Origin of the sequence: Shewanella sp. ECSMB14101 (assembly GCF_000773485.1) — a bacterium.
In the GTDB taxonomy this organism is placed as follows: Bacteria; Pseudomonadota; Gammaproteobacteria; order Enterobacterales; family Shewanellaceae; genus Shewanella; species Shewanella marisflavi.
Genome location: NZ_JSFF01000009.1, coordinates 57,672 through 164,545 on the forward strand (window position 1 = coordinate 57,672; position 106,874 = coordinate 164,545).

Below are 106,874 nucleotides of genomic sequence, written 5' to 3' on the forward strand. Positions count from 1 at the left end.
GCCCAGATTGCCTTCTTACCCTAGATGGCAATTAATTTTTTACTGATTTTGACTAAAGCCTCGTATAAGTGCATAAAACCGCTTTCATTATAGGGATGCTTGTGGCATGTTAAGTCCAGCAATTGCAAGTATCTAATGTAATTGGTATTACTAAATCTACGGAAAGAAGAGACTATCCAAATGAATAAAACTGAACTTGTTGCAAAAATAGCGGAAAGCGCTGAACTCACTAAAGCTGAAGCTGCTCGCGCCTTAAAATCTTTCGAAGAAACGGTAGCGGAAGCGATGAAGAACGGCGAAAAAATCTCTATTGTAGGTTTTGGTTCTTTCGAGACCACTAGCCGCGCAGCACGTACAGGCCGCAACCCACAAACGGGCAAAGAAATTCAGATCCCAGCGGCCGTAGTACCTAAGTTTAAAGCCGGTAAGACGTTAAAAGACAGCGTAAACTAAATCGCTACTTTTTTACTCGCAAAGAAAAAGCCTCCACTTGGAGGTTTTTTTATGCACTTTTCTAGTGCATTTTATGCATCATTTTTCACCACTTTATTGCTTAAATATGATGCAAACAAAATAACCTCATGAAAAATAACAAATAAATACTTGGCACACTCTTCGCTTTAACTTGTACGCGGCCTGACAATACTCATAACAACAGGCAGAGCCGCTCCCATAGACCAATAAAAGGAATGAGTATGAAACAAGCATTGCGAACCCTTAGCATCCTTGCGGGAACCTTAATGGTTGCCTTACCAGCCAGCGCTAGCGTAACGGGCAACATAGGCGCCACCTCTAACTACTTATGGCGAGGTGCCACACAAACCGGTGACGCCGCCGCAATACAAGGCGGTATCGACTATGAGCATGACAGCGGCCTTTACCTGGGCACCTGGGCCTCTAATGTCGATTTTGGCGACGACACCACCTATGAGATCGATTTCTACGGTGGCTATGCCGGCAGCGTTGGCGAGGACTTTGGTTATGACATTGGCTACCTCTACTACGCCTATCCCGACAGCGATTCGAGCATAGACTTTGGCGAAATTTCCGTGGGCATAAGCTGGAAATGGTTGAGTCTCTCCTATTCCCATGTCGTGAATGCCGATAGCGATGTCGCCTCAGATCCCTATGACGAAAAAGATCTCCAATATATTAATGCTGGCATCAGCTTCCCGATATCAGAGAGCCTGTCGCTAAATGTTCACTATGGTTACTCAAGCGGTGATGTCGTCAATGCTTGGTTCGACACAGACAACTACGCGGACTATTCAGTGTCACTGGATAAAGAAAGCGAATTTGGCACCTTCTCATTCATGGTCAGCGATACCGACCTTGATGATGACGACCCAAAAGTACTGGTGAGCTACAGCTATAGTTTCGATTTGTGATCCAAATTTAGATGAGTTGCCACTAATTTAGCTGGCAGCTCACCATCCCCAAAAAAATAAATCTATTAAAAACAGATTGTTAACCTAACCCTCTCGGTTAAACTGCACAATTTTTATCGTAAACACCGACAAATGCAATTGTGTTAACTCGATCAAACAAAAAACCAAAATCCCCTGCTACTTTTCTCATTAGCGCTCGCTAATGTGCTCTGAACTCAGATGACACCTTGGGAGACCAAAAGGCTAACACTTTGACTCAGTTGACTTTATGTTAAAGCGAATCAGTGCTAAATAGCACCAAATGAATGCTCAAGCACTTTATTTGACGAGGATTTCACTATGGCTCAGTTACTCGATGTTATTCCGAACGATGCTGAAATCGAAGCGATCACAGCACCTAAGAACCCTAAAGCCGCCTGCGAATTACAGCACAGACGCGAAGTTAAACGCCGCTTGGAGGAGCTACTCGAAGAGGCGGCGCTAAAACGAGCCATGGGAGGCGACTTCTACTGAACTCCCCCGCAACTGCTCATCAAAGGCTGCATGGGGCCAGGCTCCATGCAGCGGAATCTATTTGCTGCGCGGTGGTGCCCTGAGCGACATGCCATTTGATGCCCTCTGGTTGATCGGTTTCACCCTGGTCGGCATCCTAGTCGCCTCACTGCGCTTCACCAAGCGCCTCGACTAGCATTTTCACTAGCGACAGAGTTCGCAACACAAAAAAGCGCCCAAGGGCGCTTTTTGTCATATATCAAGGCTAACTCTTAGCGCTTAACTCTTAGCCTCGGCCTCCTGCTGGCGCTTCTTGATGAAGTACTCACGGGTTAACCCGAAGACTACAGGGCTAAGCAGTGCCAAGGCGATCAAGTTAGGGATTGCCATCATGGCATTCAGAGTATCGGCAAGCAGCCATATGAAGTCGAGTGAACTGACAGCCCCTAACGGGACGACTAAGACCCAGATGGCTCTAAACGGCTTCACCGCACGCACACCAAACAGATACTGCACACACTTCTCGCTATAGACGCTCCAGCCCAAGATAGTAGTAAAGGCAAAAATAGAGAGGGCGATAGCCACAATATAATTACCCATAGGTAAAGCATGCGAGAAAGCATAGGAAGTCAGCGCGGCACCATTCTCACCAGAAGTCCAGGCACCGGAGACAACAATCGCCAAGCCCGTAATGGTACACACCACCAGGGTATCGATAAAGGTCCCTAGCATGGCCACTAAACCCTGAGCGACCGGGTTATTGGTCTGCGCCGCCGCATGGGCAATGGGCGCACTCCCCAAACCCGCCTCGTTAGAGAATACGCCGCGAGCCACACCAAAACGCACCGCCGCCCAAACAGCAGCACCGGCAAAGCCGCCCTGAGCCGCCACTGGATTAAAGGCGCTGTGGACGATAAGCGCGATAGCATCTGGGATCTCTGCCGCATTGACCACAATCACCGACAGTCCTGCGGCGATATAGAATACTGTCATCAGCGGCACCAACTTTCCTGCCACATCGGCGATACGCTTGATACCGCCCATGAGCACGGCGCCCACCAGCACCATAAGTACCACACCTGTGACCCAGGTTGGCACATCAAAATTACTTCTTAGGGCATCGGCGACCGAGTTGGCCTGTACCGTATTGCCGATACCGAAACCCGCGAATGAACCAAATAGTGCGAAGGCGGTGCCCAACCAGGCCCACTTACTACCAAGACCATTCTTGATGTAGTACATGGGGCCACCGATATGATTACCGTTATCGTCGACTTCACGGTATTTCACCGCCAGCACGGCCTCAGAAAATTTAGTCGCCATACCCACCAAGGCGGTGCACCACATCCAAAACAGGGCGCCCGGGCCACCGATGAAGATGGCGGTTGCCACCCCAGCAATATTACCCGTACCTATGGTGGCCGACAGCGAGGTCATCAGTGCATTAAAGGGGCTGATCTCCCCTTTCATCTGTTTATCTTTATCGGGAATGCGTCCCGACCAGAGCAGCTTAAAGCCTGTCCCCAGTTTAAGAATCGGCATTAACCGCAAGCCAAAAGAGAGAAAGAGACCCACACCTAAGATCATCACGAGCATGGGAGTGCCCCATACAAATCCGTTGATCATACTGACAAATTCAGTAATACCTTCCATTCAAACCTCGTCATTTTTATCGTTATTTTGGTGATCTTCGCCACGCTTTGTTGATTGCATCCCAGAGTACAACGAAAAGCGCTCAAAATGAAAGCAACGATTGTTAACGAATTGAAACAAAGAGAGATGTTAGCAAGTAGGGCGCCCCAAAAGCGTAAAACATAGGTAATGAGGCGGCATGCCACAAAGGAGCGGCTCTTAAATCCTCGGCAGAGGTGGCTTACCCTGAGGGTCAAAGACACCTGCTGCGGCGGCCTTCATCAGACGGCGAAACTTGGGGCACTCCATGTGGCTGGGCGCGGTGCAGCTGGCGGCGTGTCTCAAACCATCGCGCATCGCCTGCATCCTCAATATGGTGCTCTCCAGCTCTTCGGCCCGGCGCAGCAGCAGCTCTCTATCGATGAGGGGATCGCCGCCAGTACCTAGCATGCTACCAATCTCATCGAGCGACAATCCCGCCGAACGCCCAAGGGCAATCAACGCCAGACGCTCTAACACCTCGGCGCCAAATTGGCGCCGAATACCATGACGCCCCAGCGAGCGGATCAGTCCCCGCTCCTCGTAATAACGCAGGGTCGACGCCGGTACGCCGGAGCGCTTTGCGACCTGTGAAATATCCATGCCCCTCCCCTTGACCTCAAGTCGACTTGAAGTTGTAAGCTAACAATATCATCGGCTTCTCACAACAAAGGAATGAATATGACTCCCCTAATCGACTGCCTCCTTATAGGCCTGGGCGCCACCCTCATCATAGATCTCTGGGGCCTGCTACGTCATCCACTACTGGGCATGCCGCTGCCCAGCTACTACTTGGTGGGGCGCTGGCTGGGCCACATGCCCCGGGGGCAGTTTCGTCACCGTGCGATCGCCGAGGCAGCCCCAGTCCCGGGTGAAACCCTTATCGGTTGGCTGGCCCACTATCTTATCGGCGTCAGCTTTGCCGCCCTCTTGCTGCTCGTCGCCGGCTCAAAATGGCTGGCCAGCCCAAGCCTGACCCCCGCCCTCGCGGTGGGGCTAGTCACTGTGCTCGCCCCCTTCTTGCTTATGCAACCCGCCATGGGCGCAGGCCTTGCCGCCTCACGCCTACCTAATCCAGGCCAGGCTCGGTTGCACAGTCTGATCACCCACGGCATATTCGGACTGGGCCTCTACCTCTCGGCGCTAGGCCTAAGATTGCTTAATTGACACGGAATACTATAAATTGAAAGGGAATAAACAGACACAAACGCATAGATACAGGATCGGCCAATCAACGAGTTTGGCTGGCCTTTCGCTGCAACTGACGGCGCATCGCTTGGGTTGTGGGATATTTGGGCAACACTAACCAGCACACCAGATAGGCGAACACAGGTAGGAAGAAGAATAGGCTGCTAAGGACAAAAGCAACCCGCAGTCCGTTGACTCGCCAACCGAAATAGTCGGCCAACCCAGTGCAGACGCCAGCAATAACGCCCCTCTCACCCCGGGTTAAAATCTTGATTTTCTCTAAATCTTTCATAAAAATCCCTTTAAAATTCAGATTACTATTAACAAGCAATTAGTGTTGAACCTAGAGTCACTATAATCAAATTCTTTTGATTTTGTTATACAGTGACTCTAAATCTTGGCATATGAACTCTTAATCAATTCCCACTGTCGCTAGAATAGTCAACAAAGCCAAAGCTTTCATTCCAAGGCTAGCGCCTCGGCAACCCCACGCTAATCACCGCGGTCAGACCCAGCAACACAGTCGATATCCACAGGCAAGCACCCAGTCCATAGGCCTGATACACCCAGCCCGACAGTATAGTCCCCAGCAGACGCCCTATAGCATTGGCCATGTAATAGAAGCCCACATCCAAGGAGACGCCATCGTCACTGGCATAGCTCACAATAAGGTAGCTATGCAGAGAAGAGTTGATGGCAAACAGGGCGCCAAACAACATCAGCCCCACTAAGAGTATGCCTTGATTAGCGTCAGGGGATGCTGCCGCCAACTCACCACTCATCAAATAAGCGATCAGCGCTGGAATTAAGGTAAGAACACTGGCCCACCACATGGCACTGCGACCGTCCGGCACCACACCGCTGGCTCTTCCGGTGATCTTGGGGGCGAGGCTTTGCACCGCACCATAACCGATAATCCACAGGGCCAGGAAGCCGCCCACCTGATAGTGATCCCAGCCGAACTGACTGGCAAGATAGACGGGCAGCGCCACCACAAACCAGACATCACGGGCGGCAAACAGGCACATACGCGCCGCTGACAATATATTGATTGAACGGCTCTTTGAAAAAATCTCGGTAAATTTAGGCTTATTTTTCGCCTTGCCCAGATCTTGTTTGAGCTTGATAACACTAACTAGCCAGACGACACAGAGCAGGGCCGCCATCAAACCTATCGCCCCCTTAAAGCCCATCAGTGCGAGCAAGGCGCCACCGAGGAAGAAGCCCGCCCCTTTAAGGGCATTCTTAGAGCCGGTCAACACGGCGATATACTTGTACAGCCTGCCCTCTTCCCCCTTGGCCACCAGCATCTTCACACTGCTCTTGGCACTCATCTTATTGAGATCTTTGGCAATGCCCGACAACGCCTGGGCCGCCATCACCCAAGGCACGACAAGCCAACTACTTGGCACCAACAACATAGCCAACGCCACCACCTGCAGCCCTAGGCCGATATTCATGGTGCGATTGAGTCCAAGACGAGCCCCCAGATAGCCGCCCACCAGGTTGGTGACCACACCGAAGATCTCATAGAAGAGAAACAGCATGGCAATCGACAAAGGCGAATAGCCAAGCTGGTGAAAATGGAGCACCACCAGCATGCGCAGCGCGCCGTCAGTAAGAGTGAAGGCCCAATAGTTGCCCGTCACCAAGAGATACTGGCGCATCTCGCTTGGCAGGGCGCGCAGGCTGGCAAGCATAATATTAGGCCTTATCCATACGGCCGACCATACGCGCCAATTCGGCGGTGCGGTTAGCATAGCCCCACTCGTTGTCATACCAAACGTAAAGCTTAAGCTGAGTGCCGTTAATCACCATGGTGGACAGGGCATCGACTATGCTGGAGCGGGGATCTGTCTTGTAATCCACCGAAACCAGCGGGCGCTCCTCGTAGCCGAGAATGTCCTGCAGCTCACCGGCTGCTGCCGCCTTAAACAGGGCGTTAACCTCCTGTTCGGTGACGGGGCGTTGCATCTCGAACACACAGTCCGTGATAGAAGCGTTGGCCAGAGGCACACGCACCGCATGACCATTCAGCTTACCCTTAAGCTCAGGGAAGATGTGGGTGATGGCGGTGGCCGAGCCCGTGGTGGTCGGGATCAGCGACTGACCGCAGGCGCGGGCGCGGCGCAGATCCTTATGGGGCGCATCTAAGATAGTCTGGGTATTGGTGATGTCATGAATAGTGGTCATGGAGCCATGCTTGATGCCTATCTGCTCATGCAGCACTTTCACCACAGGCGCTAGGCAGTTGGTGGTGCAAGAGGCCGCCGTGACTATGGGGTATTTATCCTTGTCATACAGATGATGGTTTACGCCCATGACGATGTTGAGCACGCCTTCCTCTTTCACTGGCGCCGTCACCACCACACGCTTCACCCCTTGGTCCAGATAGGCTTGCAGCAGCGCCTTAGATTTCATCACCCCTGAGGCCTCGATCACCAGATCGCAGCCTGACCAGTCGGTATCGCCGATGGCGCGGTTGGCACTGGTATCGATACGCTTATCACCTATCACTATCTGCTCGCCTTCGGCGACTGCCTCATGGGCCCAGCGACCATGTATAGAATCGAAAGTCAGCAGATGCGCCAGCGTAGCGGCATCACCCGCCGGGTCGTTGATCTGCACAAACTCGATATCGTCCCACTCCCAGGCGGCGCGCAGCGCCAGGCGTCCCATACGGCCAAAGCCGTTAATTCCCACTTTGATTGTCATTTTATCGTCCTATGCTTTAGATTCGCTGTTTCTGTTGCGGCTTAGACCTTGCCCAGACCGCGCAAATAATTGGATTTATCCCGATTAACAAAAGCCACTAGGGAAAGCATTACTGGCACCTCCACTAATACGCCTACCACAGTCGCCAGCGCCGCTCCTGAATGCAGACCAAACAGCGAGATAGCCACGGCAACCGCCAGCTCGAAGAAATTAGAGGTGGCTATCATACAGGCGGGCGCCGCTACATCCTGCTCTAGCTTCAATCGTTTGGCCGCCAGATAGGCGATAAAGAAGATGCCATAGGTCTGAATCAGCAAAGGAATGGCAATCAGCAAGATATTTTGCGGCTGTTCCAATATAGTATTGGCCTGCAGGCCAAACAGCAGCACAACTGTGGCCAGCAGGCCCAAGATAGACCAGGGCTTGAGGCGGGCGACAAAGGCCTCAACACTCAGAAGATGGCCCTTTTTATTTAATGCCCTGCGCGTCACAATACCCGCCACCAGCGGCAGCACCACATAGAGCACCACAGAGATCAACAGGGTCTGCCAGGGCACCTGAATATCACTCACCCCCAAAAGGAAGGCACAGATAGGCGCGAAGGCAAACACCATGATTATGTCGTTCACCGATACTTGCACCAGAGTGTAGTTAGGATTGCCCTTGGTGAGCTGACTCCAGACAAACACCATAGCAGTACAGGGCGCAACGCCCAGTAAGATCATGCCGGCGATATACTCGCTGGCGGTTTGCGCATCCACCCAGGAGGCAAACAGCACACGGAAGAAGAGCCAACCTAGCAGTGCCATGGTAAAGGGCTTAATCAGCCAGTTCACCACCAGAGTCAGCAACAAGCCCTTAGGACGCTTGCCCACATCTTTTACTGCCGAGAAATCGATCTGCACCATCATGGGGTAGATCATTACCCAGATAAGCACAGCTATTAGCAGATTGACACTGGCATACTCAAAAGAAGCGATCTGAGCAAACTGCTCCGGCAACAGATAACCCAAGGCAACCCCTGCAACTATGGCCAGCCCCACCCAGACACTCAGAAAACGTTCAAATAATCCCATGGCTCTATCCTTTACAACAAACTTGTACCCGCTCGGGGCGCTGCCCCATCTCACCCAGACGCGCCTTGGCCTGATCCAGTAGCTCGGGGTTACCCGCCTGCGTCCTTTCGATCACCTCCGCCGCCCAGACTGGCAATTCGGGATTGATCCGGTAGAACACCCATTGTCCCTGGCGGCGATCACTCAGCAGCTCAGCCTTACGCAGCTGTGCTAAGTGGCGCGAAACCTTTGGCTGACTCTCGTCCAGTGCCGCCATTAACTCGCACACACACAGCTCGCCCTCAGCCTTAATCAGCAGCAGGCTGAGCAGACGTGTTTCATCGGAAAGGGCTTTAAAGATTGCGACGGCCATTGGCTTGTTACTCTCAAAAATATGGGCGCTTGAACATATGGATAAGCATATATATGAATTTTCATATATACAAGTTCTCTTGTGTGCTGCAAACATAAAAAAAGCGAACCGGTTAAGGTTCGCTTTTCTTTCAATTAGGCATCACTAAGTCAGGTAACCCTGAGTTAGGCAAAGCCCTGAGGATCAATTACCGGCAATCTTCATCTCATCGAGCAAAATGGCTCCGGTACGGATAGAGGAACGCAGATCTCGCTCTTTGCCCACGGCCACCATGCTGCGGTACATATCTCTAAGGTTTCCGGCAATGGTGATCTCTTCGACCGGATAGAGGATCTCGCCTTTCTCCACATAGAAACCCGCTGCGCCGCGTGAGTAATCACCGGTCACACCATTCACGCCCTGACCCATCACCTCTGTGACGATAAGGCCTGTATCCATCTGCTTCACTAGCTCATCGAAGGTCTGTCCGGTATGAGATAGCGTCCAGTTGTAGATACCACCGGCATGGCCTGTGTTAGTCAGGCCTAACTTACGCGCCGAATAGCTGGTCAGCAAATAAGTGGAGAGGATTCCGCTATCGATGATGTTGCGATCTATGGTGGCCACCCCTTCGCTATCATAACAGGCACTGGCCAGTGCGCCCTTGAGGTGTGGCTGCTCAGCAATCGAGAACCACTCGGGGAAGATCTGGGTATCTATGGCATCAAGTAGGAAGCTCGACTTGCGATACAGACTGCTACCACTGATGGCCCCCACCAGATGTCCCATCAGGCCGGTCGCTACGTCAGGTGCAAACAGAATAGGTAACTTGGTAGTCGCTATCTTACGCGCCCCTAGGCGACTCAGGGTCTTCTGGGCAGCCTTCAGGCCCACCGCCTCTGGCGTCCAAAGGTCGCTGAAATTGCGAGCCACCGTATAGTCATAGTCACGCTGCATGTGGCCATCTTGCTCGCCGATCACTACACAGCTCAGGCTGTAGCGCGAACTGACATAACCGTTTAAGAAACCATGGCTGTTGCCATACACCTTGGCACCTGTATGGGCGTTGGCACTGGCACCATCAGAGTTTTTAATACGCGCATCGCTATCTAGCGCAGCGGCTTCGGCGCTCGCCGCCAAGGCTTCTAACTCGGCCGGCGTAGTCTCGTGGGGATAGTAGAGCTCGAGATCTTCGATCTGCTTAGCCATCAGCTCGGCATCGGCCAGGCCGTTGAAGGGGTCTTCCGAAGTGAAGCGCGCGATATCATCCGCGGCCTTTACGGCACGGCGAATGGCCTCTGGGCTCAGATCTGAGGTGGAAGAGCTACCCTTGCACCCATCTCTAAACAAGGTGATCCCCAACGCACCATCTTTATTAAACTCAACGGTCTCTACCTCTTTCAAGCGTGTCGAGACTGAGAGCCCCTGCTGCTTGCTGATGGCCACTTCGGCCCCCGAGGTGCCTAATTTGGCAGCATATTCCAATGCCATAGACACGGCGTCTTTCAATGAATTCAATTCGGTTTCGATGCTAGGAGAAGGCACAAATCTACTCTTTTGTTGTCAATCGTGGCCGTAGCATAGCAAACCCGCTGGGCTTTCACATTAAATAACTGAGTCGTTTCGTAGGCGATATTGGCCGGAAATGTTATGATTAGGGTAGTTATGGCTTGGACCCAAGAGATTTTTTTGAATATGAATATTGTTGGTGACTCAGAACACTTTAAACAGCCCTTCGATCATGACGATGATTACGTCAGCAGAGCCGATATAAAGCGCGAGATCGCCGTTTACCAGGAACTAGGTAAGCAGCTAGTTGCCCTCAGCAAGAGCCAGCTCAAGAAACTGGAGCTGGATGAATTACTTCATGACAACATCTTGAAGGCCAAGACGATTCGCATCAACAGCGAGGCCCATCGCCGTCAACTGCATTATGTTGGTAAGCTGATGCGTAACGTCGATATCGAAGAAGTGCAGGCCAAGTTGAAAAACGTGCTCAATCAAAATCGCAACGAAAGCTCCAAGCTCAATGTTGCCGAGAAGCACAAAGATCAACTGCTAAGTGGCGGTGATGATGCCATTCAGGCCCTGCTTGAGCAGTATCCTAACCTTGAGCGCCAGAAGCTTCGCCAACTGGTGAGACAGGCCAACAAGGAGCTATCTAAGCAACCTGAACAAGCCTCTAAATCCGCAACAGAACTGGTCAAGTATCTGCGCGCCGAGACCGCCGAATAAGCCTGTGTCTCACCGAAACAGCCCGCCACTAGTGCGGGCTTTTTGTTGCCTTAAGCCTAATGCGCATCCCCAGATAGGCCAGCAGAAGGTAGAATAGGACCAACACCCACAACTGCCACCACATGGGGGCGATATCACTCCAGTCTGCACCCATCTGATTAAGCTGTAACATCCCCTTAATGGTCACCACACCAGGGATCAGCTGTGATACGGCCTGCAATGGCACGGGGATCAACTCCACCGGCCAGACAAAGCCCGACGCAAACAGGATCGGCATAGAGATAAGCAGTGCCACCTGTGTCGGCAGATCCCGTCGAACAAACAGGCTGCTGTAGGCGACACCTGCCAGACTGGTCGACAGAATAAAGGGCAGCAGAAACAAACACACTTGCCCGAGTTCGCCCTGCACTCCCACCTGATACCAGTAATGGCAAAAGCCTATGTAGAAGGCAGTAAAAATACTGTAGATAACCGAAAAGGTCGCCACCCTGGCACACAGAAGCTGGCCTAAGCTTACCTGATTCCAATAGCCCTGACGCTGCCATTGGCCTGCCCCGAGGATCCCAGTACCGATTAACAAGGTCTGGTGCAGCACAAGCAAGAGCACGCCGGGCACCACATAAGAGGTATAACCCAAGCTCGGGTTGAAAGCTGGCACACTGTTAAGGTGGATTGGATCCAGCTCAAGCTGTACCTGCTTGGCCGTCTCTCCCATGGCAAGTAAACCGGTAAACTGTATGTATTTACCCGCTTCTATGCCGACCGAAACCAGCCCTTCTAAAATGGCCGAGTAGACCAGAAAATAGTTGGCGTCGCCGCCATAAGCTAAGGTAACGCCTTGCTGGCGCAGCAGATTATGACGGAATCCTTCAGGGATAACCAGATAACCATGAGCCTCCCCGGCATTGACGGCCGCCTGCGCTTGGGTCAAGTTAGCCACATGAGCGACGACATCAAGTTTAGGACTCGCCTGCGCGTGACGAATCACCAAGCGACTCAAGCTGGAATTATCACCATCGACCACGACAATTTGCTGCTTTGTTGGTACCTCATTGAGATAAGGCAAAGGGTAGAGCACGGAATAAAAAAGCACACCACCAAACAAAGTAATAGCAATCGCCTTGTCTGAGACTATGGCCTTGAACTCCTCAAACATCAGGCTGAAAAAGTTCATCCCTGCACCTCCGCCATCTGCTCTTTAGCCTGGTCTCGGCGGATCTTTGTCAGTAACACGGCGATCACGGGGATCAGCAGCAGAAAGCCCCAATAGCTAAAGAGCTGCAGCAATAACGCGTCAATGCCTTGGTCATAGGCGATCACACCGATATGGGTATCGACATAGTGACTGGAAGGCATGATCTGCCGCCACCACTGAGCCAACATAGGCATCTCATGGGTGGGGAAAGTGACGCCCATAAAAGCAAATGATGGTGCAAACAGAGCGGTGCAGAGACTGATCACCCTTGCACCGTCCTGCAGCACAGCAAAGATGGTCAACACGATCAACCATACCACTAGCAACATCATCACCTGTGCGGCAAACAATTGACCCAGACCACTGCTTAGCGGCAGGCCGAGATAGCCATAGAGCCAAGCATATATCCCCCCCATCTGTAACATCAGCAGCGGCGTATAAACCAGCACCTTAGCCCAAAGCACCTTGTAAGTACCTAAGGCAAACCACTCGGGCAAGGTATTGTGTCTTAGCTCATCAGACAAAGCATTGGCAAACACCAACATGGCCACTATCTGCACCAAGGCGATCAAAATGGGTGGTACCAGGAAGGCGACATAGTTGTTATTGGCGTTGTAGAGTGCACTGCTCTGAGTCTTTATCATGTTCAGATTGATATTGGCCTGCTCGGGCGACACCCCAGAGACCAGCATTTTCAGTCTTGCCTTCTGTTTAAGACCGTCGGCCAGGCTCATCTGTATCTGACTGGAGAGCAATTTCCCCACCAGTAAAAACTGGGCGTTGTAACGAATATCTATCGTGGGTTGATGGCCAAGCACTAGCTTACGGTTAAGCTGAAATGGCAATATCATCACGGCATAGACATCGGCCTTCTCCATAGCCGCTTGGGCTTGACCTATATCCTGATAACTAATGGGTTTAACAACCGAATTGGCCGCTAACTGACGTACCAGCATACGGCTTAGCTGACTCTGATCCTGATCCACAACCGCCACTGGCAGTGCGGTCGGCAATCCTGCGCTAAACAACCACCAAAGCACTAGCGTGCCCAGTAGAGGCAGATAGCTGACCAGGGCGAGTTGCCAGGGCGACTGCCATAGTCGCCTGAGCTCTCGCTTTATAAGATTGACCATGGAAGCCAAGGCTTAAGGCACCAGCAAGCTGGTCATACCCACCCTTAAGTCGGCAATGGGCTCCATTGGTCTTAGCTCCATCTCGAAGGTGCGCATATCAAAGTCGTGGCCACTCTCTGTAGAGCGCCAGGTGGCAAAGTGTCCCATGACGCTAATGTGCGCCACTTTAAAGGGAAAACGTTGGCCGAGCGCAGGGATCTCCACCTCTAGCGTATCGCCTACCTTAAAGTCTTTAAGCTGATCTTCTCGAACCTGGAACACTGCCCAGGCATCCTGCATGTCGATCACACTCACCACAGGAAAACCGCTAGGCGCCAGTTCGCCAGCTTGCAGAAGCACCTCGCTAACCTCACCCGATTTAGGCGAGCGCATTTGACTGTCAGCCAAGATGGCACTGACCTCTTTAACGGCCCCTTCGGCCATGCGGGCATTACCCTCGGCCGCCGCCTTGGTTTCTTCACGGGCTCCCTCTTCCGCCATCTGATACATGGCATAGGCCGCCTGCTCGGTATACTTGGCTGCCTGCCACTGGGTAAAGGCTTCATCACGCTTTTGACGCGCCAGCACACCCTCACTGAACAGGGCTTCTACCCGGTTATAGGTGGTCTCGGCCAAAGTGGCCGCCGCTTTTGCCTTTAACCACTGCTCTTTCGCCGCCGATACCTGTTGTTTACGGGCGCCATTATCCGCCTCTTGCTGCAACGCCTTGGCGGCATCACGCCCCCCTTGTGCCTGCATTAACTTGGCATTGAGCTCAGGACTGTCGATAGCAAACAGTAGATCGCCTTCGGCCACCTGGTCACCTCGGCGAACCATGACCTGAGCAACCCGCCCGGGCACCTTGGAGGAAACATTATATTCTCTGGCTTCGATCTGTCCCTGCAAACGCGTGACCTTAGGAGTGTGAGCCAAATGGAGTCCATAGGCCAAGATGACAATCAAGGCGACTAGGGCAACAAGGGCTAAGATTCTGTTAGTGCGCATCTGCTCTCTCCTGGGCGGTGCGTGAACGACCGATAAATTCATCTAACTGACCGCTGATGGCCATCAATCTGGCGTAGGCCTGTACATAGCGGTACTGGGCAGCCAACTGCTGGGTCTGCACTCCGCTTAGCTTAAGCTCGGCATCCACCTTCTCAATCGACGTAGACAGTCCCTGACTGAAGGCGAGATCCCGCAGGCGTTTGTTTTCCTTAGCGAGAGACAAGGAGAGGTTTAACGACTCTGTCTCCTCTCTGGCCTGCTGCAACTGACGATAGCTCTGATCCAGCAAGAGACTGAGATCTTGCTGAGTCTGGGCCTTGGTATAACGCGCCTGCAACAGGGCGCTACGGGCGGCCTCGACCTTACCACTGCGACCGTCGCGACTGATAAGCGGAATCTTCACCCCAACGCCGACCATCCAGTCGGGTTCCATCTTGGCTAGCAGGGAGTCGTCTTCATACAGGGTATAGTTGCCGTAAAGAAAGACGGTAGGGTAGTAGCTGCCCTTTTCCACATCGATAAGGCCATTGGCCTGAACCTCTTTGGCCTCCAGCAACTTAAGGGCCGGATGGCTAGAAAGCGTCAGTTGACTCAGCTGACCCAAAGAAGGCGGAGTTTGCAGAAGAAACAACTTAGAGACGGTATCGACATTGGGCTGATGCAACATGCGTGACAGGGCAATCTGACTCATCTCCAGCTGACGTTGGGCACTGGCATAATCCACTCTGGCATTTTCCAATGCCACCTGAGCGTTAAGACGCTCCACCTTGGCGATCTGTCCCTGCTGCTCGAGCTTAACGGCATGATCGGCATGCTCGGTCAGTGCATCGACCAGCTGGCTTCTTGTCGCCATCAGGGCATGGCTTACCGCCACACCATAGTATCTGTCCACCAGCTGGACAAAGAGATCCCGCGTCGATAGCTGATGTTGCTGCTCCTTCTCGGCCACCTGAGCCTCATGTATGCCCTGGGCGGCGCTGATACGACCACCGGTATAGATGGGCCACATCGCCTGCAAGCTAGAGCGGAAGATATCTTGCTCGGTAAAAGGAGTGATAAACAGTGAGCCGGGAATCGCCCCCAAGGCAGAGCCAAGGGCTGGGGGTAAACTTGCAGGATCGAGAGTCGCTAAGGGATTGAGATCCCTTAAGTCCAGTTCTAGTGGCTTCTCCAAGCGTGTATAGCTGCCATTAATCGACAGCGAGGGCAGATTAAGGTCATCCCCAGCGTCTTTCTCCGCCAGGGCACGATTAACCTCTTGCTGACTGGCCTGCAGCTTATCACTCACCTGCAATAGCTGCTGCCACGCCTCGCCAAAGGCAAGCTCTTGGCCATGAGCGGCCTGCGCCCCCAGGACCACCAAGGACAGCCAGATCGTATACAAATATTTCATTAATACCTCTAGAGTTATTACTCTATTTCCTTGGCGAATGTTAACACCCTAAGGGAGTGTTGAAAAGATGACCTGGCAATTAAGGGCAAAAACCCTCATCAATCGCGGCGTCTCAGCAGACACGCCGCAGCCACTTGCTAGGCCGTTCCCCCCACTGTCAGCCTGTCGAGCTTCAGGCTCGGCTGACCCACTCCTACGGGCACACTTTGCCCATCTTTGCCACAGACACCAACGCCCTTATCGAGCGCCAAGTCGTTACCCACCATAGAGATCTGCCCCATGGCCTCAGGGCCGTTACCGATCAGGGTCGCTCCCTTGATCGCCTGGGTGATCTCGCCCTTCTCGATAAGATAGGCTTCTGATGCCGAGAAGACAAACTTGCCAGAGGTGATATCCACCTGCCCACCACCAAAGTTAGGGGCGTAGATCCCCTTATCCACCGACTTGATGATCTCTTCAGGCGAGCTGTCGCCCGCTTCCATATAGGTATTGGTCATGCGTGGCATCGGCAAGTGCGCATAAGACTCACGGCGACCATTACCCGTAGATGCCTGACCCATGAGACGGCCGTTAAGCTTATCTTGCATATAGCCTTTCAAGATGCCATTTTCGATCAATACCGTCTTTTGTGTTGGCACGCCTTCGTCGTCTATGCTCAGCGAACCGCGGCGATTAACCAGGGTACCGTCATCGACAACGGTGACCAAACTAGAGGCGACTTGCTGTCCGACAAGACCGCTAAAGGCACTGCTGCCCTTACGGTTAAAGTCACCTTCCAGGCCATGACCCACGGCCTCGTGCAGTAAGACACCTGGCCAGCCTGCACCCAATACCACTGGCATCTCACCCGCCGGTGCATCGATAGCCGTCAGGTTCACAGAAGCTTGGCGCACCGCTTCGCGGGCAAAAGCGAAACAGCTTGGCAAACCATCGTCGCCCGACTCGAAAAAGACTTGATAATCATGACGGCCACCGCCGCCGCTGGCGCCGCGCTCACGCTTGCCATCTTGCTCTAGCACTACGCTACAATTAAAACGCACGAGCGGACGAATATCGGCTGCCAGCGTACCGTCGCTCGCCGCCACTAAAATTTCCTCATGTACGCCTGATAAGCTGATCACCACCTGGATGATGCGTGTATCTAAGCTACGCACATAGGCATCGGCCTGCTTAAGCAGCTCGATCTTCTTGACCTCTTCCATGGCGGCAATGGGATCGGCACTCTGATACAAAGGCGTCGCCTTTTGTTGCTTCCAGGCCTGAACACGGCCACTATTACCCGCCATGGAGATGCCGCGAGCCGCTTCGACTGCTGCGCTCAGCGCCACTGGCGTGATCTCATCGGCATAGGCAAAACCTGTCTTCTCGCCACTGATCGCACGCACGCCCACACCGCGCTCGATATGAAAGCTGCCCTCTTTAACTATGCCATCTTCTAACACCCAAGACTCATGACGGCTTCCCTGAAAATAGAGATCGGAAAAATCCACCTGATGCTGATGAATGCTATTGATATAGCCTTGCAACTGATCCAGCGACAATCCATCTTGCAAAAGGCTCTGTTCTACTTGGGTTAAAAATGGCATTAATTCTCTCTCTTTGAAGCGCTACATGGCGCTATTTTATAGTCTCTTTCTGGCGGGCCGCCTGCAATGTCGGCGCTGCAAAACGATTATGTTCAACCACAGGTATGTTACGGCGGATCTTTTCGATAGCGTCTAAGCTTATCTCTGTCGACAACCAGCCACATCCCTCAGGTTTTACCGCGACCAGTTCACCCCAAGGGTCGATGACACAAGAATGTCCCCAGGTCTCACGCCGCCCTTGATTATGCTCGCCCCACTGGGCTGCGGCCAATACAAAACATTGAGTTTCAATCGCTCTCGCCTGCAGCAAGGGTAACCAGTGGACGCGTCCGGTCACTCGTGTAAAGGCCGCCGGTAGAACGATGATCTCTGCACCTTGCAGCCGCATGGCACGAAACAGATCGGCAAATCGAATGTCATAGCATATCGCCATCCCGACCTTACCGAAAGGCGTATCGACCACGGTTATGTTTTCACCGGGACAAAAGGTATCACTTTCTCGGTAGGATTTAGTGCCATCATCGACGTCAACATCAAACAGATGCAACTTGTCATAATGGCCTAGGGTATCCCCTTTGTCATTAAACAGGTAACTACGGCTATAGACTCGTCCGTCATCGGCTAAGATGGGAATGGTTCCGGCCACTAAATAGATGCCATATTGCTTAGCCATCGCGGCCAGCGTCTGTTTCAACTCACTCGCTGCATCATCACCGGCATGGGCCAACTGCTGGCTCTCGTGGCCACCAAACAGTAAACAGCACTCGGGCAACACCACCAGATGTGACGCCTCCCCTATAGTTAATGCGTCAAGCTGCTCGCGAATAAAGCTGAGGTTCTCCTCGACGTCGCGACCACTCTGACATTGTAATAAGCTGACCTGCATCGACCGACTCCTTCTGCACTGGCTTGTCTTGTGACTCTGGCTTACTGGGCATTTCCTGCGACTTGGGCATTTCCTGCTGAGGACGGTTTTCATTAAAGTCTGGCATAGCTTCAACAGCAGGCTTGGGGATCTCAACGCCTAAAGGTATCACCTGCTCAGAAGGCTCAATAGGCTCAATAGGCTCTGACTTTAACTCAGGCTCAGGCTGTGAGTCTGGTTGTAACTCTGGTTGTAGCTCTGGCTGCGCCGGTTGACGTGGCAAGACAGACTCAGGGATCTCTATCTCCTTGCTCTTACGCTCCAATTCTTCAAGCTTAGGCTCTGACATGGTACCTGTCAGCCTGAAACGGATTTCAGAGATCACTTCGATCACCGGCTCTAACACCTTGGTTAAGGCAAAGGCGCCTAAACCGAGCGTCCAACCACCTGTGCTGAGTAGCACTACTGTCGGCACGCTAGAAGCAAGTTGGGGCACGAAGCGTATGTCATAGTTAAGGCTTTCTGTGGTGAGGTCGGTATAGCCCCGCACCTTCATATTGCCAGCCACGGCGTCCATTTCAGAATCTGTAGTTTTCACTACGCCATTGTCCAGCTTCAAGGTGCCTGTAAAGGAGTTGAAGTAAAGCCCCTTACCAAACACATCCGAGAAATCCAGCGACAACTTACGCAGCAAGGAATCCAGACTGAACAGGGAGAAGATACGCGCGCCCTTATCGCTCACCTCAGACAGATGGCCTTTGCCCAACTTATAGTTTATCTGGCCATTTAGGGTTTCGAGCGAGAATGCATAAGGGGCACCATGCCAAGAAAGCTGGGCCTGCAGATCCAGCGGCGCCTCCTTGAGGCCAGGGTCTATCCCTAAACGCTCTGACACCTCGTCAAACTGCTTGGCATTAAGATCAAATTGTAACTCGGTCAAATTCTGCCCTTCGCTGTTCGACCAGGCTCCCTTGCCTTTAAGGGTGATCCCAGGCGTGGTGAGCGTCAGCGTCTGGATCTGATAATCGCCATTGTTTGGCGTTGCCTGCAACACTAGATGCCCAAGCGACTTACCATAGGCACTAAACTGATCAACATCCACCGCCAAGGGGGGCAGATGATTGAGCACCTCATGATTACTAACCGCTTCGGCATCCGCTGTCTCACTCAGGGGCGTCAAATTAAAGCGGCTGGCCACCAGCTTAAGCCCTTGGGTCGACCAATCTGGGTAAAAGTCCACCCGACCGCTAAACTCCTGGGCATTCCCCTCAAACCGCCAACCATGTTCTGTAGGATATGCCTCCAGGTTCAGCTCGCTAAGTGGTTGACCATAAAGATTGAGCTGCTGTATCTGTCCCTCTACCGAGATCAGCGGCGGGAAGAAACCATTCGATTCAACTTCGGCAACGGTCTCTATCATGGGCGTCTCAGATGACTGCTCGGCTAGCACCTGACGCATGACCAGATCCAATGATGACTCGAGCTGCTGCTTGCCCATAAAACCCTTGATGATAGGTAGCCAAGGCCCAAACTCGGTATTAGGCATATCCAGTTGCAGATGTCCTGCCTGACGCTTTAGCTGATCGCCCGGCTTAAACAGGCGTCCCAGCAGTAGATCGAAATGAGCCAGGTGATCCCCAGACTGCTCATCGAATCCCCCCCAAAACTCCATCTGATCGCCAAGCTTTGCCCCTAAAGAAGCCTGCTTGTTGTCACCAATCAGCTCGAAGGAAAGCGCCCTCTTACTGTCGGCGGCCTTAGCAAACTTACCCGGCAGGCTAAGCTCCACGCCCTGCATGTCGCTCTTTACTTGTGCCTGAATACGGTAACCCAGCTCATCAAAGATCAGCGTCATCGCTCCCTGCCAGTCCAATTGCCCTTGGTAATAATCGCTCAGTGGATTATTGAGGGCATCGGGCAACTGTTGCAGATCCCACAGCCCCTGCATATCCAGGTTAAGGCCATAATGCTTATTGCTCCGACCGGTATCAAAGGTAAAAGTCACCGGCTGTTCAAATAATTGGGCCTTGATCCCCTCACCTGTCACTACCTCATTGGCAAAATAGACCTCACCACTAACACCCGCGAGCTGCACACCCGGCTCACTGATATACACAGGGGTATCGTCAAATGTCACCTGACCGAGAATCTGCTCCTTACCCCCTTGATACAAAGGAATCGTGAGATCCAGTTTACCCGAGACCTCGCCCTGCACCTGTACCACTTTAAGGGTCGCTCCCACCGTTTTAGCCAGCGGCGAGCGCAGCAACACCTGCTTGGCGGCTTCGCCTTGAGTACGAAGATCCGCCTTAACCGTCAGCAGACTCTGGTGGTTCATGCGTGGAATCGCCACATGAGCGCCATCGGCCGGGACGTCCATTAACATCCCCTTGTTGACCCAGATATCCATAGCGGCATTTTCAAACAGGGCATCAAGACTGAGCTGAGTCACCTCAGGCCAAGTCGGCTGAAACTCATAGCGCGCCTGCTCTAAAGTGAAACCAGCCTGAAATACACCTGTGTTGTCGTCATAAGGGAAATGACTCAAGGGGCCATTCCATACCACCTTGGCATTCTGGCTCTGCCCGGCCTTAAGGGCGCCACTAAGATAGGCAATCAGCGAGGCGCTCATGCCACGCTTGGGAAAATAATATTTGGCTCTGGCGGCATCTTTAATCTGCACATCGGCCAGCAGGTTCAAACTTGCCTCATCGGCAAAGCCGAACTGCATGGCAGCATCCAGATCTAAATCATCATTGTAAAAATGCAGCTTAGGTGCAAAGAGGGCGGCTTGGCTTAGGGCATATTTGACCGTAAAAGCGTCCCCCGCCAGCGACAAAGGCTCCTCGAAACCTCCGTTGAAATCCAATAAATATTGTTGCTCTGGTGCAGACAGATAGAGGTTATCGCCCTGTATGCCGAATGTCAGATCGATAGGCTCAGACCCTGGAATCGCTTTAACCCCTTGCCAGGAGACCTGCGCTAACTGAGCCGACAGGGCAAAGCCTTCCTGTGTGTTATAACCAAACTTAAGTTGCTTGATATTTCCCTTGGGCTGCATCGTCTGCCAGTGATTAAGAGCGTTTAACTCCATGGCTGGCACGAGTGGCAATAGCGGAAGTAACATCTGCACATCGAGCTGATTGATATAGGCGCTTAGCCGACCATCACGACTCAGGGCTCCAATATCCAGCTCAGGCCAACTCTGCTCATTGGTAACAAAGGCAAGGTTTGAACTACTGACTTGCCAGCCCGATGCTTGAGGAGCCCAATTAAGCTGTCCTCCCTGGATCTCAAATTTTTGCTGCTCGCCATTAAGCTGCCATTGCAACCAACTGGGCTTAAAGGCCACTGTGGCAGCATTGAACTGCCGATGGCTAAATTCAGCCCAAGCCTGCAAGTTAACCACGCCTTCTAGGGGGAGTTTCTTGCTCGAATCATAAGGATTTTCCTGCCGTGAGGCCCACTTCCCCAGATCCAGGGCGTTTGCCGACAGATAGAACTGGCCAGTCAAAGACTCAGGGCTGTATCCATCACCGCGAATATCGACCCCCAATAACAGGCGCTCAACCTCCGAGGCATCTTCATCAAGATACAAGGCCCCCTCGGCGCGGTGACTGTCATTAAGGTTATACCAACGCAGATTCTTGATATGAATAGGACGGAACTTGTGATGCTTGCTGATCAGTTGCATGGTCACATCTGTGATAGCAAAGCGCTCGAACTGCTCCAGTAGCAGGGAGTAGATCCAGTCGGTGTTTTGCTCCACAACGGGCGCATCGCTGGTCTGCTCCTGGCGATGAATGCGATCCATATCCAGGGCGACCTTAACCCCTTCGAAAATCACATTTTCAATCTGTGGCGAGACAGACACTAAGGTGTCCCAAAAATCCAACTTAAGATGAACATTGTCTATGATGAAGGTGACCGGCAGGTTTTCCTGCACGGGTAATACCAGATTTTTTACCGTCACCGCAGGGCCAAATGCCTGCCACTCGGCGGTGAGCTCACCCACCTCAACCTTCACCTGATATTCTTGGTAGATATAGTTAACCAATTCCTGGCGTACTTGGTCTAGCTTGGGCAGCAGTCCCCTAAACAGACTCACGCTCAGGGCAAAGATCACCACTATGATGGCGATCGTCTGCCAGCAGAGACGGCCAAAGGTGCGGGGGCAAAATGGGCGTGACACTACATTATCACCACATCAAATTTATTTTGTGCATACATAGGCTCGTTCTGCAGACGTACACGCTTGCCAATATAGGCACCCAGTTCCGCTACCAGATGACTCTCTTCTCCGGTCAGGCTGTTATATACAGCCGGCGCGCAGTAAACCAAAAACTCATCGGCATCATAGCCTCGATTGAGACGGATGATCTCGCGGAAGATCTCATAGGAGACAGTCTCGACCGTCTTCAAGGTGCCCGTCCCCAAACACGCGGGACACTCGCCGCACAGCACATGCTCGAGACTTTCGCGGGTGCGCTTACGTGTCATCTCGACCAGCCCCAAGCCGGAAAAACCGCTGACATTAGTTTTCACCCTGTCGTTGGCCAGCGCAGCCTCTAAGGTGCTCAGCACACGCTTCTTATGATCTTCGTTCAGCATATCGATAAAGTCGATGATGATGATCCCGCCTAGGTTACGCAGACGCAACTGACGGGCGATGGCGTGGGTCGCCTCCAGATTAGTGTTGAAGATGGTCTCTTCTAAGTTACGGTGACCAACAAAGGCGCCGGTATTGATATCGACTGTGGTCATGGCTTCGGTCTGATCTATGATGAGGTAGCCGCCAGATTTAAGCTCTACCTTACGTCCCAAGGCGCGCTGCACCTCGTTCTCCACATCATAGAGATCGAAGATGGGCACTCGGCCCGAATAGTGTTCTATCTTATCGGCGATCTCGGGCATAAACTCTTGAGTGAACTGCAGTAGCTCCTCATAGGTTTGCCCCGAATCCACCTGAATTTGGTCCAGCTCTGTGCCGACAAAGTCACGCACTATGCGTACCGGCAGGGCAAGGTCTTGATATAACAGCGAGACGCCTGGGCGCTTACGGCGTTCACACACCTTTGCCCAAACTCGGCGAAGAAAAGCTGCATCCTGCACCAGTTCCTGCTCGCCAGCATTCTCGGCGGCAGTGCGAATAATAAAGCCACCATCTTCGTCGACAAAAGGTTCGGTCAATCCCTTAAGCCGCGCACGTACCTCTTCAGATTCGATGCGCTGCGACACCCCGACATGGCTGGAGCCTGGCATAAACACCAGATAACGAGAAGGCAGGGTAATATCTGTGGTAAGACGCGCACCCTTAGTACCCAGCGGATCTTTGACCACCTGCACCATGATGTCCTGGCCTTGACGCACTAACTCACCGATATCGCGCACCACAAAGTTGCCCTTCTCGACATCGGCCACACACTCGGTATGAGGCACAATATCTGAGGCGTGCAGAAACGCCGCCTTATCCAGACCGATATCGACAAAGGCCGCCTGCATGCCTGGCAACACCCGGCTGACCTTGCCTTTATAGATGTTGCCTACCAGGCCACGCTTCATGCGCCGCTCGATATGCACCTCTTGCAAGATACCGTATTCCACCAGAGCAACACGGGCCTCGGTCGGCGTCACATTGATCAATAGCTCAGAACCTATCTTTTTCTGTACTTTGTTTTTGACTATGTGACTCATGCTTACTCACTTAAATAGGATTAATGCATTAACGGCCCAAACGGACCGTTAATCATAGATATAGCTTACACCTAAACGGCTCACTCTTCAGAGCCAGGCCTAAATCGCTGCTACCTTGATCTTGTCGAGCAGGTTTCGGGTCTCCACTAAAGGCAAGCCGACCACCGCTGAATAACTGCCATCGATAGACTCGACAAAACAACCGCCTAGTCCTTGAATACCGTATGCACCGGCCTTATCCATGGGTTCACCTGTGGCAATATAGGCCAAGATATCTTCTTCTGTTAGGCCGCAAAATTGCACTTTAGTTTCAACTAATCGCGACAGGGTCTGCTTACCATCAGTCACGGCCACCGCCGTCATCACGCTATGGCACTGACCCGACAAGGCGCTAAGCATCTGCTTGGCATCAAGCTCATCCTTAGGCTTTCCTAAGATTTCACCGTCCAATACGACTATGGTATCTGAGCCGAGCACCACAGCATCTGACTTTCCCCAAAGCGCCAAGCCTGCACTGGCCTTTTCAATTGCCAGGCGCACCACAAAATCTTCGGCAGTTTCTCCTGCCCTATGGCTCTCATCGATATCGGCGGCTAAGACCTCGAAACCAAACTCAGGATCGCCAAAGCCCACCTGAGCCAAGAGTTCACGACGACGGGGCGAAGAAGAGGCTAATACCAGCTGCATCATTATCTCACTTTATAAATTCGACGAATACGCCGTAATATCCAAAACACCCAGGGCCAAATGACCAAGCTCGACAGGGCTGGCAGAAATAGACTGGCCTCGAAGCTAGCCACGTTCACCACAAACTGTATCCAGAACACCAACAGATGATGCAAACAGACTAAACTGGCCACCATTAATGCCTGTTGCCACATGGGGAAATTACGCATCCGCTGAAAGTGCAGTACGACCACATAGATAACCAGTGACATGGAAAGCGCTCTGATACCAAGGTGCGCCCCCAACAAAATATCCAACATCACCCCCAACAACCAGGCCGACAGTATGTTGTAGCGATGCGGCAGTGCCATCGCCCAGTATATCATCACCAGCAGCAACCAGTCCGGGCGCCACGGCTCTACGATGCCAGGCAAAGGCATGATCTGAAATAACATGGCCAGTAGGAAACTCAGCCAGACTACCCAACGTCCGTGGGGAATATGCATGCTCATGGCGTCTCCTCGGTTTTCGGCTCGGCATCAGGCTCGGCTTCGACAGGCTCGGCTTGCTCCTGCTGATTGGTTTCGGGCCAGATCAGCAAGAGATAGCGGATTCGATCCAATGCTGCCAATGGCTGCGCCGTAACAGTGGCGTAACTCTGACCATCATCTCGCTCCACCTTCATGATGCGCGCCACAGGATAGCCCTCAGGAAATCGCATGCCTAAACCGGACGAGACGAGAAGGTCGCCCACTCTCAGGTCGGTACTCTTGGCCACATGGCGTAGCTCGAGTTCATCAAGCTCACCGGTTCCCTGCGCCACCAGACGCACGTCGTTACGGGTCACCCGCACAGGGATGGCGTGGGTCACATCCGAGATCAGCAACACACGGCTGGTCAACTCACTGATTTCAACCACCTGGCCGACAACGCCGTGGGCATCGACCACAGGTTGACCCACAAAGACCCCGCTGCGGGCACCATGGTTTAACACCACATAGTGACGAAAGGGATCGCTGGCCACCTCCATCACCTCGGCGACCACCTTCTTCGAGTCCATGTGCACCGGCGAGCCCAACAAGGCGCGCAGACGATCGTTTTCCTGTCTCAGGTGTTCGAAACGTTGCAGACGCTCGCTCATCAGCAGTTGTTGTCTAAGCAGTTGTTTATTTTGCTTGGCCAGCATGTTGCGTGTGGCGATGCTCTCGGCCGACCAATCGAGCACGGCGCCAGGAATATTCGCAACATATTGCAATGGGCTAAGCACAGAGGAGATAGATTGACGCACTGGTTCCAGCCTATCGTTGGCCACCAGTAAGATCACCGACAAAATAATTGCCAATGTGAGCCTGAATTGATTCGAAATACCGCGGGCAAAAATAGGTTTCATAAAACACTTAAGGCAGCGACACCCGGTGCCCGCTTTTTACCCAAACACCTTGCGGTATCTGGGCGGCGAACCATCTAAGTCGATGCCTCGCCCGGGGTCAAACCAAAGTCTTGCTGCCTATTTATTTGGGCCGAATTAGTTTTCGTCAGAGAAGAGGTCGCCACCATGCATGTCGATCATCTCTAGTGCCTTTCCGCCACCACGAGCCACACAAGTCAGCGGGTCGTCGGCAACCATCACTGGAATGCCAGTCTCTTGCATCAACAGACGGTCGAGGTCACGCAGCAATGCGCCACCACCGGTAAGCACCATGCCGCGCTCAGAGATATCAGACGCCAATTCTGGCGGAGACTGCTCCAGTGCTACCATGACGGCACTGACGATGCCAGACAATGGCTCTTGCAATGCTTCTAAGATCTCGTTGCTGTTCAGGGTAAAGCTACGTGGAACCCCTTCGGCCAAGTTGCGGCCGCGCACTTCGATCTCCAGCACTTCATCACCAGGATAGGCAGTACCTATGGTGTGCTTAATACGCTCTGCCGTGGCTTCACCGATCAGGCTGCCGTAGTTGCGACGCACATAGTTGATGATGGCATCGTCAAACTTGTCACCACCGATACGTACAGAAGAGGAATAAACCACGCCATTTAGCGAGATGATGGCAACTTCAGTGGTGCCACCACCGATATCGACCACCATAGAACCCGTTGCTTCCGATACAGGCAATCCAGCACCAATAGCGGCCGCCATAGGTTCTTCAATCAGATACACTTCACGAGCACCTGCACCCATAGCCGATTCACGAATTGCACGGCGCTCAACCTGTGTCGCGCCCACTGGCACACACACTAAGACGCGTGGGCTTGGACGGAAAACGCTGTTGTTGTGCACCTGCTTGATGAAATGCTGTAGCATTTTCTCGGTCACATAGAAATCGGCAATCACGCCATCTTTCATAGGACGAATTGCCTGGATGTTACCCGGCGTACGACCCAACATCTGCTTAGCTTCAGTGCCCACGGCGGCAACCGATTTTTGCCCGCCGCTGCCCCGTTCGCCTCGAATTGCAACAACCGAAGGCTCATTTAGCACTATGCCCTCTTCGCGAACGTAAATTAAGGTGTTAGCCGTACCCAAATCGATCGATAGATCGTTAGAAAAAATGCCACGCAGCTTCTTGAACATGTAACCAGCCTGTCTCAGTGGAGTCGGAAAAATAAAAATCAGGTAACTTTATCAATGACCCCCGGATTCCACAAGGATATTATGATGATCCCAAGATAAATATCTGTTCATCATTACAGGGCCTGTCAGCCTGAGTGAACACTCGCTCAGCAATTATTAGGCCGACTATTTCACTTCACGCCAAAAGATAATCTTATCGTGCCCACGATAGGTACCAAAATATGCGTTTGCTCTGGGATCAAACAGGGTATTCGCGGCGTCTCCCGGATAATTCCAATATCCCTTGAGCCATGGCGAAACATGCAGTTTAAGCGGCACCTCGCCCGCCTGGTTAGGGATCGAAAAATAGAGATTGCCCACGCCATTCATCAGAGCGCCACTGCGCAGTGACAAAGCGGCGTTGCTATAGGCCTGCAGATCGGGAAAATCCGTGGGTAGTGTGCGGTACAGGCCGGTCGTTGCACCTTCGCCAGCATCTAATGAGGTCTGAGTATTAAACACAGAGCAGCTATCATCGCCGTTTAATGTCCAGGTGGGCACGCCAGCGGTCACGCTTGAAACATATTCGCTGCGTAGCGGCAGACGCAGACTCTCCGACTGAGGGCCATAGCCGTTATCCAGCACCAGGCGTCCATAGCGCAGCTCGAAGGCTTTACCGTCCCCAATATCACTGAAACTAAATTCCTGGCAACTGGCAGAGGCATTATCTCGATAACAGATACCATCTTCATCGCTGACATCCAGCACTGACAAAACCAGATCAAACTTGGCATCGAAAGGCGCCAGTGGCGTTTGGGTACGCTGATAACTGGGCTCGGCACCGATCAACTCGGCGATATTAGGTAAGCTAAGATAATTGACCTGACCCGAGAGTGCGGGCGCCTGACTATCGGCTATCACCGCCAATCCTGTGCTGTCTTGATAGCTGCGCTCTGCCCACTGATTGCGCTCAGCCTCATCTCTGTGCTTATAGCGCCACCAATCGCCTAGCTGATAGTTGGTGGTCACCTTATCCTCGGCATTAAAACCGGCCACCTGAATACGCGGCTCCAGACCTGTGGTAAAACCAAAGGGCTGCTCAAGATAGGTGAAGGCGCCGCAACTTGCTAGTGCCTCAGGGCTATTACCCGTCACATCCAAATAAGCAGGCGTGAAGCGGCCAAATACATCACTGCTGGACTGGCTGGCAGAAATGGTTACTCCCTCAAAGCTGACATCGCTAGCAAGCGCCACCTGCATGGTACCTACCTCACTCCAGCTTTGATCATTGATGATCTGAGCACTGGCGCCAGATGATAGCGAAAACGCCAGACTATCACGGCCTAACACGCCATTGACCCCGACATCAGGCTGCACTACCTGTGACACCACAGACAGGCCGCCATGTTCGAAATTTTGCAGCGCGCTGTTGTTACTGAAGTCTTTGTCATCATCGCTCTGCCAACAGGTCGCAGTCACCTGCATGCTAAAGGGTTCACCCGCAGCGGCCAGCACCTTACAGTTTGCATCATAAGGATCGCTAGCATCACAGCGCCCATTGGCACTAACATTGGCAAAATGAAATCCCGCCGGAGCCGAGGTAAAGCTGTCGCTGTGGGAGAGAATCAGGGTCTCAGTGCCGCCCGTAGGCTGCGAAACCGTGTGGTTATGTTCGGCGCTAAGCTTCACCACGCCCGCCTCTGGATAATTGGCCGACAGGCTCGCCACACCATCAGCGTTGAAGTGCACCTGCATTGCCTGAGCGCCGCCACCATCAATCGCTACCGAGTCAGTCGGGGATAACAGGCTGTTCAGGGTAAGCTGAGCTGGGTTGTTGACCACGGCCGGGCGCAGATAATCGAATCCGAAATTGACAGTCTTAGTCTGATTAGCAAACAGGGGCTTACATTGCTGCGTCTGGGTATCTTTGGTCACCGCGAATAGGTTAAAACTGCTACCCGTCTTACAGGCTGTGCTGTCAGGCACATCGAAATAGAACCCCGTGTCTTCAAAGTTAAGCAAACACTGAGAATTATCCACCAAGGCGCCGTCGATATAACAACGATAGGGCGCGGAAGGCGCCGTGGTGCCAAGCCCAAGGAGCACACTGCCGCCATCAGGGTGCGACATCTGGGTCTGAGTCGAACCGGTAAAACCAACATCGGCATATTTCACACCATTCTTAGTCAGCTGTACGCTGGAAGAGATAGTTGCCTGAGTGGAGCAGTCATCGTTAACACAGGCACGCAGCAGGATATCTTTGGCCACGCAGCTCAGTGCATCAGAGGTAAATTCCAATCGGTAATGATCGACACTTACACCGCCCTTGTCGCACATGCCGTCGAAATCGGCATCATCCACCACATCGAGATCGACATCCGCACCGCCATTGCCGCCAAAGCTCAGACTCCCCCCGGATGCGATGGCGCCATCTATCCAGGCATTGCCGGTAAAGGTCACAGTGCCGGCAACATAGAGAATGCCGTTGATATAGTTCTGCCCGGCGACAGAGAGATCGCCCCTGATATAGATGATCAAGTTTTCGGCATTGCCAGATGCATTGATGCTGGCATTATTCATCGATAGGTTGTCGAAGTAGAGACGCGCCGTTTTCCCCGTGGTGCTCATAAAGGATTTATTTTGAAAATCACCAGCAGCAAAGTCATAGTCCCCAGGAGAAAACTGCGGACGGTGCCCAGTACATCCCCACTTGGTACAGGTGAGATTGCCTAGCCGAGGTCCAATATCATCGGGAGGCACCAAACCAGGATTATGGTTGCCCGTTGGTGGGTCGGTAAAAATCTCGTCACACTGAGGTACAGCGAAAACGGCTGCGGAGAAGAGCAGATAGAGCAGGCCAGCAAGCAGGGATAGAAGCGTTCTATTCACGGGCTTCGACCTCCACCTTGCGATTGACGCGCAGACAGGCTTCGCCGTCGCAGTTGCCCACGGCGCAGGTCGCCTCACTGCCGATAAGATACTGGGTCACCATGTCGCTTCCCGCCCCGACAGAAGTCTGACTACAAGTTAACGCCACGCTGCAGCCATGAAAACCCACGACATCGGGCGGCGTCCAGCTCGATGACACACTAGCGCACCCCATCACGGCGCCGCTTAAGGGAAATAGCTGCGCCAGGGCGGCGTCGGCGCCGCTATTGGCTGCGGCAAAGGCGCGGGTCGCCAAAACCTCCAGATTCACCCCCTCATCGGCGTCACTGACGATATTGACGAGTGCCGCCGCCATCAAAAACATCACGGTAATGATGAAGATACCTATCACTAGGGCGCTGCCTTGCTGCCTGGCTCGATTAGGGAACATTGATCACCTGTACCTGATGTTGATATTGAAACGTCTGGCCATTTACTTCAAAACGGGGCGACAACTGTACCACGGCATTATTAGTCAAGGTGCCCGGCGTGAAATGGATTGGCGCCTCACTGCTCAGATTGTTGACCACATGCTGGCCCATCAGGGCGCCCGTCCCCATCTGCGAAGGTGTCGGCTGGCTGGTCTGGACCCCATAGCCGTCGTAGCGCCTGATATCACCGCTGCCTAAGAAGCAGTAACTCACGGAACCATTGACCATAAAGTAACGCCGCTGGGGCGAAGCCTCATCGAAACGCAGCGGATTATCAAACTCAAGTTGATTGCCGCTCAACTGTTTAACATTGAAGATACGCCCTTGAGTCGTCGAAGGCGTGTCTTGATAGATCTGCCCTGGCGATAGCGGATAAACCACTATTTTATGATTTAGATTAATGCCCTGCGCCGGGAGCATCACACTGCCGCTGCTTGCTGCATTCTCTGGTGCAATTGGCAGGCTAATATAGCTGGCGCTCGCGGTGATAGGCATAAACTCTATGCATTGTGCATCGCTTGAGCTGGCCACACGGATGCTGTTTGGCAATGCATTACGTAGCTCCCGCGTCATCCGCTCAATCACAAATCGGCTCTGACTGAGCACCTGATCCACAGAGCTGGATTCAACGAAAATACGGGTTCCCAAGATAATGAAGCTACTCACCCCGACGACTAAGATACCGAGAATGATGATAACGGTCACCATCTCTACCAGAGTAAATCCCCTATTACCTTGCCTGCTCATCTGCGGTGACTGGCGCATCAATAGTTACTCCGCAGGGCATGGTAGGTGATCACCTCGCCACTTGGGGTGGTCACATTGATCGCCACCAGCTTGCTGCTCTTATCGCTACCGGGATAGGTAACGCTGACCGACAGTTGGTAGTTGAGGTACTCTTGGGCATAGGTGCGATCCGAGTTGAGCATCTTGCTTGTCTGGGTGAGGCCATGATAGTCATCCACATCGCGATAGGCGTTACGTGCAAGGCCGCCCGGGCCAAAGTTGGCCTCGTCGGTACAGGGAAGTCCAGCAGACAAACCTAGGTCTGGCCGCGCCGCCGCACCACAGGCAGGCACACCACCATTGGGGTTAGCATTTTGATCATAACGCTTACCCCAAATCTCATTAAGCAGCGAGTGAGCCAGCTCGGCAGAGCGCACCCTGTGCAGCGTCTCGGCGGCGCGATCCGCTTGGGGAAACAACAGAGTCGTCAACATGGTCAGGGCGATCCCCAGCACTATCATACCCACGACCAGCTCAACCAAAGTAAAGCCTGAAGCGCGCCGAGATGCCTTTAATCTGCTAGCGCCCATGAATATACCCCTGACTCTCTATGATGAGATCTAAGGTGTCATCGGCGGCCACCTTTATATTGCAACCCGCCGTGCAGCTCCCCGCCACCCTACCATCGCGATCGAACTGCAGGGTAAAACTGTTCAGCCCACCTAAGCTTAAGCTGGTCTGACGGGGCAGTGACTGAGACGTTCCAGTGACCAACAGGCTGCTGCAGTCGGCGCCGTAGGTGTCGGCCCGATAGGCCGCTTCTGTCACGCTCACCTTGTAGCAACGATCCAGATTATTAAGCGCCATCAGCTGCACCCTTCTCAACTCACTAATCAGTTCATCTCTCAGGGTATAGGCACTGTAACTCGAGGCGGTAAAGAAGCGCGGCAAGACCACCATAGAAAGAATGGCAATCAAGATGATGGTTGTAACCAGCTCCACAAGGGTAAAACCTTGTTGTTTATTCATCGACACCCCAGCCGCAACACGCTGATAGCGTTAAACTTTCTAATAACCTACAGAGTATGGCAAATATTGCCATCTATTTCAGTAATTAGTCTCTTGGCCTAAGACAAAAAAGGCCTGCATTGCAGGCCTTTGGAAATGAGACAGGCTTAACAGCCAGTAACCACGGTATTGACAGTAATCGCTCCATAAGCGGTTAATCCGTTTACGTATTGCACATAACAGGTGCCAGGATTTTGCTGAGCTTTAGGACTAGCCTGACCCTGTGGATAGAAGTAAATGCTATTCGTAGCCGAATCTTCAACATATAACCATTCTGTACTGTTATCAGATTCCGATGCATTAATGTCTAAGGCATTTGCCAAGCTACCCGCCCAAACAGCCTTGGCATGACCATAATTCAATGCCACTGTTGTACCAGCAGCATCTACCGTTACAGTCGGAGCAGGAGTCGCGGTACTTGCTTGAGTTTCGTTACCGGCAATCAATGATTTAGATTGCACTAGGCTATCGGCGCCTTTTATAGCGGCTTCCAATCCAGAGACGGTTGATTTACGAGCATCACTTTGAAGATTAATAAACTTAGGTGCGGCTGTAACAGCCAAAATGCCTAAGATAATGATAACTACAACTAACTCGATTAGTGTAAAACCTTTTTGATTATTCATTTTCGCCATACCCTAATTAACAACCTGATTTTTCAACTTTATATTGTGGAAGCGCACCATTAGATGCGGACTCTTTGTACTCGACCCAACATTTAGACGTATCTGATGGTGCTTTATCACCTGGATGAATAATAATTGCGTCAGCTAAAGTCGTTGTAACTGAAGGTGTATCAACTATCGTCCATTCGGGCTGAGTAGAAGTCGTATCTATATCTAAGGCCAAAACCAAATCTGCAGATGCTTGCTTTAGATAACCATACACTGAATTGATTGTTATATCGTTACTCGCATCACTATCACCTTTATCATCTAAAATGACAGTTCCAGCCAACTTTGACTCCTGCCCTTGGATAGCTGCTTTGGAGTAAACTAAGGTATTCGCACCTTGTAATGATGCTTTCAAACCTTCCAATGTAGATGCACGCGCATCACTCTGTAAGTTAATAAACTTAGGCGCTGCGGTCACGGCCAGAATCCCTAATATGATGATCACGACCACTAACTCGATCAGTGTAAAGCCGTTTTGCTTCTTCATTGCTTTTCCTTGTTATGCGCTCTTGCAGTAAATGTTGTTAGCCTCACCCAGGGCAAGGCTCAAAATTAATTCGTAAAACTCAACACCTGGCCGGTACCCGGGTTATAAAGGATCCCTTTGGCATTGGCCGTATCCAGATCCGGCGCGGGTGTCGGCACACCTGTAGTGGTATTTAACACTAGGGAAGTCACCTGATGATAAACACAGAGGTCTAAGTTGGTCACCTGGGTACCATCGATCGCCACGCCATTGCCACCAGCGCCATCTAATACCCGTGCGGTAAAGCGCTGATTACGGGCATCTTGATTGAACAACACATTACGCGGCGCGCCCTGCAAAATATTCTGGAAAACCTCCTGGCAGGCGGCGTCTGTCATACCTGTAGCGCTAACGATACCACTGCCTGAGGTTGACCCTGTAGGAAAACCAAAGCGGGTATCGAGAGAGATCTGGGTACCATCCAAGACCACGTTAGCATTGTTACGCCCATCGACTTCCCACTGCGAACGCACGAAGCTAACCGCCGTGGCCAAACCGCCCGCAACACCATCTACGCTAGCATCTTCGGCATCATCGGTCACATTCAAAAAACGTGGAATGGCCGTTGCCGCTAAAATCCCCAGAATCACTATCACAATCACTAGCTCGATCAGAGAGAAACCACTCTGATTGGCTACCTTATTGCGGACTCGCATGTTCATAAAAATCTCCCTTAGATAATCCTGATAATTCTAGCAGTTACATCAAACTATAAAACCTTAGACATGATTAAATTCAACGATCCGTCAAAAAAATAACTTGCCCGGAGTGCAGCTGATAACTCAATCGATCACCATTATTAGCAATATAACTACAAACCTCTCCGGCTTCATCCGCCTGGGTAATAATTTTAGATAACTCGTTTCGTCCACCCAGGAGTTGCCACCAGAGTGTTTTACACCCTTCTTGAGTCACTTTGCTTAAGGTTGGCCAACCTTGGTCGCTCATCTTAATCAATGGCTGTTGGCCGTCTCCCAGATCGATAGCCGTCGACCAATCGAGACGCATCTCTTTGGGGCGTCCCTGCACCAACCACTGAGAACGTACCATAGCCAACACATTCAACAAGCGATTATGCTCAAACCTAAGCCCCTGAGATGACACCTGATCCACCTTAGCGAAATAGCCATAACCCAGCCCGCCTAAGATCAACAAGAGCACCAAGATTGCCACTACCTTGCCATAGGCCTGCATTAGCTCTCCATCGACTCGCTGTTGATTTTTCATCAGCAATTCTCAGCAAATAAAAGGCTTAAGGCCATCATGGCTAACCACCTTTCACAACGTTGAGCATGTCCCACATAGGTAGGTAAATACCCAGCGCCAGGATCAAGACGATCACCGCCACGATACCGATCAAAATCGGTTCGAGCTTGGCGGTCAGATTCTTGAGGTCATAATCGACCTCACCCTCATAAAAATCAGCAGCATCGTTAAGCAGTTGATCTATCTGGCCCGTCTCTTCACCAACTGCCACCATCTGCAGCACCAACGGGGTGAACAGCTGACTCTGGTTCGACACCCTCAGCATAGACTCGCCGGACTCTATCCCCCGACGCATAGCCACAATGCGATCATGCATATAAGCGTTATCCACGGCATCGGCTACCAAACTCAATGCCTGGGTCATGGGCACGCCCGCACTCAGCATCATGGAGAAGCTGCGGCAATATCTCGACAGGGTCGAGCGCTCTATGATGCTGCCCACCGCCGGGATCTTAAGCTTCCATCTGTCCCACTGCTTCTCGCCCTTCTCTGTGTTATGCCAGTAACGGATCCCCACGAAGCCCGCCACCAGCATCGCAAGCAGCAAGTACCAGTAGTTGACGAAGAAGTTAGAGGTACCGATCAACAGCTTAGTGGCCCAGGGCAGATCGGCACCGAAGCGGGCAAACAGGTCGGCAAACTTAGGAATAACCATGATATTGAGCACCACCATGGCCAGCGCCACAGCGATCAGTACAAAAATGGGGTAACGCATCGCGGCCTTGATGCGCCGACGGGTCTCCTGCTCACGCTCGATATAACCCGACAGCTGAATAAAGGCATCTTCCAACTTACCCGTGTTTTCACCTACGTGGATCATGGAGACAAACAAGGCATCAAACACATCGGGATGATGGTTCATCGCCGACGACAGCGGCCGCCCCGAGATAAGCTGATCTGAAATATCATTCAGGGCCTCCTTCATCCTCTTAGAATGAGAGCTCTCCGACAAGCCAGCGATAGCGCGCAGAATGGGAATGCCAGAGCGGGTCAGCGAATACATCTGCCGGGTAAAAATTTGCAGCTCATCCAGGCCCACCTTGCTCTTGAACAGGCTAGCTAACTGAAATTCCCGCGCGGCCTTAGCCTCCACCAGTTCCAGAGGGATCACGGCGCGAGAAAGCAGCTGATCGGCTGCGGCGCTCTGGGTAGTCGCATCGACACGCCCCGTCACCGCCTTGCCCTGCGCATCACGACCCTTGTACTGGTATACAGGCATAGTTAGCCCTCAATCTCATGTTGGTGGATCATCTCCTGGGACAGCGGGATCTGGGCATCGCTGGCATCTTCAATAAGCTTGGCCACCTCTTCGATAGTCGTCATTCCCTCGGCCAAATATTGCAACGCCGACTCGGCCAGCGGCGTAAAGTTAGAACTCTGATAAGCCGCCATGGCAAACGCCTGTGGATTGCCGCTACGCATCGCTTCAATCATCGACTCATCCAGCTCCAGGATCTCAAACACCCCGATACGGCCGCGATAGCCGCTACCGTTACAGCTCTGACAACCTGTGCCTATGCTGAATTTCGCCTGGCTAAAATCACGCTCGCTGATGCTGCGCAGCCAAGCCTGATCGGCAGGGCTCAGTTGATGGGGCTGCGCGCAGTTGTGACACACGCGGCGCACCAGACGCTGGGCGATGATCACTCTTAAGGCACTGGCTACCAGGTAACTGGCAGCGCCCATATCTAAAAGACGCAAGGCACTGGTGACCGCATCGTTGGTATGCAGGGTCGATAGCACAAAGTGGCCCGTGAGTGCGCCTCTAAGGCCGATCTCGACCGTTTCCTGGTCACGCATCTCACCGACCATGATGATGTCCGGGTCCTGACGCAAGGTGGTGCGCAGCACATTGGAAAAATCTAGGCCTATCTTATGGTTAACTTGTACCTGGTTGATACGCGGCAGTTGATATTCCACCGGGTCTTCCACCGTGATGATCTTGCGATCGGCGGTGTTCAGTTCACTCAGCACACCATAAAGCGTCGTGGTCTTACCGCTACCCGTAGGGCCGGTGACCAGAAGCATGCCGTGAGGGCGTTTGATCTGTTTGCGCACCCGCGCCAGCATCTCGGCCGGCATGCCGGTTTCATCTAAGGTCAACAAGCCCGCAGATTGATCCAACAGACGCATCACCACAGACTCGCCGTGATAGATAGGCATAGTCGACATACGCACATCTATCTTGTGGCCCTTGATCTCCATATGAAAGCGACCATCCTGGGGCAGTCGCTTCTCGGAGATATCCAGCCCCGCCATCAACTTAAGACGCAATACCAGCGCCGAGGCGATATTCACCTCCTGCAGAGTGTTCTCCTGAAGCTGGCCGTCGATACGCTGACGGATCCGCAGCACCTTGTCACCCGGCTCAATATGAATATCCGAGGCGCGCATCTGCACCGCATCTTCAAAGATCGACTGCAGCAGCTTAACCACTGTGGTTTCGTTATCGCTGTCGGCATCGGTCAGGCTAGCCAGATCGAACTGATCGTCGGCGGCATATTCCTCTTCAAGCCTTCCGGCGATCTGCGCGATCTCACCGGTGCGGCGATAAAGATTATCGAAGGCCTCCAGCAGTTGAGTCTCGGTGACCACCGCAATCTTGATCGCCTTAGGCGCCAGCAAGACTTCGATATTATCCATCGCCTGTAGATCGGCCGGGTCACTCATGGCCACCAGCACATGGTCGCCATTATCTTCGACCGCCAGCGCGCGATAGCGACGGGCCTGAACCTCGGGTAAAAGATTCACCACCTGCGGCGGTATCGCCCGGCGACTGATATCCAAGAAGGGAATATTAAGCTGCTGCGACAAAAACTTAAGCAACTGCTCTTCTGTGATGCACGAGAGATCAATAAGGGTTCGCCCAAGCTTTTTGCCTGTGTTTCGCTGCTCGGCCAGAGCCTGACCCAGCTGCGCTTCGCTGATGATCGCTTCCTGTACCAATAAGTCGCCGAGGCGCATCTTTAACTTGGGTTTCACTCAATATCTCCTAACTGGGTCAGTCGCTGCTGAACGAAGGCGCTCGCCAGCTCTGACAAGCCGGGTAAGGCCAGCGCCTGACCATAAGCCTGCTTGGCACTGGCATACTTTTGCTGGGAATCCAAGGCATAGGCCTGCCCCATCCACCACTTGGCCTGACGAGGCTCGACGCTTACCAAGTGTCGATAACTCTCTTCAGCCAAGGCATATGCTCCACTCTTCTGGGCCAGATGACTCTGCATTACCCACTTCTGTTTGGCGAGCAAGTGCTGGTCGGGGATTTTTCCAAGCGCTGCGAGTGCCCCGGCATCATCGCCCTTGTCTGCCAACACTCGGGCCAGCAGGAGCGCATAATCAAACTCTTGTGGATAAAGAGCAAGCCCCTGCGCCAGCACAGATTCAGCCTGGTCGAAACGCCCCTGACCATAGTAGAGCGCCGCCAGATGTTGCCGCGCCTCATGCAGCGCGGGATTAAGACGCAGCACCTCGGTAAAATCACCTGCGGCCTGAGACAAGTTTCCACCCTCTTGGGCCAGCTTGGCCTGACTAAGGCGTTTCTCGGCCATTGCCTCTGGCGACAGCTGCACCTCGGTCACCGCCATGGTGCCAGCGGGTTTGACTGTGTTGGGCTCAGCCTCATGCTTAGGGCCGGCCTTGATGGTTTCGCCTCTATTGTCAGACCGAGTATCTAAGGATCCCTTTGCTGGCAGCAGAGTGTCAGCCGTTGGTTGCAGGGTAGTTAAACTGTCGTTCAGCTTCTGCTTCTGCTCACCCTGCGCCAGCAACTGAGACTCTTCACCTAGAGCCGCATTTACTATTGATGTTGAGGGCTGTTCATGAGCTGAGGGCTCAACTCCACTTGATGCTAGAGCCTCTTCCCCCACCACAAAATTGTTATTACCGGCGGCGATCTCCTGGGTCAGCGCTTGATTGTCCTGCTGCAGTGCCAGATTGGTTCGCTCTAACGCGCCAAATCGTGCCCAGGCAAAATAACCCAAGACCAGTAACGAGAGTGATAGCAGCAAGAGCAGCAACCAGGGCAGACGCGACTGCGGCGCCTGACGATATTGCAGTGGCGGTACAGGCAGCTCATCCAGGCCATGGGACTGCTGGCGCTTATCCAGATCTTTAAGCATGGTATTGATGACGCTCATGCCAGCCCCCTGGTCAACCAAAACCAGAGCGCACCACCACACAGCGACAGCGCTCCTGCGGTGCCCAACCACCAGCTGGCTAAACTGCTTTTTGCGGCATCCTGGGTATCGGCAATCGCCGCCTTCACATGACTAGTTGTCACCTGCTGCGCCCCTTCGCCATAGGTCAGCAGCAGAGATTTATGGGACAAGATATTGATGAGTCTTGGAATTCCTCTGGCGGCGCGGGCAATAAGCCGACTCTCTCTATGACCAAATAGATCCGGGCCGCGATAGCCGGCCACCTGAAGTCTATGGGCCTGATAGGCGCGAGTCTCATCGCTGGTCATCGGCCTGAGGTTATAGCTAAAGGTTATTCGTTGCCTTAGCTGGCGAAAATTAGCCTGTTGTAGACGATTATCCAGCTCTGGCTGACCAAATAGCACAACCTGCAACAGCTTGCGGCTCTCGGTTTCCAGGTTGGTAAACAACCTTAGCGCCTCCAGACTCTCATCTGGCAAGGCCTGGGCCTCATCGAGCACTAAGACGATTGAATGACCGTGGGCGCTCAGCGCGATCAGTTGCTGCTGGATCAGAGTGGTTAATCGCTGCTGATCAAGCTCGGCGTTATATTTCAGCCCAAGTTCCAGCGCCACCGCCCAGCGTAGCTCGCTGGGACTCAAATAGGGATTGGGCAGATAGGCACAATGAAAACGCTCGGGAATATCGTTAAGTAACTTTCTGCAGATCAGTGTTTTACCTGTACCCACCTCGCCGGTCACCTTGATAAAACCTTCTCCTGTCTGGAGGGCCGTTTGCAGCACTTGCAGCGCCTCGACATGGGGCGCCAAACCGAAAAAGAATCCGGTATTGGGCGTCAACGAAAACGGCGCCTCAATGAGGTTAAAGTGCTGCAGGTACACAGCCTTTACTCCTGCTTCTCTTCTGGGTACCAGCGATCCAACAACGCCTTAGAGCGCTGCAGCTCGGTCTGCCAGGTATCGGCGCCCACGACCGTAGGCTTAAGCAGGATCACCAGCTCAGTCTTGCGTAGTGAATTAGAGCGGTTGGTGAAGGCTTCGCCCAGAAACGGGATGTCCCCCAATAAAGGTACCTTAGAAACCAACTCTATATTCTCGCTCTTCATCAGGCCGCCGATCACCACGACATCGCCGGTATTGGCCTTGATGACGGTATCTGACTCGCGGATCTCGCTCTGTGCCAGGGGAAGCTCGAGAGTGTTGTCTGACACCTTAATCGACTTGTTCTGTTCCTTGATGTCGATCACCGAAGGATGGATATGCAGCAGCACATTGCCCTCTTCGTCGATCTGCGGCGTCACATCCAGGGCGATACCCGAGAAGAAGGGAGTCAGTTCCACTTCGGGCGTGGTCACAGGTGTGGTGCCTGCCACTGTGGTCGAGGAGACATCGGTTACGAAGTACTCGTCGCGGCCTACCTTGATCACCGCCTTCTGGTTGTTCGATGCCGTGACCCTGGGGCTGGAGAGCACATCAACATCGCCCTGGGTATCGAGCAGATTAATCATGGTGCTAAAGTCTTTGCCCTTCACCTGTAAAGACGTAATCCCGCCAATGGCTGAAGTGATCACATCACCCAATCCATCAGGAGAGGGCGAAGTGCCGAACTCTACACTGTTGTTACCGCTTTGACCCAATACGCTTTCCCAATGGATCCCCTGCTGATAACCGTCAGACAGGGTAACCTCAAGCACCTTGGCTTCGAGGATCACCTGACGCTGCAGATGACTCTCGGCGGTCTTGATAAAGGTCTTCACCTGCCGCAGTTCATTGGGGTAGGCTCTGATGGTGACCAAGCCCGCCTGTGGGCTGACCACCACCTGTCGACCATCGCCGGTACTGCCGATTATCGATTCCAGGATATCCTTCAGTTCCCCCCAAAAATCTGTCTTAGTCTTTGAGCGAATAAAGGTACCATTGGTGGTCTCGTTACTATTGTTGTTACTACTGTCGTTGCTGTTGTTCGAGTTATTGTTGTAATTATTGCCGTTGTTGCCATTGTTATTACTGTTGTTATTGTTGTTGTCTGAGATCCGTCCGGAATTTACCGAGGTCAACGACAGGCCTTGACGCTCCATGTAGAGATAGTTCAGCGGAATAGTCTCGGTGCGCATACCTGCGGGGAAAATCCGTAAAATGCGTCCTTCGCGGCTCACCTCATAACCATAGATATCCTCAACCACCTGCAGCGCCTCACTCAGGGTGACTCCCTTAAGCGACAGGGACACAGTGCCGGTCACATTAGGATGCACTGCCACACTCAGGGGCGTACCCTGTACCAGACTTGGGAAAAAGACCTTGGCATCCACATCTTTAGCCGACACATCGAAACGACGCTCACTGGGTTGGCTAGGCGAGAGAGAACTCAACAAGGCTGATGACTGTAATTCTCGCTGCACCGAATCAGGCATCACTGCCGCTGGCGGCGGTGTTTTAGGTTTAGTCTGCGCCGCTGCAATCGAATTATCGATAGCCGACTTTGACTCGACTGGCTGGGGACGATCCGTAGTCTGACAGGCGGCTAACATCAGCACGAACAGAGGTGTTATGGTTTTCATCGCAGTCATTTATTGTCCCTTAGTCACTGTTACTTCCGGGTAGAGCTTGAGCTGACGGCCATCGGCAAGCCAGACTCCTTGCTGAGTGATGCGAGTGATCCTCACACCGGCTACCCTGTCACCTTTGGTGAACGTCTTGTTATTAATAATGGCCGTCGCCGACTGGTTGGTGATTATTAGGCTGTTTAATATCAGTGGCTGTCCACCCTGGCCCAAGCCAGCGCTTGTCACCCCAGCGCCGGGGCGAGTCGGGTCCCTCAGGGTCTGCGCCGACAATTGAGTCACGCTAAGGCAGAGAAGCACCGCCAGCCACACATTACTCTTGATTCGCAACACTGATAAAATCCTTATTGATACTGAGGGTGTAGACCTCTAACATCACCTTCGCCTTGGGGTAGTCGCCCACGACATAATCCAGATGGCGCCAGTAAAGCTTGCTTGGCATAGACTCAACTGCCTGAATGAACTTGAGCGTGGCAAAATAGTCGCCAACAAATTCAAGCCTAATCCCATGGCTATAGAGATTGAGCTTCTGCTCATCGCCCAGAGCCAGTAACGGCGTGGGCGCTAAGGATTCAAACCCCTGTAGCTCGATCCCTTTTACCCGCCCTAACAACTCACCTAGCATGGTCGGCATCTTGTCGGCCGGGACCATATCAACCATCTGAAACGACAACTGTTGGTCGATATCTGCCATCTGCTGTTGCAAACTGGCCAGACGTTGGCGGTACGCTTGATCTGGGTCTTTTGCCAGCGTCTCCTGATACAGGGCTATCTGTTGCTGAGAGATCTTATTCTCAGCATTTAAGGTGTTGATATTGGTCTGCAAACGGCCCCTTTGCTCCAGCTGAGACTCCAGCGGCAGATAGAGAAGCATGCCAATCACCACCACGACCGCCAAAGCGATCATCACTCGCTCCCGCTGGCTTAACTGATTAAATGCTTCACCCCAACGTGTCATCAGCTGCTTCATTTCATCGGCTCCTCATCACGCTGACTGCGCAGCACAAAGCCCAGCGGCTGCTTGTCACCACGATTCATGGTGAGCGTGCTAAAGGCTTGCCCTTTGAGCGGCTCGACCCCTTGCAGACGTGCCAGCCAAAGCGGCACGGCATTTGGCGCCGCGCTAAAGCCTTCAAAGACAAACTGATCTTGTTTCACCTGAATACGGCTCAGCCAGAGCTGATCGTCGGTCACCTGTGCCAGCCCTATGAGTAGTGGCGAATAGCCTTTGCTGGTCAAGCTTTCTACCTGAGATAGCTCACCAAGCAGCAACCGCTTTAGCTCGACCTGCTGCGACAGTAAATCCACCTCTTGCACCAACTCGGCAGAGGCGCTGCGCTTAGCAATAGCCTGTTCAAGCTGCGCCTTTTGCTGGTCAAAAGCGCGTTTGTGTTCAAGCAGCTGAGCCTTGTCGCTTTCCAGGCTGTTAAGATTGAAATAGGCCAGCAAGTTGGCCGTCAACATCAGCACTAATAGGCCTAGGGCCAACTGTGTTAGACGCGCAAAGGAGAGGCGCTGCGCCGGAGGCAACAAAGAAGCGTTATAAAGGTTAACTCGCAGTTTCGGATTCATCTAAGCTAACTCCTCCGTTTGGCGTTCAAGCTCCTTGAGCGCCCACTGAGCCAATTTATCCTGCACCCTGTCGCAGGCGATCACCTCGACACCTTGGTCGAAGTTTTTCGCCAGCAATTGGGCTAATAGCTGATGCTCTCCGCCCATCAGGAGTCCAATGGACGCCACGGGCGCCTGGCGTAGCTGACTCTCGAAATAGTCCATGGAGCGCTGTAACTCTAGGCTAAGATTATCGGCCACACCTAGCTGCAGATCTTGGCTCGACACCTTGTCTATCTGGCTAAATCCACGAATACGACGCTGCATATAGAGCTGGCCCTGCTTGACCACTGTCAACAAGAGTTCGCTACCTGGCTTATGACACAGCACCATGCGCGCCAACTTGTCCTCGGCGCCATAGTTGCTAATGGCCATCTCTTCGATACTGATCCCGGCTATCGTCACATCATGTTGTGCCGCCTTGACAAGCTCCTGAAGCCAAGCGCGGTTCACCACCACGACGGTCACCTTATTGGTGGTCGACTCAGGTGCCTCAAAATAATCCAGATGCAGCAGTTCAACCGGCTCAGACACCATATCCTTGATCGACCACACCAACGCCTGATGCAACTCCTCGGGTTCGACCATAGGTTTGTCGACCACCAGCAGTTGGTAAAAGTCTTCACTGAGCACAAGTTGCAGATGCGGAGCGGGGATCTTGTCGGTCAATGCCTTGAATAACGCAGACCAGTTATTGCCATCGATGGCTAGAGAGAAAGGGATAGCATCGCCATCGCGTTGAAAAAAGGTAACAGTAGCGGCGTTTATGTAGACGCCCAAATTGACTCTATCGTGTTTTTTTTGCCAAAAGGCAAACTTACTCAAAAGACTGTTTTCCATTTTTAAGCATATCCATCAATTTGATACTCACGCGCCATGAGTGTCCCAAATCGCTCTACCTCAAAACGAGGGCCGATATTGCCTCGAGGAAAGCGTCAAAATAATAGCGTTATTGTAGCGACTAATCGCCTAATTTTATAGAAAAAAACAAATATCAATTAGATACACTTGGATAAACATAGAACAGTAACCCGGCACTAACAAGCCTTTATCAAGCCCTGCAAGGCGGTAACAAAATCACCCCACTTCCATGGGCTCACTAAAAAAGCTGCCCTGACCGGCACTCACCCCTAGAATTTTTAGGGTCTGCCACTCTTCAAACGACTCGATTCCCTCGGCAAAAACCTGCACTTCACTGCGGTATAGCCCACCGATAAGACTTCTTACAAACAACTGATTTTCTTGACGTAAGTGTATCTGACGCACGATAGAACGATGTAGCTTGATCAGATCGAAACGACAAGACTGAATATACTGAGTGCTCACCACCTGCTGGCCTACCCGGTCGACACACAGGCTGGCGCCCATCTTGGCGATCATATCCAGCGGCGCCTTCAACTTAGTCAGGTTGTTCACCAAGATATCTTCATTGATCTCGAAGATCAGCCGAGGTGTCAGATGACGATACTCCAGTAAAGTGGTTTTCAGCCAACGGATAAAGGCTCGGCTGGTTAAGGTATCCAAAGAGAGATTAATACTGTATTGGCGACCATCCTTGGGGGAGCGCGGTAACAGATCGAATAACACGGCCTCGATCACCTGACGCTCAATCTGAGGGATCAGACCGCACTTGATCGCCATAGGTAAAAACAGCGTGGCCCGCACCAGATTGTCATTATTGTCACGTAGCCGACATGAGACCTCGCTATGGTGCTCCTCACCATCGCTGTCCAGTACAGACTGAGTAAAGGGCACCACACGTTTATTGACTAAGGCATATTCGAGAAAACTTCGCCAGCGCACAGAGCCTCTGGCAAACTCCTCATCCACCGCGCCCTTGTCATACATAAACCAACCGCTATTACCCTGGAACTGCGCCGCCCGCAGCGCCATCTCTGCCTCTTCGATCAGCTGCTCTTTGCTCTCGCCAACCTTAAAGTAGGCCACGCCGATATGGAAAAAGTCGTCACGGTTATTCACCCCTTCGAGAGGTTGACTCAGGCATACCTTTAGCAATCGGGCGGCCAGCTTTTCGGCGTCAGCCAAAGAGATCTGCGGCACCACGATGGCAAACTGGTTGTAGGAACGACGGGAGAAAATACTGTTGGCCTGACTATCCAGCAGATGACTGATACCGGCAATCGTCTGGCTGAGCAGTTCTTGAATGCTAAACTCATCGGCCTCCTGCTGTAGCAGATCCAGATCTTCCATCTCCAGTAGCAAGAGCACCCCTGGGGCCATCATGCCATCCTTGTTGCTCAGCGCATCGAGACGATTCTTGAGAAACAGGCGATTACCTATGCCAGATTCGGGATCGAGGAAGGTGTTGGAGCGGATAAACTGATCGAACCTGGCGCGCTGTTTCTGTGCATCGTCCAGTTCAAGCAGCATCTGTGTCAGGGCTCGGTTGATCAGTCTTGGTCGGCCATGACCTGTCTCCGCCAGCGCCTTATCATAATCCCCCGAGAGAATGAGATGGCTGCGCTTGGCCAGATCTTCTATGCCTTGCAGCTGCTGGGCCAGCCAGAGGTAGCCTCGCCTCACAAGCAGGATTACGGCGATACAGCCCAGCAAAAAGACCAGGCCGCCATGCCAACTGATGTTATGCAGCAGGAAAGGCTTGAGCAGGCTGATCTGAAATCTTAGTTGTAAAGGTTCACTCAGCACCCTGTCGTAGTTAACGACGCTCTGCTGATGATCACCTCTATCGAACCGGTACAAGGTCTCATCGCCGCGGATCAGGGTAAATGTTTGTGCATCGTAGGCAGCCAAAATCTGAGGTAGCCAGATATCTAGGTGTTGAAGTTCATGGCGCACCTGATGTTGCAGCAACATCTCTTCAAGCTCGCTGATCTGCTGCTGTTGAAACTTATAGGTGAGCTGAATAAAACTGACCAGGGCGGTCAGCAGAAAGATAAACGCCACCGCAGCAAGGGAAAGCAGCCAAAAGCCAGTTAACTTCTTAGTGAGGAGTTGTGTTAATTTCATTTCCGCTTCCTGCAGGATTATTATTATTTTTTACGACTGAAACCGCTTTAACTTCAAGGATAACAAAAGGCTTTAGCTGCGAAGCTGAGTAACATCACTTACCATACAAATAAAGCGGTAAAGGCACAATAAAAAAGGGCCCTAAGGCCCTTTTCTTATCGCTATGACCTGATTAGGCCATGTAATGCTCAGGCAGTGTAGGCAATGCCGCCACACCCGATTCGATGGCAGCTTGTGCCACGGCTTTCGCCACATTTGATAATAGACGTGGATCCATTGGCTTAGGGATCACATAGTCTGGGCCGAACTTCAGCTCAGACACATCTGGATAAGCCGCCAACACTTCGGCAGGAACAGGCTCTTTCGCCAAGGAAGCGATGGCATGTACCGCGGCAATCTTCATCTCATCGTTGATCTGCGAGGCGCGAACATCTAGGGCGCCACGGAAGATGAAGGGGAAACAGAGTACGTTGTTGACCTGGTTCGGGTAATCACTACGACCCGTGCCCATGATGAGATCCTTACGCACATCGTGCGCCAGCTCAGGCTTGATCTCAGGATCTGGGTTTGAACAGGCGAAGATCACCGGCTTGTCAGCCATCAGGGCTACATCTTCAGCACTTAATACGTCTGGACCCGACAGACCAAGGAAAGCGTCGGCGCCCTTGATCACATCTTGCAGGGTACGCTTGTCAGTGTTGTTAGCAAACAGCGCCTTATACTCGTTGATATCTTCGCGGCGGGTGTGAATAACGCCCTTACGATCCAGCATATAGACGTTCTCACGCTGCACGCCACACTTGACCAGCATAGTCATACAGGCGATAGCGGCCGCACCGGCGCCCATACAGACAAATACCGCGTCTTCCAACTTCTTGCCCTGGATCTCTAAGGCATTGATCATACCCGCTGCGGTAACAATAGCCGTACCGTGCTGATCATCGTGAAACACTGGTACGTTACAACGCTCAATCAGTGCCTTCTCAATCTCGAAACACTCGGGCGCCTTGATATCTTCCAAGTTGATACCACCAAAGGTATCGGCAATCGCCTCAACCGTGTTGATAAACTCTTCAGCGGTGCGGTGCTTCACTTCGATATCTGTGGCATCAATATTGGCAAAATGCTTGAACAGCAATGCCTTGCCTTCCATCACAGGCTTAGAAGCCAATGGCCCCAGGTTACCCAGACCTAAGATGGCCGTTCCGTTAGAGATAACGGCAACCGTATTCCCTTTAGCGGTATAACGATAGGCATCGTCAGGATTGGCGGCGATCTCACGTACAGGTTCTGCCACACCCGGACTATAGGCAAGCGCCAGATCCATGCTGGTCTCGGCGGGCTTAGTCAAGCTAACGGCGGTTTTGCCTGATACGGGGAACTCATGATAGTCAAGGGCTTGCTGACGGAAATCGGCCATTTTAGTAATCCTGCAAAAAATGCGACAAGTGTATTCAGAGTAAGGTCTTATTTGCCCCGTCTCGCTCCCTCATAGACCGAGAAAAACGACACGAGCCATTAGGGCGCTAAGATACTCGAAATTAGACGATTTTTAAACAAGATATTAGAAAATTTCAGTTTATTATGAAGCTAAAAGGTCTAAGGCTTATTTTGCAAACTTATCTGTGAGGGATGATGGGCAATCATCTGCCACTTTTTGTAGGAATAATACAACTCACCACGCACTATTACCGGACTTTCAAGCAGGTTTAGGGTCAAAATGTTGCTAAATTTACCAGATTCTTCTCTAGGTATACCCACATAAAAACTTTCATCGATAATCAGCCACAAATGCTGACCTTTTCTTTCAAAACCTGTGACCACTCCTCTGACCTCTCGCCAGCGATTACGATCATCGCGATCGAGCTCATTGGGCGATTTGGCCTGATAACTTTCATGGCTCCATAATCCACGCTTCTGCTGACGGGCCTGAAGCTCGATATTGGCCAGACACTGCCAGAAATAGTCGTTTTGATAAACCCGTGCCTTGGCATACCCCTGACTGAGCATGATTTCCTGCAGATGCTCTCCCGACTCGGTATAGACATAGGCAAGTGTCTTTCCTTGTGGATCCAGTCGCTTACGATCATAGGACAACAGGAGTTTCTGACCAGGTACCAGGCGCCCTGCCAGAAAATTTCTCGCCTGATCGGCAAAGGGCTCCGACAATTCAGGGTAATGAGTATCGATTTCAGGAGAGTCGATGCCGATAAGCCTGAGCTTACGGTCATCTTCCAGCATTAAAGTATCGCCATCGATCACTGACTTAAACACCACGGTCTCGTCGTAATGGGTAGGAGCGCATACACTTGTGCTAGCGGCGGTCAGGCTCGACCAGAGGTAAAGAGAGAGTGCCAGAGTCTTACCCATAATTAATCGCTTCCCTAGATTAACGGCTTAGTAACCAGTTATATCATAACCTTAGTATCAATGAGCATTCTTCTCGTGCCGATCGCCAAGATAAAGTCACAGGCAACAAAAAAGGCGCCATATAGGCGCCTTTTTCAGAGTTCTTTGCAAAAGAATTACTTCTTGCCAAGCATACCGAAACGCTTGTTGAACTTGTCGATACGTCCGCCGGTATCCATAACTTTCTGGGTACCAGTGTAGAATGGGTGACATGCACCACATACGTCCAAGTGCAGTGGCTTACCTGCAGTTGAGTTTACTTTGATAACGTTACCACAAGTACAAGTTGCAGTGATTTCAGCATATTCAGGATGAATGCCTGGTTTCATTGGGATTACCTCAAGTTTAAGGCCATGTCGCACTTCCAACCCGAAGTCGGACACCACATGCAGTTAATAAAATATTTAGGCGCGAGATAGTACAGGATAGCAGCAATAGATACAAGCATCCCCGGCAACTATTCACCCCCTTTATCTAAAATAATCGCCAGCAGGCTGAGACGCCAGCCCAAGGGCATTATTCGGCCTGTAACGACTCGAAGGTTTCTCTGGCGCGCTTGGCGTCGCGATAGCTCTGCTTGAGTGATTCTGACGGACAATTGAGCTTGACATCGGCTCTTAGTCCATTGATTTTGCCGCCATTAAAGGCTTTAGGGTTGGCGTCAAAAATGGCCAGCATGGCGCCATAGGTCGAGAGTTCCCAACTCGCCGCATAGGCTGAGCCTAGGCGCCACAGTGTCTGAGGCGGCTGATAGTCAAGCTGACAATTTGACGTCACCAGTGCGTCATTTGTAACAAGCGCACTGCCCACTGGCACTTTCGTTTGCCCGGAAGCAGTGCTAACTTGAGAATGTGCTGGCTGCTGGGCAGGTATCTGCGGCTTAACCTCTGCCTTGGCCGCGACACGAGCCCCCCCCTCAAACAGAGGTATGCGTTTGATCTCCTGCCAGCGATTGATCTGATATTCCTGTACCACTAATTGGGCATCGCGATCTTCCACGTCCTCCACCCCACTGAGCAGTAGCATATAAGTATTCATGGGTTTGACCATCAAACGTTCGCGGCCCGACTTCTGCTCGACGATAAACTGCACTTTATCCAGGTTCACCGATTGCGCGACGATATTAACTCTCAGGCTAGGGCTCTGCCCCAGGCCCGACAATCGCTGATTGATACTGACATGGCTCAACTGGGCCCAAGCCCCCTGACTCGCAAACATCAATCCCAGCATCACTAGAAATAGCGCTCTTCTCATCGCAACCTTCTTATCCCTTTTTGAGGTGGATTACCCTGATGAAAAGATGCTTATCCCTACGCCGCCTTACTCGGCTTGCGCTAGCGCAACTCTTCTTTGGGGTTTATGCTATTAAGCACCAAGCTCCTTGATGTTTCAACAATTTTGTCACATCTAGTGGCCCCAAAAGCACCGGCTTTTCCTCAGCCAGCATTATGACAGATTATGGTAGCCCTCACCCATGAGTCTGGGTACACTTGCTCTACAGTTCTAGAAGCCAGCCGAGTCCCGACCGAATTTATGTCCCTGTTTGTCGAAGTTGCCCTGCCCGTCCCCATGCGCCAAGCCTTTAGCTATCGTGTCAAAGAGACAGATATGGCCAAAGCCGATATAGGCGTCAGGGTGCGTGTCCCTTTCGGTCGGCAGCAACTTATCGGCCTGGTCACCGGACTCTCGGATCAGTGCGATCTGACACCGACTCAGATAAAATCTGTCATCGCCTTCCTCGACGACCAAGCTGTGCTGCCCCCCTCGCTCTACAAGTTGACCCAATGGGCCGCGCGTTACTATTTTTGCAGCCTGGGACAGATGCTCTCCCAAGCGCTTCCCGTGGCTCTGCGCAAAGGCGCTGAGGTTGAAGCGCAGCAACTGAAGATCTGGCAGGTGACCCCCCAAGGTCAAGCCGCCGATATAGACACGCTTAAACGCGCCCCCGCCCAGCGCAAACTGCTACATGCCCTACTTGAAACGTCCCTCAGCCAAGAGGAGATCAATGCCCTGGATCTGAGCAAGACGGCACTTAAGGCATTAGCCGAGCGAGGCTGGATCGAGTGTATCGAGAAGCGCTGCGAGACCGACCTTAGCTGGCGCGATAGCCTTGAACTTGGCGAGGCGCCCCACCAACTCAATCCCGAACAGGCGATCGCCGTAGCCACCCTGAATCAACAACAGGGTTATACCTGTTCGCTACTGGAGGGGATCACTGGCTCGGGCAAGACTGAAGTCTATCTGGCCCTGCTGGAAACCGTGCTCAAACAGGGTAAACAGGCCCTCATCTTAGTGCCTGAAATTGGCCTGACACCCCAGACGATCAGCCGCTTCAAACGCCGCTTCAAGGTACAGGTCGCGGTGATCCATTCGGGGCTAACAGACAACCAACGCCTGAGTGCCTGGCGCCAGGCCAGAAGCGGTGAGGCGGCCATCATCATAGGCACCCGCTCGGCGCTATTTACCCCCATGCGCTACCCCGGCATCATCATCTTAGATGAGGAACACGACAGCAGCTTTAAACAGCAGGAGGGCGTTGGCTATCACGCCCGGGATCTGGCGGTGATGCGCGGCCACTTGGAGAAGATCCCTGTGCTGCTGGGCAGTGCAACCCCCTCACTGGAAACCTTGCAAAATGCCTTGGCGGGCCGTTATCAACACCTGAGCCTGGGCAAGCGGGCCGGGGCCGCCGAAAAGGTGCGTCAGGGGATCATCGATATCCGCAACCAGCCCCTGAAAAATGGCTTATCTCACGCCTTACTCAACGAAATGCGCATCCATCTGGATGCAGGCAATCAGGTGCTGCTGTTTCTCAATCGCCGCGGCTTTGCCCCGGCGCTGCTCTGCCACGAGTGCGGTCATCTGCATGAGTGCGATCGCTGCGACGCCTTCTTCACCGTGCATCAATCCCTGGGCGAGATCCGCTGCCACCACTGTGGCAATCAATACGCAATCCCCAAACAGTGCCACCAATGTGGTAGCACCATGCTGATGGGCCAAGGAGTGGGTACCGAGCAGTTGGCTGAGGCGCTGGCCAAGGAGTTTCCCAACTATCCTGTGGTACGCATCGATCGTGACACCACCAGCCGCAAAGGGGCACTGGAAGGTCACCTCAATGCCATCCATAAAGGCGAGTACAAGATCTTGGTCGGCACCCAGATGCTGGCCAAAGGGCACCATTTCCCCGATGTCACCTTAGTGGGACTGCTGGATGTGGATGGCGCCTTGTTCAGCGCCGATTTTCGCGCCCCCGAACGTTTCGGCCAACTCTATACCCAGGTCTCAGGCCGTGCCGGCAGGGCGCGTAAGGCGGGAACTGTGCTGCTACAGACCCATCAGTGCGACAATCCGATTTTGCGCGAGTTGATGCATAAGGGCTATGGCGAGTTTGCCCGTGGTCAGCTGGAGGAGCGTAAACAAGCCCTGCTGCCACCGGCCTGGCATATGTTGCTGCTGCGCGCCGAGGCCCACCGAGCAGAAGATGCCGACAGTTTCCTGACCCAGGTCGCCGCTCTACTGCCCCAAAACGAAACCTGCGAAGTGATAGGCCCAATGCCCGCCCCCATGGACAAGAAGGCGGGCAAGTTCAGACGTCAGCTGATGTTTCAAACCAAGACCCGCGGCCAGTTACAGCAGGCGTTTGAACAGGCTCAGCCGCAGATTGAAGCCCTGCCGCTGGCCAAGAAGTGTCGCTGGAGTCTAGATCGCGACCCACAGGATCTGCTGTAAGCAAAAAAAGTGAGAATAGCGTAGAAAAATCCGTCCAGAGGATAGCAATTAGTCACCACAAGCGGCTAAAATACGCGGTTATCCCTGAATCTTTCATATTTAGGGTCTTTTGACCCTAGCAACTATCGATTAAACGCCAATGAAATCACATATTCAATCTTTGCTCGAACAAGCCATTAATACTCTAAAACAACAGGAGATAGTGCCTGCGGATTTTGAGGCTCGTATTCAGGTAGACCGAACCAAAGACAAGACCCACGGTGATTTTGCCACCAACCTGGCCATGATGCTGACCAAGGTGGCCCGCAAGAATCCTCGTGAGATAGCACAGCTGATAATCGATAGCCTGCCACAAGATAGCCAAGTGGCTAAGGTCGAGATTGCCGGCCCAGGATTTATTAACTTCTTCATCGATGAAAACGCCCTAACCAATCAACTGATGGCCGCACTCGATGATGATCATCTAGGCGTTACGCTACCAACGCCACAAACAGTAGTGGTCGATTACTCCTCGCCGAACCTGGCCAAAGAGATGCACGTAGGTCACCTACGTTCAACCATTATCGGCGACAGCGTGGTACGCGCCCTTGAATTCCAGGGCCACAAGGTGATCCGTCAAAACCATGTTGGCGACTGGGGCACCCAGTTCGGCATGTTGCTGGCCTATATGGAAGAACTACGAGCCCAGCATGGCGAACAGGCTCAGGTTGAGCTGTCTGATCTCGAGAGCTTCTACCGCGCCGCCAAGGTACGTTTCGATGAGTCTGAAGAGTTTGCTACCCGCGCTCGCCAACTCGTGGTCGAGCTGCAATCGGGCGACGAATACTGCAACAAGCTGTGGCGCGAGTTTAACGATATTTCACTTAGCCACTGCCATGAAGTCTATGAGCGCTTGGGCGTAAGCTTGACCCGTGCCGATGTGCGCGGCGAAAGCGCCTACAACGATGACCTTGAGCAGGTAGTACAAGATCTGGATGCTCAAGGCCTGTTGTCTGAAAGCAACGGCGCCAAAGTGGTCTTCCAGGATGAGTTTCAAACCAAAGAGGGTGAGCCTCTGCCGGTGATCATCCAAAAAGCCGACGGCGGTTTCCTCTATGCCACCAGCGATCTGGCGGCGATGCGTTATCGCTCAAACGTGCTGAAGGCCGATCGCGCGCTCTACTTCGTCGATCTGCGTCAAGCTCTGCACTTCCAGCAGGTATTTAGCCTGGCGCGCACCGCTAACTTCGTTCGCCCTGACATGAGCCTGGAGCACATGGGCTTTGGCACCATGAACGGTGAAGATGGCCGCCCATTCAAAACCCGCTCAGGCGGTGTGGTGAAACTGGTTGACCTACTCAGCGAAGCCGAAACCCGTGCACTCGATCTGGTTCGCAGCAAGAACCCTGATATGGATAAAGCCGAGCTTGATAAGATCGCCAAAGTGGTAGGCATAGCCTCGGTGAAATATGCTGACCTGTCGAAGAACCGCGCCAGCGACTACATCTTCAGCTTCGAGCAGATGCTGAGCTTCGAGGGCAATACCGCTCCTTATCTGCTGTATGCCTACACTCGTGTTGCGGGTATCTTCAAGCGAGCGGCCGATGTCGACCTAACAGGTGCCAGTATTAAGCTTGAGCATGATAAAGAGAAAGAGTTGGGCAATAAACTTGCGCAGTTTGGTGAAGTGCTGAGCCGTATGGTGACCAAGGGTCAGCCCCACGCCCTGTGTGGTTACCTGTTCGAATTGGCTGGCGCTTTCTCTAGCTTCTACGAGGCCTGCCCGGTACTGGCGGCCGACTCAGAAGATGAGAAGAAGAGCCGTCTGCTGCTGGCACAGCTTACCGCTAAGACCTTGAAACAGGGTCTGGATCTACTGGGTATCGAAACCTTAGAGCGCATGTAATTTAGGGCGGTAAGATGAGCAATCGCGATTACGCCAATAGAAAACCCGCGTCTAAGGGACGTAAAAGCATCGGAGGCCGGCGAAAAGCCGCTCCGGCGCCTCGTCGATTTCCGGTTTTCCTCTCGCTGGTGACCTTGGGCTTAGTCGGTGGTTTCGGCTACTTCCTCTGGAGCATCAACGATAGTGCCGACAAGGTTGAGCCTCAACCTGAGGTTGAAACGGTCAAAAAGCCTGTGGTCAAGAAAGACCCCAACGCGCTGCCGCCAAAACCTAAAGAGGAGTGGACCTACCAACAGGAGCTGGAGAACAAACAGGTCGAGGTGGACATTCCGGAAAATACTGCACCTACTCGCCCCTATCAGATGCAATGTGGCTCCTTCAGAAAAGAGGCTCAGGCTAACGAGATGAAGGCGGTGATCGCCTTCCAGGGCTTAGAGGCTCAGGTGCGTAAGGTCAGCGGTAGCAACGGTACTTGGTACAAGGTGGTCTTAGGCCCCTACGAGCGTAAACGCCTTGCCGAGAAACATCGCCACATCCTGCAGCGCGGCGGCCTCAACGGCTGTCAGATCTGGTTCTGGGAAGGGGGTTAACCTCAGCCCCCCAAAAAATGGGCCTGAGCCCGTTTGTGATCTGCGCAGACAACAAAAAGCCAGCATATTGCTGGCTTTTTCATATCCACTTTAAGCGTTAATCAAAGCTTAGTTTTGAATAATGGTTGCCGAGTTGCCAAAACCACCGGCTTGAACGATAGTGGCGTTGTCATTCATGCCGAACTGGTTGATGGTCGCCAGGTTATGTGCGCCATCCTGACCCAGACCTGATTGCTCTATCATGGCGTAGTTATCATCGCCTTGTTGCAGCAGCACAGCATCATTGTACTCACCACCGCTCTGGTTAACCCAACCTTCGTTGTTGTTACCAGTCTGGTCGATATCGGCCGCACCAAAGTCGCCCATCTGAGCCACAGTCACGCGGTTCAGCGACGCCGTCTGATAAACATCGGCCATGTTTGCTGTACCGCTCTGGCTCACCACAGCGCCTTGATCCACACCATCCTGATTAATATTCACGATACCATCCACGCTAGCAGTTTGGTTTACGTCGGCGTTTAATTGACTACCTGGGCCCTGGGCTACAAACACCGCCGAACCATTAACACTAGACTGCATCACAGTTGCAGTAGAGTTGGCGGCTTGGTTCTGCGCCACGACAACATTACCGCTTTCGCTACCATCGATTTGATCGACAAACACCATGGCATTGTCTGATTCATTAAGCTGACTCACCAGCGCAATATTGCCGTTACCCGCCTGGTTAACGCTGGCCTCTGCCAGATACGAAGTATCTTGGTTAATGTTGACGTTGTTAAGATTACCTACAGTCGTCACAGTCGCCGATGCCGGCTCATGGAAACCGAAGCCATACTGACGCACTGTGGTAGTGTTAGAATCACCGGTCACATTCACGGTCGCCTCGCTGTCGTTCACATGCTCTTGGTTGACAGAGGCGATGTTAGACTCACCGTTTTGCATCACGCTCAGGCTGGTATTGATAGCATGCTGCTGTAGTGTGGTCACCTGGTTATAGCTGCCAGTTTGCGCCACGATCGCCGAAACATTCAGGCTGTTATCATCCTGAGTCACGTTCGCCATATTCTCAACGCCGCTGCTTTGGGTTACGTTGGCGGTGCCGATGGAACCGTTAAGCTGATTGATGGTGATAATCGAGTCGGCAGAGCCATCCTGAGTCGCGTTGGCCAGAGATCCATTAGTGATCTGGTTAACCACGACTTCAGATTGCTCGGCATTGTTCATCTGGTTAACGTTGGCGATATTGTTGGCGCCAGTCTGCACGATAGTCGACAGTGCATCGGTCGAGGTATCTTGATCCGAGGTCGCAGTGTTGTTGTTACCTGTCTGCACAATGGTTGAACCGGCTGGGTTGTGGATACCAAAACCATACTGCCTGATATCGGCTAGGTTGGCGTTACCTTGCTGCTGAACTGTCGCTTGGGAATCATCAACATGCAGCTGGTTAACATCTGCATTGTTACCCTCACCAGCTTGAGTCACAGTCGCCTGGGTGTTGACCATATGCTCCTGGTTGATGGTGGCAGTGTTTGATGCCACAGACTGAGTCACCATGGCGCTTGAGTTAGCGACGCCACCCACCTGGTTAATGATTGCCGTTTGCGCATCACCGGCTTGGTCAATACTCGCCGAGCTGTCAAAACCCAAGGCAGTATTGATAGTTGCGCTATGGTTAGTGCCCGTCTGCACGGTTGTAGCAATGTTACCTGAACCATTTTGTGACGTAATGGCTGTGCTGTCGGCAGCGTGAGCAGTGCCTATTGTCATCGCAATGGCGGCGGCCAGTGGAAGTAGCTTTGTCATGAGTAATATCCTTTACTAAATATGTCAATCAGGCGGTAAGCGGCAACCGCCCGGTAAGCATCACCCTAAGTGATGTCGTCCTATGCAAGTTTCAGCAGTAACATGAAACTGCGATGACCAGAGACTCAACCTTCATCGCCCATATCCATCTGTCGGCGCGTCCTGCGAAGGTTAAGGTAAGCGTCACTGTGCAAATAGTTGTCTATCGACTCTTACACAGTGAACGATTTTCCTTTCATCCACATGTTTGGAAACAAGCGCCAGCCATAGCCAGCAGGCAAGAGTATGCAAAGATGCCATCCCATCATCGTCCAGCTAAGGTATGAAAGCCCAACCCCAGGAGGCTAGTTTTGCACCGCTACTCCCCCTCTTTAGTATTAGCCGCTTTGTCATACTCAAAGGGTAAGCCAATAAAAATGCTTAGCTTTTTAATCGATACTGCATGAGAGGCTATTTTTCCCCTCCAGCGCAGGAAAGCGACTGACAACCTCCCTTGAAAAACAAAATGCCATCCCCATATCTAGACTATTGTCCACCGATGGGTTTCCTACCCCTCGGCTAGAGAAGAGGAAATATCGTGACCACAATCGTTTCAGTACGTCGCAACAATCAAGTTGTCATCGCCGGTGACGGCCAGGTATCACTGGGAAACACAGTGATGAAAGGAAACGCTAAAAAGGTTCGACGCCTATATCACAACAAGGTCCTCGCGGGCTTTGCCGGCGGTACCGCCGATGCCTTTACCCTGTTTGAACGTTTCGAAGCCAAATTAGAGATGCACCAGGGGCATCTGATGCGCGCCGCCGTCGAAATGGCCAAAGATTGGCGCTCAGATAAAGTGCTGCGCAAACTCGAAGCCCTACTGGCAGTAGCCGATACCGAGTGCAGCCTGATCATCACAGGTAACGGTGACGTCGTGCAGCCAGAGAACGATCTCATAGCCATAGGCTCTGGGGGTAACTTTGCCCAGGCCGCGGCCACGGCACTACTTGAAAATACCGATCTCAGCGCCAAAGAGATCGCCGAAAAGTCTTTGACCATTGCCGGTGACATCTGTGTATTCACCAACCAATTCAAGACGATCGAAGAACTGAACTACTAGCACTGAGCTCGCTCACTGTTAACAAACGTATGCACCCAAGCATTAAGGGATACTTATGTCTGAGATGACTCCACGGGAAATTGTTCACGAGCTGGACAGTCACATCATAGGCCAACAGAACGCTAAGCGTTCGGTCGCCATCGCCCTGCGTAACCGCTGGCGCCGCATGCAACTTGACGCCGATCTGCGCCAAGAAGTCACCCCAAAAAATATTCTGATGATAGGCCCAACGGGTGTAGGTAAGACAGAGATCGCCCGCCGATTGGCTAAACTGGCCAAGGCACCTTTCATCAAGGTCGAAGCCACCAAGTTTACCGAAGTGGGTTATGTGGGTAAGGAGGTCGAACAGATCATCCGCGACCTGACCGACGCCGCCATCAAGCTGACCCGCGAAGAACAGATGGCCAAGTGTAAGTTTAGGGCTGAAGAAGCGGCCGAAGAGCGTATTCTCGACGCGTTGCTGCCTAAGCCGAAGGAAGATTGGGACACTGAAAAAAAAGATGACACCAACACTCGCCAGGTGTTTCGTAAGAAGTTGCGCGAAGGCCAGTTAGACGACAAAGAGATAGAGATAGATATCGCAGCCCCTCAGGTGGGTATCGAAATCATGTCGCCTCCAGGCATGGAAGAGATGACCAATCAGCTGCAGAGCATGTTCCAAAACATGGGCCCTGGTGCCAGCAAGCGCCGCAAGATGACCATCAAAGAGGCCTATAAAGTTTTGATCGAAGAGGAAGCCGCTAAGCTGGTTAACCCTGACGATCTCAAAGAGCAGGCCATCGAACTGGTTGAGCAGCACGGCATCGTCTTCTTAGACGAGATAGATAAGATCTGTAAGCGTGGTGACACCTCAGGTCCAGACGTTTCTCGTGAAGGGGTTCAACGCGATCTACTTCCTCTGGTGGAAGGCTGTACGGTTAATACTAAGCATGGCATGGTTAAAACAGACCATATCCTGTTTATCGCCTCGGGCGCGTTCCAGATGTCTAAGCCATCGGATCTCATCCCTGAGCTACAGGGTCGTCTACCGATCCGCGTCGAATTGGAAGCCCTGTCTGCCGACGACTTTAAGCGTATTCTGACCGAGCCCCACGCCTCGCTCACCGAGCAGTATGTGGCGCTGATGGGCACCGAAGGCGTTAAGGTAGAGTTTAGCGAATCTGGGATTGACCGCATCGCCCAAGCCGCCTGGCAGGTAAACGAGCGCACCGAAAACATTGGTGCCCGCCGCCTGCATACCGTGATGGAGCGCCTGATGGAAGATCTTTCATTCGAGGCCTCTGACAAGTCTGGTAGCACGACCTTGATCGATGCCGACTATGTCAACGCTCATCTCGATAATTTAGTACAGGACGAAGATCTCAGCCGCTTCATCCTGTAAACTTAAAGGGCCCGTCAGTTCCCCTGCGGGCCCTCTTTTTAACCTAACACGCTAGCGTTCCAGCAAAAGGCAAAGCTATGACTCCTCAAAGCGACACCCCAAAGGTCACCGGACTAAAACTGAAACGTAAATCTCGTCTGCTGGAGGTGAGTTTCGACAATGGTCAGAGCTATACCCTCAGCTGCGAGCTGTTACGGGTCTACTCGCCCTCGGCCGAGGTGCATGGTCACGGCAATCCTGTATTGGTGACCCATAAGAAAAACGTCAACATCAACGCCATCACACCTGTTGGCAACTATGCGGTTAAGCTAGTGTTCGACGACGGCCACGATACCGGCCTTTACTCCTGGAAGGTGCTCTATGACCTGGCCACCAATCAGGTGGAGTTATGGGAAAACTATCTGGCGAGATTACGCGCCGCCAAAGCCAGTCGCGAGCCATTGATCGACATGGCAGTGAAGTATCACACCTAGTCAGTCAACGACCAACCTTCTTTGTCTAAGCTCAAAGCCGATGTCACCATACTGCAGGCCGGACTCTTTAGCCGTTGGGATGAAGAGAGTCCAGACCTGCCTAAATTTCTCAAGGCCACAGTGCATGTACCGGCCGAAATAGACATAGAATTTGGTTTCATCGCCCGTATCCGCAAAGCCAAGAATCGGCTGCTAAATTACTGTATCTATCACCCCAACATTCCCGATGAACAAGGCAATATTCGCCCGCCCTTCGAAGGCGAGCTGTTCGTCGAATCCAACGACTGGAAATTCTATCTGGGCGATACCATCTGGGCGCCTGAGCATGACAAGGTAGGTAAGTGGCGTATGACTCTGTCTCTGGGGGACAAGGTAGTTGCCGAGAAGACCTTTAACGTACATCTTAACGATGAAGAGAGTCAGGTGGCCAACTTCTGGAAACGCAGGGGCTTTTAACCATTTATCTTTACAAACAGAACCTTTTTCAACAACCCATTGACCATAAAGGGGCAACCACCCCGTCACTTAGGTAACAACTCTCTGTAGCGTGACGCGAACGAAAAATTTTACCTATAAAATCACACCATGCGGACTTATGTCCTCTCGTCACTCCCAAACACCAATTACTATCGGGATAAATCTGACACAGAGGATAATTTATGACTGCACATATCAATGGCCAAGCAGGCGATTTTGCTGAAACCATCATAATGCCAGGGGATCCGTTACGCGCAAAGTATATCGCAGAGCACTATCTCGATGACGCACAAGAGATCACTAATATTCGCAACATGTTAGGCTACACCGGTTTTTATAAAGGCCAGCGCATCTCTGTCATGGGGCACGGTATGGGCATCCCCTCGATGGTGCTTTATGCCCATGAACTAATCACTCAGTTCAATGTTAAGCGCATTATTCGTGTGGGTAGCCTGGGAGCGACTCAACACAAGGTTAAGATTAACGATGTGATTCTGGCACAAGCTGCTGGCACAGACTCTCCTACCAATGCCAAACGTAGCAGCGGTTACCAAATGGCGACCTCGGCCACATTTGAGCTACTCCACAGAGCCTACACTATCGCACAAGAGAAGCAGATCAGCGTCAAAGTGGGCAACATCTTCAGTGGTGACATGTATTACGACCCCGATGAGGATATGATCCCGGCACTGGAGCGCTTTGGCGTTTTAGGCATAGATATGGAAGCCGCCGGTTTATATGGCTTAGCCCATCACCTAGGCATCGAATCATTGGCCATTTTAACAGTATCGGATCACTGTTTAACCGGTGAAGAGACCACTGCGGAGGCGCGCCAGTACACGTTTAATCAGATGATTGAACTAGCGCTCGAAACTGCTCATCAGTAATAGCACTAGGCATGAGTTATTGATCATGCCTCTTGAGATCGCTCTTGATGAGCGACATTAGCAAATTAGGATTTAGAAAATGAAGAATAAAATCTCCTTAACCTTGCTCAGCTTTTTAGCCAACTTTGTCATGGCAGGCTTCGCAACCCAGTTTGGCATGTTGATTGAACCGATAGCTGAAAAGTACTCAGCTAACGTTAACGAAGTTGCCTCTATCTTTTCTCTGTTAAATGGTGGCGCGCTCGCCGGTACCATCGCGGCCTTTTTCTTAATTGAGAAAATTGGCGTAAAACGTATGACCTTAGTCAGTTATTTAGTGATCGCTGCCAGCGCTGGAGCCATGCATTTCACTGACTCATTAAGTATTGTGATGCTCGCCATGACGCTGATCGGTTTATGTGGCGGCGTGGGATTATGTATCGCCGGCACCATTGTCGTCTCCGTTTGGAAAGACAAAATTCAAAGCACTATGCTTGTCGTGCAAGATGCAACATTTAATGTGGCTGGTGTCGTATTCCCTCTGATCACCACATACGCACTAAGCAACGCATTATCATGGAGTTACAGCTATCTAACTGTAGGTGTTGTTGCTCTGGGAACCGCGCTAGTCGCCCTACTCACCAACTTTTCATTGTGTGAAACACGCCGAGAGACGCTGACGACGAAAGATGAGTCGGAATGGAATCTCGGCATTATTAGTGGCGGTGTCGGCTTGTTTCTGGGGATGTTAGCGCTTTATACCTTCCTCACTTGGGCACCAATGTTTGTTAAAACAAAATTCGACATCCCCTTCGAAGACGCTGGCAACATCATTACCCAATATTGGTCTGCCGCACTGATAGGTGCCTTGGTCTCAACAGTGATAGTGTCACGAGTTAAAATCCAACATTTCGTGATGGGGATGATAAGTCTGGCGCTGATCATTACCAGTCTGATTGTGACCACAGACAACTTAGAGTCCATCGGCTATCTGACATACGGTTATGGCTTTGCCTGTGCCGCCTTGTATAACGCCTTCATTGCTTATGGTGTCTCATTTGTCAAAACAGCCAGTAGCCGCAACGTGTCATATATATTGATCAGTGGTAGCGCAGGAGCCATGTTTAGCCCTGCCATCAGCTCACTATTTGAGAGCATCATAGGTCTGCAAAGCGTCATGTATGCAATTCCTGTGATTTATGCCTTAATCATCACAATGCTCGTCATCTCAAACCGGCAGCGAGTAGGCCTAACCGTCCAGACAAATCAGTCTTAATGCTTGATTAACCTCGAAGGCCCCGAACTCGCATTTGGGGCCTATTCGATAAATGCCTTTAGACCTGCTAAGTCGCAAATCACCAAGCCCTCTTTATCGCGTTTAATTAGCCCTTGTTCCTCTAAACTTTTCACGGCTCGACGATACACTCTATCCGTTGTAGCAAAACGCTCAGCCTCTAAGTAACACTTAGTAAATCCCTCTACAGGTTGATCTTTTAGATGTTGATGATAAAGATCATAGGCGATGTTGTACGCGATAGGATAGAGCATTCTGCGAGTCAAAATATCCATAGTATCTTGGTAATCGATGGCAATGGCACCGGCAAAAAATAGTGCAAACCTTGGGGTTTTAAGCAGCGCCTGATGCAACTTATCACCATTAATAATCGCTATTTCTAAAGACTCCTCGGCAATAATGTCGAGTTGGCAAAGGTAATCGGTAAAAAACTCCATTTCACCAAATAACTGAGAGTCACAATTCATAGTGCCAAGCTGAAAACTACGGCCATTTCTTGCTGTGTAGCCCATAGATATTCGCCCTCGAGGCACTAAAATCAGTGCATCAAGCTTCTGGCCTTGCTGCATTAATTTATGCTGAGGAGCGACCGTTTTCGTTTCGCTAATACACTCTCTCATTACGCTTTCGATGGCATCATGCTCCTGTTGCCACATAGACCGAAAGCGACCTTTATCCAGTGGTTTTAGCTGCATAATAGATCCGAAAAATCAAAGTCAATTTGCCCTAACTTACTCTTCATAACGCTCCACGCCACCGTCTATAGATAGAGCAGGCTCACTACCCACCAGATAAAACTCAATTTACGCCTTTCACTTACCACTTTGCAAGACAGGATAAGCGCCATCCAACAGGGGCAAACCAAACTGCGCGACTAGCTTAAGGAGCGACTAGCGTAAAAGATTAAGCCAGCACAGGTCGTCGGTCATAATGGCTCATTCAGACAAAGCTAACTAATGATTGACGATATGACACTATGCCCTTTGTTCTATCAAGCTTTTTAACCTACTATAACTCGCTCCTTTGGGATAAAGGCAGCTGACTGAAATACTAGCATTACAGCTAATGGGTTGGATAAATTTTGCATTAAGCAATATCGGTCAGGTAACGCTAACGACCAAGATTCACAATAGCCTCTCACTTGAACAGAGATGCATATGAACAGAGAAGCTCATCAAACCTATAGTCAACGAATCCAGGCGGTTTGTGACTATATTGGCAAACATCTGGACCAGCCCCTGACGCTGGAACAACTCAGCCAGAAGGCGTACTTCTCCAAGTATCATTTTCATCGCCAGTTTCAGGTGTATACCGGCATAACTTTAGGTAAATACATCAGTCTACTCAGGCTGAAGCGGGCCTCATACCGATTGGTGTTTCATCCGGAGCTCAAGATCACCGACATCGCCCTCGATGCGGGATTTGAGAACGGCGAATCCTTTTCGCGTGCCTTTAAGCAGGTATTTGCCCAGACACCGTCACAATTTAGGTTAACGCCTCAATGGGAGCGATGGAGTCGAGAGTATGCCAAGATGAAACCTATCAGGAGAGAGACAGTGCAAATTAATATTACTGAAAGAGACGACATCAAGGTCGCCGTGCTGGAACACAGAGGCAGCCCGGCCTCACTGAACGACTCGATTCAACAATTTATCAGCTGGCGCAAGCAAAGCGGCGAATCGCCAGTCACCAGCAGCCTGACATTGGGCGTCCCCTTTAACGACCCTAATACTGTGGAACCCGAGGCATTTCATTTCGACATCTGCGGCTCGGTCACGACTGATGTCAAAACCAATGACTATGGGGTGATCACCAAGACGATCCCCGGTGGTCGCTGCGCCGTGATCCGCCACCTGGGACCACACGATCAGATGGACAATAAGATCTATCAATTCTATCGCGATTGGCTACCCCAGAGCGGTGAGGAGCTAAGAGACTTCCCCCTCTACTTCGAGTACCACAACTTCTTCCCCGAAGTGGCGGAGCATGAGCTAATCACCGATATCTATTTCTCGCTAGTCTAAGCTCATTTCAGGACGAGACAATATAACGAAAAAGGCTTCCATTTCTGGAAGCCTCTTCTCTTAATACAGCGAAGAGATAGCTGGGTTTAAACGTTAGGAACCCAGGGTTCAAAGTACTTATGTTTGCTTAGTATCTTAAGTAGCACTTAGCTAGAGCTAGAACGAAAAAGGCTTCCATTTCTGGAAGCCCTTTTTCTTAATTTGATAGAGAGATAGCCAGATTTAAATATTAGGAACCCGGCTATGACTCAAATGCTATATGTTAGATAGCACAAAGCCCGCTAAAAAGCGGGCTTTGTTAATGAGGCTGAGTGATAGCTAGATCTAAACATTAGGAACCCTGGGTTCAAATAATCCCTATGACCAGACTTTAGATAATGGCCAGCCAAAACGAAAAAAGGCTTCCATTTCTGGAAGCCTTTTTTCTTAATGTGGCGGAGAGATAGGGATTTGAACCCTAGACGGGCTATAAACCCGTGCCGGTTTTCAAGACCGGTGCATTCGACCACTCTGCCATCTCTCCGAACGCCGAGAATAGTAAGGAAATGGACTTTAAATGTAAAGCCTAAATTTCACTAACTGAGCAACAAATAATCCATTAAGGCATTTTTCGATGACAAATGCGTTAAAAACAACCTTTTTAGTGATATTTGGGCGCTAAAACACCCATGCCGAGTGTACTTATATGCACAAAATGCCCTTTAAGATTGTCGATGTAAGCCCCCTATAAACATCACCCCTTGGTCAGCAACTGTTGCAACTCGCTGAGTGAGGCCACCTGATAATGTGGTGTGATTCCCTCTGGCGCTGGTTGACTGGCATGGTTTAGCCAACAGGTATCGAATCCGGCATTGATCCCCCCCTGAATATCTGAATGGGGATTATCCCCCACCATCAATACATGCTCTCTGGGTGGATGAGCCATCTGCGACAGCGCGTGCTCAAAAATCGCTACATCGGGTTTAGCCACCCCCACCTCTTCGGAGATCACCACAGGTGAAAAGGCATGCAGCAGGCCGGTACGCTCTAAACGCACCTTCTGAAGATCCGTAAAGCCATTGGTGATGATCCCCATTTGTACCTTGCCATAGAGGGCATCGACCAGCTCTGCAGCACCGGGCAGTAGAGTACAGATATCGGCCATCGCCGTGAGAAAAGCAGCGTTGAGATGCTCGGCAGTCACAGACAGCTTCTCAGCCCAGCGCTCGAAACGGGTCACCTGCAGATGACGGGCACTGATCTTGCCATCTTGATAGTCTACCCAAAGGGGTAAGTTCACTGTTTGATATTCTTGGAAATCGGCAAGGGTGAACTCTACACCGAAGCGCGAAAACATCAGCTGTAATCCTTTAAAGGCATCGAAATGAAACAGAGTTTCATCGGCATCAAACAATATCCACTGGTACTTCATTCTCTCTCCATGGTTATGACCTCAGGACAAGGGGCAGCACTATATCAATGCCAAGCTTAGCTGAGCAAAAATATTTGCTTACGCTTATGGGATAACGCAGCAGGAACCTCTTGGACGGTGAAGCGTCTGATGGTAAGACACTGAATTTTCCAAGGAGTGGTTATGCTAAAAAAAGTGATGCGACAAGTGAAACAACACCGCCAGTTCATTCTTTTTATCGGCCTGATGTTGGTGTTTCGCAGCGCCGTCGCCGACTGGAACCATGTGCCTAGTGGTTCTATGCTGCCCACCATAGTGCAGGGCGACCGCATACTGGTGAATAAAATGGCCTACGATCTGCGCCTTCCCTTCACCCATATCACCTTAGTTAAGCTAGCCGAGCCCGAACGCGGCGACATCATCACCTTCGACTCGGCGGTGTCCGACAAGAAGCTAGTCAAGCGCATCATAGGCCTGCCTGGCGATACTGTGTCGATGCGCAATAATCGCCTCTACCTCAATGGTCAGGCTGTAAACTATGAAGCATCATCGCAAACCGTGACCGACTGGCGAGACGCCTTTAGCGACGAGCGAAAAGCCTTTAGCGATATACAAGAGGCCTTGCCCGGCAAGCCCCACGCCATAAGATTAAATGCTTCCCCCTCAAGGCTGGCAAATTTTGGGCCTGTGACTGTCCCCCAAGGGCACTACCTGACACTTGGGGATAATCGCGACGCCAGCGCCGACTCCCGTGTTATCGGCTTCATCCCGCGCGAAGAGATCACAGGTAAGGCTCACAGGGTGGCTTTTTCAAACGATCCCGAGCACTATTATTGGTTTAGGAACGAGCGCTGGCTAATGCCCATATAGTCACGAAAAAGAATCATCAAAGTGGCAGCTACTCAAGCTTTACGTAGCTGTCACTATTCCAATCATAGACATACTCTACCCCTTGCCATTCGTAAATCGTCCTGCCCTCTTTGATTCTCACCCTAGCATTGGCAGGCAGGCTCTTAATGGCATCACTCTGAGTAAGACTGGTGGTGACTTGCTGCGGCGGTGCAATAGGTTTTGGCTTACGATATTTTCTCGGCTCGAAACGATAAGGGTAACGCCAGCGGTCACGCCAATAGCCATAGTGATTATGACGCCAATAGGGAAAACCAGTGCCTATGCCGATACGCCAGCGCCAAGGGTCATAGTAGCCTCTATCCCAATCGTGACGATATTCCCAACCGGTATTGACGCCGAAATCAGAACTGACATGAAATTGGTTATCTATCTTAAGCGCCCAGGCAGGCATTAGGGTAAGCGGCAACAGGCTCAGCAACAGCGCTCCCTTGACTAACAACAAAGGCCTTATCTTGTGCTTCATATTGCCACCTCGTCTTAAGAACAACATCGACATCTTAGCCTTAATTATAATCCCTGCAAATCTCGCCGCATTAGGGTCGCAAAGCCGATGTAAGCTATTTGGGAATAACGCCCATAAATGGTATAGTGCGCGCCATATCACATTTTTCTTAGCACGAGTATTTCCACATGAGTTTTAAGGATTTACGCAGTTTTATCGATCACCTCGAAACCAATGGCGAACTAAAACGCATCGCTCACCCTGTGGATCCCCATCTGGAGATGACAGAGATTGCCGATCGTGTATTGCGGGCAAAAGGCCCAGCGCTGCTGTTTGAAAATCCTGTCGGAAAGACAATGCCTGTGCTTGCAAACTTGTTTGGCACCCCTAAACGCGTAGCTATGGCTCTGGGCAAAGAAGACCCGCTAGCCCTGCGCGATGTGGGCGAACTGCTGGCCTTCCTCAAGGAGCCCGAGCCACCCCGCGGCTTTAAAGATGCCATCTCCAAGATCCCCATGTTCAAACAAGCCCTGAATATGCCCCCTAAGACGGTGCGCAACGCTCCTTGCCAGGAGGTAGTGATCAGCGGCGATGATGTGGATCTGACCCAATTACCTATTCAGCACTGCTGGCCAGGCGATGTTGCGCCACTGGTCACCTGGGGATTAACCATCACCAAAGGGCCGAGGCAGAAAAGACAAAATCTCGGCATCTACCGCCAACAATTGCTGGGTAAGAACAAGCTGATCATGCGCTGGCTAGATCATCGCGGCGGTGCGCTGGACTTCAAAGACTTTAAGGAACAAAACCCAGGCGAACGCTATCCTGTGGTGGTGGCGCTGGGCGCCGATCCCGTCACCATCTTAGGCGCCGTCACCCCTGTGCCCGACGCCATGAGCGAGTATGCCTTTGCCGGCCTGCTACGCGGTGAACGCACCGAGGTATGTAAGGCACTGACCTGTGATCTAGAGGTACCAGCCACCAGCGAGATCATTCTGGAAGGCTATATTGAACCAGGTGAAATGGCCGAAGAAGGGCCTTATGGCGACCACACGGGTTACTACAACGAAACCGATGAATTCCCGGTCTTTACCGTGACCCATATCAGCCATAGACGCGATGCCATCTACCACAGCACCTATACCGGCAGGCCACCCGATGAGCCAGCTATGTTAGGTGTGGCACTGAACGAAGTGTTCGTGCCTATTCTGCGTAAGCAATACCCGGAGATTGTCGACTTCTATCTGCCACCAGAAGGCTGCTCCTACCGCATGGCGGTGATCTCCATTCGCAAGCAGTATCCTGGGCATGCCAAACGGGTAATGATGGGTGCATGGTCCTTCCTGCGCCAGTTCATGTACACCAAGTTCATCATCATAGTGGATGAGGATGTGAACTGCCGCGACTGGAACGATGTCATCTGGGCTATTACGACCCGGATGGATCCTAAGCGAGATACCGTCATGATAGACAACACTCCTATCGACTATCTGGACTTCGCCTCCCCGGTGGCAGGTCTTGGCTCTAAGATGGGAATGGATGCCACCAACAAGTGGGAAGGGGAAACCGACCGTGAATGGGGTACCCCTATTGTGATGGATGAATCCGTCAAACAACGTGTCGATGAGATCTGGGATGCCTTGGGCATAGATGATGCGCCGACACTATAATCAATATCAGACGTAAACTAATCATCTGAATTTAAAAAACAAATTAAAAAAGTTAACCCTTTGAATACTTGAACAAATTAATCAGGTATTCAAAGGTGCTAAACCTCCACAGAGAGGGTCTGAAAGGAAAACCAATGAACACCATACGCTGTAAAGTTGAACATGTTACCGCCTTTAATGATGCCGTTTATCAGGTAGCATTAACCCCAGAAACCAGCTTCGAATTTCAGGCTGGTCAGTACCTTTGCGTCGTAATGGGTGAAAAAGATAAACGTCCCTTCTCTATCGCCTCGGCGCCAGGCAGCGATCAGATCGAACTGCATATCGGCGCAGCGGTCAGCGAGAGCTACCCGATGCAGGTAGTTGAGCGCTTGCAACAGAGCGAGTATATCGATATCGAGGCTCCGGGCGGCGAAGCCTTCCTGCGTAGCGAAAGCCACAGACCCCGTCTACTGATCGCCGGTGGCACTGGCTTCTCTTACATCAAGAGCATCGTCGAGCAGATGATCGCCTTAGGGCAGAAAGTAGAAACCACTCTCTACTGGGGCTGTCGTAACCAGGACGCCATGTACTACGAATCATTGGCCCGCCAATGGCACCAAGATAACGCTTGGCTGAACTTTGTCCCTGTGGTTGAAGAATCGACACCCGAATGGCAGGGTAAGACAGCCAACCTGCTGGCCCAGATAAAACAGGACTACGTCAGCCTCAACGGCTACGACATCTATATCGCCGGCCGGTTCGACATGGTTGGCGCCGCCCGCGAAGTGTTTCGTGAAATAGGCGTCGAAGAACAGCATCTCTATGGCGATGCCTTCGCCTTTATCAAATAGCAAACTCAATTTAGCCCTGACACTTAGTCAGGGCTAAGCCACTTCTTTAAGCCACGGCCTCCATGCCTTCATTCTCCTCTAGTCGTTCAATCTTGAAATCATAATAGGCATACGCCGCGCTGATAAAGGGACAGACTAAGTTAAAGAAGGCAAAGGGCAGATAGGCGATGGTCGCAACCCCTAGGGTGCTCGCCATGTAGGCACCGCAGGTATTCCAGGGTACCAGAGGGCTGGTGATGGTCGCTGAGTCTTCCAGAGCCCGGCTTAGGTTAACCGGCGCCAGACCATGCTTCTCATACTCGACCTTAAGCATACGACCCGGCAGCAAGATAGCGATAAACTGATCACCTGTGATCAGATTCGCGCCGATACAGCTGGCCAAGGTAGTAATAATCAGACTACCGCTGGATTTTACTAAGCCTAATACCCCTTGCAGTAGACGCTGCAACAGACCGGTTTTTTCCATCACGCCGCCGAAGGCCATGGCGCAGAGGATCAACCAGACGGTGTTGACCATGCTGCTCATGCCGCCACGGCTCAGCAGACTGTCGAGCGTCTTATCTCCCGTATCGGCGGTATAGCCATCAAACATAGCCACCCATATGCCTTTTACTAAGGCGACCATAGTGGGCAGGCTGTCATCGTTGACAAACTTAATCACTCCATCGAACTGAAACAGTGCCGCGCAGATGGCACCGGCCAAAGTCCCCAAGATCACTGTCGGAAAAGCGGGCAACTTCTTGTAGGCCAACACTAAGACCACCAGCAAAGGCAGTAGCATATGCAGGCCAGGATGATACTGAGCTTCGATGCGCGACATGGTCGCGGCCAGATCCGTCACTGCGCCGCTACTGTCACTGTTAAGACCGATAAACAGGAAGCCTATCAATGCCAACAATATGCTGGGCGTAGTGGTCCACACCATATGTCGAATATGGCTAAACAACTCAGTGCCAGCAACGGCTGGTGCCAGGTTAGTGGTGTCAGACATGGGCGACATTTTGTCACCAAAATAGGCACCACTAATAATCGCTCCCGCGGTTATCTCGACGCTGAGCCCCATGGCACCAGCGACGCCAATTAATGCGATACCTAAGGTACCGGCCACCGTCCAGGAACTACCTATACTCAGGGCCACCACGGCGCACAGTAGGCAGGAAGCGGCATAGAAATACTCTGGGTTTAAGATCTTCATGCCATAGAAGATCATGGTGGGCACAGTACCCGATAAGATCCAGGTACCGATCAGCGAGCCGACCGAGAACAGGATCAACAGGGCGCCGGTGGCTAAGGAGACGCTCTTAACGATACCCGCTTCCATCTCCTTCCAGCTGTAGCCGTTTTTCACCCCGATAACCAAGGTAATACAGGCTGCCATGATGAGGGCTATCTGGTTGGCGCCGTAGGAGCTGTCAGACGAGAACAGATACACAGACGCGGTGAGCATGCACACTAAGGCGATGATGGGGATCAAGGCATCGAGAAGCGTCGGCTGCTTGTGTTTACCTATTGGGGCGTTACTCGCATCTCTGCCATGAGAGCCTGGCGACTGCTGATGAGAAGTCATGGTTAGTCCTTATTATAATTATGGTTTTTCCTAATTTTTTACCCCAGGTGTAAATAAGCCAAAGCGGTGTATTCACCACAGGGGCCGAACATAGTTACACATTTTTAACAATTCAGTCCAGACCACAAAGGGCGTTTACTCAGGCTTTAGCCCAGAGATTAAGCATAAGCGAGCGTAACCATTCATCTCATCAGTTAATTACAGCCTAGTTATGCAGGAAAACCACATATCTCTCTATTTCAGCACAAGGTAAAAAACTTCACGCCCTTGCACCTGTTGCTCACGGACATCACCTTTCAATTGGCCGCCCATTAAATTAAAATTGCCGCCATTCAAACTGACACTTAAGGCCAAGCGATGAAACTGACCGCACTCGATCAGCCCCTATACGACCACCTTTACCGCGACATTCACCAGTTCCGCGCAACGTTCGATCTGCCTATCGAAGATGCAAGCACTCTGGATGACCAGGCCGATACACTACACACCTCGCTCGCCATCGAAGAATTGACCGAACTGGCCGAAGCCGACTGCCGCGTTGAACAGGCTGACGCGATTGTCGATTCGGTTTATGTACTCATGGGCCGCCTGGTGCATCTTGGTGCCAAGCAAGTTAATGATCGCCTGGAGATCAGCTATGTGATCGATCTCCTGCTCCACGTGGCCAAGAATCGTGACATCGACTTCATCCGTTGTTGGGACGAGGTGCACTCGAGCAACATGAGTAAGGTTTGCCGTAACGAGCAAGAGCTGGAAGAGACTATCGCTCACTACGCCAAGCAGGGAGTAGAGATTGTCGGCAGCCGCAAGGGCGATTTCATCATCGCCAAATGTGCTAAGGATGTGGAGATGGCCGGTAAAGTCGTGCGCCAGGGTAAGGTGCTCAAATCTGTCTACTACCGCCCTGCCGACCTTAGCAAACTGGTGAGCAACGCATAAACCTAGCGTGAGGTGTCGGCAACTGCCGATGCCTCAATCTGCCCAAGTTAATAGCTTGTTGTTAATTGCATGAAATACAATAATTTGCATTACAAAGGTGTGAACCCTAGCAGCAAGCTTATCTCCTCGGCGTGATCCAGTTAACAGCTAGCCGCATTGACGCTACTCTCGGTGCCACTTAGATGATTGAATAGAGACAAGATGAATTTGATTATCGATTCTGGTTTTTGTCTACTGGCCTGAGGTACTATCTATGACCAAAAATATTAAAGCATTACTTGCCACCACAGCGCTATTCTTTAGCACTCAGGCACTGGCAAATAATGGCTGTGCATTCGATGAAAAGCAGGAAGGCTTTATCGCCACCTGCAGTGAGGAGAAACAGGAAGTGATACTAACCGGCGAAGTTCAAGCCCAAACCTTAGTCACTGAACTAGAAGATTTCGTTCAAGGCTACGCTGAGTATCAGGTCGACACTAAGGCGATCGAACCACTAAAGCAGCTGCAAACACCAACTGAGATTGTGGTCATCATAGGTACCTGGTGCCCTGATTGTCACCGAGAAACCCCACGCTTTATCCGCATCATTGAAGCGCTTAACAACCCTAACATCAAGGTGAGTTACATTGGGGTAGACCGTAAGAAGCAAGACCCTGAAGGTCTGGCGGCCAAGTATGACTTTACCCGCATTCCAACCTTCATCGTTAAGCAAGATGGCAAAGAGATTGGCCGCATCGTTGAGCGTCCGGAGATCTCTTTAGAAGTGGATTTAGCGAAGATCCTTAAGTAATCCCGCTTCATGACATAAAAAAGGCCGCAAATGCGGCCTTTTTGCTACCCATAACGATTAGAAATCGTAACGGATTGATGCACGAACATACCTTGGGCTCTGGAAGCTATCGGCATAACCGTAGCGAATGTTCTTATCGCCACTGTCGAGTTCATACTGCTCATCCACACCGGTAATACCATCGAAGTTGAACAGGTTATACACATTCAACTTGAAGTTCAGGCGTCCCGCAGTTTCAAAGTCCATGGTGTAAGACAGGTTAAGATCTATGTTGTAGACCCAATCTGTGCGTCCCATGCTACCACGCGGTGCTGCTACGCCATCAGCATAGAAAGATGACGCGCCGTACCAGTCACGACCATAACAGGTGCCATCGATGGCAATCGCCTGCACACAATAACCTTGATCCGCTGGATGCACACCAAAGGCATTGATTGGACGGCCAGATTGCAGGTAAGAGTTAAAACCAACACTCAAGTCATCTGTGATGTGATACACACCGTAGAGCTTAAAGTTATGACGTCTGTCGTTTGGCAAATAACCTTCACCGTTATCCATCAACTCAGGGTAATCGAAAGAGGTCGTCCAACCCGGATCCGCCTGCTCGTTATCTGAACGCACCAGGCCTTCAGTGTTACCTTCACTCTTAGACCAGGTATATGAACCGTTTAGGGTAAAGTCTTCAGTCACGTTACCACTAAAGCTAAGCTCAATCGCCTTGTAGGTACGAGTCGCCTCTGGGAAGCCCATCTGATCTGCGGTTACATTAACTGTTTCTTTAACGCCGTCACCATCCACATCATAATTGATCTCAGTACCGATGCCGGGGTTAGTGAGCGTCGGGAACCAACCACCAACGAAGTAGTCTTCGGCGCGGGTCTCACCATTACCTGCATACCAAGAAGAATCATAGTTTTCCTTGATCCACTGGTTCATCCCGTAGTTAAAGGAGACATCTTCAATCGACTGCTTCAGGTCGCGATAGACACCGCGGATCCCCACGGCCCAGTCATCGTTAAGCTGCTGCTGGAAACCCAGGGCAAACTCATCCGAATACATAGACCCCGCCTTGTTGTTAAACAACTGGTCGGCATCGGGTACAGTGCCGTCGGCCACCACGCGGCGAGAGATCTCATCACCTAAGATCGGCGAACCATCGGCATTTACGCCGTTAAGATGACTCACGATATGTGAATCGTAGGCAGCAGACGCCATACGTAGGTTAGTGTTAGGCGATACAGGCTGGAAGTATCGACCATATGAGGCATACAGCTTGCTTGAGCCGTCACCCACCACATCCCATGTCACACCCAGACGCGGTGCAAATTGGCCATCTAGGTCAACATACTTCTCGCCAGAACCTGTAGTATTGCTGAACTCGCTGTAACGCACACCAAGGTTCACTGTCACCGTATCGGTTGCCATCCAGGTGTCTGACACATAGAGGGCGGTGTGTACGTTTTCAGTCTCACTCGCCTTACCCCAGATACGCAGATCCGCGTATTCTGTCCCTTCGGCTAAGCCATAGGCGTTATCGGCACCTGCGGTGTAATACTCATACCAACCGTCGCCGTTCGGTGTGTAGAAATCGGCGATCTCTAAACGCTCGTAGTCATAACCTGCACGCAGGGTATGGTCTCCGACCACCCAGTCAAGGTCGATACGATAAGTGATTCGCTTATCTTCGGTTTCAGAGGAACCATAACCCACCCAGTCACCAAGACGCTGATAGCTGCCAGAGCGGTAATCTTCATAGGTTGATTGATCCAGCGTGCCGGAGTTGTCCTTGGTCGATTGTGTGATCTCACCATACATAGCCGACAAGGTCACATCGTCACTCAGATAACCCGTGTATTGCGCGTTCCAGCCGATGCCTCCGTAGGTGCTTTCGGTCAGACCAATCGCTTCTCCGCGGCTACCATCTTCTGCGCGGCGATACTGAGTACTGGCATAATCCCCTTCGTTACTAAAAGCCATTACACCAAGGGAGTGATCTTCATGGATAAACCAATCGACCTTAGTAAACCAGCGGTTGGTATCCCACTCTTTATCACGCAGCGTGGTCTCACTATAGGCTGTCTCTTCCTCACCATAGGGATTCCACAGGCCGTAGAAAAACAACTTATCCTCAACAATCGCACCTGACGCCCAAAGGTTATATTCGGTTTCCTGCCAATAGGCATCAGATACCTTTTCTATGCTACCGTCATCTTTCATACGTGGCATAGGCTCGGCCAGAGCATCAGGGGCAATTTCGGCCTTGGCACCAAACGTCCACTCGTTGTCACCCGACTTAGACACCAAGTTGACTACACCACCGATGAATCGGCCATATTCTGCCGACACACCACCGGTTTGTACCTCAGTTTGCGCAATGGCTTCCCAAGGCAGATCGATATCGCCCATGCCCTTACGCAGATCGGTAATGTTTAAACCATTCAAGTAGTAGCCATTCTCCGCCACCGACGAACCGGCAATGGCCACGCCGCCAAAACCGTTATCACCCGCTACCGCACCTGGGGTTAAGAGGGCAATTGAGGTTGAGTCTAACTCAACTGGCAGCTGATTCAGCTCCTCGATTGAGATCACCTGAGAGTTGGTGGTGCTTGAGGTATCCACACGGCTAATACGTGCACCTGTGACCGCGATGCGTTCCACTTCACTGTTCTGTGCATCTAGCGCCACATCAAAGGTCAGGGCATTACCCACAGTCACAGCCACATGCTGCTCTTGTACCTGGTAGAAGCCATCTTTAACAATAGTGATGGTGTAATTACCAATTGGCAGGCCTTTCAATGAGAAGCTACCATTGGCGCCTGTGGTCGTCTCCTTCACTATCCCTTTGCTTTCGTGTCTGATGATCACCTTGGCATTGTTGACATCGGCGCCAACAGAACTGGTGATATGCCCTTTGATCGTACCGAAGCCATCGGCCGCCATAACTGCAGGCGTAGATAGCATTAGCACCGAGCCTACAGCGATTGCCGCTAGGGTCATTCTCGGCGCAAAACGCTTACTCGCGTTACTTCCTGACATAAGTTTTATCTCCCTTCTCTTTATTATTTTGCAGACGTCCAAGGCAATTAATTGTGGGGTTTATGGGTACAGTCCCTGAACGCAACAAAAACATAACACAGAATACATATTTTATACAATCTCCAATATACAAATGTATTTAGAGAAAGTAATCGGCAAGATAGAGAGAGAAGAATTAATATAAGCTGCTGAAAATTAATATTTTACTGGATAGCGATGGGGGGGGGTATACGGCTAAAGTAAGATCACCAAGGTTTAAACAGATGTCAGGAATTGTCGAATAAAACTTAATGCTCTGCCCGCACTCGCTGGGCAAGTTGATGTAACACACCTTCTCTTAGCGCGCCGCCAGAGAGATTTAACGACTGAATGTCGAGCAGGTTAAATAGGGCTGACAAGATGGCAAGTCCAGCGGCAAAAGTGGGAGCCCGTTCGCTATGCAGGCCGCGAATGTCGCGCATGCTGACATCGGTTTGCGCTAACACTTCTTCCCTGAGCTGACCTAGCACCTGGGGAGTAATGGTGGCTGACAAGCCACGATCATTAAGCAGTTCAACCACAGATTGTACCGTGCCTGAGGCACCGACGACACCATGCCAGCCATAATCGGTCAGTTGCTTACGATAGTCGCCCAACGCCGCTTCGACCTGGCCTTGCGCCGCATCGAAATCCAGTTGCTGAAAGGGAAAGCTGTTGAAAAACTTGTCATTAAAGGTGACACAGCCCATGGGCAGACTGGTCTTTAGCAGCACCTTACTGCCATCACCTATGATGAACTCGGTACTGGCACCGCCGATATCGATCACTAAACGTCGCCCCTCCCCCTGGGTGGTGGCAACCATCCCCTGGTAGATAAGCTCTGCTTCGCGCAGACCAGAGATGATCTCTATAGGTTGACCGAGTATAGGTAATGCAGCATCGCAAAAGGCTTTTGCGTTGCTAATACTGCGCAGGGTTGCCGTAGCGATAACGGCAATATTGTCTCGACTGACCCCTTCATGATCTAGCATCTGCGAGAACATCTGCAGACAATCCAGACCACGTTCAAACACCTCGGGGCAGAGCACGCCGTCGGCACCTATGCCTTCGGCAAGGCGCACCTTACGCTTATACTTGGCCACTACTTTTGGCTTGCCGGCATAGGTTTTCGCCACCAGCATATTGAAACTATTCGAGCCTAATGTAATGGCCGCATATAAGGAGCTGACGCCGTTGTGCTTCATTAACTGTGTCTACGCGTCCTATCATGGCGTCTTGGGCGTGCGCCCGGACGACCACCTTGGGGTTTACCGCTACCAGAGCGCCCGGCAGGACGTGGGGCATGCTTACGATGAATACGCACCGGTGGTGGAATATCATCGAGCAGCGCCTCGCTGTCGTAGTTGGTCACAGGAATGCTATGTTGAATATAACTCTCGATAGCCGGCAGGTTGAGGGCGTACTCTTCACAAGCGAAACTGATAGAGACCCCTTTTTGACCTGCACGTCCGGTACGACCGATACGGTGTACATAATCTTCGCAATCATCTGGAAGATCATAGTTGTAAACGTGCGACACATCAGAAATATGTAATCCACGCGCCGCAACATCGGTTGCCACTAAGATATCTAAATCGCCAGAGGTGAACTGCTCAAGAATGCGAATACGCTTCTTCTGTGGCACATCACCAGTAAGCAAACCAACGCGATGACCGTCACCTTCTAGATGCGCCCATAGATTTTCGCAGCTGTGCTTAGTGTTAGAGAATACAATCGCTTTTTCAGGCCAATCTTCTTCAATCAAGGTCAGCAGCAAGCGCATCTTCTCTTCCTGTGAAGGATAGAAGATCTCTTCAGTAATATTTTTCGAGGTTTTTTCGCTTGGGGCAATTTCCACTTTCTCAGGATCATTCATATGATCATAAGCCAGCTCCTGCACCTTCATCGATAAAGTTGCCGAGAACAACATGTTCAAACGCGCATTGGCATCTGGCATACGTCTGAAAAGGAAGCGAATATCTTTGATAAAGCCAAGATCGAACATGCGATCGGCCTCATCTAATACCACTGCCTGAATGGTATTGAGGTTAATGACCCCCTGGCGCACGTAATCTATGATACGTCCCGTGGTACCAATCAAGATATCAACGCCTTTATCTAACACCTTGCGCTGCACATCGTAGCTCTCGCCACCATAGACAATACCCACCTTAAGGCCGGTATGTTTTGCCAGTAAATTAGCGTCCTTGGCGATCTGAATGGCCAGTTCGCGAGTCGGCGCCATCACTATGGCTCTAGGCTGATTAGTTTGACGTCCCTCAGGGATCGGAGTGGTTAGCAGATGATTGAAAGTAGCGACCAGAAAAGCCAGAGTTTTACCTGTACCTGTCTGAGCTTGACCTGCGATATCTTTATGCTGGAGTAAAATCGGTAATGATAATGCCTGGATAGGCGTGCAATATTCAAAGCCGCTTTCGATTAGTGCCTGTTGTATCTCTGGGTGTAGAGAAAAGTCGGCAAACTTTTGATTTGTTAAATGTGTTTCGCTCATAGCGCAAGCATACCAGTTAGGGTTGCAATAAGGAACTCGATCGTTTGAAATAACGGCTAATAAAAAAAGACCGTTGAAAGCCGCGAATAACTCTTGAAAAGCGAATTTCAGACCCAATATACAGCTTAAGCCATTAACAAACCAGCAATGGCAACCTAACTGGAGAACATCATGAGCGATAAAATTATTACCTTAAGCGACGACAGCTTTGAAAACGACGTTTTAAAATCAGACCTCCCAGTCCTTGTTGATTTCTGGGCTGAATGGTGTGGCCCTTGTAAAATGATTGCGCCAATCCTAGATGACGTTGCAGACGAGTACGCAGGCAAGGTAACTATCGCTAAGCTAAACGTGGATCAAAACAACGCTTCACCGGCTAAATACGGTGTACGTGGTATCCCAACACTACTTATCTTCAAAAACGGTGAGCTAGCCGACACTAAAGTGGGCGCGCTTTCTAAGACTCAACTAAAAGAGTTCCTCGACGCACAACTATAATGCCTCGACCACTATGACATTTTTGTCATAGAAAGTGATTCTCGACACAGCTTAACCAAGTAATTGTGTCGAGGGTCGCTAAATTTCTAGACGCCTCGCTTCGATAGTGCTACTTTAATAACCAGAAACTTTCTCATTAACCACACCTCGCTATTTCGATTAATATCCAAACAACTTTAATTGCTATTAGTCTATAGATAGCTTTGTCTCGCAATATACAAGACCCACCACAATGAATTTATCAGAATTAAAAGAGAAGTCGATTTCGGACCTGGTCATCCTGGCTCAGGAAATGAAAATCGATAACATGGCCCGAGCCCGCAAACAGGACATTATTTTCGCAATCCTTAAAGCCCACGCCAAAAGCGGTGAAGATATTTTCGGTGGCGGGGTATTAGAAATCCTGCAAGACGGTTTTGGTTTCCTGCGAAGTGCAGACGGTTCTTACCTAGCGGGACCAGATGATATTTATGTTTCACCGAGTCAGATTCGCCGCTTCAACATGCGCACCGGTGATACCATTTTCGGTAAAATCCGTCCCCCTAAAGAAGGCGAGCGATATTTCGCACTACTGAAAGTCAACGAAGTTAACTTCGACAAACCCGAAAACTCCCGCAGCAAAATCCTCTTCGAAAACTTAACCCCACTTCATGCAGAAGAACGTATCCGTATGGAACGTGGTAACGGTTCAACCGAAGATATTACCGCCCGTATTCTCGACCTCTGTTCACCTATAGGTAAGGGACAGCGTGGCCTAATCGTCGCGCCACCAAAGGCCGGTAAGACCCTGCTGCTACAAAACATTGCTCAAAGCATCACCTACAACAACCCAGAAGTTGTGCTCATGGTGTTGCTAATCGACGAACGTCCTGAAGAAGTGACCGAGATGCAGCGTCTGGTGAAAGGTGAAGTTGTTGCCTCAACCTTCGACGAGCCTGCAAGCCGTCACGTACAGGTTGCCGAAATGGTGATCGAGAAGGCCAAGCGTCTGGTTGAACACAAGAAAGATGTGGTGATCCTGCTGGACTCTATTACCCGTCTGGCTCGTGCCTACAACACAGTGATCCCTTCATCTGGTAAGGTTCTTACCGGTGGTGTGGATGCTAACGCCCTACATCGTCCTAAGCGCTTCTTCGGCGCAGCACGTAACATCGAGCACGGCGGCAGCTTAACCATTATCGCCACCGCACTGGTTGATACAGGCTCTAAGATGGATGAAGTGATCTACGAAGAGTTTAAGGGTACGGGTAACCAGGAACTTCACCTGTCTCGTAAGGCCGCCGAAAAGCGTGTCTTCCCGGCCATCGACTTCAACCGCTCAGGTACACGTCGCGAAGAGAAGCTGACCACACCGGAAGAGCTACAGAAGATGTGGATCCTGCGTAAGATCCTCAACCCTATGGATGAAGTCAGCGGCATGGAATTCCTCATCGACAAACTAGCCATGACCAAGACCAATGAAGAGTTCTTTACCGCGATGAAACGCGCGAAGTCATAAAGACATATTCAGAATAAAAAAAGCCGCTTAATGCGGCTTTTTTTATAGCGCTGCCCCAAAAGTCTTGAGCCTTTGCTGACAGCGGCGCCGCAAGTCATCTCGCAGGGCCAGCACTACAGGCGTCACATGTTGCCGGCCAGGGCACACCAGATACAGGTCGGCACTCTCGCCACTATATTGTCTCATTAGCGGCACCAAGGCCCCCGCGGCCAAATCCTCAGCCAGATCCAGCGAGGACTTATAGACGATCCCCTTACCCGCCAACGCCCATTTACGTGCCACCTCGGCATCGTTACAAGTCCGGTTACCCGATACCTGCACCTTATGAGTCTCTCCATCCTTATAGAAACACCATTGATCATGGGTTCGTTCATCTAACATAAAGAACAAGCAGTTATGATGTTCCAGATCCCTAAGGCTCTCTGGGCGACCATGGGCCTTAAGATACTCAGGCGAGGCACATAAGATACGCTCTGCAGCACAGATTTTAAAGGCGACCAGGCTCGAATCTTTGGGCGTACCGCTACGCAGCGCCACATCTATCTTGTCATGATAAAAGTTAGTCAGACTGTCTGCGAGATGCAGCCTTAGCTGTAACCTGGGGTATTCATCCATCAAGCTGTCCAGCCAGGGCAAGATAAAGTTACGCCCGGCATCAGAAGGAAGCGCTATGCTAAGCTTGCCGGCGATCTGCGACTTGGCAGAAGCAAGGGCTTGCTCCCCTAACCTAAGATCCTCCAGCGCACGGCGACAATAACTAAGGTAGCGCTCACCCGCATCCGTCAGCCGCAGGCTTCGGGTGCTACGAATAAAAAGCACTGTATCTAGCTCCTTCTCCAACCGTTTCAGCCCAGCACTGGCCACCGCCGCAGAGATCTCCAACTCCACCGCTGCCGCGGTCAAACTGCCACAGTCGGCAACTCGCACAAATAACAATAGATCATTAACTTGCATCGCCACATTCCCGCCGTCTCAGGCGTTCTCTGTCTGTGTCCCCAATTAAGCATAGACTGGTCAAAAACCTTACTTTTATCAAAATATTTTTGATAAAAGTAAGTAAATGGCAATAAAAAAGCCTGCTTAGCAGGCTTTTTAACAGAGGTTGGCACAAATGGCTTAGCACTATCGTACTTATACTAGCGCGGTCGCCATCTTGCGTCTGAGATAGGCAATCTGCTGCATATGTGGCAGATCTTTAGGGCAGTTGTCCTGACAGCCCAGCAGCGTCATACAACCAAACACCCCATCCTGATTACCAATCACATGGTAGAAATCTTCTACGCTACGGGCGTCACGGCTGTCGAGCTCGAAACGGGCAATCTTCATCATACCCACAGCACCGACAAAGGTGTCGCGCATCTGCTTAGTGGCACAGGCCGACACACACACGCCACATTCGACACAGCGCTCCAACTCATAAAGTTTAGCGGCCTCTTCTGGCGCCATAGGCGCCTCGATACGATGAATATCCACCTCGTCGCTTCTCGGATGCAGCCAAAGCTTGAGACGCTCCGCCAGCTCGCGCATAAACTTACCGGTATTGACCGACAGGTCGCCGATCAGCTCGAAGCCAGGCAGGGGCATTAAAGTGATCTCACCCTTAGGATATTTACTGGTCAGCGTACGGCAGGCCAAGGTCGGATAACCATTAATCACCATGGCGCAGCTGCCGCAGATCCCGGCGCGGCAAACGAAATCGAACTGCAAAGAGGGGTCTTGCTGCTCCCGCAACATATTCAGCGCAATAAAGACTGTCATGCCCGGCGCCTCTTCCAGCTGATACTTGACCATCTTGGGCTTATCGTCTGGCACCTGAGGGTCATAACGAAAGATATTAAAAGTTAGTGTACGGCCCTGACTCATTTGCTTTCTTCTCCAAGCTGCTTGCTAGTTCCGAGCGGCTTATCATGCAAACGCTCATTCTTCTCTCTAAGGGATTCTGGTACTTCAAATGGCATCAAGGCGTGCTGACGCTCATAGCGATCGGCGTTATCACCCAGGCTACTGAGGATCTCGACGATCTCTTTTTCACGCTTCTCGGTATCGGGATGCGCAATCGCGTTATTGATGCCATAACCGCGATAGCCAGGTGGCAGCTCCATCTTCATCACATCCAGCTGCTCATAATCCAGCTTTGGCCGCGTCGCATCAACGCTTGGCCAGGAGGAGAGCGTGCGGTTAAGCCACTCTTTATCGTTACGCTGAGGATAATCCTCACGGGCATGGGCACCACGACTCTCGGTGCGGGCCTCGGCGCCACAGGCAACGGTTAACGCTACCTTCAGCATGCGCTTAACCCTAAGGGCTTCCACCAGCTCTGGATTGGCATGACGCTTCTTACACTTAAGGCCAAGGTTGCGCGAGCGAATAAGCAGCGCCTCTAACTCTTCAACCGCCTTTGTCAGCTCAGGGCCATTGCGGAAGATCCCCACATAATCCATCATAATACGCTGCATCTCACGCTTGATCTCAAATGCAGATTCAGTGCCCTGCCCCTCGACCAGGCCATCGATTTCATCACGCACCTGAGCCACGAAACGCTCAGCAAGTGAGGTATCTATCTCAAGCGTATTCTCTTCACAGAAGTCGGCCACATACTTACCAATAATCATGCCGCCAACAACTGTTTCCGCCAGCGAGTTGCCCCCCAGACGGTTAAAACCGTGCATATCCCAACAGGCCGCTTCGCCTACGCTAAACAGACCCTTTAGCTGCGGGCTCTGCCCCTTGGCATCGGTACGAATACCGCCCATAGAGTAGTGCTGGGTCGGACGCACGGGGATCCAATCTTTCGCTGGATCTATGCCTAAGAAGTTCTCGCAGATCTCTTTGACTTCACGCAGGTTAGTTTCCACGTGTTTGCGACCAAGCAGGGTAATATCCAGCCATAGGTGTGGACCATAAGGGCTATCGACCCCTTTACCTTTACGCATATGCTCAGTCATGCGGCGAGACACCACATCACGCGAGGCCAATTCCTTCTTCTCCGGCTCATAGTCTGGCATGAAACGGTGGCCATCTTTGTCTCTGAGCAAGCCGCCGTCACCACGGCAACCTTCGGTAGTCAGAATCCCCACAGGCACAATCGCCGTTGGGTGAAACTGCACCGCTTCCATATTCCCCAGTGTCGCCACGCCAGTTTCCAGCGCCAACGCCTGCCCTATTCCTTCGCAGATGATCGCGTTGGTGGAGACCTCATAAATACGGCCATAACCGCCGGTAGCAATAGTGGTCGACTTAGCAACATAGGCACGCAGTTCACCTGTGATCAAACATCTGGCCACGACTCCATGACAACGCTTGCCATCGTGGATCAGTGCCAGCGCCTCAACCCTTTCATGTACCGGGATATCGAGAGAGATCGCCTTGTTGTCGACGGCGTAGAGCAGCGAGTGGCCGGTGCCGTCTGCGGTATAACAGGTGCGCCACTTCTTGGTGCCGCCAAAATCACGGGCGTTGATCAGACCATGAGCCTCTTCTGCCTCTTCGATGGTGACCTTCTCGGCATTAACAACCACCTGACGAGGCCCCTTGGTGACACGTGTCCAGGGCACGCCCCAGTTGGCCAGCTCACGCACCGCTTTAGGGGCGCAGTGTGCAAACATGCGCGCCACTTCCTGATCACAGCCCCAGTCCGATCCCTTTACCGTATCTTGGAAATGTACGTCCTCATCATCTCCCATGCCTTTAACGGTATTCCCCAGACTGGCCTGCATGCCTCCCTGGGCCGCGGCCGAATGCGAACGCTTGGCGGGGATCAGCGATAGTACCAGGGTATCCAAGCCGCGCTCTTTCGACGCGATGGCGACCCTTAGTCCGGCCAACCCGGCACCAACGACTAGAGAATCGGTATATATCAGTTTCACACTTGCTCCTTACGAGGGATGAGAGATCACATTACTTTCAAATCGATTAACTGGCGTAGGGCAGGAAGGCCAGCAAAGAGGCCAAACCAATTACCACAAACACCACACTCACTATGGTTTTTATTTTTCTAATTCGGGCGCGGGCGTCGATGGCTCGTCTAGCCCCCCATTTAATGGCCACGCGATAGATGCCAATGGCGGCATGCAATTCGACACACAAGAGCAGAGGCAGATAGACCATCCACACCCCTTGATTCCAGATGCGATCGGCACTACCCACAGGGCCTATGGTTTCAGGCGCACTACCAATTAACCATAAATGCACAGGCAACAACAAAAAAATGCCCACACCTGTGATCGCCTGCCATACCCATAACTTGGTATCGTCATGGTGGATCACGCTCATCTGCTTTCTGAGTGCCCTTTGTTGCTGCAAGTTCAGCGGCATCTTATGTATGGCGACCAACACATGAAGCAGAGCCAATAGCGCCACTATGATGGCAATGACCGACACCACCCAGGGATAGCCATGACCGTCAGCACTTAGGAAACTCAACTCCATGGTACGGGCCACAAAAGTCATGGCATCGGCACCAAGCAGAATAGATGACACTAAAATCAGATGCGTCCATAGAAACAGGGCTAAGATGACACCGGTAACACTCTGACTCATATCGAGCCAACCGCTTACATTATTATTTTTCTTTGTCAGCGACATAGGCACTCCTGTGAATAGTGGGAAAGGGGCGTGACTTACTAAATAGACAAACGCTAGCCTTAATGTCGCTCACAAACCCAACAAAAACCGTGAGATAGATCAAAACACAATCCGATATTTTATAAATTGCTAATCTACCTAGGGCTTACACAGTTATGGCACAAATGGTGTAACTGGCAAGGTCAGTGATTGACCTATCATGATATAAGAAACCAGACTCAATATACCTAGGGTCATCAGGTAAACAATCAATACTTTAACCGCCTTTCTTAACCCCTTACGCTGACGAACGAGTCCCCATTTCACCGCTACGCGGTACAGGCCTATCATGGCGTGGATCACTACTGCTGGTAACAACAACGCATAAAGTAGCCAGGCATTAGCATGATAAACACGCTCCGCCGACAGATGCGGACCAATCTCTGGATTGGTGATCATGGTAAAAATATGCACCGGCGCCAGGAAAAACAGAATAAACCCGGTCACCAACTGCCAGAACCAGGCATGGCTGTCTTTATGTTTGATCCCCTGCATATGATTGCGCAGCGCTCGCCATTGGCCGAGTTGTGCCGGGAAGCGACGTAATGCCACCGCCGCATGCAACATCACCACCAGCATGATAAAGATGGAGAACACCTTAGTGACGATAGGCATGCCGTGACCTGTGCTACTAAACATGCCACCTTCGAGAAATTGCACTACGTGATAGAAGGTCTCTTTACCAAAGAGAATGCTCGACTCAAAATGCAAATGCGCCAATAAAAAACAACCCAGCAAAATGCCGGTGGCACTCTGTATTTTATCGGCCTTAGCTGACCAGGGACTGCCCAAAGCAGCGTAATGAGTGTGGTGATATTGCAAGCTTTTAACCTTCATGATCTTTCTGCGCCTAGTGTCGGGATCTACACCATACCAACAAGAATTGAGCTGCCTACCAATAAGCCTAAAAAGCGTGAGACAACTCACCCAGGCATAGCAAAACATTTGATACCGATCACAAACAATCACCCAAGACAAAACAAAGGTAAAACCAATTAGCCAATATTAATCAATGATTTAAACAGTTATTTCAAACAATACAATCAATACAAAAACCGTCAGATTAACCGATTGAATTTAGTCGCTAAATCCCAGTTTGTTAGTTTAAGTGCAGATTCCTCGGTCTTTGTACAATGCTTGGTTTACAATAAGGCCATTATTGAACTTATATTGACCTTAGAGAGAAGATCCCATGGCCTGGATCCAGTTAAAGATAGACACAGATAACCAACACGCCGAGCAACTCAGCGACATGCTGATGGAGCTGGGCTCACTGTCGATCACCTATGAAGATGGTAAGGACACCCCAATCTACGAGCCTAACCTAGGTGAAACCCCGTTGTGGAGCCACACAGTGATCACCGCTCTGTTTGAGGCAGATTATGATCTGGCGCCCGTGGTTGAGATGCTCAAGCTACAGCCTTATTTAGGTGCAGACTTTAGCCATAAGATAGAGCAGGTCGAAGACAAGGATTGGGAAAGAGAGTGGATGGACAACTTTCACCCTATTCAATTTGGCCGTCGCCTATGGATCTGCCCAAGCTGGCGAGAAGTCCCAGACCCACAAGCCGTCAACGTAATGTTAGACCCAGGCCTCGCCTTCGGCACCGGCACACACCCAACTACGGCGCTGTGTTTAGAATGGCTAGATGGACTCGATCTTGAAGGCAAAGAAGCGATCGATTTCGGTTGCGGTTCAGGCATTCTCGCCGTCGCTGCGCTTAAACTGGGGGCCTCAAAAGTCACCGGTATTGATATCGACTATCAGGCTATCGAAGCCTCTAAGGCTAATGCCGAACGCAACCAGGTCGCCGATAAGCTGGCACTCTATCTACCCGAAGATCAGCCAGCCGACCTCAAGGCCGAAGTATTAGTAGCCAACATACTCGCAGGTCCGCTGCGCGAACTGGCACCTCTGATTGCCGAAAAGGTACAGCCAGGTGGCTTACTGGCACTCTCGGGTCTGCTCAAGGAGCAAGCCGACGAGATCAGCCAGCATTATGCCCAGTGGTTTGACATGGACGCACCAGTTCACAAAGAGGATTGGAGCCGCTTGACAGGCACACGTAAATAGCGGTAAAAGCCAGCGGCCGCAAGGCCGCCACAGACTTCTCAGCTTACAAAAGTCAAGTAAAAAAGTTGCTCTCAGGTCATTTATTGACCTTTTCACAGGCTTGAAAAAGGCGTACTATAGCGCCCCTTTGAAGCGCAAGGTGTGATGATAAATGCAAATTGGACCCTATCAACTGAAGAATCAGCTGATCGTGGCTCCCATGGCAGGAGTCACAGACCAACCCTTCCGAAATCTCTGCCTACGCTATGGCGCCGCCTTAGCCGTATCAGAGATGCTTTCGTCTAATCCCGAGGTTTGGGATACCGACAAGAGCCGACAGCGCATGGCACACGCTGGTGAAGATGGGATTCGCTCAGTACAAATTGCAGGTGCCGACCCCGATATGATGGCCCATGCCGCCGTTGTTAACGTACAACAGGGCGCGCAGATCATCGATATCAACATGGGATGTCCTGCAAAGAAAGTGAATAAGAAGCTGGCAGGTTCAGCACTACTGCAGCAACCAGAGCAAGTAAAAGCGATTTTACAGGCTGTTGTTGCCGCTGTGGATGTGCCTGTGACCCTGAAGATTCGCACAGGTTGGGCGCCTGAACACAGAAATGGCGTTCAGATAGCCCAAATTGCACAAGATTGTGGCATTGCCTCACTCGCGGTCCATGGCCGTACGAGACAGTGCATGTACAAAGGCGAAGCCGAGTACGACACGATTCGCGCGATAAAACAGAATGTCTCTATTCCTGTTGTGGCAAATGGCGATATCTGTACCCCAGAGAAGGCACGCTTCGTGCTGGAACATACAGGTGCAGATGCCGTGATGATAGGAAGAGGTGCTCAAGGACGACCTTGGCTATTCAGAGAGATCCAACATTACTTGGAAACAGGTAAAAAGCTAGCGCCCATTGAAGTGGACGAAAAGCGTCAGGTGATGCTGGAACACCTCAAAAACTTATATGCATTGTACGGCGAGTACAAAGGGTTACGTATCGCCAGAAAGCATGTTGGATGGTATCTGGACCAAGAAGCGCAGAAACCTTTCAGAGCCGACTTCAATCGGCTGGAAACTGTTGAAGAACAACGTTCCATGTTGGAGCGTTATTTTGATGAATTAGTAAAGAATTAATAAAGAGCAGAATACGAATGTTTGATCAGACAACTCAACCAGAAGCTCATCAGCTTACCGTAGGCAAAATCGAAACCGCTAACGGCACTATCAAGCCTCAGTTACTGCGTGACGCTGTTAAGCGCGCCGTAACTAACTTTTTCGCTCAAATGGACGGCCAGGAAGCCGAAGAAGTTTACGAAATGGTGTTATGTGAAGTTGAAGCACCTCTACTAGATATCATCATGCAGCACACCCGTGGCAACCAAACTCGCGCAGCCAACATGCTAGGTATCAACCGTGGTACCCTGCGCAAGAAATTGAAAAAATATGGCATGAACTAAAACTAACGTTTTAGCATGTTGTATTAAAACGGGTTTCTCAGCAATGGGAAGCCCGTTTTGCTTTCTAGCTTCCCCCATCCCAGCGCTACCGTCCGCACATATCCTGGCACTTGGCACCTCTTCAGCTTCGGCTAATTTTCATTTTGTACACTAGCAAACCTTGTGATGCATGCTAGGGATATTTAGCTCACTTGTTACAAGGCAGGCGACAAGTTATCCCACCCAAGGCATATGAAAATCACTCGCAATAATTACTAAAAAAATGAAACACCTCCCACATAGAGACAATTATGCTAACTAAAAAAACTCTTTTACCGTCTGTACTATGCCTTAGCCTACTCAATATTGGGGCTGCAAATGCTGAAACCTTTCAGTTTATCGACCATCAGCCTGAAACAGTCGACACCTTAGTCGCTTTTCAAGCGGGTGAACACACCTCCCCTCAACTCGCACAGCTTAATGATCTGTCTAAGCAACAGATTGCCAATGCATTAGCACTGCAAGGTTTTACCGGCGAGGCAAAACAACTCGTTGAAATTTTATCGCCACACGGTATTAAGGCTAAACGCTTACTTGTGGTTGGTGTTGGTGAAGCAAAGCAGCCTAGTGACATCAATAAACTCGGCGCAGAGATCACCGCTCACTTGCGCAGCACTGATAATGAGAATATCCACCTACTGACAACAGGCATAAGCAATGGCATGAGCAACGCCAATTTCGCCGCCGAGCTGGCTCACGGAATTAACCTACGAGCTTATCAGTTCGATAAATATCTCACCGAGAAAAAGCCTGCCGAAAAGCATTACACGGTAAGCGTTGCCAACCCTAGCGCAGCGACTGATAGATACCAGCAACTCGCCGCCATTGAAAAAGGGGTGTTTCTAGCACGTGACCTCACCTCTGAGGTGCCAAGTGCTATGACGCCAGTCGATTTTGCCAACGCTGCAAAAGAACTCAAAAAATTAGGGGTCAAGATCACCATCTTAGATGCCAAGCAAATTGAAAAATTAGGCATGGGTGCACTCCATGCAGTTGGTCGAGGCTCACAAGCGGGATCGCGCTTAGTCATTGCCCATTGGCAGGGTAATAGCGATGCGCCTATCGCATTAGTCGGCAAAGGCATCACCTTCGATTCTGGCGGCTACAACATCAAAGCGACCGGCGACTCCATATCTCGCATGAAATCTGACATGGCAGGCGCAGCAGCGGTACTCGGCACGATTAAGGCGATGGCGCTGCAAAAAGCGAAAGCCAATGTGGTCGGCGTGATGCCTATGGCGGCAAACATGGTTTCAGATACCGCTTTTGCCCCGGGTGATGTACTGATGACGGCTGAAGGACTCAGTGTAGAAGTGCTCAACACAGATGCCGAAGGACGACTCATCCTTGCGGACGGCATGTGGTACGCGCGAAAACACTACCAACCTAAAGTGATGGTAGATATTGCCACCTTAACAGGCTCAAAAGTAAGGGCATTAGGGAAACGTTATACCGCGGTATTTAGTGACGATGACACTTTAGTCGATGAGTTAACCTTCTCAGGAAGCGCCGTTGATGAAAAGCTATGGCGATTGCCTTTGGCCTATGAAGATCTGTTAAAGAGCCCGATTGCCGATCTCAAAAATGCGGGCTATGGCGGCCCCGACGCGACCACTGCGGCTGTGTTCTTAAAACAATTTAGCGGCGAGACCAAATGGGCACACCTTGATATTGCGGGTAGCGCACTCGCAGCCAAAGATGAAGGCATTACGCCCGCTGGCGGCACCGGCCATGGCGTGCGTCTATTAAGCCACTGGATCATGAGTCAATCTCAGTAAGCTTTAGCCATAACGTTAACCCTTACTAAGACTCATAGAAAAGCCCTACATTGTAGGGCTTTTCTTTATCAAGCTTTAAGCTAGCATTTTCAGTGCCTAACCTCTAGCATCGCTCACTTGCCTATGACGAGTGTGCTTACTCTCACTGCGCTGGTGCCCCATGCGATACAAGATAGGTATCAGCACTAAGTTAAGTCGTGGCGGTTCAGACCGCACACGCTAAGCGCAACATTTGACTCTACCTAGATTGAGATATTTTATGGAGAAAAGTGTGATTACCCGAGCATTTTACTCAGGTAATTATTGAGGCGAACAAAATACGTAAATAACATGCAGCTTTAAGCAGTCACTTAAACTCATGCAAATATCGGAGCACCACATGCCTCAAACTAAAGAACACCTACTTGCCTCTCGCGTTGGCGAAATTGTTGCAAATGATTTTCGCAGTGCACATCTGTTCAGCCAGTTTGGTATCGATTTTTGCTGTGGGGGCGGGATATCTCTAGAGCGCGCAATTAAGCGCTTTGACGTCGATGAAGCGCAACTCATTGAAGCATTAATGGCACTCGGAATCGAAGGTGAGAAGCAGCAAGGTTTAGATCAGTTACCTTTATCAGAACTGCTCGACTACATCGAAGCGACCCATCACAGTTTTGTCAGAGAAAAAGCACCACTATTAATTGAATATAGCCAGAAGATGGTGCGTGCCCATGGCGAGCATTATGACGAAATTAAACCTTTCGCAGGTTGGATACGCGCACTGATCGAAGATCTTATGCCCCATCTGATGAAAGAGGAGCAGATCCTCTTTCCAGCCATTCGCGCTATGGCAAATGGTGAACAGGTCAACGGTTGCTTCGGTCATATCGGTAATCCGATCAACGCCATGGAACATGAGCATGACCAAGCGAGTGAAATTATTGAGCGCCTAAGAACCCTCACCAACGACTTTACGCCGCCAGCACATGCCTGCACCACCTGGCGTATCTGTTACGCCACCCTGGAAGAGTTTGTCGCCGATCTGCACCAGCACATACACGTCGAAAACAACATTCTCTTCCCTAAGGCATTGGCCATTTAATCGCCGAATGATGAGGTGCTCCATTACCGGAGTACTTCAACAAAGCGCTTTAGATGCCCACTATCAGATAGCCACCAATTAAAGCGATGGCGCCGCCACTAAGACGCAGCAGGGGCAGTTTACGGCTGAGTTGCTGCATGATGAAGCCAAGCGACACGCCCAGCAGGTGGATAACGGCGGTGCCGCTGAGGAAACCTAAGGCATAAAGCACCGGACTGGTCAGCGCTGGCATCTCGGCGCCGTGGGCATGACCATGAAAGATAGCAAACAGACCAACAAACCCCATGGCGAGCAGCAGAGGAATCTGCCTGCCTAAAGCAATAGCCAAGCCCAGTAGCAATACAGACAATGCAATGCCTAACTCCACAAAGGGCAGCGCAACACCATAGAGCCCCAATATCCCACCAAACAACATGAAGGCCATAAAGGCTAAAGGCACAGTCCAAATCGCCCGTCCCCCAAGCTGAGTACTCAACAAACCCACACTCAACATGGCCAACAGATGATCAAATCCGAGTACGGGGTGATTGAATCCCGTCATAAAGCCTGCCCCGCCAATGATCTCATGAGCAAACACGGACGGCGCCCAAACCGCGAGCAATACAGGCAATAACCTTTTCATCATTTATCCTCTCAATCCTTGAAATAAGATAAAAGACAATAGGTTAATATATCAAGTCGAGTTGTGATACAGCGCAAAGAACCCATGATTCATTGCTATACAAACAAAAAGGCTCCCCACTGGGAGCCTTGCGAAAATTAAATGGCAACTTGCTGTAACGGAGACCAAAGCAATGAAGCTTGCTTTTGCTTTATCAACTCTTCGATGAGTTCCCTAATTTTGGGCTCCGCATCAATAAACTTATTCATATTGGCCCCGCCCCTACGTGCATCATATATTGCTTCCCCATCAAGACGTCCCTGATGGAAAACTTTGATTTCGGCATACACCATGTATAAGGCCAAATCCCAAGCCCAGTTAGCGGTGTAGGTTGCAGTCCACTCACATTGCTGTGCAGCATCTAACTGCTCTAAAACACGATATTTTATCTGTTTCTCTGTCAGCACTTTCTCAACTTCGGCGAGGAAACCTTGACGTACATCTGGATTTTTTTGAATACACACTTCATCGGAGCGCCCAACCTGAACAGGGTCAACCCTTTGCTTAATAGAGCAGGCGGTTGTCATCATTAATACGGTAAAGACTAGAAATATTTTTTTCAAGGAACTCCCTGTCGCTATCTCTTCTAAATCACTGATTACTTATACAATGTTGAGTTTTTGTTGCCGCGCTATGATACAGATAAAACTCAAACGAGCACAACAGTACTCAGCAAACAACTTTACCTACCACAATGATTAAATGAGAAGTGACAAGTCTGATAGCGAGGTGATGGTGATATGAGGCAAACAGCCCATCCCAGGCTCACCTGGCTCTCTATCAAAAGCGGGATTAAGCCAAACTGACTGACAACCGGCGCGGCGCGCCCCCTGAACATCGGCCTTAAAGCTGTCACCCAGGTGTAAGAGCTGATCACAGCTTATGTTGAGACGATGGCAAGCCTGATAGAACATATCTGGATAAGGCTTCATGCGTGTACCATTGCCTGGATGCAGCACAAACTCAAATAGCCCCCCTAAACCGATACGGTGAGCGTCGACATTACCATTGGTGATACCGATCAGCGGATAGCGTTCGGCAAGTCTTTCTAGCTTGCCTAATACCTCATCGGCGACAACAAAATCGGAGCGCTGGCGCACAAAATAGGCTAACGCCAGCTGGGCGCCTTTAGCGGCCTCGGTCTTGGTATAACCTAAAGTCATCAACCCCTGCTCTAAGGTCACCAGACGCGACGCCGAGGTATCATGAGCCAGCGAGGGACACTGCTCAATGAGCTGACGTTTGAGCGCTTGCCAATCCTCCAGCTCCCAGGCTTGGGTAAGCGGATGGTGCTCTGCGAGGTAATTAAGTAGCCGCTGCTCTGCGGTCATGATGATGGGGCGATTATCATACAAGGTATCGTCGAGATCGAAGCTGATGGCACGAAAAGGCCGCAGTCGTATCGCCACACTAACCATTGCCACCTCGCTTCTTGGCTCTGGGGTGCGCCCCGTCATACACCTTGGCAAGGTGTTGAAAATCCAGACTGGTATATACCTGAGTCGTCGATAGGTTTGCATGGCCCAGCAGTTCCTGCACCGCCCGCAGATCGGCACTGGATTCCAACATATGGGTCGCAAAAGAGTGGCGCAGCTTATGAGGGTGCACCTTGGCATTGAGCCCCTGCAGTTGCCCCCACTTATTTAATCTGGCCTGAATACTTCTGTGGGCAAGACGCTTGCCCTTTGCGGTGACAAACAGGGCATCGTCTTCGCAAGGCAGCGTGGCCCTTACCTTTAACCAATCGGCAATCGCGCTCAGCGCCACACGACCTATAGGCACTATTCGCTCTTTACTCCCCTTACCCATCACCTTTACCTGATGCTCACCGCTGGCGATATCTAATGTATTCAGGGCGGCCAGCTCAGCCAGACGCAGACCAGATGAATAAAACAGCTCCATGATCGCCTTGTCACGCAGGGCTAAAGGATCGTCTCCCTCGATAGACAAAAGATGCGTAACCGAATCCAGATCCATATTCTTTGGTAGGGGTTTATGCTGTTTTGGCGCGCTGAGATTCAGACTAGGGTCTTGAGTGATATAGCCTTCTTGCTGCAAATAATGAAAAAACTGCTTCAGAGCCGACAAGGTGAGGGCGATAGAGCGTGGCCCCAATCCCTTACGATGTAATTTGTTAAGTACGGCTTGTAGCTGCTCATCACTCACCTCGCCCCAAGGCATCTCATTTGGCAGTAGCTCCCTTACCCGGCTCAGTTCGAACCGGTAATTTCTTAACGTATGAGGGGAAAGCTGTCGCTCATTGGCGAGATAAGATTCAAACTCTTTGGCCCAGTCGGCAGACATTCAGGGATCACAGCTTAGGTAAGAGGTGGTCGAGTAACTGCTTGAGCTGATCCAGCAGCAGGTTATCCATTTCGGGATGAAAATGGGTAGGATCTTGGCTGGCGATGGCAAAGATCACCTGGCCACACTGCTGTGACAAACGTGACAAGGCCACTGACCCCACTTCGCAGCCAAATAAACGCTTGGACTCAGTTTGTGTCAGGCGACCGAAGTAGTAACCCTGTTTCAAACGCTCACTCCAGATATTGGACAGTTCGCTGTCGATATCATGCACTGTGATCAATCTGACATGGGTAAAATGAAACTGCTGCTGTAACTCATTTGACAGAATTTGCCTTAAATCACCAAGATCCTCGGCCTGCAACAACCTGAGCGACAGCGCGGTATTGAACATGTAGATCTGTTCGTTACGCGATGCCATGGCCAGCAAGGAGGTGATCTCCTCTTCCAGTTGAGTCACCCTAGCTCGAAGCATCTCCTGACGACGCTCCACCAGTGACACGGCGCCACGCTGCTCGTGGGGAATACGCATCGCCAACAGCAACTCGGGATAGCGCGCAAAGAAGTCTGGGTTATCCAGCAGATACTCGCGGATCAAGACTTCATCAAAGGGCAACTCGGCTTTTTCATTCATCGCATCATTCATTGCTGTATCTGTCCATCGTATACATGTTCAGCAGGCCCGGTCATCCATAGGGGCTTACCTTCGCCTTCCCAGTTAATGGTTAAACTACCACCAGGAAGATCGACGCGAACGCGTCTGCCCAGCTTGCCTTGCAGCTGGCCAACAACCACGGCCGCACAGGCACCGCTGCCGCAGGCTAAGGTTTCCGCCGCGCCGCGCTCATAGACTCTAAGTTTAATATGATTTGCATCGACTACCTGCATAAAACCGACATTCACTCCCTTGGGGAAGCGCTCATGCCTGGTCAGCAAGGCTCCAATCTGTTCCACTTCGGCGTTTTCGACATCATCGACGTCCAACACACAATGCGGGTTGCCCATAGACACGGCGCCACATAAGAAGGTTTGCATTCCCTCCGGCTGCTGCGCCTGTAGCAGGTAAGTTTTCTCCGCTTTTTTAGCGTTAAAAGGAATTTTGCTGGGTTCCAGTATGGGGATCCCCATGTTGACCGTTACGCTACCGTCACGTTCAAGCCTTAGGGTCATCTTGCCTGAAGAGGTACTGACTTTTATCTTCTGCTTATTGATCAGCCCTTTACTCTTTACAAAACGGGCAAAACAACGGGCACCATTGCCACACTGCTCTACCTCACTGCCGTCGGCATTAAAAATGCGATAGTGGAAATCCAGATCAGGATCATAGGGCGGCTCGACTAATAGCAGTTGGTCGAAGCCGATACCAAAGTTTCGATCCGCTAAGCGCTTTATCTGTTCGGGCGAGAAATAGACATTCTGTGTCACGCCATCGACCACCATAAAGTCATTGCCTAAACCGTGCATCTTGGTGAAATGGATCAAAAGTGTTTTTCCTTCAAAAAGTAACTGACTCCCGACTTAGGGGAGGAGTTGTTCACCTTGCCACAACTGAGAGATTTTTTCTCGCTCTCTCACCAAATAATGACGATCGCCATCTACCATGACTTCGGCAGCGCGGGGGCGAGAGTTATAATTTGACGACATGGTAAAGCCATAGGCGCCCGATGAGCGCACCGCCAAGAGATCATTGGCTGCAATATTTAATGGCCTGTCTTTACCTAAAAAGTCACCTGTTTCACACACAGGTCCCACCACATCATAGTGGCGCGTCTCACCCGCTCTTGGACAAACGGGAATGATCTTTTGCCAGGCGCTATACAAGGAAGGGCGAATGAGATCGTTCATGGCACCGTCCACCAGGGCAAAATTCTTATCGGCATTTTCTTTTAGGTAGAGCACCTGAGTGACAAAAATCCCCGCATTGGCGGCAATGGCGCGGCCCGGTTCAAAAATCAATTTAAGTTCACGGCCATCTAACTTGCCGAGTAGCGCACTGGCATAAGCGCTAGGCTCCGGAGGCTGCTCGCCATCATAGGTCACCCCGAGTCCGCCGCCCACATCCAGGTGGGAAATCTTAACGCCCTGCGCCGCCAAGCGATCGATCAGAGCTAACATACGATCCATAGCATCGAGGAAAGGTTGTAGTTCGGTAAGCTGTGAACCTATATGACAATCGGCGCCCTTGACCTCAAGGCCAGGCAGTTGGTGTGCCCGCAGGAAGATAGCCTCTGCCTCCTCCATGGCAATACCAAACTTATTCTCTTTTAATCCCGTCGAGATATAAGGATGCGTACCGGCATCCACATCAGGATTTACCCGCAAAGAAACAGGGGCAACTTTGCCTAGGCGCAGCGCCACCTGATTTAACTGCTCAAGTTCGGCCGCCGACTCCACATTGAAGCAGTAAATGCCCGCCTGCAGGGCCATCTCCATCTCTTCAACCGTCTTACCCACACCGGAGAACACCACTTTACTCGCCTCACCGCCAGCTTCTAACACCCGAGCCAGCTCGCCACCTGAGACGATATCGAAGCCACTGCCTAAACGGGCAAGCACATTTAACACAGCAAGGTTTGAGTTGGCCTTTACCGCATAGCAGATCATGTGTGGGTGATCTGCCACCGCATTATCAAAGGCATGCCAATGGCGCTCTAGCGTGGCACGAGAATAGATGTACAGAGGCGTGCCGTATTGCTTGGCTAAATCGGCAACCGCGCATTGCTCGGCATGAAGCTCATCTTGCTGATAAAGAAAGTGATCCACTGAGGTTAGTCCTTATTCTTCTGCTGCGTATCTTGTGCTGGCTGGCTCACCTGCTCTGTCTGGTTATCCTGTGGCGTTGGCGATTTATACAAAGGCCCCTTCTGACCACAAGCGGCCAAAGCGATACTTGCCAACAACATCAATAAAATCGGTTTTATCTTAGTAAACATCAGAGATTCCAGAATCGAGGAGATCACACGGAGCAAATGGCCCCGTTACCTAACTAATGGTAATGACGATTGTACGCGCTCCCCAAGCAATAGGGATGAAAATAATGGTTTTTAGCCCAAACAGGATAAAAAGCCGCTAAAACGCATAAAAATCTACATTTCCCGGGAACCGCCATCCCCGGGAAATAAGTATCCTACTGGCTACCAATCTCCGCGAGCGCTTTCAAACACTGCACTTTGGTCAGCCAAGCTAGCCCCTTGCATAGCTGGGACGAGTATGCTTGATGTTTGCAGAGTTAGGACTAAAACGTCAAGCCTAACGAAGGCGAAAAACGCCTAATGTGAATATTTTTATTCATTATTACCCAGTAGAGACAAACCAGTAGGAGTAGTGAGGCTTTTTCCTCTAACATACAAGGCAAGTTAACCCACACACATCGCGGGGACTCTCAGGTATAGCGGGGCAAAGTTAGATATTTATCAAAATTGGTATTACTATGTGGGCTCTGCAACAACTCACTTCACTGAAGGATGCCCAGATGGCAATGACAGATTCCGAGTACCATAAGCTCGCTGACGAAATGTTTAACGCCCTTGAAGATGCCATAGAAAATGCAATCGATGAGCAAGATGCCGACATCGATATCGATGCATCAGGTAACGTGCTGCAATTAGAGTTTCAAGATAAGTCCAAGATCGTCATCAACAAACAAGAACCTTTGCACCAGATCTGGGTAGCGACTCAGTTCGGTGGTTATCACTTCTCTTACATCGATGGAAAGTGGTTAGATGAGCGCAGCGACGCTGGTGAATTTATGCCTTTCGTACTCGCCTCGATTCATCGTCAAGGCGGCATCACGCTAGCGCTTTAGGCAAGATTAAAACTCGATGGCTGCCTCATCGGCGTTAACCCCAAAGGGTAACGCCTCCAGTCGGCCATCGATACGCACTAAACGGAAAAACTGCGGTAAGTTGAACCTTTCGTTATCTAGGTAGGAATCGGCAAAGGCATGGTGATGACTCACCTGACTCACCAACTCCTCAGGGTTATTGCCCGGCTGAACATAATGATTTAACTCATTGTGCTCATCCAGCACAAACACATCTATCCCCTCCTTGCCCTGACGCAGGAAATATTGAATCGCGCCCACAGCGGCAAAATCTTGAATCACCTCAGGGATCTTACTAAATGGCTCATTACCTAGGTTAGGCCTAGGCAGTTCAAGCATGCGCTGCTTGGACAGATGTTGATAAAAGGCTGTGGATTCACTCAAATCCTGATACAACATGCCTTTAGAATTGAAAAACAATCCATATTTAACGCCCCCTACCTGCAATGGATGCACCATAGTCGACGAACTCTTGGCCTTGGTACAGAGACGATTAGCCCTTTGCACTAGCTGGCCGACGCTACGCTCTATCTGAGTTTTCAAGCGGCTCGAACAGCTCACTACATCCACTTTAACCGCCTGCGGTGCCCGCTGCATACCGGGCGTAATGTATACCAGAGCATCCAACATGGCTTCGTTGCCTTCGAAATGATGGCAGTGCCATTCACCCCAACTATTTTGGCAGATCACATCCAGCGATTGCACCATATTCCTATGCTGACGTCCCTGAGAGAAAATATTGGCATTCATATAATCGAATATGATCTCCTGGCCACGCCATTGAGCGGTTTCGTCACGATTGAAATTGATTAAAAACAGCAACTGACGAAAATGCCAGGGCTGACAAAGGTCCAACTTAGAGGCCCGCCAACCACCATCGGCCATGATGCTGGGCAATCGCCTAGCCGCCTTGGTCAAGGCCTTGTCATACCCCTTACTCTTACCAAAGCCATACCATTGTGTTTGGGCGGTCGATACGCCATTCAGGCTGGCCCAGATAAGCAGCTTGGCCTTGCTGTGAGAATGAAATACGGCACGATTGCCCATGAAATTTTTCGACTCGGGCGTGCAGCGATATAGATAATATTCCTGGGTCTTGTGGCTATAGATCACCGTAAGGTGTTCCTCAGCCACTGAACGAGTCCAGAGACGATTGAGACTAATGATCTGCTTGTCGTCATCACTAAAATAGGTATGAAGCTTGCGCGTGAGCAGACCCAACTCAGAAATTTTCAGGCTGTCGCTTAATTGATTAGCTGAAGCAAATTGCAACAGCGTCTGATAACTGCCAAGCATCAACTCATTGAGCTGCTCATTAAACCACTGCAACTGACCGCAATGCCAACTATCACATTGATCGAGTGTACCAAGTAGATTATCTGACCATCCCCAACGGGTCACTAAAGACTGTAGCTTATAATAACGCCAATCTTTCGGATGCTCGGCCACCGTCAGCCTGATACCGCATTTCAAATAGAAGCAGCGCCGCACAATCTCGAGTCGTCGTTTATCATTCTTGTGTTCAAGATAGCGTTCAATAGATTGATACAAAAGGAAATAGGCATCGTTAAAGGCCGAGAAATCTCCTGCCAGAGTGCGCTTCCACACTTGAGTAGCCACCAGTTCACTGTTGGGATAGTCACTGGCATAAGCTTCAAGCAGCATTACTTTAAGCAGTGCCTTGTGGGGTTTGTCTAACCCCTTGTATAACTGCCACAGCGATGCACCAAAATACTCACTCGCAGGCAGATTTCTAACATCCCCCAGAAACAGATGGCTTTCAATGGCTTCGGCCCCTGGCCACCATGCCACCCGCTTACCTGCCAAACAAATTTGACTGCGATAAAATTCTTCCAACAATAACCAGTGCTGCACGCTGCCACTATTTTCACATCCCAATGCCGCAATATTGGGCACTGACGCATCGGTATTTGAAAGAAACTGTTTAGGATGAACAAGATAAATGTTCACTTCGAGCGCATGCTGTGCAAACCAGTCGCTCAATATCAGGGACTTTTGTTGCAAAGAGGCAATTTCATCTTCTGAGAGTGTGGGGTCATAAACCAACCACACATCGATATCACTCTTGGGGTTTTGACCAAAGCTGGCAGTACTGCCCATGGTATACACCCCATAGATGGCACTCTGCTGTTGATGATAAACCTGTGGCTCATTCAGTTCTAAGGTGCGGCAGGCTTCTAACGCCTCATTACTGGGGAAGAACTCGAAGATACCGCTTGGGGTCATGGGGCCGTTATAGCCGGGATAGTCGTTGCGGTGATAATGAAAAAGTACAGGAATAAGCTGCATCAAATGACGCTGCAAGGGCGTAAGAATGGCTAGTGCACGTGCTAAGCGTACCCTATTCAAGCGCTCTGCTGTTGCAATAAAATGATCTTGCTCTGTCAATTTCAAACAGCCTAGTCAAATTTGCTCTCCTCATTGCATGCTAACAGTTAATACGAAAACAGCAAGTATATGAGAACTAGATCACACTTTTGTATCGAGAGCTTAGCACTGTAAACGGGTGAACTTCAAAGAATCGACAGCCATTTCTTACATATAGCAATAAGCAATGTTAGCATTAGCGCAACTATGGCCTCTGATGGAATATCGAGCATGTCTCAAAACGTCATTCGTATCGCTACACGTAAAAGTCCACTGGCAATGTGGCAAGCTGAATTTGTAAAAGCCGAGCTAGAAAAAGCCCATGAGGGATTAGTCGTCGAACTCTTGCCAATGAGCACTAAAGGCGATGTTATCCTTGACACACCACTGGCAAAAGTGGGTGGTAAAGGCTTGTTCGTTAAAGAATTAGAAGTCGCTATGCTTGAAGGCAAGGCTGATATCGCCGTACACTCGATGAAAGATGTACCGGTAGACTTCCCCGAGGGGCTTGGTCTGCAGGTGATCTGTGAACGCGAAGATCCACGCGATGCCTTTGTGTCTAACACTTACAAGAGCATAGAAGAGCTTCCTCACGGCGCGGTAGTAGGTACCTCTAGCCTTAGACGTCAGTGTCAAATCCGCGCGGCTCGTCCAGACCTAGAGATCCGCGATCTACGTGGCAACGTGGGGACTCGTTTAGCAAAACTAGATGCTGGAAATTATGACGCCATCATTCTCGCTGCCGCGGGCCTAAAGCGTCTAAAGCTTGAAGAGCGTATCGCTAGCTTTATCGAGGCAGAGCAATCCTTACCTGCTAACGGTCAAGGCGCTGTAGGTATCGAATGTCGCACCGACGATGAGCGAGTAAAAGCGCTACTGGCGCCATTAGAGCACACCGAAACTCGTCATCGCGTCATCGCCGAACGTGCAATGAATACACGTCTTGAAGGCGGCTGTCAGGTGCCAATTGGTGCCTATGCCGAAATCGAAGGTGACACCCTGACACTGCGTGGTCTGGTAGGTAACCCTGACGGTAGCCAAGTGATCCAAGGCACAACAAGCGGTTCGAAGCTGGAAGCAGAGCAGTTAGGTATTGCATTGGCCGACGAGCTGCTATCTAAAGGCGCCAAAGCCATATTAGATGCTGTTTACGCTAAGTAAGCAATGAAGGTTCTGCTGACGCGTCCAGAAGGACGCAATCAGTCTATGGTCGAGGCACTCTCTTCACTCGAAGTGCCTTTTGCCGTTACGCCACTTTTGCAAGTGGTCGCCAACGATAACGTCGACCACAAGCAAAAGAAAACCGAATTTAATCAATCTGATATCATTATATTTATCAGCACCAATGCCGTTGAATATGCCGATATCGCCCTCGATTCAATATGGCCACAAGATAAGCAATACTTTGCTGTCGGTCAGGCAACTTTTAGCGTCCTACAAGCCAAAGGTATTCAGGCCACGGAAGCTCCCGAGTCTTGTCAGCAAACCGAAGGCCTACTGACTCTCCCCTCGCTACAAAACCTGACTGGGAAGCGTATCACCATCGTCAGGGGCGTCGGTGGCAGAGAAGCACTGGCCAGCGCCTTGATCCAACGCGGTGCCCAAGTGACCTACTGGGAAGTTTATCGACGTACCTGTCCTGAGCTAAGTGTCACGACTGCCTATGAATGGCAACACCAAGCAATTGATACCATTGTCATCACCAGTGGTGAAATTCTAGCGAACCTAATTACACTTGTACCTAAAGAACTATTTGCTTGGCTGCACGCTTGTCATATTATAGTGCCCAGCGCACGTGTCTATGACCAAGCCATTGAGGCTGGTTTTACACATGTCACCAATGCAAAAGCAGCAAACCGCGACGCAGTGCTCATAGCCTTAGGTTTACGGGAATAGACCTTCTTACTTTCTGCTCGCCGATGTCGCCCCTCGTCTTCAAGGATCTGCCGAATGGACAAAAATACCCAAGAGAGTAAAGCGGTCGCTACAACAGATGTCGATGAATCTATCGATGCGACCTTTGACGACACACCACAGGCCACATCGACTGACCCCAAAGAGCCATCTCCTTCTGAATCCCGAAACAGCGGCGTCTCCTGGGGATTTTTATTTAACCTGGTATTTATCTTATTACTCCTGTTTGCCACGGCAACTGGCGGCTTCTACCTGTACCAGGAACTGACGGTTCAGAAAGAAAAAACAGCAACATTAACCAAGCAGCTGCAGCAAGGGCTGGACGATCCCCTCTCGCGCATCACTCATCTGGAGCAGCAGCAACGCGCGGTAGAAAATCAATTTGATCAAAAATTAGCTCAGTTGCGGGATAAACAAGGACAGGTACAAGAACAGGTCAACAAACTGGCTCAGCGTAATCCGAATCATTGGATGGCCGAAGAAGCAAAATACTTGGTCAGAATGGCCGGCAATAAGCTTTGGCTAGAAAAGGATCCACAGACAGCCTTGAGCCTGTTGGAAGCCGCCGATGACCGTATCGAAACCATGAAAGATCCTTCGCTAACGCCAATTCGTAAGGCGTTAGCACGTGATATGAACAGCGTTGCCGCCATCAAGAGCACGGATGTTGCCGGCACAGTCCTTAGCCTAGACACCATCATAGAGCGCCTGCCTAACCTAAAGGTCAATCGTAGCGAATCTAAGCTCAATGCCAAAGATGACTCGCTGCAAGTAACCGAGTCTCTCGACGACTGGCAAAGCAACTTAGCAAAGTCTTGGCAGGCATTAATCGAAGAGTTTGTCATCATACGCAAGCGCACCACAGATCCTGCGCCACTGCTAGCGCCAGATCAACAGTGGTACTTAGTTGAAAATATTCGTAATAAGCTTTTACAAGCCCAGTTAGCCCTGTTTCGTCAGGACCAGGTTAATTATCGCCAGTCAGTGACCATGGCCAGAAAATGGATCTTTCAATATTTCGATCTGGCTGATAACAAAACAGAGCAGACGCTAGCGGCGCTTGATGCCTTAGCGACTCTGGAAATTCAGTCACCTGACATTGAGCAATTCGCCGCAACACCGCTATTGCAACAACTGGTCACCCATGGTCGCCTAACCACAGATCAGGAGACCTCATTATGATAAGAGCCTTGATCTACCTGACGATTGTTATCATAGGCTTGATTGCCAGCCCTTATCTCTCTTGGCTTAAAGGTTACATCTATATCGCGATTGGTGACTATGAGTTAGAAACCAGCTTGGTCTTTGCACTGTTTGCCGCCGTTATGTTTTACGTGGCATTGGTACTACTGGAAATGCTGGTCGTCTGGCTATTTAACTTGATCTTAAATAGTCGTCTCTTACCAGAAAAATGGCGCCGTAAAGCCGCACGCAAACATACCTTAACTGGTGCATTGGCCTTGGCTGAAGAGGATTGGTCTACCGCTGAAAAAGCGATGGCTAAAGGCGCTGACAAAGGTGAGCTCCCAGCGCTCAATCTGTTAGCCGCGGCCCGCGCTGCTCAACATAGAAATGATCACAATGCCCGCGACCATTATCTCAATGAGGCAGCTAAAGATCCTGCAGCATACAAGGCTGTCTTAACCACACGAGTGCGTTATCTGCTGCAACAGGGAGAGCTGACACAGGCAAGAAGCCTACTCGACGAGCTAAATCCGACCAGCAAGAGCAAGCCTCCTGTACTAGGCCTGGCTCTTGATCTCTATCACGCTCAAGAAGATTGGGCAGCCCTCAAATTACTACTCCCCATAGTGAAGAAACGCGGCATTATAGACGAATCGGAACAGCAACAATTGAACGCCGAAGTCAATTTAGCACTACTTAAGCAAGCGGTGAGTCAGAATGAACAAGCGCTCGAAAAAGCCTGGCATTGGCTTAGCCGCGCAGAACGTAAGCAACCCGAGTTTATCGCACAATACGCTTTGGGGCTGGCTAAATTTGATCGCCGTGATGAAGCGATAAAGTTAATGTTGAAGCAAGTTAAGCATAATCCAACCCAAGTCATCTTCGAAGCGCTACCACAAATACTCACGCCAGCCGACTTAGATGCCAGAAAACAACTTTTTGAACTTGAAAAGAAACTTGGTGAAGAGGTCGACTACCAAGCTTGTATTGCTTCGCTATATGATCAAAGCAAAGAGTTCAGAGAATCCCAAAAATGGTGGCTCAAAGTTTGCCAACAATCCCCTAGTAAACAGCGCTGGTTGGCACTCGCTGAAGCCTATGAACACCTGGGCGAACAGAACCAAGCACTGCAAAACTACCGTAAAGCGGCAATTTTTTGACGCTTTTTTATACTGTTTTTAAATAAGGAACCACCACTACTGGTGGTTTTTTATTTATCAGAAAAATCTAAACTACCTTCCTGACATATAACCTGCTTTAAAACAATTAATTAGTTGCATTATTACAAAAACACACTATTCCCCCCTATTTTTCGCTCAATTGCCGCTATTTGACAGCCATTCAATGCCAACCACACTTAAAGAGACAAATCACGTGGATATACCAATAGCAAGCGCAAAACAGAACTCTTTTGCTCTTGATTTTTCTCTTTGTAGAGCGAGATATGATTATGGGTGCTTCAATCACAACACAGGATGCAGTAGTTGTTAACCTTGTAGGCGAACTCAAGGTTAAAGATGAACAAGGAAATATCAGAGAGGTGAAAATAGGCGACCTGATTCAGGCAGGTGAGCAACTCATTTTTTCACCCAATGTTAAGTTTAATCTTGAATATGAAGATGGCTCATCAACGACCCAAGCCAACTTGATGCAAGACACGCTTAATCAAGGTGAAACGGTAAGCAATAGTGCAAACCAAGGGCAAGATACAGCTATTGAGCAACTAACGGATACGCCGGTAGCGTTAGACGATGAAATAGCCGCATTACAGGCACAGATTCTAGCAGGTGAAGACCCGACCCTAGGCCTACCCGAAACCGCTGCTGGAGCAGGAACCGCTGGTAATGAAGGCGGCTCAGATTTCGTGACGCTAGGACGAACCGGTGACGAAACCCTTGCAGGTGCAGGATGGGACACTACCGGTATCCCACTTACGCCTGATACAAGTGTCGAAGAAGTCATCATTCCCGAAATTCAAGCAAGCGCCCCAACAGTCTCGTCAGCGACCTTCTCACTCTTTGAAGCCAACTTAGCACAGGGTAGCTCCCCCTCAGCTCTATTAACCACTATTGCCAACAGCATTCAAACGGCAGCAGATGCAGGCATTAGCAGTTTAACCATTAACGGCATCAATATTATCAATGGTGGTCAGTTTGTTGGCCCTATCGTCATCAATACACCAAATGGTGTTCTGACCATTACAGGCTTTGATAGCGCATCAGGCCAATTCATTTACGATTACAACTTTAATTCCGCAGCCGATCACACTAGTACTGACCAAATTCAACTCCTCTTTGATATCGAACTGGTCGACAACCAAGGCGCTGCGGCTAACGGTACTATCACGGTAAATATCATCGATGATCAGCCAACTGGACTCGCCGACACGAATAACGTGACAGAAGATACAGCACCCACTGCAACCGGCGATTTACTTATCAACGACACACTGGGCGCAGACTCTGCCCAGATCACCGCTGTGACGAATAACCAAGGCACCTCTATAAGCCTTGCCGATAGCAACAGTATTCAAGGCCAATTTGGCCTATTAACCGTATTTGCCGATGGTAGTTACACCTATCAATTAAATAATGAGTCAAACACAGTCCAGTCTCTAGCACTGGGTGAGCAGGTTATCGAAACCTTTAATTACCTACTTACAGATAGCGACGGCGACTCCGTACTCATCCCGCTAACCATTACCATTACCGGTACCAATGACCTGCCGGTACTCACCGTGGATGCCAGTGGCGGCGTCACCGAAGATGCCAGCAACCCTAACCTCACCGACAGTGGCGCGCTCAGCTTCACCGATGTGGATGTCAACAACACCCACAGCGTCACCCAGGTCTATAACGATGACATCAGCTGGGACGGCGGCGATCTAACCAGCGTGCTCAGCGCGGCGCAGATTCAGAGCCTGATTGATGGCTTCAGCGTCGACAGCGACAGCTGGGATTACAGCATCCTTAACAGTGACGTGCAGTTCCTCGCCCTGGGCGAGACCATCACCTTAAGCTTTGAGGTCACCGTCACCGACAACGATGGCGGATCTGACACCAAGACCGTCAGCCTCACCATTACCGGCACCAATGACCTGCCGGTACTCACCGTGGATGCCAGTGGCGGCGTCACCGAAGATGCCAGCAACCCTAACCTCACCGACAGTGGCGCGCTCAGCTTCACCGATGTGGATGTCAACAACACCCACAGCGTCACCGAGGTCTATAACGATGACATCAGCTGGGACGGCGGCGATCTAACCAGCGTGCTCAGCGCGGCGCAGATTCAGAGCCTGATTGACGGCTTCAGCGTCGACAGC

At 51.0% G+C, this 106,874-nt stretch carries 98 protein-coding genes and 1 tRNA gene; 33 read left to right on the forward strand and 66 right to left on the reverse strand.

Translation table 11 applies throughout. The features are described 5' to 3' along the window. Positions 1–180 precede the first annotated feature (180 nt). From NY07_RS09090 to NY07_RS19605, 3 genes are all read left to right on the forward strand, one after another. The gene (locus tag NY07_RS09090; protein ID WP_011864236.1) at positions 181–453 is read left to right on the forward strand and encodes an HU family DNA-binding protein; all 273 of its coding nucleotides are present in this window, start codon (positions 181–183) and stop codon (positions 451–453) included. A gap of 242 nt (positions 454–695) precedes the next feature. After that, entirely contained in the window at positions 696–1,388 is a 693-nt protein-coding gene (locus tag NY07_RS09095) for a TorF family putative porin (RefSeq protein WP_033539038.1), read from the forward strand. Positions 1,389–1,727: 339 nt separating this feature from the next. Next, positions 1,728–1,901, forward strand: a complete 174-nt coding sequence (locus NY07_RS19605; RefSeq protein WP_011864234.1) for a hypothetical protein — start codon at positions 1,728–1,730, stop codon at positions 1,899–1,901. 258 nt (positions 1,902–2,159) lie between these two features. Here the strand turns inward: NY07_RS19605 and NY07_RS09100 are convergent, their stop codons facing one another. Both NY07_RS09100 and NY07_RS09105 read right to left on the reverse strand, forming a co-directional pair. Continuing rightward, positions 2,160–3,533 (reverse strand): alanine/glycine:cation symporter family protein, encoded by a 1,374-nt coding sequence (locus tag NY07_RS09100; RefSeq protein ID WP_033539039.1) that lies wholly within the window; start codon positions 3,531–3,533, stop codon positions 2,160–2,162. A gap of 198 nt (positions 3,534–3,731) precedes the next feature. Beyond that, positions 3,732–4,154: a helix-turn-helix domain-containing protein gene (locus tag NY07_RS09105; protein WP_033539040.1), complete on the reverse strand. Its 423-nt coding sequence runs from the start codon at positions 4,152–4,154 to the stop codon at positions 3,732–3,734. Positions 4,155–4,232: 78 nt separating this feature from the next. Between NY07_RS09105 and NY07_RS09110 the strand changes: the two genes are divergently transcribed. Further along, on the forward strand, positions 4,233–4,718 hold the full coding sequence (locus NY07_RS09110; protein WP_033539041.1) for a DUF2938 domain-containing protein: 486 nt from the start codon (positions 4,233–4,235) through the stop codon (positions 4,716–4,718). Positions 4,719–4,782: 64 nt separating this feature from the next. On the opposite strand, the gene NY07_RS09115 is transcribed toward NY07_RS09110, so the two are convergent. The 6 genes from NY07_RS09115 to pmbA form a co-directional block, all read right to left on the reverse strand. Further along, complete coding sequence (locus tag NY07_RS09115; RefSeq protein ID WP_033539042.1) at positions 4,783–5,031, reverse strand: PspC domain-containing protein; 249 nt, start codon at positions 5,029–5,031, stop codon at positions 4,783–4,785. A gap of 178 nt (positions 5,032–5,209) precedes the next feature. Further along, positions 5,210–6,439 carry an organoarsenical effux MFS transporter ArsJ gene (gene arsJ / locus NY07_RS09120; RefSeq protein WP_033539043.1) on the reverse strand — a complete coding sequence of 410 codons (1,230 nt, stop codon included), beginning with the start codon at positions 6,437–6,439 and terminating at the stop codon, positions 5,210–5,212. 4 nt (positions 6,440–6,443) lie between these two features. Then, the gene (locus NY07_RS09125; protein ID WP_033539044.1) at positions 6,444–7,454 is read right to left on the reverse strand and encodes an ArsJ-associated glyceraldehyde-3-phosphate dehydrogenase; all 1,011 of its coding nucleotides are present in this window, start codon (positions 7,452–7,454) and stop codon (positions 6,444–6,446) included. 41 nt (positions 7,455–7,495) lie between these two features. Next, the gene (gene arsB, locus NY07_RS09130) at positions 7,496–8,530 is read right to left on the reverse strand and encodes an ACR3 family arsenite efflux transporter (RefSeq protein WP_033539045.1); all 1,035 of its coding nucleotides are present in this window, start codon (positions 8,528–8,530) and stop codon (positions 7,496–7,498) included. Between the two features lie 4 nt (positions 8,531–8,534). Further along, positions 8,535–8,882, reverse strand: a complete 348-nt coding sequence (locus tag NY07_RS09135; RefSeq protein WP_033539046.1) for a metalloregulator ArsR/SmtB family transcription factor — start codon at positions 8,880–8,882, stop codon at positions 8,535–8,537. Between the two features lie 183 nt (positions 8,883–9,065). Continuing rightward, on the reverse strand, positions 9,066–10,406 hold the full coding sequence (pmbA, locus tag NY07_RS09140; RefSeq protein ID WP_033539047.1) for a metalloprotease PmbA: 1,341 nt from the start codon (positions 10,404–10,406) through the stop codon (positions 9,066–9,068). Positions 10,407–10,556: 150 nt separating this feature from the next. On the opposite strand from pmbA, the gene yjgA reads away from it, so the two are divergent. Further along, a complete protein-coding gene (gene yjgA, locus NY07_RS09145) occupies positions 10,557–11,096 on the forward strand; it encodes a ribosome biogenesis factor YjgA (protein WP_033539126.1) in 540 nt (179 codons plus the stop codon). A 28-nt stretch (positions 11,097–11,124) separates the two neighbouring features. On the opposite strand, the gene NY07_RS09150 is transcribed toward yjgA, so the two are convergent. From NY07_RS09150 to NY07_RS09320, 35 genes are all read right to left on the reverse strand, one after another. Then, positions 11,125–12,270 carry an ABC transporter permease gene (locus tag NY07_RS09150; protein ID WP_033539048.1) on the reverse strand — a complete coding sequence of 382 codons (1,146 nt, stop codon included), beginning with the start codon at positions 12,268–12,270 and terminating at the stop codon, positions 11,125–11,127. Beyond that, on the reverse strand, positions 12,267–13,424 hold the full coding sequence (locus NY07_RS09155; RefSeq protein WP_033539049.1) for an ABC transporter permease: 1,158 nt from the start codon (positions 13,422–13,424) through the stop codon (positions 12,267–12,269). Before NY07_RS09155 ends, NY07_RS09150 begins: the two co-directional genes overlap by 4 nt. A 12-nt stretch (positions 13,425–13,436) precedes the next feature. Beyond that, on the reverse strand, positions 13,437–14,408 hold the full coding sequence (locus tag NY07_RS09160; protein WP_033539050.1) for an HlyD family secretion protein: 972 nt from the start codon (positions 14,406–14,408) through the stop codon (positions 13,437–13,439). Further along, complete coding sequence (locus NY07_RS09165) at positions 14,398–15,801, reverse strand: TolC family protein (RefSeq protein WP_033539051.1); 1,404 nt, start codon at positions 15,799–15,801, stop codon at positions 14,398–14,400. The genes NY07_RS09160 and NY07_RS09165 overlap by 11 nt, the downstream gene beginning before the upstream one ends. Positions 15,802–15,938: 137 nt before the next feature. Then, positions 15,939–17,387, reverse strand: coding sequence for a metalloprotease TldD (gene tldD, locus NY07_RS09170; RefSeq protein ID WP_033539052.1), 1,449 nt, complete (start codon positions 17,385–17,387; stop codon positions 15,939–15,941). A gap of 31 nt (positions 17,388–17,418) precedes the next feature. After that, on the reverse strand, positions 17,419–18,273 hold the full coding sequence (locus NY07_RS09175; protein ID WP_033539053.1) for a carbon-nitrogen hydrolase family protein: 855 nt from the start codon (positions 18,271–18,273) through the stop codon (positions 17,419–17,421). After that, a complete protein-coding gene (locus NY07_RS09180) occupies positions 18,197–22,444 on the reverse strand; it encodes a YhdP family protein (RefSeq protein WP_033539054.1) in 4,248 nt (1,415 codons plus the stop codon). The genes NY07_RS09175 and NY07_RS09180 overlap by 77 nt, the downstream gene beginning before the upstream one ends. Beyond that, the gene (gene rng / locus NY07_RS09185; RefSeq protein ID WP_033539055.1) at positions 22,444–23,946 is read right to left on the reverse strand and encodes a ribonuclease G; all 1,503 of its coding nucleotides are present in this window, start codon (positions 23,944–23,946) and stop codon (positions 22,444–22,446) included. Before rng ends, NY07_RS09180 begins: the two co-directional genes overlap by 1 nt. 99 nt (positions 23,947–24,045) lie before the next feature. Next, positions 24,046–24,633, reverse strand: a complete 588-nt coding sequence (locus NY07_RS09190) for a Maf family protein (RefSeq protein ID WP_033539127.1) — start codon at positions 24,631–24,633, stop codon at positions 24,046–24,048. Between the two features lie 2 nt (positions 24,634–24,635). Further along, positions 24,636–25,124 (reverse strand): rod shape-determining protein MreD, encoded by a 489-nt coding sequence (gene mreD, locus NY07_RS09195; protein WP_033539056.1) that lies wholly within the window; start codon positions 25,122–25,124, stop codon positions 24,636–24,638. Beyond that, positions 25,121–26,002: a rod shape-determining protein MreC gene (mreC, locus tag NY07_RS09200; protein ID WP_033539057.1), complete on the reverse strand. Its 882-nt coding sequence runs from the start codon at positions 26,000–26,002 to the stop codon at positions 25,121–25,123. Before mreC ends, mreD begins: the two co-directional genes overlap by 4 nt. A gap of 135 nt (positions 26,003–26,137) precedes the next feature. Beyond that, positions 26,138–27,187: a rod shape-determining protein gene (locus NY07_RS09205; RefSeq protein WP_011864209.1), complete on the reverse strand. Its 1,050-nt coding sequence runs from the start codon at positions 27,185–27,187 to the stop codon at positions 26,138–26,140. Positions 27,188–27,352: 165 nt separating this feature from the next. Beyond that, positions 27,353–30,055, reverse strand: coding sequence for a DUF6701 domain-containing protein (locus NY07_RS09210; protein ID WP_033539058.1), 2,703 nt, complete (start codon positions 30,053–30,055; stop codon positions 27,353–27,355). Then, the gene (locus NY07_RS09215; RefSeq protein WP_033539059.1) at positions 30,048–30,485 is read right to left on the reverse strand and encodes a hypothetical protein; all 438 of its coding nucleotides are present in this window, start codon (positions 30,483–30,485) and stop codon (positions 30,048–30,050) included. The genes NY07_RS09210 and NY07_RS09215 overlap by 8 nt, the downstream gene beginning before the upstream one ends. Then, complete coding sequence (locus tag NY07_RS09220) at positions 30,475–31,290, reverse strand: PilW family protein (RefSeq protein ID WP_033539060.1); 816 nt, start codon at positions 31,288–31,290, stop codon at positions 30,475–30,477. Before NY07_RS09220 ends, NY07_RS09215 begins: the two co-directional genes overlap by 11 nt. Beyond that, positions 31,290–31,841 carry a type II secretion system protein gene (locus NY07_RS09225; protein WP_033539061.1) on the reverse strand — a complete coding sequence of 184 codons (552 nt, stop codon included), beginning with the start codon at positions 31,839–31,841 and terminating at the stop codon, positions 31,290–31,292. The genes NY07_RS09220 and NY07_RS09225 overlap by 1 nt, the downstream gene beginning before the upstream one ends. Then, positions 31,831–32,280, reverse strand: a complete 450-nt coding sequence (locus tag NY07_RS09230) for a pilus assembly FimT family protein (RefSeq protein ID WP_033539062.1) — start codon at positions 32,278–32,280, stop codon at positions 31,831–31,833. The genes NY07_RS09225 and NY07_RS09230 overlap by 11 nt, the downstream gene beginning before the upstream one ends. Before the next feature lie 146 nt (positions 32,281–32,426). Continuing rightward, positions 32,427–32,945: a type II secretion system protein gene (locus NY07_RS09235; RefSeq protein WP_033539063.1), complete on the reverse strand. Its 519-nt coding sequence runs from the start codon at positions 32,943–32,945 to the stop codon at positions 32,427–32,429. A 16-nt stretch (positions 32,946–32,961) separates the two neighbouring features. Continuing rightward, positions 32,962–33,480: a type II secretion system protein gene (locus tag NY07_RS09240; RefSeq protein ID WP_033539064.1), complete on the reverse strand. Its 519-nt coding sequence runs from the start codon at positions 33,478–33,480 to the stop codon at positions 32,962–32,964. Between the two features lie 65 nt (positions 33,481–33,545). After that, complete coding sequence (locus NY07_RS09245) at positions 33,546–34,175, reverse strand: type II secretion system protein (RefSeq protein ID WP_033539128.1); 630 nt, start codon at positions 34,173–34,175, stop codon at positions 33,546–33,548. Positions 34,176–34,254: 79 nt separating this feature from the next. After that, complete coding sequence (locus tag NY07_RS09250) at positions 34,255–34,746, reverse strand: hypothetical protein (RefSeq protein WP_033539065.1); 492 nt, start codon at positions 34,744–34,746, stop codon at positions 34,255–34,257. Between the two features lie 40 nt (positions 34,747–34,786). Continuing rightward, entirely contained in the window at positions 34,787–36,004 is a 1,218-nt protein-coding gene (locus NY07_RS09255) for a type II secretion system F family protein (RefSeq protein ID WP_033539066.1), read from the reverse strand. A gap of 2 nt (positions 36,005–36,006) precedes the next feature. After that, positions 36,007–37,767, reverse strand: a complete 1,761-nt coding sequence (locus NY07_RS09260; protein ID WP_033539067.1) for a GspE/PulE family protein — start codon at positions 37,765–37,767, stop codon at positions 36,007–36,009. After that, complete coding sequence (locus tag NY07_RS09265) at positions 37,764–38,921, reverse strand: tetratricopeptide repeat protein (RefSeq protein ID WP_033539068.1); 1,158 nt, start codon at positions 38,919–38,921, stop codon at positions 37,764–37,766. Before NY07_RS09265 ends, NY07_RS09260 begins: the two co-directional genes overlap by 4 nt. After that, positions 38,918–39,823: an ExeA family protein gene (locus NY07_RS09270; protein ID WP_033539069.1), complete on the reverse strand. Its 906-nt coding sequence runs from the start codon at positions 39,821–39,823 to the stop codon at positions 38,918–38,920. Before NY07_RS09270 ends, NY07_RS09265 begins: the two co-directional genes overlap by 4 nt. Before the next feature lie 5 nt (positions 39,824–39,828). Continuing rightward, on the reverse strand, positions 39,829–41,508 hold the full coding sequence (gene mshL, locus NY07_RS09275; protein WP_033539070.1) for a pilus (MSHA type) biogenesis protein MshL: 1,680 nt from the start codon (positions 41,506–41,508) through the stop codon (positions 39,829–39,831). Beyond that, positions 41,509–41,835 carry a hypothetical protein gene (locus NY07_RS09280; protein ID WP_081953804.1) on the reverse strand — a complete coding sequence of 109 codons (327 nt, stop codon included), beginning with the start codon at positions 41,833–41,835 and terminating at the stop codon, positions 41,509–41,511. It lies immediately after the preceding gene. Further along, complete coding sequence (locus NY07_RS09285; protein ID WP_033539071.1) at positions 41,816–42,472, reverse strand: MSHA biogenesis protein MshJ; 657 nt, start codon at positions 42,470–42,472, stop codon at positions 41,816–41,818. The genes NY07_RS09280 and NY07_RS09285 overlap by 20 nt, the downstream gene beginning before the upstream one ends. Next, positions 42,469–43,074: a PilN domain-containing protein gene (locus tag NY07_RS09290; RefSeq protein ID WP_033539072.1), complete on the reverse strand. Its 606-nt coding sequence runs from the start codon at positions 43,072–43,074 to the stop codon at positions 42,469–42,471. Before NY07_RS09290 ends, NY07_RS09285 begins: the two co-directional genes overlap by 4 nt. Continuing rightward, a complete protein-coding gene (locus tag NY07_RS09295) occupies positions 43,075–43,953 on the reverse strand; it encodes a hypothetical protein (protein WP_033539073.1) in 879 nt (292 codons plus the stop codon). A gap of 237 nt (positions 43,954–44,190) precedes the next feature. Beyond that, a complete protein-coding gene (gene csrD, locus NY07_RS09300; protein ID WP_033539074.1) occupies positions 44,191–46,101 on the reverse strand; it encodes an RNase E specificity factor CsrD in 1,911 nt (636 codons plus the stop codon). A gap of 172 nt (positions 46,102–46,273) precedes the next feature. Further along, complete coding sequence (locus tag NY07_RS09305; RefSeq protein WP_033539075.1) at positions 46,274–47,521, reverse strand: malic enzyme-like NAD(P)-binding protein; 1,248 nt, start codon at positions 47,519–47,521, stop codon at positions 46,274–46,276. A 179-nt stretch (positions 47,522–47,700) separates the two neighbouring features. Next, positions 47,701–48,471, reverse strand: coding sequence for a thermonuclease family protein (locus NY07_RS09310; protein ID WP_033539076.1), 771 nt, complete (start codon positions 48,469–48,471; stop codon positions 47,701–47,703). Between the two features lie 155 nt (positions 48,472–48,626). Further along, positions 48,627–48,839, reverse strand: coding sequence for a 50S ribosomal protein L31 (gene rpmE / locus NY07_RS09315; RefSeq protein ID WP_011864187.1), 213 nt, complete (start codon positions 48,837–48,839; stop codon positions 48,627–48,629). A gap of 187 nt (positions 48,840–49,026) precedes the next feature. After that, positions 49,027–49,764, reverse strand: a complete 738-nt coding sequence (locus NY07_RS09320) for a hypothetical protein (protein ID WP_033539077.1) — start codon at positions 49,762–49,764, stop codon at positions 49,027–49,029. 279 nt (positions 49,765–50,043) lie between these two features. Here NY07_RS09320 and priA point away from each other — a divergent pair, with 279 nt between their 5' ends. The 3 genes from priA to NY07_RS09335 all read left to right on the forward strand — a co-directional run bounded on the left by priA (position 50,044) and on the right by NY07_RS09335 (position 54,714). Continuing rightward, positions 50,044–52,239 (forward strand): primosomal protein N', encoded by a 2,196-nt coding sequence (gene priA, locus NY07_RS09325; RefSeq protein ID WP_033539078.1) that lies wholly within the window; start codon positions 50,044–50,046, stop codon positions 52,237–52,239. A gap of 139 nt (positions 52,240–52,378) precedes the next feature. Further along, positions 52,379–54,124: an arginine--tRNA ligase gene (argS, locus tag NY07_RS09330; protein WP_033539079.1), complete on the forward strand. Its 1,746-nt coding sequence runs from the start codon at positions 52,379–52,381 to the stop codon at positions 54,122–54,124. Positions 54,125–54,138: 14 nt separating this feature from the next. Further along, the gene (locus tag NY07_RS09335) at positions 54,139–54,714 is read left to right on the forward strand and encodes an SPOR domain-containing protein (RefSeq protein WP_033539080.1); all 576 of its coding nucleotides are present in this window, start codon (positions 54,139–54,141) and stop codon (positions 54,712–54,714) included. A 108-nt stretch (positions 54,715–54,822) separates the two neighbouring features. Here the strand turns inward: NY07_RS09335 and NY07_RS09340 are convergent, their stop codons facing one another. Next, complete coding sequence (locus tag NY07_RS09340; protein ID WP_033539081.1) at positions 54,823–56,517, reverse strand: hypothetical protein; 1,695 nt, start codon at positions 56,515–56,517, stop codon at positions 54,823–54,825. A 577-nt stretch (positions 56,518–57,094) separates the two neighbouring features. Here NY07_RS09340 and hslV point away from each other — a divergent pair. From hslV to tsgA, 6 genes are all read left to right on the forward strand, one after another. Beyond that, positions 57,095–57,619, forward strand: coding sequence for an ATP-dependent protease subunit HslV (gene hslV, locus NY07_RS09345; protein WP_033539082.1), 525 nt, complete (start codon positions 57,095–57,097; stop codon positions 57,617–57,619). Between the two features lie 55 nt (positions 57,620–57,674). Further along, positions 57,675–59,000, forward strand: coding sequence for an HslU--HslV peptidase ATPase subunit (gene hslU / locus NY07_RS09350; RefSeq protein ID WP_033539083.1), 1,326 nt, complete (start codon positions 57,675–57,677; stop codon positions 58,998–59,000). 77 nt (positions 59,001–59,077) lie between these two features. Continuing rightward, on the forward strand, positions 59,078–59,473 hold the full coding sequence (locus NY07_RS09355; RefSeq protein WP_033539084.1) for a gamma-butyrobetaine hydroxylase-like domain-containing protein: 396 nt from the start codon (positions 59,078–59,080) through the stop codon (positions 59,471–59,473). A 21-nt stretch (positions 59,474–59,494) separates the two neighbouring features. Continuing rightward, entirely contained in the window at positions 59,495–59,929 is a 435-nt protein-coding gene (locus NY07_RS09360) for a DUF3859 domain-containing protein (RefSeq protein WP_033539085.1), read from the forward strand. 203 nt (positions 59,930–60,132) lie between these two features. Further along, a complete protein-coding gene (gene deoD / locus NY07_RS09365; protein WP_033539086.1) occupies positions 60,133–60,837 on the forward strand; it encodes a purine-nucleoside phosphorylase in 705 nt (234 codons plus the stop codon). A gap of 79 nt (positions 60,838–60,916) precedes the next feature. Next, positions 60,917–62,092 carry an MFS transporter TsgA gene (gene tsgA, locus NY07_RS09370; RefSeq protein ID WP_033539087.1) on the forward strand — a complete coding sequence of 392 codons (1,176 nt, stop codon included), beginning with the start codon at positions 60,917–60,919 and terminating at the stop codon, positions 62,090–62,092. Between the two features lie 41 nt (positions 62,093–62,133). Here the strand turns inward: tsgA and NY07_RS09375 are convergent, their stop codons facing one another. Then, the gene (locus NY07_RS09375; protein WP_033539088.1) at positions 62,134–62,805 is read right to left on the reverse strand and encodes a Crp/Fnr family transcriptional regulator; all 672 of its coding nucleotides are present in this window, start codon (positions 62,803–62,805) and stop codon (positions 62,134–62,136) included. 462 nt (positions 62,806–63,267) lie between these two features. Between NY07_RS09375 and NY07_RS09380 the strand changes: the two genes are divergently transcribed. Next, positions 63,268–64,134 (forward strand): AraC family transcriptional regulator, encoded by an 867-nt coding sequence (locus NY07_RS09380; protein ID WP_033539089.1) that lies wholly within the window; start codon positions 63,268–63,270, stop codon positions 64,132–64,134. Positions 64,135–64,566: 432 nt separating this feature from the next. Here NY07_RS09380 and NY07_RS09385 read toward each other — a convergent pair. Together NY07_RS09385 and yjjG are read right to left on the reverse strand one after the other, a co-directional pair. Then, positions 64,567–64,657 (reverse strand) — tRNA-Ser (locus tag NY07_RS09385). 210 nt (positions 64,658–64,867) lie between these two features. Then, the gene (gene yjjG / locus NY07_RS09390) at positions 64,868–65,545 is read right to left on the reverse strand and encodes a pyrimidine 5'-nucleotidase (protein WP_033539090.1); all 678 of its coding nucleotides are present in this window, start codon (positions 65,543–65,545) and stop codon (positions 64,868–64,870) included. 162 nt (positions 65,546–65,707) lie between these two features. Here yjjG and lepB point away from each other — a divergent pair, with 162 nt between their 5' ends. Next, positions 65,708–66,394, forward strand: coding sequence for a signal peptidase I (gene lepB / locus NY07_RS09395; RefSeq protein ID WP_033539091.1), 687 nt, complete (start codon positions 65,708–65,710; stop codon positions 66,392–66,394). A gap of 28 nt (positions 66,395–66,422) precedes the next feature. Here the strand turns inward: lepB and NY07_RS09400 are convergent, their stop codons facing one another. Further along, complete coding sequence (locus tag NY07_RS09400) at positions 66,423–66,899, reverse strand: hypothetical protein (protein ID WP_033539130.1); 477 nt, start codon at positions 66,897–66,899, stop codon at positions 66,423–66,425. A 167-nt stretch (positions 66,900–67,066) separates the two neighbouring features. Between NY07_RS09400 and ubiD the strand changes: the two genes are divergently transcribed. Both ubiD and fre read left to right on the forward strand, forming a co-directional pair. Further along, the gene (gene ubiD / locus NY07_RS09405; protein ID WP_033539092.1) at positions 67,067–68,548 is read left to right on the forward strand and encodes a 4-hydroxy-3-polyprenylbenzoate decarboxylase; all 1,482 of its coding nucleotides are present in this window, start codon (positions 67,067–67,069) and stop codon (positions 68,546–68,548) included. Positions 68,549–68,682: 134 nt separating this feature from the next. Beyond that, positions 68,683–69,381, forward strand: a complete 699-nt coding sequence (fre, locus tag NY07_RS09410; RefSeq protein WP_033539093.1) for an NAD(P)H-flavin reductase — start codon at positions 68,683–68,685, stop codon at positions 69,379–69,381. A 46-nt stretch (positions 69,382–69,427) separates the two neighbouring features. Here fre and nhaC read toward each other — a convergent pair whose 3' ends face one another. Next, positions 69,428–70,948: a Na+/H+ antiporter NhaC gene (gene nhaC, locus NY07_RS09415; protein ID WP_235363911.1), complete on the reverse strand. Its 1,521-nt coding sequence runs from the start codon at positions 70,946–70,948 to the stop codon at positions 69,428–69,430. A 357-nt stretch (positions 70,949–71,305) separates the two neighbouring features. Here nhaC and NY07_RS09420 point away from each other — a divergent pair, with 357 nt between their 5' ends. Further along, complete coding sequence (locus NY07_RS09420) at positions 71,306–71,887, forward strand: nucleoside triphosphate pyrophosphohydrolase family protein (RefSeq protein WP_033539094.1); 582 nt, start codon at positions 71,306–71,308, stop codon at positions 71,885–71,887. A gap of 253 nt (positions 71,888–72,140) precedes the next feature. Then, complete coding sequence (locus tag NY07_RS09425) at positions 72,141–72,677, forward strand: thioredoxin family protein (RefSeq protein WP_033539095.1); 537 nt, start codon at positions 72,141–72,143, stop codon at positions 72,675–72,677. A 57-nt stretch (positions 72,678–72,734) separates the two neighbouring features. On the opposite strand, the gene NY07_RS09430 is transcribed toward NY07_RS09425, so the two are convergent. The 3 genes from NY07_RS09430 to rhlB form a co-directional block, all read right to left on the reverse strand. Further along, on the reverse strand, positions 72,735–75,713 hold the full coding sequence (locus tag NY07_RS09430; protein WP_033539096.1) for a TonB-dependent receptor: 2,979 nt from the start codon (positions 75,711–75,713) through the stop codon (positions 72,735–72,737). A gap of 287 nt (positions 75,714–76,000) precedes the next feature. Further along, entirely contained in the window at positions 76,001–76,936 is a 936-nt protein-coding gene (locus NY07_RS09435; protein WP_033539097.1) for a Ppx/GppA phosphatase family protein, read from the reverse strand. Further along, a complete protein-coding gene (gene rhlB, locus NY07_RS09440) occupies positions 76,936–78,243 on the reverse strand; it encodes an ATP-dependent RNA helicase RhlB (RefSeq protein WP_033539132.1) in 1,308 nt (435 codons plus the stop codon). The genes NY07_RS09435 and rhlB overlap by 1 nt, the downstream gene beginning before the upstream one ends. 171 nt (positions 78,244–78,414) lie before the next feature. On the opposite strand from rhlB, the gene trxA reads away from it, so the two are divergent. Both trxA and rho read left to right on the forward strand, forming a co-directional pair. Next, positions 78,415–78,741 (forward strand): thioredoxin TrxA, encoded by a 327-nt coding sequence (gene trxA / locus NY07_RS09445; RefSeq protein WP_033539098.1) that lies wholly within the window; start codon positions 78,415–78,417, stop codon positions 78,739–78,741. A 232-nt stretch (positions 78,742–78,973) separates the two neighbouring features. Then, a complete protein-coding gene (rho, locus tag NY07_RS09450) occupies positions 78,974–80,239 on the forward strand; it encodes a transcription termination factor Rho (protein WP_033539099.1) in 1,266 nt (421 codons plus the stop codon). A gap of 42 nt (positions 80,240–80,281) precedes the next feature. Here rho and NY07_RS09455 read toward each other — a convergent pair whose 3' ends face one another. From NY07_RS09455 to NY07_RS09475, 5 genes are all read right to left on the reverse strand, one after another. Beyond that, the gene (locus tag NY07_RS09455) at positions 80,282–81,193 is read right to left on the reverse strand and encodes a LysR family transcriptional regulator (RefSeq protein WP_033539100.1); all 912 of its coding nucleotides are present in this window, start codon (positions 81,191–81,193) and stop codon (positions 80,282–80,284) included. A 177-nt stretch (positions 81,194–81,370) separates the two neighbouring features. Next, positions 81,371–82,102: a fumarate reductase iron-sulfur subunit gene (locus NY07_RS09460; protein ID WP_033539101.1), complete on the reverse strand. Its 732-nt coding sequence runs from the start codon at positions 82,100–82,102 to the stop codon at positions 81,371–81,373. Beyond that, positions 82,099–84,105, reverse strand: coding sequence for a fumarate reductase flavoprotein subunit (locus NY07_RS09465; protein WP_033539102.1), 2,007 nt, complete (start codon positions 84,103–84,105; stop codon positions 82,099–82,101). The genes NY07_RS09460 and NY07_RS09465 overlap by 4 nt, the downstream gene beginning before the upstream one ends. Positions 84,106–84,151: 46 nt before the next feature. Further along, on the reverse strand, positions 84,152–84,823 hold the full coding sequence (locus tag NY07_RS09470) for a fumarate reductase cytochrome b subunit (protein WP_033539103.1): 672 nt from the start codon (positions 84,821–84,823) through the stop codon (positions 84,152–84,154). 153 nt (positions 84,824–84,976) lie between these two features. Further along, positions 84,977–85,699: a fumarate reductase cytochrome b subunit gene (locus NY07_RS09475; RefSeq protein WP_033539104.1), complete on the reverse strand. Its 723-nt coding sequence runs from the start codon at positions 85,697–85,699 to the stop codon at positions 84,977–84,979. A 355-nt stretch (positions 85,700–86,054) separates the two neighbouring features. Between NY07_RS09475 and prmA the strand changes: the two genes are divergently transcribed. The 5 genes from prmA to ric all read left to right on the forward strand — a co-directional run bounded on the left by prmA (position 86,055) and on the right by ric (position 91,277). Further along, on the forward strand, positions 86,055–86,936 hold the full coding sequence (prmA, locus tag NY07_RS09480) for a 50S ribosomal protein L11 methyltransferase (protein WP_033539105.1): 882 nt from the start codon (positions 86,055–86,057) through the stop codon (positions 86,934–86,936). A gap of 151 nt (positions 86,937–87,087) precedes the next feature. Continuing rightward, positions 87,088–88,056, forward strand: a complete 969-nt coding sequence (dusB, locus tag NY07_RS09485) for a tRNA dihydrouridine synthase DusB (protein ID WP_033539106.1) — start codon at positions 87,088–87,090, stop codon at positions 88,054–88,056. Between the two features lie 17 nt (positions 88,057–88,073). Beyond that, the gene (gene fis, locus NY07_RS09490) at positions 88,074–88,379 is read left to right on the forward strand and encodes a DNA-binding transcriptional regulator Fis (protein ID WP_011864135.1); all 306 of its coding nucleotides are present in this window, start codon (positions 88,074–88,076) and stop codon (positions 88,377–88,379) included. 290 nt (positions 88,380–88,669) lie between these two features. Then, positions 88,670–90,196 carry a leucyl aminopeptidase gene (locus NY07_RS09495; protein WP_033539107.1) on the forward strand — a complete coding sequence of 509 codons (1,527 nt, stop codon included), beginning with the start codon at positions 88,670–88,672 and terminating at the stop codon, positions 90,194–90,196. 358 nt (positions 90,197–90,554) lie between these two features. Then, positions 90,555–91,277, forward strand: a complete 723-nt coding sequence (gene ric, locus NY07_RS09500; RefSeq protein ID WP_033539108.1) for an iron-sulfur cluster repair di-iron protein — start codon at positions 90,555–90,557, stop codon at positions 91,275–91,277. Between the two features lie 49 nt (positions 91,278–91,326). Here the strand turns inward: ric and NY07_RS09505 are convergent, their stop codons facing one another. The 8 genes from NY07_RS09505 to lptM form a co-directional block, all read right to left on the reverse strand. Then, entirely contained in the window at positions 91,327–91,899 is a 573-nt protein-coding gene (locus NY07_RS09505; protein WP_033539133.1) for a HupE/UreJ family protein, read from the reverse strand. A gap of 137 nt (positions 91,900–92,036) precedes the next feature. Then, a complete protein-coding gene (locus NY07_RS09510) occupies positions 92,037–92,501 on the reverse strand; it encodes an Sbal_3080 family lipoprotein (RefSeq protein WP_033539109.1) in 465 nt (154 codons plus the stop codon). 135 nt (positions 92,502–92,636) lie between these two features. After that, complete coding sequence (locus tag NY07_RS09515) at positions 92,637–93,347, reverse strand: HAD-IA family hydrolase (RefSeq protein WP_161783160.1); 711 nt, start codon at positions 93,345–93,347, stop codon at positions 92,637–92,639. Position 93,348: 1 nt separating this feature from the next. Beyond that, the gene (gene xerC, locus NY07_RS09520) at positions 93,349–94,242 is read right to left on the reverse strand and encodes a tyrosine recombinase XerC (protein WP_033539111.1); all 894 of its coding nucleotides are present in this window, start codon (positions 94,240–94,242) and stop codon (positions 93,349–93,351) included. A 7-nt stretch (positions 94,243–94,249) separates the two neighbouring features. Continuing rightward, positions 94,250–94,888, reverse strand: a complete 639-nt coding sequence (locus NY07_RS09525; protein WP_033539112.1) for a DUF484 family protein — start codon at positions 94,886–94,888, stop codon at positions 94,250–94,252. Next, positions 94,885–95,724, reverse strand: a complete 840-nt coding sequence (dapF, locus tag NY07_RS09530; protein WP_033539113.1) for a diaminopimelate epimerase — start codon at positions 95,722–95,724, stop codon at positions 94,885–94,887. Before dapF ends, NY07_RS09525 begins: the two co-directional genes overlap by 4 nt. Positions 95,725–95,760: 36 nt before the next feature. Then, positions 95,761–97,005, reverse strand: coding sequence for a diaminopimelate decarboxylase (lysA, locus tag NY07_RS09535; protein ID WP_033539114.1), 1,245 nt, complete (start codon positions 97,003–97,005; stop codon positions 95,761–95,763). A 5-nt stretch (positions 97,006–97,010) separates the two neighbouring features. Continuing rightward, positions 97,011–97,175 (reverse strand): LPS translocon maturation chaperone LptM, encoded by a 165-nt coding sequence (gene lptM, locus NY07_RS19200; RefSeq protein ID WP_081953805.1) that lies wholly within the window; start codon positions 97,173–97,175, stop codon positions 97,011–97,013. A 539-nt stretch (positions 97,176–97,714) separates the two neighbouring features. Between lptM and cyaY the strand changes: the two genes are divergently transcribed. After that, positions 97,715–98,047, forward strand: a complete 333-nt coding sequence (gene cyaY / locus NY07_RS09540) for an iron donor protein CyaY (RefSeq protein WP_033539134.1) — start codon at positions 97,715–97,717, stop codon at positions 98,045–98,047. Between the two features lie 6 nt (positions 98,048–98,053). Here the strand turns inward: cyaY and NY07_RS09545 are convergent, their stop codons facing one another. Further along, on the reverse strand, positions 98,054–100,474 hold the full coding sequence (locus tag NY07_RS09545; RefSeq protein WP_033539115.1) for a class I adenylate cyclase: 2,421 nt from the start codon (positions 100,472–100,474) through the stop codon (positions 98,054–98,056). 210 nt (positions 100,475–100,684) lie between these two features. On the opposite strand from NY07_RS09545, the gene hemC reads away from it, so the two are divergent. From hemC to NY07_RS09570, 5 genes are all read left to right on the forward strand, one after another. Beyond that, the gene (gene hemC / locus NY07_RS09550; RefSeq protein ID WP_033539116.1) at positions 100,685–101,614 is read left to right on the forward strand and encodes a hydroxymethylbilane synthase; all 930 of its coding nucleotides are present in this window, start codon (positions 100,685–100,687) and stop codon (positions 101,612–101,614) included. Between the two features lie 3 nt (positions 101,615–101,617). After that, positions 101,618–102,349, forward strand: coding sequence for a uroporphyrinogen-III synthase (locus NY07_RS09555; protein WP_033539117.1), 732 nt, complete (start codon positions 101,618–101,620; stop codon positions 102,347–102,349). Between the two features lie 54 nt (positions 102,350–102,403). Continuing rightward, positions 102,404–103,549, forward strand: coding sequence for a uroporphyrinogen-III C-methyltransferase (locus tag NY07_RS09560; RefSeq protein WP_033539118.1), 1,146 nt, complete (start codon positions 102,404–102,406; stop codon positions 103,547–103,549). Beyond that, positions 103,546–104,712, forward strand: coding sequence for a heme biosynthesis HemY N-terminal domain-containing protein (locus NY07_RS09565; protein WP_033539119.1), 1,167 nt, complete (start codon positions 103,546–103,548; stop codon positions 104,710–104,712). Before NY07_RS09560 ends, NY07_RS09565 begins: the two co-directional genes overlap by 4 nt. A 290-nt stretch (positions 104,713–105,002) precedes the next feature. After that, positions 105,003–106,874, forward strand: a 1,872-nt coding sequence (locus NY07_RS09570) for a retention module-containing protein (RefSeq protein WP_161783159.1), incomplete at its 3' end; no start/stop codon positions are given.

Excerpts from the sequence above, each read along its gene's own strand:
- NY07_RS09265 (WP_033539068.1), bottom strand. The coding sequence starts at position 38,921 with ATGAGCGTCATCAATACCATGCTTAAAGATCTGGATAAGCGCCAGCAG.
- NY07_RS09335 (WP_033539080.1), top strand. The coding sequence starts at position 54,139 with ATGAGCAATCGCGATTACGCCAATAGAAAACCCGCGTCTAAGGGACGT.
- NY07_RS09525 (WP_033539112.1), bottom strand. The coding sequence starts at position 94,888 with ATGAATGATGCGATGAATGAAAAAGCCGAGTTGCCCTTTGATGAAGTC.
- NY07_RS09095 (WP_033539038.1), top strand. The coding sequence starts at position 696 with ATGAAACAAGCATTGCGAACCCTTAGCATCCTTGCGGGAACCTTAATG.
- rng (WP_033539055.1), bottom strand. The coding sequence starts at position 23,946 with ATGAGTCACATAGTCAAAAACAAAGTACAGAAAAAGATAGGTTCTGAG.
- mreC (WP_033539057.1), bottom strand. The coding sequence starts at position 26,002 with ATGAAACCTATTTTTGCCCGCGGTATTTCGAATCAATTCAGGCTCACA.
- rhlB (WP_033539132.1), bottom strand. The coding sequence starts at position 78,243 with ATGAGCGAAACACATTTAACAAATCAAAAGTTTGCCGACTTTTCTCTA.
- NY07_RS09475 (WP_033539104.1), bottom strand. The coding sequence starts at position 85,699 with ATGAAGGTTAAAAGCTTGCAATATCACCACACTCATTACGCTGCTTTG.
- NY07_RS09290 (WP_033539072.1), bottom strand. The coding sequence starts at position 43,074 with ATGAATCCGAAACTGCGAGTTAACCTTTATAACGCTTCTTTGTTGCCT.
- NY07_RS09305 (WP_033539075.1), bottom strand. The coding sequence starts at position 47,521 with ATGGCCGATTTCCGTCAGCAAGCCCTTGACTATCATGAGTTCCCCGTA.
- NY07_RS09400 (WP_033539130.1), bottom strand. The coding sequence starts at position 66,899 with ATGAAGCACAAGATAAGGCCTTTGTTGTTAGTCAAGGGAGCGCTGTTG.
- NY07_RS09165 (WP_033539051.1), bottom strand. The coding sequence starts at position 15,801 with ATGAAATATTTGTATACGATCTGGCTGTCCTTGGTGGTCCTGGGGGCG.
- trxA (WP_033539098.1), top strand. The coding sequence starts at position 78,415 with ATGAGCGATAAAATTATTACCTTAAGCGACGACAGCTTTGAAAACGAC.
- nhaC (WP_235363911.1), bottom strand. The coding sequence starts at position 70,948 with ATGACTTCTCATCAGCAGTCGCCAGGCTCTCATGGCAGAGATGCGAGT.
- cyaY (WP_033539134.1), top strand. The coding sequence starts at position 97,715 with ATGGCAATGACAGATTCCGAGTACCATAAGCTCGCTGACGAAATGTTT.
- lptM (WP_081953805.1), bottom strand. The coding sequence starts at position 97,175 with ATGTTTACTAAGATAAAACCGATTTTATTGATGTTGTTGGCAAGTATC.
- argS (WP_033539079.1), top strand. The coding sequence starts at position 52,379 with ATGAAATCACATATTCAATCTTTGCTCGAACAAGCCATTAATACTCTA.
- deoD (WP_033539086.1), top strand. The coding sequence starts at position 60,133 with ATGACTGCACATATCAATGGCCAAGCAGGCGATTTTGCTGAAACCATC.
- dusB (WP_033539106.1), top strand. The coding sequence starts at position 87,088 with ATGCAAATTGGACCCTATCAACTGAAGAATCAGCTGATCGTGGCTCCC.
- mreD (WP_033539056.1), bottom strand. The coding sequence starts at position 25,124 with ATGAGCATGCATATTCCCCACGGACGTTGGGTAGTCTGGCTGAGTTTC.
- NY07_RS09495 (WP_033539107.1), top strand. The coding sequence starts at position 88,670 with ATGCTAACTAAAAAAACTCTTTTACCGTCTGTACTATGCCTTAGCCTA.
- NY07_RS09240 (WP_033539064.1), bottom strand. The coding sequence starts at position 33,480 with ATGAAGAAGCAAAACGGCTTTACACTGATCGAGTTAGTGGTCGTGATC.
- NY07_RS09090 (WP_011864236.1), top strand. The coding sequence starts at position 181 with ATGAATAAAACTGAACTTGTTGCAAAAATAGCGGAAAGCGCTGAACTC.
- NY07_RS09100 (WP_033539039.1), bottom strand. The coding sequence starts at position 3,533 with ATGGAAGGTATTACTGAATTTGTCAGTATGATCAACGGATTTGTATGG.
- NY07_RS09460 (WP_033539101.1), bottom strand. The coding sequence starts at position 82,102 with ATGAGTCAGGGCCGTACACTAACTTTTAATATCTTTCGTTATGACCCT.
- NY07_RS09125 (WP_033539044.1), bottom strand. The coding sequence starts at position 7,454 with ATGACAATCAAAGTGGGAATTAACGGCTTTGGCCGTATGGGACGCCTG.
- NY07_RS09380 (WP_033539089.1), top strand. The coding sequence starts at position 63,268 with ATGAACAGAGAAGCTCATCAAACCTATAGTCAACGAATCCAGGCGGTT.
- NY07_RS09435 (WP_033539097.1), bottom strand. The coding sequence starts at position 76,936 with ATGAAGCACAACGGCGTCAGCTCCTTATATGCGGCCATTACATTAGGC.
- NY07_RS09150 (WP_033539048.1), bottom strand. The coding sequence starts at position 12,270 with ATGAACTTTTTCAGCCTGATGTTTGAGGAGTTCAAGGCCATAGTCTCA.
- NY07_RS09110 (WP_033539041.1), top strand. The coding sequence starts at position 4,233 with ATGACTCCCCTAATCGACTGCCTCCTTATAGGCCTGGGCGCCACCCTC.
- NY07_RS09555 (WP_033539117.1), top strand. The coding sequence starts at position 101,618 with ATGAAGGTTCTGCTGACGCGTCCAGAAGGACGCAATCAGTCTATGGTC.
- NY07_RS09565 (WP_033539119.1), top strand. The coding sequence starts at position 103,546 with ATGATAAGAGCCTTGATCTACCTGACGATTGTTATCATAGGCTTGATT.
- NY07_RS09320 (WP_033539077.1), bottom strand. The coding sequence starts at position 49,764 with ATGAGAAGAGCGCTATTTCTAGTGATGCTGGGATTGATGTTTGCGAGT.
- NY07_RS09470 (WP_033539103.1), bottom strand. The coding sequence starts at position 84,823 with ATGTCGCTGACAAAGAAAAATAATAATGTAAGCGGTTGGCTCGATATG.
- ric (WP_033539108.1), top strand. The coding sequence starts at position 90,555 with ATGCAAATATCGGAGCACCACATGCCTCAAACTAAAGAACACCTACTT.
- NY07_RS09505 (WP_033539133.1), bottom strand. The coding sequence starts at position 91,899 with ATGAAAAGGTTATTGCCTGTATTGCTCGCGGTTTGGGCGCCGTCCGTG.
- NY07_RS09375 (WP_033539088.1), bottom strand. The coding sequence starts at position 62,805 with ATGCAGCTAAAACCACTGGATAAAGGTCGCTTTCGGTCTATGTGGCAA.
- xerC (WP_033539111.1), bottom strand. The coding sequence starts at position 94,242 with ATGTCTGCCGACTGGGCCAAAGAGTTTGAATCTTATCTCGCCAATGAG.
- NY07_RS19605 (WP_011864234.1), top strand. The coding sequence starts at position 1,728 with ATGGCTCAGTTACTCGATGTTATTCCGAACGATGCTGAAATCGAAGCG.
- NY07_RS09425 (WP_033539095.1), top strand. The coding sequence starts at position 72,141 with ATGACCAAAAATATTAAAGCATTACTTGCCACCACAGCGCTATTCTTT.
- NY07_RS09235 (WP_033539063.1), bottom strand. The coding sequence starts at position 32,945 with ATGAATAATCAAAAAGGTTTTACACTAATCGAGTTAGTTGTAGTTATC.
- NY07_RS09155 (WP_033539049.1), bottom strand. The coding sequence starts at position 13,424 with ATGGTCAATCTTATAAAGCGAGAGCTCAGGCGACTATGGCAGTCGCCC.
- hslU (WP_033539083.1), top strand. The coding sequence starts at position 57,675 with ATGTCTGAGATGACTCCACGGGAAATTGTTCACGAGCTGGACAGTCAC.
- NY07_RS09135 (WP_033539046.1), bottom strand. The coding sequence starts at position 8,882 with ATGGCCGTCGCAATCTTTAAAGCCCTTTCCGATGAAACACGTCTGCTC.
- arsB (WP_033539045.1), bottom strand. The coding sequence starts at position 8,530 with ATGGGATTATTTGAACGTTTTCTGAGTGTCTGGGTGGGGCTGGCCATA.
- priA (WP_033539078.1), top strand. The coding sequence starts at position 50,044 with ATGTCCCTGTTTGTCGAAGTTGCCCTGCCCGTCCCCATGCGCCAAGCC.
- NY07_RS09105 (WP_033539040.1), bottom strand. The coding sequence starts at position 4,154 with ATGGATATTTCACAGGTCGCAAAGCGCTCCGGCGTACCGGCGTCGACC.
- mshL (WP_033539070.1), bottom strand. The coding sequence starts at position 41,508 with ATGACTGCGATGAAAACCATAACACCTCTGTTCGTGCTGATGTTAGCC.
- lepB (WP_033539091.1), top strand. The coding sequence starts at position 65,708 with ATGCTAAAAAAAGTGATGCGACAAGTGAAACAACACCGCCAGTTCATT.
- NY07_RS09295 (WP_033539073.1), bottom strand. The coding sequence starts at position 43,953 with ATGGAAAACAGTCTTTTGAGTAAGTTTGCCTTTTGGCAAAAAAAACAC.
- NY07_RS09285 (WP_033539071.1), bottom strand. The coding sequence starts at position 42,472 with ATGAAGCAGCTGATGACACGTTGGGGTGAAGCATTTAATCAGTTAAGC.
- NY07_RS09255 (WP_033539066.1), bottom strand. The coding sequence starts at position 36,004 with ATGCCTGTATACCAGTACAAGGGTCGTGATGCGCAGGGCAAGGCGGTG.
- prmA (WP_033539105.1), top strand. The coding sequence starts at position 86,055 with ATGGCCTGGATCCAGTTAAAGATAGACACAGATAACCAACACGCCGAG.
- NY07_RS09560 (WP_033539118.1), top strand. The coding sequence starts at position 102,404 with ATGGACAAAAATACCCAAGAGAGTAAAGCGGTCGCTACAACAGATGTC.
- NY07_RS09175 (WP_033539053.1), bottom strand. The coding sequence starts at position 18,273 with ATGCAGGTCAGCTTATTACAATGTCAGAGTGGTCGCGACGTCGAGGAG.
- tldD (WP_033539052.1), bottom strand. The coding sequence starts at position 17,387 with ATGCCATTTTTAACCCAAGTAGAACAGAGCCTTTTGCAAGATGGATTG.
- NY07_RS09310 (WP_033539076.1), bottom strand. The coding sequence starts at position 48,471 with ATGGGTAAGACTCTGGCACTCTCTCTTTACCTCTGGTCGAGCCTGACC.
- NY07_RS09245 (WP_033539128.1), bottom strand. The coding sequence starts at position 34,175 with ATGCGAGTCCGCAATAAGGTAGCCAATCAGAGTGGTTTCTCTCTGATC.
- NY07_RS09340 (WP_033539081.1), bottom strand. The coding sequence starts at position 56,517 with ATGACAAAGCTACTTCCACTGGCCGCCGCCATTGCGATGACAATAGGC.
- rho (WP_033539099.1), top strand. The coding sequence starts at position 78,974 with ATGAATTTATCAGAATTAAAAGAGAAGTCGATTTCGGACCTGGTCATC.
- fis (WP_011864135.1), top strand. The coding sequence starts at position 88,074 with ATGTTTGATCAGACAACTCAACCAGAAGCTCATCAGCTTACCGTAGGC.
- ubiD (WP_033539092.1), top strand. The coding sequence starts at position 67,067 with ATGAGTTTTAAGGATTTACGCAGTTTTATCGATCACCTCGAAACCAAT.
- NY07_RS09230 (WP_033539062.1), bottom strand. The coding sequence starts at position 32,280 with ATGAATAAACAACAAGGTTTTACCCTTGTGGAGCTGGTTACAACCATC.
- NY07_RS09115 (WP_033539042.1), bottom strand. The coding sequence starts at position 5,031 with ATGAAAGATTTAGAGAAAATCAAGATTTTAACCCGGGGTGAGAGGGGC.
- tsgA (WP_033539087.1), top strand. The coding sequence starts at position 60,917 with ATGAAGAATAAAATCTCCTTAACCTTGCTCAGCTTTTTAGCCAACTTT.
- NY07_RS09225 (WP_033539061.1), bottom strand. The coding sequence starts at position 31,841 with ATGGGCGCTAGCAGATTAAAGGCATCTCGGCGCGCTTCAGGCTTTACT.
- csrD (WP_033539074.1), bottom strand. The coding sequence starts at position 46,101 with ATGAAATTAACACAACTCCTCACTAAGAAGTTAACTGGCTTTTGGCTG.
- arsJ (WP_033539043.1), bottom strand. The coding sequence starts at position 6,439 with ATGCTTGCCAGCCTGCGCGCCCTGCCAAGCGAGATGCGCCAGTATCTC.
- NY07_RS09160 (WP_033539050.1), bottom strand. The coding sequence starts at position 14,408 with ATGCGCACTAACAGAATCTTAGCCCTTGTTGCCCTAGTCGCCTTGATT.
- hemC (WP_033539116.1), top strand. The coding sequence starts at position 100,685 with ATGTCTCAAAACGTCATTCGTATCGCTACACGTAAAAGTCCACTGGCA.
- yjgA (WP_033539126.1), top strand. The coding sequence starts at position 10,557 with ATGAATATTGTTGGTGACTCAGAACACTTTAAACAGCCCTTCGATCAT.
- NY07_RS09250 (WP_033539065.1), bottom strand. The coding sequence starts at position 34,746 with ATGAAAAATCAACAGCGAGTCGATGGAGAGCTAATGCAGGCCTATGGC.
- NY07_RS09215 (WP_033539059.1), bottom strand. The coding sequence starts at position 30,485 with ATGTTCCCTAATCGAGCCAGGCAGCAAGGCAGCGCCCTAGTGATAGGT.
- NY07_RS09455 (WP_033539100.1), bottom strand. The coding sequence starts at position 81,193 with ATGCAAGTTAATGATCTATTGTTATTTGTGCGAGTTGCCGACTGTGGC.
- NY07_RS09190 (WP_033539127.1), bottom strand. The coding sequence starts at position 24,633 with ATGCAGCTGGTATTAGCCTCTTCTTCGCCCCGTCGTCGTGAACTCTTG.
- NY07_RS09220 (WP_033539060.1), bottom strand. The coding sequence starts at position 31,290 with ATGCGCCAGTCACCGCAGATGAGCAGGCAAGGTAATAGGGGATTTACT.
- NY07_RS09420 (WP_033539094.1), top strand. The coding sequence starts at position 71,306 with ATGAAACTGACCGCACTCGATCAGCCCCTATACGACCACCTTTACCGC.
- rpmE (WP_011864187.1), bottom strand. The coding sequence starts at position 48,839 with ATGAAACCAGGCATTCATCCTGAATATGCTGAAATCACTGCAACTTGT.
- NY07_RS09355 (WP_033539084.1), top strand. The coding sequence starts at position 59,078 with ATGACTCCTCAAAGCGACACCCCAAAGGTCACCGGACTAAAACTGAAA.
- yjjG (WP_033539090.1), bottom strand. The coding sequence starts at position 65,545 with ATGAAGTACCAGTGGATATTGTTTGATGCCGATGAAACTCTGTTTCAT.
- NY07_RS09205 (WP_011864209.1), bottom strand. The coding sequence starts at position 27,187 with ATGTTCAAGAAGCTGCGTGGCATTTTTTCTAACGATCTATCGATCGAT.
- NY07_RS09430 (WP_033539096.1), bottom strand. The coding sequence starts at position 75,713 with ATGTCAGGAAGTAACGCGAGTAAGCGTTTTGCGCCGAGAATGACCCTA.
- fre (WP_033539093.1), top strand. The coding sequence starts at position 68,683 with ATGAACACCATACGCTGTAAAGTTGAACATGTTACCGCCTTTAATGAT.